General features: G+C 71.3%; 99 protein-coding genes, 2 tRNA genes and 1 pseudogene. 42 read left to right on the top strand and 60 right to left on the bottom strand.

Annotation, left to right across the window (positions count from 1 at the left end; translation table 11 throughout):
• The 3 genes from ESG85_RS32155 to ESG85_RS32145 all read left to right on the top strand — a co-directional run.
• Positions 1 to 291 (top strand): ATP-binding protein (locus ESG85_RS32155; RefSeq protein WP_246095474.1); only part of this gene is annotated, 291 nt, incomplete at its 5' end.
• Complete coding sequence (locus tag ESG85_RS32150) at positions 288 to 995, top strand: response regulator (protein WP_128984697.1); 708 nt, start codon at positions 288 to 290, stop codon at positions 993 to 995. The genes ESG85_RS32155 and ESG85_RS32150, both read left to right, overlap by 4 nt.
• A 200-nt stretch (positions 996 to 1,195) precedes the next feature.
• Positions 1,196 to 1,804 carry a helix-turn-helix domain-containing protein gene (locus ESG85_RS32145; RefSeq protein ID WP_246095478.1) on the top strand — a complete coding sequence of 203 codons (609 nt, stop codon included), beginning with the start codon at positions 1,196 to 1,198 and terminating at the stop codon, positions 1,802 to 1,804.
• Between the two features lie 52 nt (positions 1,805 to 1,856).
• Here ESG85_RS32145 and ESG85_RS35540 read toward each other — a convergent pair whose 3' ends face one another.
• Positions 1,857 to 3,095 (bottom strand): transcriptional regulator, encoded by a 1,239-nt coding sequence (locus tag ESG85_RS35540; RefSeq protein ID WP_219825234.1) that lies wholly within the window; start codon positions 3,093 to 3,095, stop codon positions 1,857 to 1,859.
• A gap of 265 nt (positions 3,096 to 3,360) precedes the next feature.
• The gene (locus tag ESG85_RS32135; RefSeq protein ID WP_128984695.1) at positions 3,361 to 4,386 is read right to left on the bottom strand and encodes an ATP-dependent 6-phosphofructokinase; all 1,026 of its coding nucleotides are present in this window, start codon (positions 4,384 to 4,386) and stop codon (positions 3,361 to 3,363) included.
• Between the two features lie 279 nt (positions 4,387 to 4,665).
• Between ESG85_RS32135 and pta the strand changes: the two genes are divergently transcribed.
• The 3 genes from pta (at position 4,666) to pyk (ending at position 9,599) form a co-directional block, all read left to right on the top strand.
• Complete coding sequence (gene pta / locus ESG85_RS32130; protein ID WP_128984694.1) at positions 4,666 to 6,759, top strand: phosphate acetyltransferase; 2,094 nt, start codon at positions 4,666 to 4,668, stop codon at positions 6,757 to 6,759.
• Entirely contained in the window at positions 6,756 to 8,051 is a 1,296-nt protein-coding gene (locus ESG85_RS32125) for an acetate kinase (RefSeq protein WP_246095472.1), read from the top strand. Before pta ends, ESG85_RS32125 begins: the two co-directional genes overlap by 4 nt.
• 117 nt (positions 8,052 to 8,168) lie before the next feature.
• The gene (pyk, locus tag ESG85_RS32120) at positions 8,169 to 9,599 is read left to right on the top strand and encodes a pyruvate kinase (RefSeq protein WP_128984693.1); all 1,431 of its coding nucleotides are present in this window, start codon (positions 8,169 to 8,171) and stop codon (positions 9,597 to 9,599) included.
• A 267-nt stretch (positions 9,600 to 9,866) separates the two neighbouring features.
• Here the strand turns inward: pyk and ESG85_RS32115 are convergent, their stop codons facing one another.
• From ESG85_RS32115 to ESG85_RS32095, 4 genes are all read right to left on the bottom strand, one after another.
• Positions 9,867 to 11,135, bottom strand: a complete 1,269-nt coding sequence (locus ESG85_RS32115; protein WP_128984692.1) for a hypothetical protein — start codon at positions 11,133 to 11,135, stop codon at positions 9,867 to 9,869.
• The gene (locus tag ESG85_RS32110; RefSeq protein ID WP_128984691.1) at positions 11,125 to 11,730 is read right to left on the bottom strand and encodes a DUF6114 domain-containing protein; all 606 of its coding nucleotides are present in this window, start codon (positions 11,728 to 11,730) and stop codon (positions 11,125 to 11,127) included. Before ESG85_RS32110 ends, ESG85_RS32115 begins: the two co-directional genes overlap by 11 nt.
• A gap of 124 nt (positions 11,731 to 11,854) precedes the next feature.
• Positions 11,855 to 12,523, bottom strand: a complete 669-nt coding sequence (locus ESG85_RS32105; protein WP_128984690.1) for a DUF6230 family protein — start codon at positions 12,521 to 12,523, stop codon at positions 11,855 to 11,857.
• Positions 12,524 to 13,185: 662 nt separating this feature from the next.
• On the bottom strand, positions 13,186 to 14,151 hold the full coding sequence (locus ESG85_RS32095) for a tetratricopeptide repeat protein (RefSeq protein WP_128984689.1): 966 nt from the start codon (positions 14,149 to 14,151) through the stop codon (positions 13,186 to 13,188).
• 311 nt (positions 14,152 to 14,462) lie between these two features.
• Here ESG85_RS32095 and ESG85_RS32090 point away from each other — a divergent pair, with 311 nt between their 5' ends.
• The gene (locus ESG85_RS32090) at positions 14,463 to 15,089 is read left to right on the top strand and encodes a TetR/AcrR family transcriptional regulator (protein WP_128984688.1); all 627 of its coding nucleotides are present in this window, start codon (positions 14,463 to 14,465) and stop codon (positions 15,087 to 15,089) included.
• 230 nt (positions 15,090 to 15,319) lie between these two features.
• On the opposite strand, the gene icmA is transcribed toward ESG85_RS32090, so the two are convergent.
• From icmA to ESG85_RS32070, 4 genes are all read right to left on the bottom strand, one after another.
• On the bottom strand, positions 15,320 to 17,020 hold the full coding sequence (gene icmA / locus ESG85_RS32085) for a coenzyme B12-dependent isobutyryl-CoA mutase large subunit (protein WP_128984687.1): 1,701 nt from the start codon (positions 17,018 to 17,020) through the stop codon (positions 15,320 to 15,322).
• Positions 17,021 to 17,115: 95 nt separating this feature from the next.
• Positions 17,116 to 17,448, bottom strand: a complete 333-nt coding sequence (locus ESG85_RS32080; protein ID WP_128984686.1) for a DUF3817 domain-containing protein — start codon at positions 17,446 to 17,448, stop codon at positions 17,116 to 17,118.
• Positions 17,449 to 17,513: 65 nt separating this feature from the next.
• On the bottom strand, positions 17,514 to 18,023 hold the full coding sequence (locus tag ESG85_RS32075; RefSeq protein WP_128984685.1) for a MarR family winged helix-turn-helix transcriptional regulator: 510 nt from the start codon (positions 18,021 to 18,023) through the stop codon (positions 17,514 to 17,516).
• Between the two features lie 9 nt (positions 18,024 to 18,032).
• Positions 18,033 to 19,463 carry an MFS transporter gene (locus ESG85_RS32070; RefSeq protein WP_128984684.1) on the bottom strand — a complete coding sequence of 477 codons (1,431 nt, stop codon included), beginning with the start codon at positions 19,461 to 19,463 and terminating at the stop codon, positions 18,033 to 18,035.
• A 184-nt stretch (positions 19,464 to 19,647) separates the two neighbouring features.
• Between ESG85_RS32070 and ESG85_RS32065 the strand changes: the two genes are divergently transcribed.
• A complete protein-coding gene (locus ESG85_RS32065) occupies positions 19,648 to 20,649 on the top strand; it encodes an ArsR/SmtB family transcription factor (RefSeq protein WP_128984683.1) in 1,002 nt (333 codons plus the stop codon).
• 239 nt (positions 20,650 to 20,888) lie between these two features.
• Positions 20,889 to 21,908, top strand: a complete 1,020-nt coding sequence (locus ESG85_RS32060) for a glycoside hydrolase family 6 protein (protein WP_128984682.1) — start codon at positions 20,889 to 20,891, stop codon at positions 21,906 to 21,908.
• Positions 21,909 to 22,075: 167 nt separating this feature from the next.
• On the opposite strand, the gene glxA is transcribed toward ESG85_RS32060, so the two are convergent.
• The 3 genes from glxA to ESG85_RS32040 form a co-directional block, all read right to left on the bottom strand.
• Complete coding sequence (gene glxA / locus ESG85_RS32050) at positions 22,076 to 24,037, bottom strand: radical copper oxidase GlxA (RefSeq protein ID WP_128984681.1); 1,962 nt, start codon at positions 24,035 to 24,037, stop codon at positions 22,076 to 22,078.
• A 3-nt stretch (positions 24,038 to 24,040) separates the two neighbouring features.
• Positions 24,041 to 25,867, bottom strand: a complete 1,827-nt coding sequence (locus ESG85_RS32045; RefSeq protein ID WP_181019176.1) for a glycosyltransferase family 2 protein — start codon at positions 25,865 to 25,867, stop codon at positions 24,041 to 24,043.
• Positions 25,868 to 26,025: 158 nt separating this feature from the next.
• Positions 26,026 to 26,511 (bottom strand): MarR family winged helix-turn-helix transcriptional regulator, encoded by a 486-nt coding sequence (locus ESG85_RS32040; protein ID WP_128984679.1) that lies wholly within the window; start codon positions 26,509 to 26,511, stop codon positions 26,026 to 26,028.
• A gap of 18 nt (positions 26,512 to 26,529) precedes the next feature.
• Here ESG85_RS32040 and ESG85_RS32035 point away from each other — a divergent pair, with 18 nt between their 5' ends.
• From ESG85_RS32035 to ESG85_RS32025, 3 genes are all read left to right on the top strand, one after another.
• The gene (locus tag ESG85_RS32035) at positions 26,530 to 26,976 is read left to right on the top strand and encodes a MarR family winged helix-turn-helix transcriptional regulator (protein WP_128984678.1); all 447 of its coding nucleotides are present in this window, start codon (positions 26,530 to 26,532) and stop codon (positions 26,974 to 26,976) included.
• A 62-nt stretch (positions 26,977 to 27,038) separates the two neighbouring features.
• Positions 27,039 to 27,305: an RHS repeat-associated core domain-containing protein gene (locus ESG85_RS32030; protein WP_128984677.1), complete on the top strand. Its 267-nt coding sequence runs from the start codon at positions 27,039 to 27,041 to the stop codon at positions 27,303 to 27,305.
• 240 nt (positions 27,306 to 27,545) lie between these two features.
• Positions 27,546 to 27,938: an SCO4402 family protein gene (locus ESG85_RS32025; protein ID WP_128984676.1), complete on the top strand. Its 393-nt coding sequence runs from the start codon at positions 27,546 to 27,548 to the stop codon at positions 27,936 to 27,938.
• A 340-nt stretch (positions 27,939 to 28,278) separates the two neighbouring features.
• Here ESG85_RS32025 and ESG85_RS32020 read toward each other — a convergent pair whose 3' ends face one another.
• The gene (locus ESG85_RS32020) at positions 28,279 to 29,091 is read right to left on the bottom strand and encodes a class I SAM-dependent methyltransferase (protein ID WP_128984675.1); all 813 of its coding nucleotides are present in this window, start codon (positions 29,089 to 29,091) and stop codon (positions 28,279 to 28,281) included.
• Positions 29,092 to 29,177: 86 nt separating this feature from the next.
• Here ESG85_RS32020 and ESG85_RS32015 point away from each other — a divergent pair, with 86 nt between their 5' ends.
• Entirely contained in the window at positions 29,178 to 29,906 is a 729-nt protein-coding gene (locus tag ESG85_RS32015; RefSeq protein ID WP_128984674.1) for a GntR family transcriptional regulator, read from the top strand.
• A 166-nt stretch (positions 29,907 to 30,072) separates the two neighbouring features.
• Positions 30,073 to 30,339: a hypothetical protein gene (locus ESG85_RS32010; RefSeq protein ID WP_128984673.1), complete on the top strand. Its 267-nt coding sequence runs from the start codon at positions 30,073 to 30,075 to the stop codon at positions 30,337 to 30,339.
• 9 nt (positions 30,340 to 30,348) lie between these two features.
• Here ESG85_RS32010 and ESG85_RS32005 read toward each other — a convergent pair whose 3' ends face one another.
• The gene (locus ESG85_RS32005; RefSeq protein ID WP_128984672.1) at positions 30,349 to 30,642 is read right to left on the bottom strand and encodes an MTH1187 family thiamine-binding protein; all 294 of its coding nucleotides are present in this window, start codon (positions 30,640 to 30,642) and stop codon (positions 30,349 to 30,351) included.
• The gene (locus ESG85_RS32000; RefSeq protein ID WP_128984671.1) at positions 30,639 to 30,983 is read right to left on the bottom strand and encodes a DUF3817 domain-containing protein; all 345 of its coding nucleotides are present in this window, start codon (positions 30,981 to 30,983) and stop codon (positions 30,639 to 30,641) included. The genes ESG85_RS32005 and ESG85_RS32000 overlap by 4 nt, the downstream gene beginning before the upstream one ends.
• 108 nt (positions 30,984 to 31,091) lie before the next feature.
• On the opposite strand from ESG85_RS32000, the gene ESG85_RS31995 reads away from it, so the two are divergent.
• From ESG85_RS31995 to ESG85_RS31980, 4 genes are all read left to right on the top strand, one after another.
• Complete coding sequence (locus tag ESG85_RS31995; protein ID WP_128984670.1) at positions 31,092 to 31,730, top strand: AIM24 family protein; 639 nt, start codon at positions 31,092 to 31,094, stop codon at positions 31,728 to 31,730.
• Positions 31,730 to 32,380 carry an AIM24 family protein gene (locus tag ESG85_RS31990; RefSeq protein WP_128984669.1) on the top strand — a complete coding sequence of 217 codons (651 nt, stop codon included), beginning with the start codon at positions 31,730 to 31,732 and terminating at the stop codon, positions 32,378 to 32,380. Before ESG85_RS31995 ends, ESG85_RS31990 begins: the two co-directional genes overlap by 1 nt.
• 8 nt (positions 32,381 to 32,388) lie before the next feature.
• Positions 32,389 to 33,186: an AIM24 family protein gene (locus tag ESG85_RS31985; protein WP_128984704.1), complete on the top strand. Its 798-nt coding sequence runs from the start codon at positions 32,389 to 32,391 to the stop codon at positions 33,184 to 33,186.
• Between the two features lie 80 nt (positions 33,187 to 33,266).
• Positions 33,267 to 33,743, top strand: coding sequence for a MarR family winged helix-turn-helix transcriptional regulator (locus tag ESG85_RS31980; RefSeq protein WP_128984668.1), 477 nt, complete (start codon positions 33,267 to 33,269; stop codon positions 33,741 to 33,743).
• Positions 33,744 to 33,995: 252 nt separating this feature from the next.
• Here the strand turns inward: ESG85_RS31980 and meaB are convergent, their stop codons facing one another.
• Entirely contained in the window at positions 33,996 to 34,952 is a 957-nt protein-coding gene (meaB, locus tag ESG85_RS31975) for a methylmalonyl Co-A mutase-associated GTPase MeaB (RefSeq protein WP_128984667.1), read from the bottom strand.
• Positions 34,953 to 35,046: 94 nt separating this feature from the next.
• Entirely contained in the window at positions 35,047 to 36,249 is a 1,203-nt protein-coding gene (locus ESG85_RS31970) for an acetyl-CoA C-acetyltransferase (protein ID WP_128984666.1), read from the bottom strand.
• A 137-nt stretch (positions 36,250 to 36,386) separates the two neighbouring features.
• On the opposite strand from ESG85_RS31970, the gene mce reads away from it, so the two are divergent.
• The 7 genes from mce (at position 36,387) to ESG85_RS31930 (ending at position 46,376) form a co-directional block, all read left to right on the top strand.
• Positions 36,387 to 36,839, top strand: coding sequence for a methylmalonyl-CoA epimerase (gene mce / locus ESG85_RS31965; RefSeq protein ID WP_128984665.1), 453 nt, complete (start codon positions 36,387 to 36,389; stop codon positions 36,837 to 36,839).
• 173 nt (positions 36,840 to 37,012) lie between these two features.
• Entirely contained in the window at positions 37,013 to 41,167 is a 4,155-nt protein-coding gene (scy, locus tag ESG85_RS31960) for a polarized growth protein Scy (RefSeq protein WP_281288104.1), read from the top strand.
• A gap of 114 nt (positions 41,168 to 41,281) precedes the next feature.
• Positions 41,282 to 42,217 carry a coiled-coil domain-containing protein gene (locus ESG85_RS31955; protein ID WP_128984664.1) on the top strand — a complete coding sequence of 312 codons (936 nt, stop codon included), beginning with the start codon at positions 41,282 to 41,284 and terminating at the stop codon, positions 42,215 to 42,217.
• Positions 42,218 to 42,362: 145 nt separating this feature from the next.
• Entirely contained in the window at positions 42,363 to 43,334 is a 972-nt protein-coding gene (locus ESG85_RS31950; protein WP_128984663.1) for an ABC transporter ATP-binding protein, read from the top strand.
• 3 nt (positions 43,335 to 43,337) lie between these two features.
• Positions 43,338 to 44,117, top strand: a complete 780-nt coding sequence (locus ESG85_RS31945) for an ABC transporter permease (protein WP_128984662.1) — start codon at positions 43,338 to 43,340, stop codon at positions 44,115 to 44,117.
• 337 nt (positions 44,118 to 44,454) lie between these two features.
• Positions 44,455 to 45,570, top strand: coding sequence for an ATP-binding cassette domain-containing protein (locus tag ESG85_RS31935; protein WP_181019175.1), 1,116 nt, complete (start codon positions 44,455 to 44,457; stop codon positions 45,568 to 45,570).
• Complete coding sequence (locus tag ESG85_RS31930; RefSeq protein WP_128984660.1) at positions 45,567 to 46,376, top strand: ABC-2 transporter permease; 810 nt, start codon at positions 45,567 to 45,569, stop codon at positions 46,374 to 46,376. Before ESG85_RS31935 ends, ESG85_RS31930 begins: the two co-directional genes overlap by 4 nt.
• 85 nt (positions 46,377 to 46,461) lie before the next feature.
• Here the strand turns inward: ESG85_RS31930 and ESG85_RS31925 are convergent, their stop codons facing one another.
• Entirely contained in the window at positions 46,462 to 46,788 is a 327-nt protein-coding gene (locus tag ESG85_RS31925; RefSeq protein WP_128984659.1) for an ATP/GTP-binding protein, read from the bottom strand.
• Positions 46,789 to 47,013: 225 nt separating this feature from the next.
• On the opposite strand from ESG85_RS31925, the gene ESG85_RS31920 reads away from it, so the two are divergent.
• Positions 47,014 to 48,048 (top strand): LLM class flavin-dependent oxidoreductase, encoded by a 1,035-nt coding sequence (locus tag ESG85_RS31920; RefSeq protein ID WP_128984658.1) that lies wholly within the window; start codon positions 47,014 to 47,016, stop codon positions 48,046 to 48,048.
• 134 nt (positions 48,049 to 48,182) lie between these two features.
• Here ESG85_RS31920 and ESG85_RS31915 read toward each other — a convergent pair whose 3' ends face one another.
• The gene (locus tag ESG85_RS31915; protein ID WP_128984657.1) at positions 48,183 to 48,575 is read right to left on the bottom strand and encodes an SCO5389 family protein; all 393 of its coding nucleotides are present in this window, start codon (positions 48,573 to 48,575) and stop codon (positions 48,183 to 48,185) included.
• A 250-nt stretch (positions 48,576 to 48,825) separates the two neighbouring features.
• On the opposite strand from ESG85_RS31915, the gene nucS reads away from it, so the two are divergent.
• On the top strand, positions 48,826 to 49,515 hold the full coding sequence (gene nucS / locus ESG85_RS31910) for an endonuclease NucS (RefSeq protein WP_181019174.1): 690 nt from the start codon (positions 48,826 to 48,828) through the stop codon (positions 49,513 to 49,515).
• 70 nt (positions 49,516 to 49,585) lie between these two features.
• Here nucS and ESG85_RS31905 read toward each other — a convergent pair whose 3' ends face one another.
• The 4 genes from ESG85_RS31905 to ESG85_RS31890 all read right to left on the bottom strand — a co-directional run bounded on the left by ESG85_RS31905 (position 49,586) and on the right by ESG85_RS31890 (position 54,830).
• A complete protein-coding gene (locus ESG85_RS31905; RefSeq protein ID WP_181019173.1) occupies positions 49,586 to 52,300 on the bottom strand; it encodes an ATP-binding protein in 2,715 nt (904 codons plus the stop codon).
• Between the two features lie 276 nt (positions 52,301 to 52,576).
• Complete coding sequence (locus ESG85_RS31900; protein WP_128984655.1) at positions 52,577 to 52,900, bottom strand: STAS domain-containing protein; 324 nt, start codon at positions 52,898 to 52,900, stop codon at positions 52,577 to 52,579.
• A gap of 220 nt (positions 52,901 to 53,120) precedes the next feature.
• Positions 53,121 to 53,969 (bottom strand): 3-hydroxyacyl-CoA dehydrogenase family protein, encoded by an 849-nt coding sequence (locus ESG85_RS31895; RefSeq protein WP_128984654.1) that lies wholly within the window; start codon positions 53,967 to 53,969, stop codon positions 53,121 to 53,123.
• A gap of 219 nt (positions 53,970 to 54,188) precedes the next feature.
• Positions 54,189 to 54,830, bottom strand: coding sequence for a TetR/AcrR family transcriptional regulator (locus tag ESG85_RS31890; RefSeq protein ID WP_128984653.1), 642 nt, complete (start codon positions 54,828 to 54,830; stop codon positions 54,189 to 54,191).
• A gap of 152 nt (positions 54,831 to 54,982) precedes the next feature.
• On the opposite strand from ESG85_RS31890, the pseudogene ESG85_RS31885 reads away from it, so the two are divergent.
• The 3 genes and pseudogenes from ESG85_RS31885 to ESG85_RS31875 all read left to right on the top strand — a co-directional run.
• Positions 54,983 to 55,675: pseudogene (locus tag ESG85_RS31885) on the top strand (ABC transporter ATP-binding protein); the annotation flags it as partial.
• Between the two features lie 54 nt (positions 55,676 to 55,729).
• Positions 55,730 to 56,479 carry an ABC transporter permease gene (locus ESG85_RS31880; protein WP_128984651.1) on the top strand — a complete coding sequence of 250 codons (750 nt, stop codon included), beginning with the start codon at positions 55,730 to 55,732 and terminating at the stop codon, positions 56,477 to 56,479.
• Positions 56,480 to 56,492: 13 nt separating this feature from the next.
• Entirely contained in the window at positions 56,493 to 57,065 is a 573-nt protein-coding gene (locus ESG85_RS31875; protein WP_128984650.1) for a cob(I)yrinic acid a,c-diamide adenosyltransferase, read from the top strand.
• On the opposite strand, the gene ESG85_RS31870 is transcribed toward ESG85_RS31875, so the two are convergent.
• Complete coding sequence (locus ESG85_RS31870) at positions 56,985 to 57,692, bottom strand: hypothetical protein (protein WP_128984649.1); 708 nt, start codon at positions 57,690 to 57,692, stop codon at positions 56,985 to 56,987. The two genes, ESG85_RS31875 and ESG85_RS31870, sit on opposite strands and share 81 nt — an antisense overlap.
• Before the next feature lie 163 nt (positions 57,693 to 57,855).
• Between ESG85_RS31870 and ESG85_RS31865 the strand changes: the two genes are divergently transcribed.
• The 3 genes from ESG85_RS31865 (at position 57,856) to ESG85_RS31855 (ending at position 61,676) form a co-directional block, all read left to right on the top strand.
• On the top strand, positions 57,856 to 59,052 hold the full coding sequence (locus ESG85_RS31865; RefSeq protein ID WP_246095471.1) for a sensor histidine kinase: 1,197 nt from the start codon (positions 57,856 to 57,858) through the stop codon (positions 59,050 to 59,052).
• Positions 59,049 to 59,702, top strand: coding sequence for a response regulator (locus ESG85_RS31860; RefSeq protein ID WP_128984647.1), 654 nt, complete (start codon positions 59,049 to 59,051; stop codon positions 59,700 to 59,702). Before ESG85_RS31865 ends, ESG85_RS31860 begins: the two co-directional genes overlap by 4 nt.
• Before the next feature lie 126 nt (positions 59,703 to 59,828).
• Positions 59,829 to 61,676 carry a glycosyl hydrolase family 18 protein gene (locus tag ESG85_RS31855; RefSeq protein WP_374050268.1) on the top strand — a complete coding sequence of 616 codons (1,848 nt, stop codon included), beginning with the start codon at positions 59,829 to 59,831 and terminating at the stop codon, positions 61,674 to 61,676.
• A gap of 341 nt (positions 61,677 to 62,017) precedes the next feature.
• On the opposite strand, the gene ESG85_RS31850 is transcribed toward ESG85_RS31855, so the two are convergent.
• Positions 62,018 to 62,344, bottom strand: a complete 327-nt coding sequence (locus ESG85_RS31850; protein WP_128984646.1) for a hypothetical protein — start codon at positions 62,342 to 62,344, stop codon at positions 62,018 to 62,020.
• 57 nt (positions 62,345 to 62,401) lie between these two features.
• On the opposite strand from ESG85_RS31850, the gene ESG85_RS31845 reads away from it, so the two are divergent.
• On the top strand, positions 62,402 to 65,545 hold the full coding sequence (locus ESG85_RS31845) for a Tn3 family transposase (protein ID WP_128984645.1): 3,144 nt from the start codon (positions 62,402 to 62,404) through the stop codon (positions 65,543 to 65,545).
• 8 nt (positions 65,546 to 65,553) lie between these two features.
• On the opposite strand, the gene ESG85_RS31840 is transcribed toward ESG85_RS31845, so the two are convergent.
• Positions 65,554 to 66,951: a serine/threonine-protein kinase gene (locus ESG85_RS31840; protein ID WP_128984644.1), complete on the bottom strand. Its 1,398-nt coding sequence runs from the start codon at positions 66,949 to 66,951 to the stop codon at positions 65,554 to 65,556.
• 506 nt (positions 66,952 to 67,457) lie between these two features.
• On the opposite strand from ESG85_RS31840, the gene ESG85_RS31835 reads away from it, so the two are divergent.
• Both ESG85_RS31835 and ESG85_RS31830 read left to right on the top strand, forming a co-directional pair.
• The gene (locus ESG85_RS31835) at positions 67,458 to 68,378 is read left to right on the top strand and encodes a recombinase family protein (RefSeq protein ID WP_128984643.1); all 921 of its coding nucleotides are present in this window, start codon (positions 67,458 to 67,460) and stop codon (positions 68,376 to 68,378) included.
• Positions 68,379 to 68,570: 192 nt separating this feature from the next.
• Complete coding sequence (locus tag ESG85_RS31830; protein WP_128984642.1) at positions 68,571 to 69,068, top strand: hypothetical protein; 498 nt, start codon at positions 68,571 to 68,573, stop codon at positions 69,066 to 69,068.
• Positions 69,069 to 69,190: 122 nt separating this feature from the next.
• Here the strand turns inward: ESG85_RS31830 and ESG85_RS31825 are convergent, their stop codons facing one another.
• The 26 genes from ESG85_RS31825 to ESG85_RS31700 all read right to left on the bottom strand — a co-directional run bounded on the left by ESG85_RS31825 (position 69,191) and on the right by ESG85_RS31700 (position 96,088).
• Positions 69,191 to 69,874, bottom strand: a complete 684-nt coding sequence (locus ESG85_RS31825; RefSeq protein ID WP_128984641.1) for a 4'-phosphopantetheinyl transferase family protein — start codon at positions 69,872 to 69,874, stop codon at positions 69,191 to 69,193.
• Between the two features lie 54 nt (positions 69,875 to 69,928).
• A complete protein-coding gene (locus tag ESG85_RS31820) occupies positions 69,929 to 70,375 on the bottom strand; it encodes a DUF2550 domain-containing protein (RefSeq protein ID WP_128984701.1) in 447 nt (148 codons plus the stop codon).
• A 144-nt stretch (positions 70,376 to 70,519) separates the two neighbouring features.
• On the bottom strand, positions 70,520 to 70,894 hold the full coding sequence (locus ESG85_RS31815) for a F0F1 ATP synthase subunit epsilon (protein WP_128984640.1): 375 nt from the start codon (positions 70,892 to 70,894) through the stop codon (positions 70,520 to 70,522).
• A 111-nt stretch (positions 70,895 to 71,005) separates the two neighbouring features.
• Complete coding sequence (gene atpD, locus ESG85_RS31810; protein WP_128984639.1) at positions 71,006 to 72,445, bottom strand: F0F1 ATP synthase subunit beta; 1,440 nt, start codon at positions 72,443 to 72,445, stop codon at positions 71,006 to 71,008.
• Positions 72,445 to 73,362: a F0F1 ATP synthase subunit gamma gene (locus ESG85_RS31805; RefSeq protein WP_128984638.1), complete on the bottom strand. Its 918-nt coding sequence runs from the start codon at positions 73,360 to 73,362 to the stop codon at positions 72,445 to 72,447. Before ESG85_RS31805 ends, atpD begins: the two co-directional genes overlap by 1 nt.
• Before the next feature lie 20 nt (positions 73,363 to 73,382).
• Complete coding sequence (gene atpA, locus ESG85_RS31800) at positions 73,383 to 74,978, bottom strand: F0F1 ATP synthase subunit alpha (protein WP_128984637.1); 1,596 nt, start codon at positions 74,976 to 74,978, stop codon at positions 73,383 to 73,385.
• 129 nt (positions 74,979 to 75,107) lie between these two features.
• A complete protein-coding gene (locus tag ESG85_RS31795) occupies positions 75,108 to 75,923 on the bottom strand; it encodes a F0F1 ATP synthase subunit delta (protein WP_128984636.1) in 816 nt (271 codons plus the stop codon).
• Entirely contained in the window at positions 75,920 to 76,465 is a 546-nt protein-coding gene (locus ESG85_RS31790; RefSeq protein WP_128984635.1) for a F0F1 ATP synthase subunit B, read from the bottom strand. Before ESG85_RS31790 ends, ESG85_RS31795 begins: the two co-directional genes overlap by 4 nt.
• Before the next feature lie 41 nt (positions 76,466 to 76,506).
• Positions 76,507 to 76,740, bottom strand: coding sequence for an ATP synthase F0 subunit C (gene atpE, locus ESG85_RS31785; protein WP_010474382.1), 234 nt, complete (start codon positions 76,738 to 76,740; stop codon positions 76,507 to 76,509).
• Between the two features lie 91 nt (positions 76,741 to 76,831).
• Entirely contained in the window at positions 76,832 to 77,641 is an 810-nt protein-coding gene (gene atpB, locus ESG85_RS31780) for a F0F1 ATP synthase subunit A (RefSeq protein WP_128984634.1), read from the bottom strand.
• Between the two features lie 225 nt (positions 77,642 to 77,866).
• Positions 77,867 to 78,280, bottom strand: coding sequence for a Cg1360 family ATP-synthase-associated protein (locus tag ESG85_RS31775; RefSeq protein WP_128984633.1), 414 nt, complete (start codon positions 78,278 to 78,280; stop codon positions 77,867 to 77,869).
• Positions 78,281 to 78,542: 262 nt separating this feature from the next.
• Positions 78,543 to 79,865: an MraY family glycosyltransferase gene (locus tag ESG85_RS31770; protein ID WP_128984632.1), complete on the bottom strand. Its 1,323-nt coding sequence runs from the start codon at positions 79,863 to 79,865 to the stop codon at positions 78,543 to 78,545.
• A gap of 107 nt (positions 79,866 to 79,972) precedes the next feature.
• Positions 79,973 to 81,235 (bottom strand): serine hydroxymethyltransferase, encoded by a 1,263-nt coding sequence (locus ESG85_RS31765; protein ID WP_128984631.1) that lies wholly within the window; start codon positions 81,233 to 81,235, stop codon positions 79,973 to 79,975.
• 225 nt (positions 81,236 to 81,460) lie between these two features.
• Positions 81,461 to 82,114: an arsenate reductase/protein-tyrosine-phosphatase family protein gene (locus ESG85_RS31760; protein WP_128984630.1), complete on the bottom strand. Its 654-nt coding sequence runs from the start codon at positions 82,112 to 82,114 to the stop codon at positions 81,461 to 81,463.
• Positions 82,111 to 82,758 carry an L-threonylcarbamoyladenylate synthase gene (locus ESG85_RS31755; RefSeq protein WP_128984629.1) on the bottom strand — a complete coding sequence of 216 codons (648 nt, stop codon included), beginning with the start codon at positions 82,756 to 82,758 and terminating at the stop codon, positions 82,111 to 82,113. The genes ESG85_RS31760 and ESG85_RS31755 overlap by 4 nt, the downstream gene beginning before the upstream one ends.
• Positions 82,759 to 82,795: 37 nt before the next feature.
• A complete protein-coding gene (gene prmC, locus ESG85_RS31750) occupies positions 82,796 to 83,677 on the bottom strand; it encodes a peptide chain release factor N(5)-glutamine methyltransferase (RefSeq protein ID WP_128984628.1) in 882 nt (293 codons plus the stop codon).
• A 110-nt stretch (positions 83,678 to 83,787) separates the two neighbouring features.
• On the bottom strand, positions 83,788 to 84,864 hold the full coding sequence (gene prfA / locus ESG85_RS31745; RefSeq protein ID WP_128984627.1) for a peptide chain release factor 1: 1,077 nt from the start codon (positions 84,862 to 84,864) through the stop codon (positions 83,788 to 83,790).
• A 96-nt stretch (positions 84,865 to 84,960) separates the two neighbouring features.
• Positions 84,961 to 85,185 carry a 50S ribosomal protein L31 gene (gene rpmE / locus ESG85_RS31740; protein ID WP_030761597.1) on the bottom strand — a complete coding sequence of 75 codons (225 nt, stop codon included), beginning with the start codon at positions 85,183 to 85,185 and terminating at the stop codon, positions 84,961 to 84,963.
• A gap of 153 nt (positions 85,186 to 85,338) precedes the next feature.
• Positions 85,339 to 86,430, bottom strand: a complete 1,092-nt coding sequence (locus tag ESG85_RS31735; protein WP_128984626.1) for an LCP family protein — start codon at positions 86,428 to 86,430, stop codon at positions 85,339 to 85,341.
• 206 nt (positions 86,431 to 86,636) lie between these two features.
• Positions 86,637 to 88,664 (bottom strand): transcription termination factor Rho, encoded by a 2,028-nt coding sequence (rho, locus tag ESG85_RS31730; protein WP_281288102.1) that lies wholly within the window; start codon positions 88,662 to 88,664, stop codon positions 86,637 to 86,639.
• A 432-nt stretch (positions 88,665 to 89,096) separates the two neighbouring features.
• Complete coding sequence (thrB, locus tag ESG85_RS31725) at positions 89,097 to 90,014, bottom strand: homoserine kinase (RefSeq protein ID WP_128984624.1); 918 nt, start codon at positions 90,012 to 90,014, stop codon at positions 89,097 to 89,099.
• Between the two features lie 308 nt (positions 90,015 to 90,322).
• The gene (thrC, locus tag ESG85_RS31720) at positions 90,323 to 91,393 is read right to left on the bottom strand and encodes a threonine synthase (RefSeq protein ID WP_128984623.1); all 1,071 of its coding nucleotides are present in this window, start codon (positions 91,391 to 91,393) and stop codon (positions 90,323 to 90,325) included.
• A gap of 6 nt (positions 91,394 to 91,399) precedes the next feature.
• On the bottom strand, positions 91,400 to 92,698 hold the full coding sequence (locus tag ESG85_RS31715) for a homoserine dehydrogenase (protein WP_128984700.1): 1,299 nt from the start codon (positions 92,696 to 92,698) through the stop codon (positions 91,400 to 91,402).
• A gap of 189 nt (positions 92,699 to 92,887) precedes the next feature.
• Positions 92,888 to 94,279, bottom strand: coding sequence for a diaminopimelate decarboxylase (lysA, locus tag ESG85_RS31710; protein WP_128984622.1), 1,392 nt, complete (start codon positions 94,277 to 94,279; stop codon positions 92,888 to 92,890).
• A 12-nt stretch (positions 94,280 to 94,291) separates the two neighbouring features.
• Positions 94,292 to 95,335 (bottom strand): ArgS-related anticodon-binding protein NrtL, encoded by a 1,044-nt coding sequence (gene nrtL / locus ESG85_RS31705; RefSeq protein WP_128984621.1) that lies wholly within the window; start codon positions 95,333 to 95,335, stop codon positions 94,292 to 94,294.
• Positions 95,336 to 95,575: 240 nt separating this feature from the next.
• Complete coding sequence (locus tag ESG85_RS31700; RefSeq protein ID WP_128984620.1) at positions 95,576 to 96,088, bottom strand: response regulator; 513 nt, start codon at positions 96,086 to 96,088, stop codon at positions 95,576 to 95,578.
• 109 nt (positions 96,089 to 96,197) lie between these two features.
• Between ESG85_RS31700 and ESG85_RS31695 the strand changes: the two genes are divergently transcribed.
• Positions 96,198 to 96,269, top strand: a tRNA-Arg gene (locus tag ESG85_RS31695).
• Positions 96,270 to 96,718: 449 nt separating this feature from the next.
• Here the strand turns inward: ESG85_RS31695 and ESG85_RS31685 are convergent.
• The 5 genes from ESG85_RS31685 to ESG85_RS35210 all read right to left on the bottom strand — a co-directional run bounded on the left by ESG85_RS31685 (position 96,719) and on the right by ESG85_RS35210 (position 100,482).
• The gene (locus ESG85_RS31685) at positions 96,719 to 97,789 is read right to left on the bottom strand and encodes a ParA family protein (RefSeq protein WP_128984618.1); all 1,071 of its coding nucleotides are present in this window, start codon (positions 97,787 to 97,789) and stop codon (positions 96,719 to 96,721) included.
• Complete coding sequence (locus ESG85_RS31680; protein WP_246095469.1) at positions 97,786 to 98,979, bottom strand: ATP-binding protein; 1,194 nt, start codon at positions 98,977 to 98,979, stop codon at positions 97,786 to 97,788. The genes ESG85_RS31685 and ESG85_RS31680 overlap by 4 nt, the downstream gene beginning before the upstream one ends.
• Positions 98,980 to 99,117: 138 nt before the next feature.
• Positions 99,118 to 99,435, bottom strand: coding sequence for a hypothetical protein (locus ESG85_RS31675; RefSeq protein WP_181019171.1), 318 nt, complete (start codon positions 99,433 to 99,435; stop codon positions 99,118 to 99,120).
• A 21-nt stretch (positions 99,436 to 99,456) separates the two neighbouring features.
• Positions 99,457 to 99,750, bottom strand: coding sequence for an AbrB/MazE/SpoVT family DNA-binding domain-containing protein (locus ESG85_RS31670; RefSeq protein WP_128984616.1), 294 nt, complete (start codon positions 99,748 to 99,750; stop codon positions 99,457 to 99,459).
• Positions 99,751 to 99,843: 93 nt separating this feature from the next.
• Positions 99,844 to 100,482: a hypothetical protein gene (locus ESG85_RS35210; protein ID WP_164986367.1), complete on the bottom strand. Its 639-nt coding sequence runs from the start codon at positions 100,480 to 100,482 to the stop codon at positions 99,844 to 99,846.
• A gap of 295 nt (positions 100,483 to 100,777) precedes the next feature.
• On the opposite strand from ESG85_RS35210, the gene ESG85_RS31665 reads away from it, so the two are divergent.
• The 3 genes from ESG85_RS31665 (at position 100,778) to ESG85_RS31650 (ending at position 103,696) form a co-directional block, all read left to right on the top strand.
• Positions 100,778 to 101,449 (top strand): hypothetical protein, encoded by a 672-nt coding sequence (locus ESG85_RS31665; protein WP_128984615.1) that lies wholly within the window; start codon positions 100,778 to 100,780, stop codon positions 101,447 to 101,449.
• A 189-nt stretch (positions 101,450 to 101,638) separates the two neighbouring features.
• Positions 101,639 to 101,716: transfer RNA gene (locus ESG85_RS31660), tRNA-Arg, on the top strand.
• A 495-nt stretch (positions 101,717 to 102,211) separates the two neighbouring features.
• On the top strand, positions 102,212 to 103,696 hold the full coding sequence (locus ESG85_RS31650) for a peptidase M16 family protein (RefSeq protein ID WP_128984614.1): 1,485 nt from the start codon (positions 102,212 to 102,214) through the stop codon (positions 103,694 to 103,696).
• Positions 103,697 to 103,853: 157 nt separating this feature from the next.
• On the opposite strand, the gene ESG85_RS31645 is transcribed toward ESG85_RS31650, so the two are convergent.
• On the bottom strand, positions 103,854 to 104,315 hold the full coding sequence (locus tag ESG85_RS31645) for a hypothetical protein (protein WP_128984613.1): 462 nt from the start codon (positions 104,313 to 104,315) through the stop codon (positions 103,854 to 103,856).
• A gap of 652 nt (positions 104,316 to 104,967) precedes the next feature.
• Here ESG85_RS31645 and ESG85_RS31640 point away from each other — a divergent pair.
• On the top strand, positions 104,968 to 105,231 hold the full coding sequence (locus ESG85_RS31640; RefSeq protein WP_128984612.1) for a CopG family transcriptional regulator: 264 nt from the start codon (positions 104,968 to 104,970) through the stop codon (positions 105,229 to 105,231).
• A complete protein-coding gene (locus ESG85_RS31635) occupies positions 105,228 to 105,641 on the top strand; it encodes a PIN domain-containing protein (RefSeq protein ID WP_128984611.1) in 414 nt (137 codons plus the stop codon). Before ESG85_RS31640 ends, ESG85_RS31635 begins: the two co-directional genes overlap by 4 nt.
• Before the next feature lie 223 nt (positions 105,642 to 105,864).
• On the opposite strand, the gene ESG85_RS36415 is transcribed toward ESG85_RS31635, so the two are convergent.
• Positions 105,865 to 106,787, bottom strand: a 923-nt coding sequence (locus ESG85_RS36415; RefSeq protein ID WP_281288101.1) for an MSCRAMM family protein, incomplete at its 5' end; no start/stop codon positions are given.

The following is a 106,787-nucleotide window of genomic DNA, read 5'->3' as shown; positions in this document are numbered from 1 at the left end:
GCGCTGGCCGAGGGCGGGGAGCTGCTGCTCCGGGTCGGCGACAGCGGGCCCGGCGTCCGGCCCGAGGACCGGGACGCCGTGCTCGACCGGGGCTGGTCGACGCGGGGCCCCGGCCGGGGCCTCGGCCTGGCCCTGGTCCAGCAGGCCGTCACCCGCGCGTCCGGCACCCTGGCGGTAAACCGATCGGCGCTGGGCGGCGCGGAGTTCACCGTACGGGTGCCGCTGGCCGGCACGGACGTCGGCGGCGACGCCGGGACCGGTGCCGTGGCTCGGGCGGAGGTGCGGGCATGAGGACGGCGGACCGTGACATCCGGGTGCTCGTGGTCGAGGACGACCCCGTCGCCGCCGACGCGCACGCCCTGTACGCGGGGCGGGTGCCCGGCTTCACCGTGGTCGGGGTGGCGCACTCGCGCGCGGAGGCGGTGCGGATGCTCGACCGGACGCCGGTGGACCTGCTGCTGCTCGACCTCTATCTGCCGGACGGGCACGGCCTCCAGCTGCTGCGGGCGCTGCGGGCCGGCGGTCACGCGGCGGACGTCATCGCGGTGACCTCGGCGCGGGACCTGGCGATCGTGCGGGAGGGCGTGTCGCTCGGCGTCGTCCAGTACGTGCTCAAGCCCTTCGCCTTCGCGACCCTGCGGGACCGGCTGGTCCGGTACGCGGAGTTCCGCGCGGCGGCCGGTGAGGCGTCGGGCCAGGACGAGGTGGACCGGGCGCTCGCGACGCTGCGCGCGCCGCAGCCGGCGGCCCTGCCGAAGGGCCTGAGCGGACCCACCCTGGAGGCGGTGACCCGGTCGCTTCGGGCCGCGCCCGAGGGACTCACGGCGGCGGAGGCGGGCGCGGCGGTCGGCATCTCGCGCATCACCGCCCGCCGCTATCTGGAGCACCTGGTGACGGCGGGCCGGGCGGCCCGTGCCCCGCAGTACGGACAGATCGGCCGCCCGGAGCTCCAGTACCGCTGGCTCGACGCGACCGGCCGCCCGCCCCGGGCCTGAGGCGGTGTCCCGGGCCCGGCCGGCCCTTGCCGGGCAGGCCGCAGGCGGTTACCGGGCGGTTCCCATGTTCCTACGACCTGCGGCGTTGGGTGAACGCACCGTAGCCAGGGGTGACCCCGCACTCCTACCGTGGCCGGGTGCACCAACCCTCCCCGCCCTTCAACGCCCTCGCCGCGCGCCGTCTGCGCGAAGGGCTCGGCATGGCCCCCGAGCACGTCGCCTACGGGCTCCGCGCCCAGTACGGCCTGCACGTCGCCCCGGAGACCGTCGTCGCCTGGGAGCGCGGACGCGCCGCGCCCACCTCGCAGGAGCTCACCGCCCTCTCCGGCGTGCTGTGGTGCTCGCCCGTCGAACTCCTCGTCGCCGCGACGACCCTCCGCGAGCACCGGATCGCCCGCGGCCTCGCCCCCGAGGACCTCGCCCGCCGGGTGGGCCTGGACCCGGCCGCGTACCTGCGCATGGAGGAGTCCGGCACCTGGCGCGGCAACGAGCGGCAGACCGCCGCGCTCGCCGCGACGCTCGGCCTGGACCCGCGCGCCCTGCTCGTCGCGACCGGCGGCGACGGGAAGCTGGCGGAGCTGCTCCGGGACGCCGCCACCACGCGCTGGCAGGCGTACGTGAAGCCGGTCGTGAAGCTGGTGCCGCTGTCCCGGCCGGCCGTCGAGGAGGCGCTGCAGCGCCTGCACGCCGACTACCACGCCCGGATGGCCGCCACGAGCAGCTGGGGCGCCTCGGGTGCGACGGGCGACGCGGGCCGGACGTACCTCGACGGGATCACCGACCACTTCTGGGCCGCCGTCGGCCCCTGACCCCCGTCCCTCACGCCCCTCCCACTCCTCCCACTCCCCACGCCTCACGCCCTCAGCGGCGGTCGAACGAGAACAGCTGCCCCGCCGCGTCCGCCGCGCACGGCGCCTGGGCCAGGCGGGACCACGCGGCCGTACGGTCGCCGGTGACCGTGACGCAACCGCCGGAGGTCGCGGAACCGGCCGGCACGATGCGGTAGCCGCGGACCGGGCTGCCGTACGGCTCCAGGGTGAAGCGTTCGACGCGGCCGGGGTCGCCGCACTCGGAGTCCTCGAAGGCGGCGTCGGGTATCCGGCCGCCGGAGGGTATGCCGGAGCAGCCGGGGCCGTAGTCAGGGTGGTCCGAGACGATCCTCCACTCGTCTCTGGGGAGACGTTTCAGCGCGTAGCGGGGCACGTCGGCGCCGGCGCAGTCGCGCTGGTGGATCCGGCCGCTGCCGCTGCCGCGCCGCTCGCCCAGACAGAGTCCGGAGCCGACGACCCGGATGTGGACCGGGCCCTCGGCGGGCGCGGTGAGCACCGGGGGCGGGACCCGGGTCGGGCCGGGGGTGGTGGCCGGGGCCGGGTCGGGGGTGGTGGCCGAGGCCGGGGCCCCGGTCCGTTCCTGCCCTCGGCCGTGCGCGGGATCGTCCTCGCGGACGAAGGCGACGACGCTGACGGCGGCGAGGACGAGTGCGGCCACGCCGACCGCGCCGACGAGGGTACGGCGCAGCCGGATCCGCGGGTCCGGCGCCGGGCCGGCGTCCCCGCCCGTCGGAGGCTCCGCCGCCTCCCCGGCCTCGGCCGCGAGCTCGGCTCCGGGCCAGACGAGAGCCTCCGCGCCGCCCGCGGGGTCCGCGGCGTCCGCCTCGGCGAGCGGCCCCGTGGCCTCCGGGGCTTCCCGCTCCCCGGGCGTCCCCTCGGCGCCGTCCGCCGCTCCGCACGCCCCCTCCGCCCCGTCCGCCGGCCGCCCGCCGGCCGCCTCCGCCGCTCCGGACGGCCCACCCGCCGCCTCCGCGCCGTGCGTCGCGGGTTCCGCGAGCTCCTTCCGTACCGCCTGCCAGTCCGCCTCCGCGGCCGGGTCCACGCCGCACGCGCGGACGAAGGCGGTGAGGAGTTCCGGGCGCGGGAGGGTGGTGCGGGCGAGCATGTTCGCGACGGTCGAGCGGGGCAGGACGTCGCCGTGGGCGGCGGCGCGGGCGGTCAGTTCGCGAAAGGTGAGTCCGGACCGGTTCTTCAGCTCCTGGAGCCGCGCGACGAACTCGGCCGGGTTACGTGCTCCCCGCGGATCGGGAGCCGTCTCCCCCGTGGTCATGCGCGCCGCTCCCCTCGTCCGGCCGGGTCCGGACGGGTGGGGACATGTCCGGGACAAGCCCCAAGCCTTGTTGATCGCGCCTCCGGGCTCAAGCATGGATTCGGCCCCGATCGTCCACGGGGGGACGATCGGGACCGCGACGCGGGAGCAAGGCCCCGTGGCCCGGGTCCGGGCCGGAAGCGCGCGGGCCGGAAGGACGCGAGTGGGGGAAGGCGCGGGCCTGAAACGGCACGGACCGGAAAGGCCCGGGCCGGAGGTCGGTCCGTCAGAAGACGGACTCGGCCTCGCGCATGCGGTCCACCGGGACCCGCTTCAGCTGGGTGACGGCCTCGGCCAGCGGGACCATGTGGATGTCCGTGCCGCGCAGCGCGGTCATGTTGCCGAAGTCGCCGTGGTGGACGGCCTCGACGGCGTACCAGCCGAAGCGGGTGGCGAGCACCCTGTCGTACGCGGTGGGGGTGCCGCCGCGCTGGACGTGGCCGAGGATGACGGGCCGGGCCTCCTTGCCGAGGCGCTTCTCCAGCTCGTAGGCGAGGGCGGTGCCGATGCCCTGGAAGCGCTCGTGGCCGAACTGGTCGATCGCGCCCTTGCCGTAGTCCATCGTGCCCTCGGCGGGGTGGGCGCCCTCGGCGACGCAGATGACGGCGAACTTCTTGCCGCGGGCGAAGCGCTCCTCGACCATCTTGACGAGGTCGGCCGGGTCGAAGGGACGCTCGGGCAGGCAGATGCCGTGGGCGCCGCCGGCCATGCCGGACTCCAGGGCGATCCAGCCGGCGTGCCGGCCCATCACCTCGACGACCATCACGCGCTGGTGGGACTCGGCGGTGGTCTTGAGCCGGTCCATGGCCTCGGTGGCGACGCCGACGGCGGTGTCGAAGCCGAAGGTGCGGTCGGTGGAGGAGATGTCGTTGTCGATGGTCTTCGGGACGCCGACGACGGGCACGCCCGCGTCGGCCAGCATGCGGGCCGCGGTGAGCGTGCCCTCGCCGCCGATCGGGATCAGCGCGTCGAAGCCGCTCTTCTCGATGAGTTCCTTGGCGTTGTCGCAGGCGGCGGCGAAGCGGGCGCGCTCGAGGCGGGAGGAGCCGAGGATGGTGCCGCCGCGGGCGAGGATGCCGCTGACGGCGTTCAGGTCGAGGGGCCGGTAGCGGCCGTCGAGCAGGCCCGCGTAGCCGTCCTCGAAGCCGATGACCTCGTCGCCGTAGTGGGTCACGGCCCGGTGCACGACCGACCGGATCACTGCGTTCAGGCCGGGACAGTCGCCGCCCGCTGTCAGAACTCCGATGCGCATCGTGCCGTGTCTCCTGCTCGGTAGTGGTACGTGTGAGCCGCGACGATTCTCACACGGTCGGCGGTGCGGACACGTTCGCCGCCGCTCCGCGCGTCCGCCCCGGGAGGGTGTTCCGGGGCCTTTCAGGGCCTTCGGTCCCCCTCCTCAGGGCCTTTCGTCCAGCGGGCGTCCTATCCAGCCGCAGGGGTATTGTCAAGAGGGCATTCCCACCCCATCGATGGTTTGTGAACACATTCGCTTGACGGATGACCCGCAGCGATGCGAACAGGAGAGCACGGCGTGACGCGCAGCGTGTACGTGACCGGGATCGACCGCGGGGACGGCCGGCAGGTCGTCGAGCTGGGAGTCATGGAGCTCCTCACCCGACAGGTGGACCGGGTCGGGGTGTTCCGCCCGCTGGTCCACGACGGACCCGACCGCCTGTTCGACCTGCTGCGCAGCCGCTACCGGCTGACCCAGGACGCGGCCACCGGGTACGGCATGGACTACCACGAGGCGTCCGCGCTGCAGGCGGAGCGGGGCACCGACGAGCTGGTCTCCCGGCTGGTGGACCGCTTCCACGCGGTGGCCCGGGACTACGAGGTGGTCCTGGTCCTCGGCACCGACTTCGCCGCCACCCAGCTCCCGGACGAGCTGGCGCTGAACGCCCGCCTCGCCAACGAGTTCGGCGCCTCCGTGATCCCGGTGGTCGGCGGGAAGGGCCAGCCGGCGGAGTCCGTACGGGCCGAGGCCCGCAACGCCTTCCGCGCCTACGACGGGCTCGGCTGCGACGTGCTCGCGATGGTCGTCAACCGGGTCGCCGCGGAGGACCGCGCCGTCATCGCCGAGCGGCTGGCCGCGCGGGTGCCGGTGCCCTGCTACGTGCTGCCCGACGAGCCGGCCCTCGCCGCGCCGACCGTCTCGCAGATCACCCACGCGCTCGGCGCCACCGTCGTCCTCGGCGACGACGCCGGGCTGGCCCGCGACGCCCTGGACTTCGTCTTCGGCGGCGCGATGCTGCCGAACTTCCTCAACGCGCTGACCCCGGGCTGTCTGGTGGTCACGCCCGGGGACCGGGCCGACCTGGTCGTCGGCGCGCTCGCCGCGCACTCGGCGGGCACGCCGCCGATCGCCGGCGTGCTGCTGACCCTCAACGAGCGGCCGAGCGACGAGATCCTCACCCTGGCCGCCCGCCTCGCGCCCGGCACGCCCGTCATCTCCGTACCGGGCAACAGCTTCCCGACCGCGACCGAACTCTTCGCCCTGGAAGGGAAGCTGAACGCGGCCACGCCGCGGAAGGCGGAGACCGCGCTCGGTCTCTTCGAGCGGCACGTCGACACCGCGGACCTGCTCAAGCGGCTGTCGGTCGCCCGGAGCGGCCGGGTCACGCCGATGATGTTCGAGCACGAGCTCCTGGAGCAGGCCCGGGCCGACCGGCGCCGGGTGGTGCTGCCCGAGGGCACCGAGGAGCGGGTGCTGCGCGCCGCCGACGTGCTGATCCGCCGTGACGTGTGCGACCTGACGCTGCTCGGCGACGTCGAGGTGATCCGCAAGAAGGCGGCGGACCTGAGCGTGGACCTCGGCGACACCCGGCTGATCGACCCGCAGACCTCGGAACTGCGCGACGCCTTCGCCGAGAAGTACGCGCGGCTGCGCGCCCACAAGGGCGTCACCGTCGAGCTCGCGTACGACGTGGTGTCGGACGTGAACTACTTCGGCACGCTGATGGTGGCGGAGGGCCTGGCCGACGGCATGGTGTCCGGCTCGGTGCACTCCACGGCCGCGACGATCCGCCCGGCCTTCGAGATCATCAAGACCAAGCCGGACGCCTCGATCGTCTCGTCCGTGTTCTTCATGTGCCTGGCCGACAAGGTGCTGGTGTACGGCGACTGCGCGGTCAACCCGGACCCGGACGCCGAGCAGCTCGCCGACATCGCCGTGCAGTCGGCGGCCACCGCGGCCCGCTTCGGCGTCGAGCCGCGGATCGCGATGCTGTCGTACTCGACCGGCACCTCCGGGTCCGGCGCCGACGTCGACAAGGTGCGCGAGGCGACGAAGCTGGTCCGGGAGAGCCGTCCCGAGTTGAGGATCGAGGGCCCGATCCAGTACGACGCGGCCGTCGAGCCGTCCGTCGCGGCGACCAAGCTGCCGGACTCGGAGGTGGCCGGGCAGGCCAGCGTGCTGATCTTCCCGGACCTCAACACCGGCAACAACACCTACAAGGCCGTGCAGCGTTCGGCCGGCGCGGTCGCCGTCGGCCCGGTCCTGCAGGGCCTGCGCAAGCCCGTGAACGACCTCTCGCGCGGCGCGCTCGTCAGCGACATCGTCAACACCGTCGCCATCACGGCGATCCAGTCCCAGGTCCCCGCCGAGGGTCAGGAGGCCACCGCATGACCCAGCCCAGCCCGACCGCGACCACCGGCCCCTCCCCCGCCCCGGGCGCCGGTGCCGCGCCCGGCGCCGGTGCGCCGACGCGCGTGCTCGTCCTCAACTCCGGTTCGTCGTCGGTCAAGTACCAGCTCCTCGACATGAAGGACGGCGGTCGGCTCGCGCTCGGCCTGGTCGAGCGGATCGGCGAGGAGACCTCGCGCCTGGTGCACACGCCGCTGCTGGGCGGTGGCGGCGAGAAGCGCGAGAAGCACGGCCCGATCGCCGACCACGCGGCCGCCCTCAAGGCGGTGGCCGAGGAGCTGGCGGCGGACGGGCTCGGCCTGGACTCGCCCGAACTGGCCGTGATCGGCCACCGGGTGGTGCACGGCGGGCTCCGCTTCACCGAGCCGACGGTGATCGACGACGCGGTCCTCGCCGAGATCGAGCGGCTGGTGCCGGTGGCGCCGCTGCACAACCCGGCGAACCTCACCGGCATCCGCACGGCGATGTCGCTGCGCCCGGACCTTCCGCAGGTCGCGGTCTTCGACACCGCCTTCCACACCACGATGCCGGAGTGGGCGGCCCGCTACGCGATCGACGTGGAGACCGCGGACGCGCACCGGATCCGCCGCTACGGCTTCCACGGCACCTCGCACGCGTACGTCTCGCGGGAGACCGCGCGGCTGCTCGGCAAGGCGCCGGAGGAGGTGAACGTGATCGTGCTGCACCTGGGCAACGGGGCCTCCGCCTCGGCGGTCGCGGGCGGCCGCTGCGTGGACACCTCGATGGGCCTGACGCCGCTGGAGGGCCTGGTGATGGGCACCCGCTCGGGCGACATCGACCCGGCGGTCACCTTCCACCTGATGCGGAACGCGGACATGTCCGCGGAGGACGTCGACGTCCTGCTGAACAAGAGGTCGGGGCTCGTCGGGCTCTGCGGCGACAACGACATGCGGGAGATACGCCGGCGGATCGACGAGGGCGACGCGCGCGCGGCGCTCGCCTTCGACATCTACGTCCACCGGCTGAAGAAGTACATCGGCGCCTACTACGCGGTGCTCGGCCGGGTGGACGCGGTGGCGTTCACGGCCGGCGTGGGCGAGAACGCGGCGCCGGTGCGCGAGGCCGCCGTCGCGGGCCTGGAGGAGCTGGGCCTCGCGGTGGACGCCGGTCTCAACGCCGAGCGGTCGGACGAGGCCCGGATCGTCTCGCCGGAGTACGCACGGGTCGCGGTGGCCGTCGTACCGACCGACGAGGAGCTGGAGATCGCCCGGCAGAGCTACGCGCTCGTGAGCGGTCTCGCCGGCGAAGCGTAGGTGACATCTGAGCGAACCCTCGCCCGGAGGAGTGAACGCCTGAGCGGCACCCCGCCCATTTGTACATTCCACCAGACGGAATATTCCGCCGTGAAACAAACCGATAGGATCCGCCTCATGCGCCGTTCCAAAATCGTCTGCACGCTGGGCCCCGCCGTCGACTCCTATGAGCAGCTGAAGGCTCTCATCGAGGCCGGCATGAACGTGGCCCGATTCAACATGAGCCACGGGACCCAGGCAGAGCACCAGGAGCGGTACGACCGTCTCCGCAGGGCGTCGGCGGACACCGGCCGCGCCGTCGGTGTGCTCGCCGACCTCCAGGGCCCCAAGATCCGTCTGGAGACCTTCGCGGAGGGCCCCGTCGAGCTGGTGCGCGGTGACGAGTTCACCATCACCACCGAGGACGTCCCCGGCGACAAGTCCGTCTGCGGCACCACGTACAAGGGCCTGCCCGGCGACGTCTCGAAGGGCGACCAGGTCCTCATCAACGACGGCAACGTCGAGCTGAGGGTCGTCGAGGTCGAGGGCCCGCGGGTGAAGACCATCGTCGTCGAAGGCGGAGTGATCTCCGACCACAAGGGCATCAACCTGCCCGGTGCCGCGGTCAACGTCCCGGCCCTGTCCGAGAAGGACGTCGAGGACCTCCGCTTCGCGCTGCGCATGGGCTGCGACATGGTCGCCCTGTCCTTCGTCCGCGACGCCGAGGACGTGAAGGACGTCCACAAGGTGATGGACGAGGAGGGCCGCCGGGTCCCGGTCATCGCCAAGGTCGAGAAGCCGCAGGCGGTCGAGAACATGGCGGACGTCGTCGCCGCCTTCGACGCCGTCATGGTGGCCCGCGGCGACCTCGCCGTGGAGTACCCGCTGGAGCGCGTCCCGATGGTGCAGAAGCGCCTCGTCGAGATGTGCCGCCGCAACGCCAAGCCGGTCATCGTCGCCACCCAGATGATGGAGTCGATGATCACCAACTCGCGGCCGACCCGCGCCGAGGCGAGCGACGTCGCCAACGCGATCCTGGACGGCGCGGACGCGGTCATGCTCTCCGCCGAGTCCTCGGTCGGCGCCTACCCGATCGAGACCGTGAAGACGATGTCGAAGATCGTCGCCGCGGCCGAGGAGGAGCTGCTCTCCAAGGGCCTGCAGCCGCTGGTCCCGGGCAAGAAGCCGCGCACCCAGGGCGGTTCGGTCGCCCGCGCGGCCTGCGAGATCGCCGACTTCCTGGGCGGCAAGGCGCTGATCGCCTTCACCCAGTCCGGCGACACGGCCCGCCGCCTCTCCCGCTACCGGACGCAGCAGCCGATCCTGGCCTTCACCACCGACGAGAACACCCGCAACCAGCTCACCCTGAGCTGGGGCGTGGAGTCCTTCCTGGTCCCGTTCGTGGACAACACGGACGCGATGGTCGACCTGGTGGACGCGGAGCTCCTGAAGCTCCAGCGCTACAACGCCGGCGACACGATGATCATCACCGCCGGCTCCCCGCCCGGCGTCCCGGGCACCACGAACATGGTCCGGGTGCACCACCTGGGCGGCGGCGAGAAGGCCTGACACCGACGTCCGCGGACAGTGGTGGGGTGGGAGCCGGCAGCCCGGCTCCCACCCCGCTGTCCTTCACCCGGCGTCGGCCGGTACCGCGGCCGTCCCGTCCGGCGACGGGCCACTCCCCATCGACCGGGAATCCGACGCCGGCCACCACGAACTCGCCGTGGTGGAGATTCCGGGGAAACGGCTGTGGGCAGCACCTCCGGCGAGGTGCTGCCCACAGCGTGGCTCCGGTCGGGCGGACGGACGGTCTGCGTCCGGACGGCCGTCGGGTCAGTTCGGCTCGATCGTGTTGCGCAGGCCCGGGACCTTGAGCGTGCCGCCGAACTGGCCGGCCTGCTTCACCTTGCAGTTGGTGAAGACGGCCCACGGGACGTCGAGCGGCGGCGGGGTCTCGGGGCTGAAGGTGACCGGGATGATGCCGAAGAGGTTGCCCTTCAGCTCCTCCGTGTACATGGTCACCGTGCCGTTGCGGATGGTGGACTTCGAGCCCGTGTCGGAGCGGACGTGGCCCGTGAGGCCCTCGGAGTGGACCGTCAGCTGGTGGAGGTTCCAGATGTCCACCTCGTCCGCGGTGAACTTCAGGGCCTTCTTGATCTTGCCGCTGCCGGTCTTCACCTCGACGATGCCGTGGTACTTGAGGCCGCGCAGCTCCAGCGTGCTGGTCTCCAGGCGCCACGGCTCGTCCGGGAGGAGCGGCATGCCGCTCTCCAGTTCGGCGGCGGCGAGCGCCTCCGGGTCGGGCTCGGGGCAGGGGAAGCGCGGCTTGGCGCCGTCGGGGATGTCCTCGTCCTTCTTGGGGTCGAGTCCCTTGACGTCCTCGGACAGCTCCTCGGTGGTGGCGCCGGCCTTGTCCGCGGCGGCCTTGATGGCCTCCTTGGTCCGGTCGGTGACGGTGTCCGTCTTCGGGGCCGTCGTCCGCTCGGGTGCCGTGGTCGGCTTCCGGCCGTCCGGGGTGCCGGTCGTGGCCGTCGGCGCGGGCGTGGGCGCGGCCGTCGTCGCGGTGGGCTCGGGCGCCGCCGTGGTCTTGTCCGGTCCGTCGAAGAGGTCCTTGAGCGCGTCGCCGAGACCCAGCGGGTCGAGCGGGTTCTTCGACTTCGTCGCCGTCGGGGTCGGGCTCGCGGTGGGCGTGACGTGGGGTGCGGGAGCCTGGGGCACTGCCGTGGCAGTGCCGGACGTCGCCGTCGGCTTGGGTTCGGCGGTGGCCGAGGCCGAGGTCTCCGGCTCGGGCTGTCCGGTCGCGCTCGCGCTCGCCGTCGGCTTGGGGCTCTCCGTCTGCGCGGGCGTGGTGCTGCTCTCCTCGGGCGTCGGCTCGTCCGAGCGGGTCACGCACGGGCCGGGCGCGAAGGGGATGTCCTTGTTGTCGTCGGCGAGGGCGAGCCGGGGTGCGAGGCCCATGCCCACGATCACCGCGGTGGGCATGGCCGCGAGGGCCATGGCCTTGCCGACCGGTGCGTGGAGCTTGTTCAGGAGGGACTTGCGAGGGGCCGCGTGGCGCGGTCCTCTCGTCGTCCCGGCCGACTGTGTTTCGTCACCCCGCACTGTTCCTCCCGCCGTTGGCTTCGATCGTCTTCCCGGCCACCGGTGCCTCGGAGCCCTGCTGGGGGATCAGGGGCTGCGTCGTGCCGGTCGTGCCGTCGTGCTCGTCGTACGCGTGGTGCTCTCCCGGCTCGGCAGGCGCCGCTTCGTCCTGCTCTTCCGGTACGGACTGCTCGGCCTGCTCCGGCTGCTCGTCGGACGTCTTCGCCGGCGGGGCCGGGGCCCACGACGCGGACATGCCGCCGCCGACGAGGGCGAAGAGGAAGCCGATGACCAGGCCGCCGAAGTTCGACACCGGGATGGAGATGAGTCCGAGCACGATGGTCGCGACACCGGCGAAGACCCGGACGGCGGGCTGGAACCACATGGTGAGTCCGAGCGTGATCAGCAGGACGCCGATGATCAGCGCGCCGGCTCCGGCCGTCGTCTGCATGGCGAGCGTCATGTTGCCGAGACGCATGTCCCCGTACGGGAGATAGGCGATCGGGACGCCGCCGATCATGGTGAAGAGGCCCGCCCAGAAGGGCCGGGTCTGCCGCCAGACCTTGAACCGGTTGTCTGTGGGGACTCCGCGGGAAGCAGTGGACTCGGCGCTCATGGAAAACAGCTCCCTGGAAGCGGTGTTGCTGAGATGGTGGAGAAGAAGGGGCCTGCTGAAGCGGGTGGGGGCCGTGCGGAACGGCCCCGCACCCGCGCGCGTCAGTCCTGGACGGACGTCGGCATCAGTAGCACTCGACGCCGGCACCCTTGCCGCGGTGCAGCGACAGGTCGAGGTTCGGCAGCTGGAAGGTCGCGGCGGTAGTGGCCCACGCCCGCTGCCGCACGTCGGTCAGCTTCGCGTCCTCGGCACGCTGGCCGAAGCCGAACGGGTTGGCCTTGGTGTTCGGCTGGATGCCGGGCTTGCCCGGAACCGGCTGGCCGTTGACCTTGTTGAGGTCACCGGCGGCGACACCGATGTCGATGTTGCCGAACTCGGCGTCGGCCTTCAGCTCGGCGACATCGAGGTAGATGCCCTTCGCGTAGACCGGCTTCTTGTTCTCCGTGCCGGCCTTCAGCACCAGGGTGACGTCGCCGACGAACGGAATGTTCGGCGTCACGACGGACTGGCACATGTTGGTGATCCAGGCCTCGGAGAAGCCGGACACCGCGACGGGCTCCGCGAAGTCCTTGCCGTCGAGGGTCTTGCCCGCGTCGACGCTGCCGTACTGGACGAAGTTCTTGCCGACGAGGCTGTCAGCCTTGACCTTGAAATCCTGGCCGGAAATGCTGAAGGACGCGGCGAGCGCGCCCTGGGCCAGGCCGACGCCGATCGCGGCCGTCGCGGCCACGCTCGGCACCATGACGACGGCGAACCGCTTCCATCTGGTCCCGCCACGAACCTGGGACTTCATGAGAATTCCTCCTTCTCGGACGTACATCTCCGGATGGGCCCAGGGCCCGTCCTGGGATGGGAGAAGTGCTACGTCCTCGGGGAGGAGAGCGCCGAGGGCTCAGGCGGCACGACGCGCGTCCGAATCACCGGCGATCACCCCCGAGCGACAACCACTGGCCACGCGGTCCGCGTGGCCGGATTGGACAGGCCCTGCCGATGGAGCAGGAACCCCCCTGTCCACGACCGGCGACGTGCGCCGCCGGCCCGCTCGGTGGGGACCCTCCGCCGCGCGCAGTCGGCGGGTTCGCCGGGCTGGTGCGGTGTCGGACCGAGCGTCGCCGATCGTGGTCCATTCCCGGCGCCCGCACAAGGGGGTTCGTTACTGGCTAGTAACGGCCTGATAACCACGCCACTGCGGGCCGGTACCGTCCGGCAACGCAGGGTGCCGCCGCGTGACGCGACAAAGAATGATGAAGTCGGAGAAATCCGGACAGAATTCCGGGTTCGATTTACTGCAAGTAACAGCGGCCGCGATTACCAAGTTTTGGTAAAGCGCGGCCGCCGAATGTCACTGTGTCGCCAAATCGTCCCGTTCCGCGAGGCCCTCCGGAGCCGGTGCGTGACCCCGCCGGCGGCGGTACGCGACCCCGTCGGGGCCCCTTACGGGAAGCGGGTCACCGCTCAGAAGAGGGCGCTCGCCAGGGCCTGCCGTGCGGCCGTCACCCGCGGGTCGTCGGGACCGATCACCTCGAAGAGCTCGAGCAGCCGGACCCGCGCCGCGTCCCGGTCCTCGCCCGCCGTACGGCGCACCGCGTCCACCAGTCGCCCGAAGGCGTCCTGGACGTGACCGCCCACCAGGTCGAGGTCGGCGGCGGCGATCTGCGCGGCGACGTCCGCCGGGTTGTCCGCCGCGTTCTTCCGCACCGCCTGCGGGTCCAGGCCCTGCACCCGGGACAGCAGCTCCGCCTGGGCGAGCCCCAGCTTGGCCTCCGGGTGCTGCGGGTCGTCGACGAGCACGTTCTTGTACGCCTGGACGGCACCGGCCAGATCGCCCGCGTCGAGCGCGGACATGGCGGCCTCCAGCAGGGCGTCGTACGGACCGGCCGGGACTCCGGCGGCCGCCGGGCCGTCGGCGCCGGGGTCGACCTGGATGCCGGTGAGGCCGAAGCGCTCCTCGGCGACCTGCACCAGCTGGTCGAGGGTCTGGCGGATCTGCGCTTCGGGGGCCGCGCCCTGGAAGAGCGGCAGCGCCTGACCGGCGACCACCGCGAAAACGGCCGGAATTCCCTGGATGCCGAACTGCTGCATCAGCATCTGGTTGGCGTCGACGTCGACCTTGGCGAGCAGGAACCGGCCGTTGTACTCGGCGGCCAGGCGCTCGAGGAGCGGGCCCAGCTGCTTGCACGGCTCGCACCACTCGGCCCAGAAGTCGATGACGACCGGGACCTCGGCGGACCGCTGGAGCACATCGCGCTCGAAGCCCGCCTCGTCGACGTCGATCACCAGGGCGGAAGGGGAGACGGCAGGCGTACCGCCGTGCCGGGCGGCCTCGGCGCGCGCGGCCTCGGCCTTCGCCTTGGCTTCGCCGGCCGCCTTCACCGCGGCGAGGTCGACGACGCCGCTCATGGACATGTTTCGGGGCTGCATGCCTCTATCCTCCCCCCTGTGCGCGCGTAACCGGTAAGCCATGGCCGAACCGTGCCGCCCGGTGGCCGGACGGCGCGGTCCACGGTCGTCATCCGCGGTCACGGCCGTCGTCCGCCGCCGCGGTCGTCATCCGCTGCTCTTGTGCGCCGGGTCCCCACCTGGCGCCGTGGTTGTCGCGAGGGCCGCTCGAGCCTTTCGCTACGGGTCGTAGCGTAATGGCGAGCACCGCCCCGTGGGGAGAGTCCGGTGGTGAACTGCCTCACATCACCGGCCTCTGGCGCAATACCTACTGACGGGTATGGTCGACGTCCATGTGTAGCCGCACCCGTTCCCGAACCCGAACCGGACGACCGCGCTCCGCCGAGGCCGGCACGGCCATCCTGGAGGCGACCCGGGCGGTTCTCGTGGAGCTGGGCTGGTCCAAGCTGACCATGGGCGACGTCGCGACCAGGGCCGGAGTCGCCAAGACCACGCTCTACCGGCGGTGGGCCAACAAGAACGAACTCGTGGTGGACGCCGTCGCCGTCCTCTTCGACGAACTCGAACTGCCCGATCTCGGTTCCCTCCAGGCCGACATCGAGAACGTCGTGCTGCAGTTCGGCGCCCTCCTCGAACGCCCCGAGACCAAGACCGCCCTCATGGCGGTCGTCGCCGAGTCCACCCGCGACGAACCGTTGCGCGAGCGCATCCGCGCCTCGATCGTGGACCGCCAGAAGCGCCTCGTCCTGGAGGGCCGCCAGCGCGCACAGGACCGGGGCGAACTCCCGCAGAAGCGCGATCCGGAGACCGTGGCGGCCATCGACGACCTCATCTTCGACGTCGTCGCCGGCGCCGTGGTGCACCGCGCGCTGGTGAGCGCCGAGCCGGTGGACGAGGCCTGGGTTCGCCGCCTCACGGCCCTGCTGCTCGGCGGCCTCACGGCGGCTGCGGAGCAGTAAACACCGCGTCTGCGGCCCGTGGACACGAACCGTGGGCACGAGAGCCCGCGGGCACCAGCCGGTGGGCACGAGAGCCGGGAGGCACGAGCCCGTCGGCACGAGAGCTCGTGGGCAGGGACGCGAACGCCCCCGCACGACCGGACAGGTCGCACAGGGGCGCGTCTCGCTTCGGCGCGGCCGTACGGCTGGACACCCTGGCCGTACGGCTGGAGTGTGCGCAGCCCGTACGGCTAGAAGCCGGCCGGCTCCACGTACACGCCCCACTCCTCGCGGAGCACGTCGCAGATCTCGCCGAGGGTGGCCTCCGCCCGTACGGCGTCGAGCATCGGCGGGATCATGTTGGAGCCGTCGCGGGCCGCGGCCAGCATCGCGTCCAGGGACGCGCGGACCTTCGCCTCGTCGCGGCGGCCCTTGCGCTCGCCGAGCACCCGGACCTGCTCCCACTCGACCTCGTGGCTGACCCGCAGGATCTCCAGGTCGCCGGTGACCGAGCCGTGGTGCACGTTGACGCCGACGACCCGCTTCTCGCCCTTCTCCAGGGCCTGCTGGTAGCGGAAGGCGGACTCGGCGATCTCGCCGGTGAACCAGCCGTCCTCGATGCCGCGCAGGATGCCGGAGGTGATCGGACCGATGGGGTGCTTGCCGTCGGGGTGCGCCCGCAGACCGCGCTCCTTGATCTGGTCGAAGATCTTCTCGGCGTCCGCCTCGATCCGGTCGGTCAGCTGCTCGATGTACCAGGAACCGCCCAGCGGGTCGGCCACGTTGGCCACGCCGGTCTCCTCCATCAGCACCTGCTGGGTGCGCAGGGCGATCTCGGCGGCCTGCTCGCTGGGCAGCGCGAGGGTCTCGTCGAGGGCGTTGGTGTGGAGGGAGTTGGTGCCGCCGAGCACGGCCGCGAGCGCCTCGACCGCGGTGCGCACGACGTTGTTGTACGGCTGCTGGGCGGTGAGCGAGACACCGGCGGTCTGGGTGTGGAAGCGCAGCCACTGCGCCTTGTCGGTCTTGGCGCCGTAGACCTCCTTCATCCAGCGGGCCCAGATCCGGCGGGCGGCGCGGAACTTGGCGATCTCCTCGAAGAAGTCGAGGTGCGCGTCGAAGAAGAACGAGAGGCCGGGCGCGAAGACGTCCACGTCCAGGCCGCGGGAGAGGCCGAGTTCCACGTAGCCGAAGCCGTCGGCGAGGGTGTACGCGAGCTCCTGCGCGGCCGTCGCACCGGCCTCGCGGATGTGGTAGCCGGAGACGGAGAGCGGCTTGTACGCGGGGATGCCGGCCGCGCAGTGCTCCATCAGGTCGCCGATGAGACGCAGGTGCGGCTCGGGCGGGAAGAGCCACTCCTTCTGCGCGATGTACTCCTTGAAGATGTCGGTCTGCAGCGTGCCGTTGAGCACGGCGGGATCGACGCCCTGGCGCTCGGCGGCGACCAGGTACATGCAGAAGACGGGCACGGCGGGCCCGGAGATGGTCATGGAGGTCGTCACGTCGCCGAGCGGGATGTCCTTGAACAGGACCTCCATGTCGGCGGCGGAGTCGATGGCGACGCCGCAGTGGCCGACCTCGCCGAGGGAGCGCGGATCGTCGGAGTCGCGGCCCATGAGGGTGGGCATGTCGAAGGCGACGGAGAGCCCGCCGCCGCCGGCGGCGAGGATCATCTTGTAGCGCTCGTTGGTCTGCTCGGCGTTGCCGAAGCCGGCGAACTGGCGGATGGTCCAGGTCCGGCCGCGGTAGCCGGTCGGGTGCAGGCCACGGGTGAAGGGGTACTCGCCGGGCCAGCCGATGCGCTCGAACCCTTCGTAGCTGTCACCCGGCCGGGGCCCGTAGACCGGGTCGACCTGGTCCCCGGAGAGCGTGGTGAAGTCGGCGTCGCGCTTGCGGGCCTTGTCGTAACGGGCCTGCCAGCGACGGCGGCCTTCCTCGATGGCGTCAGCGTCCATGCTTCGAATTTACTAGGACGTCCTAGTAAATGTCGATGGCAAACCCCCGCACATGTGTGCGGGGGTGCGTGGTGGGACTCGGCCAGGCCCTCGGCTCAGGCCTTGGCGGGAGCCGGCTGCGCGCCGCTGACCAGCGGAAGCGTGTCGCGGACGACCTTGCGCTCGACGAAGAAGGCGGCGGTCGGAATCGTTCCCGACAGCAGCACCCACAGGAGCCGTCCGAAGGGCCACTTGGCCTTGGAACCCAGGTCGAAGGCGAAGATCAGGTAGAGGATGTAGAGGACGCCGTGGGCCTGGGAGACCGCGAAGGTCACGTCCTCGCCGACGCCGAAGCCGTACTTGGCGACCATGCACGCGCACAGAATGAGGAGCATGACCGCGGTCACGTACGCCATGACGCGGTAGCGGGTCAGCACGCTGGATTTCATGCCGTCGAGCGTAACCGCACGTTCCGGGCGATCTTCGCGCGGGTCCCTGCCCGCTTCCGGGCCGCTCAGCCCTCGTCGAAGTCGTGCGCCGCGACCCTCAGCGGGCGCAGCATCGCGAAGATCTCGGCGCACTCCTCGGCGTCGTACGCGCCCAGCCCGAAGTCCATCTCCATCAGGTCGCGGGTCGCCGCCTCGACCACCTCGCGGCCCTTCTCGGTGATCGAGGCGAGCGTCCCGCGCCCGTCGTTGGGGTTGGGCCGCTTGTCGACCAGACCGGACTTCACCAGCCGGTCGACGGTGTTGGTCACGGAGGTGGGGTGCACCATGAGCCGCTCGCCGATCTTGGACATCGGCAGCTCGCCGGCCTTGGAGAAGGTGAGCAGGACCAGTGCCTCGTAGCGGGCGAAGGTCAGCCCGTACGGCTTGACCACGGCGTCGACCTCGGCCAGCAGGATCTGATGGGCCCGCATGATCGAGGTGATCGCGGCCATCGAGGGGACCGGGCCCCAGCGCTTCTGCCAGAGCTCGTCGGCGCGGGCGATGGGGTCGAAGGGGAGACTCAGCGGCTTCGGCACGCCTTGACCTTACCCACTGGTCATATGGCGGTCAGCCGCGTCTCGCCTTTCGGTCGCCCGCAGCTCCAGGACCAGGACGATCACGACGAGCGTGCCGAGGATTCCGGTGCCGGCGACGACGGTGTGCACGGCGGCGAACTCGGCGGCGAGGCCGGCCGCGGCCATGCCGATGCCCTGCGCGGTCATCATGCCGGCGGACATCAGGGTCATCGCCCGGCCCCGCCGTTCCTCGGGGACGGCGGCGACGAACCAGGCGTCGAGGCCGAGGGTGTACGCGGCGGTGGCACCGGCCAGTACGAGCGCGACGGCGGCGAGGGCGAGGCCCGGCGTGAAGGCGTAGAGGAGGAAGGGCAGGGTGCCGGCGACGGCGAGCGGAACCACGATCCGCGAGCGGACGGCGGGGCCGAGGACGGACCCGGCGAGCAGTTCGCCCGCGATGGTGCCGACGGGCAGCGCGCACATGAGCAGGCCGAGCGCGGCGGTGGAGACGCCGATCTCGTCGGCGTAGGGCGCGGCGAGCGCCTCGGGCACGACGGCGAACAGCGGCGGCACCCAGAACATCAGCATGAGCGCGCGGACGCGGCGGTCGCGCAGCACGCCCCAGGTGGCGCGGAGGCCCTCGCGCTTCCCTCCGGCGGCGCGGGCGGGCCGGCGGACGGTGCCGAGGCGGAGCAGCAGCGCGGAGACCAGGAAGGTGACGGTGGTGACGACCAGCGCGCCGCGCGGCGGCACGACGGTGAGCAGGACGCCGCCGACGGCGAATCCGGCGAGCAGGGCGCTCTGCGAGACGATCCGCAGCAGGGACCGTCCGAGGACGAAGAGGTCGCCCTCGCCCAGGATGTCGGCGAGGGTCGCCATCCGCGTGCCCTGGAACACGGGCGAGACGACGGCGATGGCGCAGCGGAGGGCGAGCAGCGCGGCGACGGGTGTGAGGGGCACGGCCATGACGGCGACGCAGCCCGCGCAGATCAGGTCGCAGACGACGAGCACCCGTCGCGGCGGCACCCGGTCGGCGAGGCCGGCCAGCACGGTGCCGCCGAAGACGTACGGCAGGAAGCCGAGCGCGAAGGTGAGCGAGGAGAGCAGCGGCGAGCGGGTGAGGTCGTACACGAGCACGGTGAGCGCGAGTTCGCTGACGACGATGCCGAGCAGGGAGCAGAGGTGGGCGGCGAACACGAAACGGAACTCGCGGACGGCGAAGACGGCGCGATAGCCGGTCGGGGCCGGTCCCGCCGGGGCTGGTACCGCCGGGGACGGTTTCGCCGGGACTGGTGTCGCCGGGGATGGTTTCGCCGGGGACGGTTTCGCCGGGACTGGTGCCGCCGGGGACGGTTTCGCCGGGGACGGTTCCAGGGCCGGTTCCGGAGCCGGCGGCTCCGGCGGGGAGGCGGGGGTGGGCAGGGGCGCGGCCTGGGGCGCCCGGGTGTCGTTCGTGGGCATGGACGCAGCGTGCTGGCCGACGGCAGCCGCGCCCTAGACTTTCGGCTCCGGCCGAATCTTCGCCGGCCGGAGCCGGCCGATTCTGCGCCGGTCGGCTCCGGCCGATTCTGAGCCGGTCCCTCCCGTCCGGCCGGTCACGTCCGGCAGGCCCGCCCGTCCGTCCGCTCGCCCCTCGGGAGCCCCCGTGCCCTACCACCTGCACTTCGGCGAGGCCGATCCGCTGCGCATCCGGTTCGCGGTCTCGCCGCTGTGGGAGACGCAGGGCGCGGTGCGGGTGCTCGCGCGTCCGCGGCAGCAGAAGTACCACCTGCCGTGGCTGCGGCGGATCGAGCACGCGGCGCGGGGGCTCGACCTCGCCCCGCTGCACCTGATGATGCCGGTGCGCGGGCACAGCCCGGACTGCCTGTACCCGCCGCCGCTCCGGGCCTCCGGGGTCTTCGAGGAGGAGATCGCGGCCGTCCGGGCGACCGATCCGGCCGTCGCCGCCGCGGACTTCGCGCGGGCGCTCGCGGACACGCCCGGCGCCGCCGCGAGCGCCGAGGGGCGGCGGATCCTCGCGGATCCGGCGGCGTCGCTCGCGCGGCTCGCGGACCTCCTCGAACGGGCCTGGGAGGCACTGGTCGAGCCGGAGTGGCCGCGGCTGCGGGCGCTGCTGGAGGCGGACGTGGCGTACCACTCGCGGCGGCTGGCCGACGGCGGTCTGGAGCGGCTGCTCGACGAGCTGCACCCGACGTTCGGCTGGTCGGCGGAGACGGCCACGCTCGTCGTCGACCACTACCGCGGCGAGCACGTCCGGGCGCTTGACGGCCAGGGGCTCGTCCTCATGCCGTCGGTGTTCACCTGGCCCGAGGTGGTGAGCGGCTTCGATCCGCCGTGGCAGCCGACCGTGGCGTATCCGGCGCGGGGCATCGGCGGGCTGTGGACGGAGCCGCGGGAGCGGACGCCGGACGCGCTCGCCCGGCTGCTCGGCCGGGCCAGGGCGGACGTGCTGTGCGCGCTCGACGAGCCGGCCGGCACCTCGGCGCTCGCGCACCGGCTGGGCCTCGCGGCGTCGTCGGTGTCGGCGCACCTGTCGGTGCTGCGCGCGGCCGGTCTGCTGACCTCCCGCCGTTACGGCCACCAGGTGCTGTACGAGCGGACGCCGCTGGGGATCGCGCTGGCGGTGTCGCAGCCGGACGGCGAGTGACCGTTATGTCACGATGATCCGGTCTGTGTCGATCGATGGTGGCCGGTCCGTGTCGATCGGCGACGTCCAGGCCGGTCCGTGTCGAACGCCTGACCGCCGCCGTGGCCGCAATCCGATGCCCGCAACCCGCAACCCGTAGTCCGAGTCCGAAGCACGCAGCCCGAAGCCCGAAGCCCGTAGTCCGAAGCACGTCGCCCGTAGCCCGTAGCCCGTAGCCCGTAGCCGACCCTGGGGGCCGGATGTCCCGTCGTCGTCGTTCCCTCGCCCTCGCCGCCCTCGCCGCCGCGCTGCTGCTCACCGGGTGCGGCGCGGACGGCGAGGCGCCCGCCTCCCCCGTCGGGCCGCCCTCGGTGCGCGGCGAAGCCGCGCCGCCCACCGGCGGCTCGCCGTTCTGGGTGGACCCGGAGAGCGACGCGGCGCGGCAGGTCAGGGAGTACGAGGCCCAGGGCCGGGCGGAGGACGCCAAGGTGCTGCGGCGGATCTCGGAGCGGCCGGTGGCCGAATGGCCGGCGGGCGACGACCCGGTGCCGGACGTGACCCGGGCGGTCACGGGCGCGGCGCCCGGCAAGCGGACGGTCGTGTTCGTCGCGTACAACATCCCGCACCGCGACTGCGGCATGTACTCGGCGGGCGGCGCGCACGACGCACGGGCGTACCGGCAGTGGGTGGACGCCTTCGCCTCCGCGATCGGGGACGCGCCCGCGATCGTGGTGCTCGAACCGGACGCGGTGCCGCACGTCGTGGACGGCTGCACCCCGGCCGGGTACCACGACGAGCGGCTGGAGCTGCTGTCCGAGGCCGTCGGGCGGTTCAAGCGCCAGCCCCGCACCCGCGTCTATCTCGACGCGGGCAACCCGGCCTGGATCGACGACCCGAACAAGCTGGTGGAGCCGCTGCGCCGGGCGGGCGTCGACCGCGCGGACGGCTTCGCGCTCAACGTCTCCAACTTCCAGACCAACGACGTCGTACGGGGCTTCGGCGCGGGACTGTCGCGGCTGCTCGGCGGCACCCACTTCACCGTGGACACCAGCCGCAACGGCGACGGCCCGCTCCCCGGCGACCGGGCGGAGGCCTGGTGCAATCCCCCGGGCCGGGCGCTCGGCGTGCCGCCGACGGACCGGACCGGGGACGAGCTGGTCGACGCCTATCTGTGGATCAAGCGGCCCGGCGACTCGGACGGCCCCTGCCGGGGCGGCCCGGCCGCCGGCACCTGGTGGCCGGACTACGCCCTGGGCCTGGCCCGCCGCGCGAAGTCCTGACGGCGGCGGCGCGCGCGGCTCCGGCAGCGGCTTCGGCCGCGGCAGCTGCCGGAGCCACGGCCGCTGCCACTGCCACGGCCGCTGCCACTGCCGCTGCCACTGGCCACTGCCACTGCCACTGCCACTGCCACGCGAAAGGCTGACCGGAGCCGGCGGAGTCACGGTCCTCACGCCACCTGGATCCACTTCGCCTCGGACGGGATCCCGTCCTGGTCGGTCACGAACAGCATGTACCAGCCGGGCGGCACCAGCGTGCGGTCCTTCGGGACCTCCACGGTGACGGTCGTCCCGTCCGTGCCCTTCGTCAGGGCCAGTTCCACCGAGCGCTGTTCGACGTCGGTGGTGTGGGTGACGGCGCTGGGGCGCATCAGGCGGGCCGTGGCGATCCGGGTCGCGTCCCGGGTCTTGAAGGTGGCGCGGCCGTTCTGGTCGAGTTCCTGCGGTCCCTCGCCGAGCACCGGCCGGTTGTCGCCGCCGCGGTGCAGGCTGGGGGGCGTGAAGACCTCGATGCGCTGCTCGAAGGTGCCGAGCTTGGTGTTGTCGGCGTCGTCGAAGAGCGGGTCGGAGCCGAAGGTGGCGACCCGTCCGTCGGGCAGCAGCAGCGCCTCGGAATGGTAGTTGCGGCCGACGGTCGGCGCTGCGGCCTCGTCGAAGGCGTTGGTCTTCGGGTCGTAGAACTGCGCCTTGAGGATGTCGCTGCCGCCGCGGCCGCGGTAGTCGGCGGAGCCGCCGGTGGTGAAGACGCTGTCGTCGGGCATGAGCACGCTGCTGAGGTAGCGGGTGCCCTGCGGCAGCCGCGGTCCGTCGCTGAAGACGGGGCTGTCCTCGGACAGGTCGATGATCGAGGTGCGGGCGGTGGAGGCGGGCGACTCGCCGACCCCGCCGCCGCCGAGGACCATGACCTTCTGGTCCTGCACGGGCGGCAGCATCAGGGAGGCGGAGGTCTCCAGCTGGTCGGGGTCGGTGAGGCCGGAGAGCCTGGTGAAGGAGTTCTTCTCCAGGTCCCACAGTCCGGGCTCGCGGCCCTTGTCGGCGGGGCCGTAGCCGGCGTTGGAGCCGGTGTAGAGGAGCTTGCCGCCCTTGGTGAGGAAGAGCGCCGGGTAGGTGGGGAAGTAGCGGAAGGGGCCCTTGGTCCACTTCTTGGTCTTCGGGTCGTAGATCTCGTTGTCGCCGGGGACCACGTCGCCGACGTCGTTGAGCCCGGACACGGCGAGCACCTTGCCGTCGTCGAGGGTGACGAGCGTCGGGTACCAGCGGGCGTCCTTCATGGGCGCGACCGGGACGTAGCGCTCGGCCTTCGGGTCGAACTCGTAGGCGGCCTTGATGCCCTGGAAGTCCTGCTTCTCGGTGGTGAGTTTCTGGGCGAGCCCGTAGACGTTGTCGGCGTCCTTGCCCTTGAGGCCGACGATCTCGTACTGGGCGGCCTCGGTGGTGAGCGCCTGCGGGCCCTCCTTCCTGGCCTCGACGAAGACGCGGGCCTCGGAGGCGGTGACCTTCGTCTTCCACGGCTTCATCTGGCCGCTCTTGAAGTACGAGATCTCGAACTCGCGCTTGGCCTTCGGCACGGTGACGTCGAACTTCGAGACGTACTCGACGCCGGACGGCGAGCGGAAGACGGTGCCCTTCTTGAGGGTGACGGCCCTGTCGGGGCTCTCGTTCTTGACCCGCATGCCGCCGCCGGCCCTCGTGACCTCGCCGTCGAGGACCTCGTAGCGGGCGGTGCCGCCGGCCACGAGGAGGCGGCCGTCGGGCAGCTGGGTGTGCCCGGAGCAGAAGAAGTCCTCCGGGGTGGGGATCTTCTTGAAGGTGTTCTTCACCGGGTCCCAGAGGATGGTCTCGAAGGTGCCCGCGTCGAAGTTCTTCTGGTCGTTGCCGGAGCCGGCGATGAGCAGGACCTTGCCGGTGTGCAGCAGGGCGGCGTGGATGGCGTTGACGCGGTACTGCTCGGGCACGTCGACCACGGCCCAGGAGCCGTACCTGCGCTGGTACTCGGGCTGGGCGATCTTGTACGCGTGGTACTTCTCGGTGGCGAAGGAGACGGCGGCGGGCGCGTTGAGGGCCGCGAGCACGAGGACGGCGCCGCTGCCGTACAGGGTCTTCTTGAACTGCCGGGACGGCCGGTAGGCCATGGCTCAGTTCCCTCCGGTCGTCGTGGGCGCGGGCGCGGTGGTCGGCGCGGGTCCGGTCGCGGCGGGGGCGACGACGGTGACGCCCGCGGTGGCGTCGGCCCGGCCGCGGGCCCGGGCCCGGGCCCTGGCGGCGGCGCGGAGCCGCAGCAGGCGCCGCTCGCGCAGCGCGCCGAAGGCCCACACGGTGACCGGGGCGAGCGCGATGAGCAGGGCCAGCACGGCCCAGGTGCGCATGGCGGCGTGGGTGTGGCCGAAGTGGACGGAGGCGACGAGCGAGGCGACGAGGATCGCGGCCCAGTAGAGGTGGATGCGGAAGGTGAGGACGCGGTCGGGGCTGGCCGCGCCGCCCTTGGGGGTGACGACGAAGCGGCCGCGGGTGCGCAGCAGCGCGGAGCCGAGGGACTTGAGGTAGATCGGCGCGCACAGCGCGGACATCGCCATGCCGGCGAGGCCGCCGGAGCCCTCGGGTTCGTGGGGCGAGACGTTGTGGCGGCGGTTCCAGAGGTAGAGGCCGATCTGGAGGGCGACGGCGTCGCTGTAGATCATCAGCCAGACCGAGGAGGAGACCTGGGTGCCCGAGGCGCCGAGCCAGAGGAAGAGGACGCAGGAGAGGATGCCGAGCAGCCAGTTGACGGCCGTCATCGGGTAGTAGACGAGCATCAGCGTGTAGTTGAGGAGCCGCCCCGGCGGGGTGCGGAAGGGCGCCTTCCAGAACTGCTTGAGGAGCGTCTCGTAGGTGCCGCGCGACCAGCGCAGTTGCTGGGTGAAGAAGTCCGTCCAGGAGGCGGGTCCCTCGCCCACGGCGAGGACGTCGGGGGTGTAGACGGAGCGCCAGAAGCGGCCGGTCAGCGGGTTCTTCCTGCGGTGCAGCTCGAAGCCGGTCGCCATGTCCTCGGTGACGGAGTCGTACAGGCCGCCGATCTGCTTCAGGGCGGTGATGCGGACGACGTTGTTGGTGCCGACGAACATGGGGGCGCGGTAGCGGTTGCCGGCCCGCTGGATGAGGGCGTGGAAGAGGAACTGCTGCGACTCGGCGGCCTTGGTGACGGCGGAGCTGTAGTTGCCGTAGACCTGCGGGCCGACGACGAAGGCGACGTCGGGGTCCCGGAAGTAGCCGAGCATCCGCTCCAGGAAGTTCGGCAGCGGCACGTGGTCGGTGTCGACGGAGGCGAAGAAGTCGTAGTCGTCGCCGTGCAGGGCGAGCCAGGCGTTGTAGTTGCCGTGCTTGGTGCGGGCCTTGTGGGGGCCCTTCCTGCGGTTCCACTCGGGGACGCCCAGGCGGGTGAAGTGCCGGACGCCGAGCTCCTCGCACAGCGCCTTGGCGGCGGGGTGGTCGCCCTCGTCGAGCAGCCACACGTCGAGCGGGCCGTCGTGGCGCAGCCGTACGGCGCCTTCGAGGGTGGCCCGGACCATGGTGAGCGGTTCCTTGCCGGGCACGTAGGTGGTGAGGAAGGCGACCCGGGTGCCGGGCTCGGGGCGCACGGGTATGGGGTCGCGGGCGACGAGGGTGGCGTGCGCGATCGAGGTGACGTTCACCAGCATGAAGAAGCAGATGAGTCCGATCGCCACGAGCATCACGGTGTCGTACGGCACCCGCCAGGTGTCGTCGCCCTCGCGGACGGTCCAGTGGGTGGGCCAGACGAGGTAGGCGAGGAGCAGCGCCGAGAGCAGCGGCGCGAGGCCCATGAGGAGGACGGCTCGTATTCGGTGCGGTTCCTTCGAGAGCAGACTCCGGTACTGCACCCGGTAGGTGCCCTGCGCCTGGTCCGGTTCCGTGAGGGGACCGGCGAGTCGGCTGTAGGTGTCGTAGTCGTAGCCTCGCGGCCGCACGGTGCCTCCAGCTGTCGTCGAACTGGTCGATAGGCCCACGAAAGGGGACATTTATCGGCGTGTCGACTGGAGGCGTCCGAGTGAGGGTATTTCGCGAAAATCGATCTCCTACGCGTAACGGGTGACGCCCGGCTTCCGCCACCCGGCCCCAGGGACCCTCAGCCCGTCCGTGGGCCGTCGGAGTCGGTCTCGCGGCCGAAGCCGTCCACGAAGGCGGTGAGCAGGCGGGCGAACGCGACCCGGTCGGCGTCCGGCCAGTCCGCCATCGCCCGGGCGAAGACCTGCCGCCGGAAGCGATGAGTACGGTCGACCTGCTCCTGCCCGTCGGCGGTCAGGGCGAGCAGCGCGCGCCGGGCGTCGGAGGGGTCGGGCCGGCGGGCGACCCAGCCCTCCTCGACGGCGCGCAGCACCAGCCGGCTGGCCCGCGGCTGGTCCACGCCGAGCGCGGCGGCGACGTCGCCGACCGAACAGCTGCCGTCCCGCCCCTCGACGGCGTCGAGGACGCCGAAGAGCGTGGGGTCGACCGCCCGCCCGCCGTCCGCCGGCGCGAGCCGGCCGAGGGCGCGGCGGGTCTGACTGCGGCGGATGGCGACCATGGCCCGCTCGACGGCGACCACGGCTTCCTGTTGTTCCCTCTTCGACATACATGTAACTTTACAAGTATGTCTCTGCATGACGGCACGACGCAGCGCCCCCTGGGGTACTGGCTGAAGCACATCGACGGCGCCCTTGAGGCGAGCATGGCCCGCCTCTTCGCAGCCGACAGCCTGACCCGGCGCGGCTGGCAGGTCCTCAACACCGTCGCGCAGGGGCCGGCCTCGCTCGCCGGGCTCGACAAAGCCCTCGCACCCTTCCTGTCCGCCGACGAGCCGACCGTGCGCCCGTACGTCGACGACCTCGCAGGGCGCGGCTGGGCTCACGTGACGGGCGACGGCACGGTGACGCTGACCGAGGAGGGCCGGCGGGCCCACGAGCGCATCGCCGAACAGGTCGGCGCCCTGCGGGCCCGCGTGACGGAGAGCCTGTCGCCCGAGGAGTACGGGATGCTGGTCGGCCTGCTCCAGCGGGTGGCGGCCCACCTGGACGCGGAGGAGCCCCGGGCCGACTGAGGCGGCCCGGGGCTCCTCAGGTACGCGACGGTGAGGCTCGCGCGACTGGCGCCCCACTCCAAGTGAGGTGTGGTCGACGCTCAGCCCAGTCCCTCACCTGGCTCGCCGGCGACCACAACGGCACCTCAAGCGTCCAGATCGACGCCACCACCCAAGCCCTCACCCGCCGCTACGCCCAGCCCTTCGGCGAAGACCGCGGCCCCGCCCCCACCACCTGGACCGGCGAGAAGGGCTTCGTCGGCGGCACCCAGGACCTCGCGGGCCTCACCCTCCTTGGAGCACGCGAATACGACACCACCACGGGTCGCTTCATCATTTCGGACCGATGAATCCCACAGGGAAGGGTGTTGGTTTCAGATTCCCAGGCCCCAAGCAGCACGGGATGGGAATCGACAAGGGAAACCCGGACAATCCGCAGGTACACCAAGAGGTCGATCACGTGGTGATCAATTCCAATGGTAAGGTTATCGGTCGAGACGGGAATCCCATTCAGGGGTCGATAAAGCAAGACACCCACACATGGCTCATATTCCGCTCGAGGACTGACTGAAGTGGGAGAAGTGGGAGAAGTGGGATTCATCGACGGGGGACTAGAGTTCCCTTACGTTCGCGATCAAGTAATTTCCGCACTCGCATCGCTTGCCGACACCGAGTATCAAACACGAGTTTGGGTGGATGGGGCTCTGGAGCCGGATGGCTCCGGAGACGACTTCACCACTGTCGTCAACATTCTCGACGATGCTCGCGCACTCGACTGCCCGGAATCACTTATCGGTTCGGTCCTCCTGAACAAGGAGGAAGCGGAGAGCCTCGACAAGCTTTCGCGGATCATGATCCCGCTTATCGAGGTGCTTGGAGAGGCTCCCGACTCAGATTATGTAAAGTCTTCGGATTGGGGTTTGGTGGTTAGTGCAGCCAGATCCTGCTTGAGAGTAATGGGAGTCACGCCGCACAAGGCGTAGAGTTCAGCCAGTAGGGCCCCGCACGCAACTGCGGGGCCCTACTCGATGGTAGAAGCCGCTGTTTCGAATCTCTGCGCCCAGGAGATGCCTTATGACGGCTCGGAGCGTGAGCGCGTTGACCTCGTGCTGGTCGGTGATCGGACCAGAGCAGCTTCCTGCCGGACCCAGTCGGGGACAAGGAATTTGTACGCGTCCACGGGTGCGCAAGGTTGATCACTTATGCGGTGAAGTTGTTGCGCACGTAGGGCCACTGATGCCACCGAGGCTGCAGTGGACAGCTGCGAAGAGCCGCTGGATGCGCAGTCTGCCGCCGAGGCGGCGGACCAAGCGCGCCCGTGCACTAAACCCGGGCAACGGCAAGCATGTGGGAGCTGGCCGCGAGCAGGTCCGGGTGGGGTTCCGCGAGGCGGGCCGCCGCCAGAGCCGCCTCGAACATGGGCGAGTCGATCAGACTCTCCTTGGTGTACTGCTCCGTCGCCTTGAGAGCGGCCCACACCGGCCCCTCGACCCCGTACACCACCGGGTCCACCAGACCGGCTTCGCGCATCTCGGCCGTCAACCCGTCACCCGTGTGGAAGTAGGAGCTGGTGAACCCCTTGCGGCCCGGTGCGTGGATACCCGTGACGAGGATGTCCGCCACCGCGTCACGAACGCGGTCGACGGTGAGCATGGTGGTGGCCACATGCTCGAAGACGGAGGCGTAACGGCCGATGGCCGCCGCCGCGACGAAGCCGCCGGGGCGGACGACACGGGCCGCCTCGCGCAGGGCGCGGATGCGGTCGCCGTGGTCGAGCAAGTGGTACAACGGCCCGAGGACGAGGGCCACGTCGTACGAATCATCCGGCGCGGCCAGCGCTCGGGCATCGCCCAGTTCGGCGCGGATACCGGCGGCCGTCGCTTCCTCGATGTGACGTGTAACGGGATCGACGAGGTCGACGTCGTACCCGTCCTCGATGAGCCATCGGGCGTGCGCGCCGGGCCCTCCCCCGACGTCGATGATCCGAGCCGGCGCGGCCGGAAGATGCCGTCGCAGGAGTTCCTGCGTGCGGACCATCTCAAGAACACCGTCGGCGCTGCCGGTCAGCCGCTCCGACTCGCTGATGGTCTCGCTGTAGAAGGCGATGATCTCGGGACCTACGGAAGGTGTGGGCATGGTGGCGATTGTGACCGCTGGCGGCGCGCGGTGACAGCCCCTAGCCTGACCGGTCAACCGGTCAGCGCTAACGCCAAGGAACGTACATGCCGCTTCTGAAGTATGAGCAGATCGCCGAGAGTCTTCGCCGTCGCATCGCCGACGGGGAGTTCGGCCCGGGTTCCCTCCTTCCGTCCAGCCGCGACCTGTGCGAGCAGTGGGGCGTCTCACGGGCGACCGCCATCAAGGCCATGGAGGTGCTGCGCGCCGACGGCCTGGTGACGCCCCACCAGGGTCGAGGTTTCTCCGTGGTGGAGACACCGATGGCCAGGCCGGCCGGTGGGCGCGGTACGGGCACCAGCCGGATCCAGGGAGGCATGCCGTTCAGGCGCCTTGGCACTCCGGAGATGCTGGTACCGCCTTCCCACATCGCCGAAGCCCTGGGCCTGGGAAGCGGAGTACGCGCCCTGCATCGCGCCCGGTTGACCTTGATGGAGGACAACCGGCCGCACTCGTACACCGTGGCCTGGTTCCCGCCGGACATCGCCGACGCCTGCCCTCGACTGCACCAGAACCATCCGATCGCCGAAGGGACCACCCACTACGTCCGGCGCACGACCGGTCGCGCCCCGGTCCGGGGCGTGGACGTCACCTCGGTCCGGCTGGCGACCACCGCCGAAGCGGAACACCTTCGGGTGAAGCGCCCGTGCGCCATCGCCATGGTGCTTCACACGGCTTACGACGCACAGGACAGGCCGCTGGTGTGCGAGGAGGGCTTGACGCCCGAGGGGGTATGGGAGCGCACGGACAACTATTCGATGGGGCAAGGAGATTGACTGGACCGGTGGACCGGTCCAGTCTGGTTCCGACGGCAGGCACACGTACCGTGCGCCTCCTCATGCCGGAAGGAGTATCCGCATGCCCACACCTACCGAGGGACCCCGCCCCGGCGAGCCCAGCCGAGCCTTGCGTTTACGGGCTGCCGACGGATGGGAGCGATTCATGCGCCGCGGCCAGGACCGAGCCGGATGGGAGGACGCCCTTCACGCGGTCGGCGCCGACGGCTACGAACAGCACCCGCTCCTGAACACCCTGGTCCGCGATGTCGCCTCGCGCGGCGTGGGGCGCCTCACGGCCGTCACCCACGGGCTTCAGGAGAGCGGGCGCCCGGTTCGCCTGGCGCACATCCGGCCCGCGTCCGGTGTCGAGTGGACCACGGCGGCGGACAACATCCGCGCCGTACCGACCGAGCGCCACGCCCCGTCATGAACGTCGGCGTCAGCCGGCCAGGTACCGCTCCACCGTCTCGACCTTCTGGGTCAGGCCACCCGTCACACCAGGACGGATGTCCGCCTTCAGGACGACCGAGACGCGCGGAGCCCGCGCCTCCACGGCCGCGACGGCGCGCTTGACGACGTCCATGACCTCGTCCCACTCGCCCTCGATCGAGGTGAACATGGCGTCCGTACGGTTCGGCAGGCCCGACTCGCGGACGACCCGGACGGCGTCGGCGACGTACTCGCCGACCTCCTCCCCCACGCCCAGCGGGGTCACCGAGAAGGCGACGATCACGCGTTCACCACGCCTTCGCGGCGGGCGCGGGAGGCGACGACCGCGGCCTCGGCCTCGCGCTTCAGCCTGCGCTCGGCGACGAAGCCGCCGAAGGGCAGGACGGAGAGCACGAAGTAGAGCACGGCCGTGCCGAAGGACCACTTGGTGCGGTTCCAGGCGTCCAGCCAGAAGAGCACGTACAGGACGAAGAGGATGCCGTGGATCGCGCCCATCACCGGGACCGCGTTGAAGTCCGTGGTCCGCTTCAGCACCGAGCAGACCAGGAGCAGCAGGAACGACACGGCCTCCGGCGCGGAGACGAGCCGGAGCCGGTGCAGGGAGGAAGCGGTCTTGATGTCCACGGTAGGGGTCACCTTCGTTCGGATCTTGTGAACGGATGCACAAGGGCCGTTCCATTGTGCACGCCGACTTTGCTGTCTCTTTATCCGGGGGCCCAGTACCTTCCCTTCGTGGCAACGTTCCGACTCCAAGGCAGCAAAGTGCTCGCCGTGACCATGACCGGCGACGCCGTGAAGGCGAAGAACGGCTCGATGGTCGCGTACGACGGCCAGATGGCCTTCAAGAAGATGTCCGGCGGCGGTGAGGGCCTGCGCGGCATGGTCACCCGCCGGCTGACCGGTGAGCAGATGGAGGTGATGGAGGTCCGCGGGCAGGGCACCTGCTGGTTCGCCGACCGGGCCTCCGAGATCAACCTCGTGCAGCTCAACGGCGACAAGCTGTTCGTCGAGGCGAGCAATCTGCTCTGCACCGACGCCGGCCTGCGCACCGGTACGACCTTCACCGGGCTGCGCGGCGGCGCGACGGGCAACGGGCTGTTCACGACGACCGTGGAAGGGACCGGGCAGGCCGCGATCATGTCCGACGGTCCGGCGGTGGTGCTCCGGGTGACCCCGCAGTACCCGCTGTCCGTCGACCCCGGCGCGTACATCGCCCACCAGGGCAACCTCCAGCAGCACTTCCAGTCCGGTGTGACGTTCCGCACGTTCATGGGCGAGGGCGGCGGCGAGGCCTTCCAGATCCGCTTCGAGGGCGACGGGCTGGTGTACGTCCAGCCCAGCGAGCGGAACACGATCGGAGGCGACGTCTGATGCCGTTCCGGGAGATCAACTCCAAGATGGTCGAGGCCACGGTGATCCCGGGGCAGCGACTCTTCAGCCAGCGTGGCGCGATGCTCGCGTACCGCGGCGACGTCACTTTCACGCCGAACATCACCGGCGGCCAGGGCGGTCTGATGTCGATGATCGGGCGCCGGGTGGCCGGCGAGGCGACGCCGCTGATGACCGTGGAGGGCAACGGCACGGTGATGTTCGGGCACGGCGGCCACCACATCCAGGTGATCGCGCTGACCGGAGACACCCTGTACGTGGAGGCCGACCGGCTGCTGGCCTTCGACGGCACCCTGGAGCAGGGCACCATGTTCATGGGCTCGCAGGGCGGCGTGATGGGCATGGTCCGCGGCCAGGTGACCGGCCAGGGCCTGTTCACCACCACGCTCAAGGGCCACGGCTCGGTGGCGGTGATGGCGCACGGCGGCGTGATCGAGCTGCCGATCACGCCCGGCCGCCCGGTGCACGTCGACCCGCAGGCGTACGTGGCCCACCACGGCGACGTGCGCAACAAGCTGTCCACCGCGCTGGGCTGGCGGGACATGGTGGGCCGCGGCTCGGGCGAGGCGTTCCAGCTGGAGCTGAGCGGCAGCGGTGCGGTGTACGTGCAGGCGTCGGAGGAGAAGCTGTGAACACCTTTATGGCCGGGGGCCCTTCGGTGCTCGACCCGCACTCGCTGCCGAGCGACGACAACGTCAACCCGTACACCTTCTGCGTGGAGCTCAAGGGCTCCCAGTGGTTCCTGCAGAAGGGCAAGATGATCGCCTACTACGGGCAGATCGAGTTCAACGGCATCGGCCACGGCCGGCTCGACCGGCTGGTGCGCACGTCCTTCCACTCGCCGCTGCACGCGAGCGACTGGGTGGTGGCGGAGGGCAGCGGCAAGATGCTGCTCGCCGACCGGGCCTTCGACGTGAACTCGTTCGACCTGGACGAGGGCAACCTGACGATCCGCTCCGGGAATCTGCTGGCGTACCAGCCGTCGCTGGCGCTGAAGCAGTCGATCGTGCCGGGCTTCGTGACGCTGATCGGCACGGGCAAGTTCGTCGCGGCGTCGAACGGGCCGGTGGTCTTCATGGAGCCGCCGCTGCGGGTGGATCCGCAGGCACTGGTGGGCTGGGCCGACTGCCCGTCGCCCTGCCACCACTACGACCACGGGTACCTGACCGGCGTGATGGGTGGCGTACGGGCCCTGACGGGCATCGGCGGCACCTCGGGCGAGGAGCATCAGTTCGAGTTCGTCGGAGCGGGTACCGTACTGCTCCAGTCGACGGAGCTGCTGATGCCCGAACGGGCGATCGGCGAGCCGGGGGCGCAGCCCGGTGTGCCGGGCGGCCACGGCGGAGCGGGAGCGCACGGATCCGGCCAGGGGTCGGTCGGTTCGGTACCGCGCCTTCCCGGACAGCTCGGCGACCTGCAGCGTCGCTTCGGTTTGTGAGCGGTAGTCTGCGGAGCGTGACGCGTCGAACACACTCCCAGTACTCGTCCAGTTTTCAACTTCTTAGGTAGAATCCACACATGGAGACCGAGACGGCCACCCCCTGGCTCACCGACGCCGAGCAGTGCGCCTGGCGCACCTATCTGGACGTCAACCGCATGCTGATGTACCAGCTGGAGAAGGACCTGCAGCCCTTCGGCCTGACCATCAACGACTACGAGATCCTGGTGAACCTCTCGGAGGCCGCCGACCGGCGTCTGCGGATGAGCGACCTGGCGGCCGCCACCCTGCAGTCCAAGAGCCGGCTCTCCCACCAGATCACCCGGATGGAGAACGCCGGACTCGTCCGCCGCGAGAACTGCGAGTCCGACCGGCGCGGGCTGTACGCGGTCCTCACCGACGACGGCATGACGACCATGCACAAGGTCGCCCCGCACCACGTCGAGTCGGTGCGCAAGCACTTCATCGACCAGCTCAGCCCGGAAGCCCTCGGCGACCTCCACGAGTCCCTGAAGCCGATCGCGGAGCAGCTGCGCGGCCGCCGCGGCAAGCCGTGAGGGCGTGACCCGGCCCGCCCTGGGTACGGGAAGGGCCCGGCATCACCCGTCGTGCGGGTGGTGCCGGGCCCTTCCCGTGCGCGCGGTCCGCACCCCGGCCGTACGCGCTTCCTCGCCGTACGGCCGGTGCGGGTCCGCTGTCCGCCCGGGCCGTACGCGCTTCCGCTGCCCGTACCGGCCGGTGCGGCGGTAGCGCCCCGGACGGGCCGGTGCGGCGCGCGCCCAGCGGCCCGTACCGCCTGCGCGGCGCGCTCAGTGGCCCGTCAGGCTCGCGATCAGTTCGTCGGAGGCCGCGTACGGATCGAGTTCGCCGGCCGTGATGCGCTCCGCGAGGGCGTCGAGACGGCGGTCGCCGTGCAGGTCGCCGATGCGCTCGCGCAGGGCCGTGACCGCGATCGTCTCGACCTCGCGGGCGGCGCGGGCCCGGCGGCGCTCGGCCAGGACGCCGTGCTCCTCCATCCAGGCGCGGTGCTTCTCCAGGGCCGCCACGACCTCGTCCACGCCCTCGCCGCGCGCCGCGACCGTCTTCACGATCGGCGGGCGCCAGTCGCCGGGGGCGCGGGCCTCGCCGAGGCCCAGCATGTGGTTGAGCTCGCGGGCGGTGGCGTCGGCGCCGTCCCGGTCGGCCTTGTTGACCACGTACACGTCGCCGATCTCCAGGATGCCCGCCTTCGCGGCCTGGATGCCGTCGCCCATGCCCGGTGCGAGCAGCACCACCGAGGTGTCGGCCTGGGAGGCGATCTCCACCTCGGACTGGCCGACGCCGACGGTCTCCACCAGGATCACCTCGCAGCCGGCCGCGTCGAGGACGCGGATGGCCTGCGGGGCGGACCAGGCGAGGCCGCCGAGGTGGCCGCGGGTGGCCATGGAGCGGATGTAGACGCCGGGGTCGGAGGCGTGCTCCGACATCCGCACCCGGTCGCCCAGGAGCGCGCCGCCGCTGAACGGCGAGGACGGGTCGACGGCCAGGACGCCGACCCGCTTGCCCGCCCGGCGGTAGGCGGAGACCAGTGCCGAGGTGGAGGTCGACTTGCCGACGCCGGGTGAGCCGGTCAGGCCCACCACGTAGGCGTTGCCGGTCAGCGGCGCGAGCGCCGCCATCACCTCCCGCAGTTGCGGGGACGCCCCCTCCACGAGCGAGATCAGCCGGGCTACGGCGCGCGGCCGGCCCTCCCGTGCCTGGGCGACCAGAGCGGGGACGTCCACCATGTGCAGCTGCTCCTTGCTGGTTGGGCCTGGGGCGCGTGCCGGGCGCCGCCGGGCGGGCGGGACCTTCGGCACACGCCCTGGTGGTGCCGGATGCTTACTTGCCGGGCACGCGCACGATCAGGGCGTCGCCCTGGCCGCCGCCGCCGCACAGGGCCGCCGCGCCGATGCCGCCGCCGCGCCGCTTGAGCTCCAGCGCGAGGTGCAGCACCACGCGGGCGCCGGACATGCCGATGGGGTGGCCGAGGGCGATGGCGCCGCCGTTGACGTTCACCTTTTCGGGGGTGACGCCGAGGTCCTTCATCGACTGGTGGGCGACCGCGGCGAAGGCCTCGTTGATCTCGATCAGGTCGAGGTCCTCGACCTCCAGGCCCTCCTTCTTGAGGGCGTGGCGGATGGCGTTGGACGGCTGGGACTGCAGCGAGTTGTCCGGGCCGGCCACGTTGCCGTGGGCGCCGATCTCGGCGATCCACTCCAGGCCGAGCTCCTCGGCCTTGGCCTTGCTCATCACGACGACGGCGGCGGCGCCGTCGGAGATCTGCGAGGAGGTGCCGGCGGTGATGGTGCCGTCCTTGGCGAAGGCCGGGCGGAGCTTGCCGAGGGACTCGGCGGTGGTCTCGGCGCGGATGCCCTCGTCCTGCGAGAAGACGACCGGGTCGCCCTTGCGCTGCGGGATCTCGACCGGGGTGATCTCGGCCTCGAAGACGCCGTTCTTCTGGGCGGCGGCGGCGCGCTGGTGCGAGAGGGCGGCGATCTCGTCCTGGACGTCGCGCGGGATGCCCAGTCGGGTGTTGTGCTTCTCGGTGGACTCGCCCATGGCGATGCCCTCGAAGGAGTCGGTGAGGCCGTCGTACGCCATGGCGTCGAGCATCTCGATGGCGCCGTACTTGAAGCCCTCGCGGGACTTCGGCAGCAGGTGCGGGGCGTTCGTCATGGACTCCTGGCCGCCGGCCACGATGACGTCGAACTCGCCCGCGCGGATCAGCTGGTCGGCCAGTGCGATGGCGTCCAGGCCCGACAGGCACACCTTGTTGACGGTGAGCGCGGGGACGTTCATCGGGATGCCCGCCTTGACGGCGGCCTGACGGGCGGGGATCTGTCCGGCGCCCGCCTGGAGCACCTGCCCCATGATCACGTACTGCACCTGGTCGCCGCCGATGCCGGCGCGGTCCAGGGCGGCCTTGATGGCGAAACCGCCGAGGTCGGCGCCGGAGAAGGACTTGAGCGAGCCCAGCAGGCGGCCCATGGGCGTGCGGGCGCCCGCGACGATCACTGAGGTGGTACCGGTCGTTCCAGACATGAGGCACAGCCCCTAGGGATGAGGAGTGAACGAGGGTTTACCTTCAATGTACTGAGCGGTGCGTCGCCCGGTCACCGGCCCGCCGGTGTGACGGCGCGCACGTTGCGTAACCACCGTGCGGGCGCTGCACTGGACGCATGCTGACGCGTATCGACCACATCGGGATCGCCTGCTTCGACCTCGACAGGACCGTCGAGTTCTACCGGGCCACGTACGGCTTCGAGGTCTTCCACTCCGAGGTCAACGAGGAGCAGGGCGTCCGCGAGGCCATGCTCAAGATCAACGACACCTCGGACGGCGGGGCCTCCTACCTCCAGCTGCTGGAGCCCACCCGCGAGGACTCGGCGGTGGGCAAGTGGCTCGCCAAGAACGGCGAGGGCGTGCACCACATCGCCTTCGGCACGGCGGACGTGGACGGGGACGCCGAGGCCATCCGCGGCAAGGGCGTCCGGGTCCTCTACGACGAGCCGCGGATCGGCTCCATGGGCTCCCGCATCACCTTCCTCCACCCCAAGGACTGCCACGGCGTCCTGACCGAACTGGTCACCTCGGCGGAGCCCTCCGCTGACCACTCCTCAGCGGAGCACTGACCTCCGGATTCCCGGCCCGGTAGAGTGGGCGGCTCCGGGCCGGGGCCGGTCGGGGTCGCGTGCGTGCGGCACCGAAGTCGGGATGTCGGGGTCGTCCGATCTGCCACGATTCCCCGGGGGGCCGTTCTGTCCGGGTGAACGGTGCTCGTTGGAGTGTTGCGACCAGGGGACGGATGGACCGCGCAGTGCGGGGCTACGAACGCCAGGAGAGCCACCGAGCTGAAGACGACCATCTTTCGCGGTTCGAAGCCGAGATGGACCGGCTGAAGAAGGAGCGAGAGAAGGCCGTCCAGCACGCCGAGGACCTCGGGTACCAGGTCGAGGTGTTGCGCGCCAAGCTCCACGAGGCGCGCCGCACCATCGCGTCCCGGCCCGCCTACGACAGCGCGGACATCGGCTACCAGGCCGAACAGATGCTGCGGAACGCGCAGATGCAGGCCGAGCAGCTGCGCCAGGACGCCGAGCGCGAACTGCGCGAGGCCCGCGCCCAGACCCAGCGCATCCTCCAGGAGCACGCCGAGCAGCAGGCCCGGCTCCAGGCCGAGCTGCACACGGAGGCGGTGCAGCGCCGCCAGCAGCTCGACCAGGAGCTGAACGAGCGCCGCCAGACCGTCGAGTCGCACGTCAACGAGAACGTGGCGTGGGCCGAACAGCTGCGTGCCCGTACCGAGTCCCAGGCCCGCCGCCTGATGGAGGAGTCCCGCGCCGAGGCCGAGCAGTCGCTGGCCGCCGCGCGCGCCGAGGCCGCCCGCATCGCCGAGGAGACCCGTCGCCGGGTCGGTTCCGAGGCGGAGGCGGCCCGGGCCGAGGCCGAAGCGATTCTGCTGCGGGCCCGCAAGGACGCCGAGCGGCTGCTCGCCGCCGCGTCGAGCCAGGCCGAGGAGGCCACCAGCCACGCCGAGCGGCTGCGTTCCTCCACCACCGCCGAGACCGACCAGGCCCGCCGTGAGGCCGCCGAGCTGTCCCGTACGGCCGAGGTGCGCGTCCAGGAGGCCGAGCTGAAGCTGCGCGAGGCCCGGGTCGAGGCCGAGCGCACCCTCGCCGAGGCCAAGGAGGCCGCGGCCAAGCAGCTCGCGAGCGCCGAGTCCGTCAACGAGCAGCGCACCCGCACCGCCAAGTCGGAGATCGCGCGGCTCGTCGGCGAGGCCACCAAGGAGGCCGAGAGCCTCAAGGAGCAGGCCGAGGAGAAGCTCCGCGAGGCCACCGCCCAGGCCGAGAAGCTGGTCTCGGAGGCCGCCGAGAAGGCCCGTACGGTCGCCGCCGAGGACTCCGCCGCCGCGCTCGCCAAGGCCGCCCGCAACGCCGAGGAGATCCTGAGCAAGGCGTCCGAGGACGCCCAGGAGACCACCCGGAAGGCCTCCGAGGAGGCGGAGCGGATCCGCCGCGAGGCGGAGGCCGAGGCCGACCGGCTGCGTTCGCGGGCCGAGGAGCAGGCCGACGAACTGCTCGGCTCGGCGAAGGACGACACCAAGGAGTACCGCGCCAAGACGGTCGAGCTGCAGGAGGAGGCGCGCCGGCTGCGCGGCGAGGCCGAGCAGCTGCGCGCCGAGGCCGTCGCCGAGGGCGAGCGGATCCGCGGCGAGGCCCGCCGCGAGGCCGTGGGGCAGATCGAGGAGGCGGCGAAGACCGCCGAGGAGCTGCTGACCAAGGCCCGCAAGGACGCCGACGAGCTGCGGACGAGCGCGGGCGCGGAGAGCGAGCGGGTCCGCGGCGAGGCCATGGAGCGCGCCCAGACCCTGCGCACCCAGGCCGAGGAGACCCTGGAGCGCACCCGGGCCGAGGCGGAGCGGATGCGCGCCGAGGCCGAGGAGCAGGCCGAGTCGGTCCGGGAGGCCGCCGAGGCCGCCGCCACGGCGCTGCGCGAGGAGGCCGAGCGGGCCGCCGAGGCGCGGAAGGCGGAGGCCGCCGACGAGCTGGCCCGGCTGCACACCGAGGCGGAGACGAAGCTGGCGTCGGCCGGCGAGGAGCTGACGGACGCGCGGGCCGAGGGCGAGCGGATCCGGCGGGAGGCCGCGGAGGAGTCCGAGCGGCTGCGCACCGAGTCCGCCGAGCGGATCCGCACCCTCCGGGCGCAGGCCGAGGAGGAGGCCGAGCGGCTGCGGACGGAGGCGGCGGCGGACGCGTCCACCGCCCGTTCCGAGGCCGAGGCCGCCGCCACCGCGCTGCGCGAGGAGACCGCCGCCGAGGCCGAGCGGCTGAAGTCGGAGGCGCAGGAGGCCGCCGACCGGATGCGCGCCGAGGCCGCCGCCGCCGCCGAGCGGGTCGCCGCGGAGGCCGCGGAGGCGCTGGCCGCCGCCCAGGAGGAGGCCAACCGGCGCCGCCGCGAGGCGGAGGAGACGCTGGACTCGGCCCGTACCGAGGCCGGCCGCGAGCGTGAGCTGGCCCGCGAGCAGAGCGAGGAGCTGCTGGCCTCGGCCCGCAAGCGGGTCGAGGAGGCACAGGCCGAGGCGCAGCGTCTGGTCGAGGAGGCGGACGCCCGCGCGACCGAGATGGTGTCGGCCGCCGAGACCACCGCGCAGGAGGTACGGGACGCGGTCTCGGGTCTGCGCGAGACGGCCGAGGAGGAGATCGCCGGGCTGCGCAGCGCGGCCGAGCACGCGGCGGAGCGCACGCGGACCGAGGCGCAGGAGGAGGCGGACCGGGTCCGCGCCGACGCGTACGAGGAGCGGGAGCGGGCCACCGAGGACGCCAACCGCATCCGGGAGCGGGCTCAGGAGGAGTCCGAGGCGGCGAAGGCGCTGGCCGAGCGGACGGTCACGGAAGCCCTGGCCGAGGCGGAGAAGCTGCGGGCGGACACCGCCGAGTACGCCCAGCGGGTACGGACCGAGGCGACCGACGCGCTGGCGTCGGCCGAGCAGGACGCGGCCCGCACCCGCGCGGACGCCCGCGAGGACGCCAACCGGATCCGTTCGGAGGCGGCGGCGCAGGGCGAGAAGGTCGTCGGCGAGGCGACGGCGGAGGCCGAGCGGATCGCCGACGAGGCGGAGCGGCTCCTGGCGGAGGCCGAGCAGGTCAGGGCGGACGGCGTGGCGGAGGCCGACGCGCTGCGGGCGGCCGCCCGCGCCGACGGCGAACAGGTCCTCGACGAGGCCCGCAAGGCCGCCGACAAGCGCCGCGCCGACGCCGCCGAACAGGCCGACACCCTCATCACCGAAGCGACCGCCGAGGCCGAGCGGCTCACCGCCGAGGCGGCCGAGCTGCTGGAGTCGACCGAGCAGGAGGCCCAGCGGATCCGCGCCGAGGCCGAGCAGGTCAAGGTGGACGGCGAGGCGCACGCGCAGGCGCTGCGCAGTGCCGCGCTCGCGGACGCCGACCGGATCCTGGACGAGGCCCGCAAGGCCGCGGACAAGCGGCGCGCGGACGCGGCGGAGCAGGCGGACGGCCTGGTCGCCGAGGCGGTCGCCGAGGCGGAGCGGATCGCCGAGGAGGCGGCCCGGGTGAAGGCGGACGCCGAGGCGGCGGCCGAGGAGATGCGTTCCGAGGCGCGGGCCGAGGCCGACCGCACGCTCGACGAGGCCCGCGAGGCCGGGGCGAAGAAGCGGGCGGACGCCGCCGAGCAGGCCGACCAGCTGATGGCCAAGGCCCAGGAGGAGGCGCTGCGCGCCACCGCCGAGGCCGAGGAGCAGGCGGACACGATGGTGGGTGCGGCCCGCAAGGAGGCGGAGCGGATCGTCGCCGAGGCCACCATCGAGGGCAACTCGCTGGTGGAGAAGGCCCGTACGGACGCCGACGAGCTGCTGGTCGAGGCGCGCAGCGACGCGACCGCCATAAGGGAGCGGGCGGAGGAGCTGCGTTCCCGCGTCGAGAGCGAGATCGAGGACCTGCACGAGCGGGCGCGGCGCGAGACGGCCGAGCAGATGAAGACGGCCGGCGAGCGCGTCGACAAGCTGGTGAAGGCCGCGGAGGAGCAGCGCGCCGAGGCGGCGGAGAAGGCCAGGGAGCTGGTCTCGGAGGCGACTTCGGAGGCGAGCAAGGTCCGCATCGCCGCGGTGAAGAAGGCCGAGGCGCTCCTCAAGGAGGCCGAGCAGAAGAAGGCCTCGCTGGTCGCGGAGGGCGAGCGGCTGAAGGCGGAGGCCGAGGGGATCCGGGCGGAGGCCGAGCGCGAGGCGGAGGAGACCGTCTCGGAGGGCAAGCGCGAGCTGGACGTCCTGGTGCGCAGGCGCGAGGACATCAATGCCGAGATCTCCCGTGTCCAGGACGTGCTCGAGGCGTTGGAGTCTTTCGAGACGCCGTCAGCGGGTGCGAAGTCCGACGGCGGCCGGGACGGGGTCAAGGCGGGCGCGTCCGCGGGGTCCACTCGTTCGGGGGGCAAGTCCTCCGACGGCTAGCCACTCAAAAGGCTGGACATTCTCCAGATCAAACGGGCATACGCTCGATGACACGCCGCTTCGACCCCTAGGATTCCCTCTAACACCTCACCGGTCTCATTCGACAGGAACCCCATGAGCGACACTTCCTCCCCCTTCGGCTTCGAGCTCGTGCGGCGTGGTTACGACCGCGGTCAGGTGGACGACCGCATTACCAAGCTCGTCGCCGACCGTGACAGTGCTCTGGCCCGAATCACCTCTCTGGAAAAGCGGATCGAGGAGCTGCACCTCGAAACGCAGAACGCCCAGGCCCAGGTCACCGACGCCGAGCCGTCGTACGCCGGTCTCGGTGCTCGCGTCGAGAAGATCCTCCGGCTCGCCGAGGAGGAGGCGAAGGACCTGCGCGAGGAGGCCCGTCGCGCCGCCGAGCAGCACCGTGAGCTGGCCGAGTCCGCGGCCCAGCAGGTCCGCAACGACGCCGAGTCGTTCGCGGCCGAGCGCAAGGCGAAGGCCGAGGACGAGGGCGTCCGGATCGTCGAGAAGGCCCAGGGCGAGGCGAACTCGCTGCGCGCCGAGGCGCAGAAGGACGCCCAGTCGAAGCGCGAGGAGGCGGACGCCCTCTTCGAGGAGACCCGCGCCAAGGCCGCCCAGGCCGCCGCGGACTTCGAGACCAACCTGGCCAAGCGCCGCGAGCAGTCGGAGCGCGACCTGGCCTCGCGTCAGGCGAAGGCCGAGAAGCGTCTCGCGGAGATCGAGCACCGGGCCGAGCAGCTGCGCCTGGAGGCGGAGAAGCTGCGGACGGACGCGGAGCGCCGGGCCCGTCAGACGGTGGAGACCGCGCAGCGCCAGGCCGAGGACATCGTGGCCGACGCCAACGCCAAGGCGGACCGCATCCGCAGCGAATCGGAGCGCGAGCTGGCGGCGCTGACGAACCGCCGCGACTCGATCAACGCCCAGCTGACCAACGTCCGCGAGATGCTGGCCACGCTGACCGGTGCCGCGGTGGCCGCGGCCGGTTCGCCGATCGACGACGAGCGCACCGCGGGCGTCCCGGCGCAGCAGACCCGCTGACCCGTTCCGCCCGTCGTCCTGCCGGCCGCGCCCTGCCGGTCCGTCGGCCCGTCGCAGCCGACGCCCTTACGGGCGCGCCCGAAAGTTCGAAAACCCCCTGCCATTCCGGTGGCGGGGGGTTTCGCGCACCCGTAGGTTGGTACGCATGATCGAGCTTGAGGGCCTCACCAAGCGGTTCGGAGCGAAGACGGCGGTCGACCATCTCAGCTTCACCGTACGGCCGGGGGTGGTCACCGGCTTCCTGGGACCTAACGGGGCGGGCAAGTCGACCACGATGCGGATGATGCTGGACCTGGACAACCCGACGAGCGGGACGGTCCGGATCGACGGCCGGCACTACCGGGAGCTGCAGGAGCCGTTGAAGTACATCGGGGCGCTGCTCGATGCCAAGGCGATGCACGGCGGCCGCTCCGCGTACAACAACCTTCTGTGTCTGGCCCAGTCGAACCGCATTCCGGAGCGGCGGGTCGGCGAGGTGCTCGACCTGGTCGGTCTGACGGCGGTCGCGAAGAAGAAGTCGAAGGGCTTCTCGCTCGGCATGGGGCAACGGCTGGGAATCGCCTCCGCGCTGCTGGGTGATCCCGAGATCCTGATGTTCGACGAACCCGTCAATGGTCTGGACCCCGAGGGAATTCACTGGATCCGCAATCTGATGAAGAGACTCGCGGCGGAGGGCCGGACGATCTTCGTTTCCAGCCATCTGATGAGTGAAATGGCGCTGACGGCCGATCATCTGATCGTGATCGGGCAGGGAAAGCTCCTTGCCGACACGTCGATGGCGGATTTCATCCAGCGGAATTCCCGGAGTTACGTACGGCTGCGCTCCCCGCAGCAGGAACGCCTGCGGGACCTGCTCCACGCGAACGGGTTCGTCGCGGTCGAGGCCGGCGGCGGGACGCTCGAGGTGGACGGCGCGACGACGGAGAAGCTGGGCGAGCTGGCGGCCGCGCACCAGATCGTGCTGCACGAGCTGAGCGCCCAGCGGGCCTCGCTCGAAGAGGCGTTCATGCAGATGACGGCGGGCGCGGTGGAGTACCACGCGCACGGCACGGACATTCACGGCGGCGGCGACGGACCGGCCGGGCCCCGGTGGGGCGAGACCTTCGAGGGAGTCTGATCGATGGCAGCGGCATCCGCGGTCCTCCAGTCGGAATGGACCAAGATCCGGACGGTCTCGTCGACCGTGTGGACGCTGGCGAGCGCGCTGGTCGTCACAGTGGCGATGAGCGCGGCCCTGTCCGCGCTGCTGAACGCCACCTTCGACGACCTGTCGGAGCTGGAGCGGGCGACCTTCGACCCGACCTTCGTGAGCTTTTCCGGGATGGTGCTCGGGCAGCTGGCGATGGTGGTGTTCGGCGTCCTGGTGGTGGGCACCGAGTACTCCTCGGGCATGATCCGGACCTCGCTCGCGGCCGTCCCGCAGCGGGCCGCCTTCCTCTTCTCGAAGATCGCGGTGGCCGGCGCGCTCGCGCTGCTCGTCGGCATGGTGACGAGCTTCCTGTCCTTCTTCCTCGGCCAGGCCCTGCTCGGCGAGCACCGCACGACGCTCGGCGCGGACAACGTGCTGCGGGCGGTGGTCGGCGCCGGCCTCTACATGACGCTGATCGCGCTGTTCTCGATGGGCGTGGCCACGATGCTGCGCTCCTCGATGCTGTCGCTCGGCATCCTCGTACCGTTCTTCTTCCTGATCTCGCAGATCCTGTCGGCCGTGCCGAAGGCCAAGGAGGTCGCCCGCTACTTCCCGGACCAGGCGGGCTCCAAGATCATGCAGGTGGTGCCGGAGGCGCTGGGCTCGGAGAAGGCCCCGTACGGCCCGTGGGGCGGCCTCGGGATCATGCTGGTCTGGGTGGCGGCGGCGCTGGCCGGCGGCTACCTGGTCCTGAAGCGCCGCGACGCCTGAACGGGCCCGGGACGGCTCCTCCGGGCTGTCTCGGGCCTGCGTCCGTCGTCTCGGGGCCTGTCCCGGAGGCCGTCTCGGGGCCTGTCCCGGAGGCCGTCTCGGGGCCTGTCCCGGAGGCCGTCTCGGGGCCTGTCCCGGAGTCGTCTCATGGCCGCCCCGAGAAGGCCCCGACACCGTCTCGGGGCGGCCCCCGGTCTTCCCCTGACCTTTCCCGGATCACGATCCGCAGGTCGGCGGAACCGTCAACGGCTGGATAAGCTCCTACCTCATACGGGGGGCTCCGGCCGCCGGCCGTCACGCCCCGAGAAACACCCGACCATGTCGATGGGGCTGCAGAATGATCGAGGCAGTCGGCCTGACGAAGCGCTACGGCGCCAAGACAGCCGTGTACAACCTTTCCTTCCAGGTGAGACCGGGCCATGTGACCGGCTTCCTGGGCCCCAACGGCTCGGGCAAGTCGACCACCATGCGCATGATCCTGGGGCTCGACCGGCCGACCTCCGGTCACGTCACGATCGGCGGGCATCCGTTCCGCCAGCTGCCGAACGCTCCGCGCCAGGTCGGCGCGCTGCTCGACGCGAAGGCGGTGCACGGCGGCCGCAGCGCCCGCAGCCACCTGCTCTCGCTCGCCCAGCTGGCCGGCATCCCGGCCCAGCGGGTGGACGAGGTGCTCGGCGTGGTCGGCCTGCAGGACGTGGCCAAGCGCCGCTCCAAGGGCTTCTCGCTCGGCATGGGCCAGCGCCTCGGCATCGCGGCGGCGCTGCTCGGCGACCCGCAGGTGCTGCTCTTCGACGAGCCGGTGAACGGCCTCGACCCCGAGGGCATCCTCTGGGTGCGCAACCTGATGAAGAAGCTGGCCGCCGAGGGCCGGACCGTCTTCGTCTCCAGCCACCTCATGAGCGAGATGGCGCTGACCGCCGACCACCTGATCGTGATCGGCCGCGGGCAGCTGCTCGCGGACATGAGCGTCAAGGACTTCATCTCCGCGAACTCGGCCGACTTCGCCCGGGTGCGCACCCCGCACACCGAGCCGCAGCAGCGCGAGAAGCTGACGACGGTGCTCACCGAGGCCGGCGGCCAGGTGATGCCGGAGCCGGACGGCGCGCTGCGCGTGACCGGCCTGCCGCTGCCGCGGATCAGCGACCTGGCGCACGACGCGGACGTCCGGCTGTGGGAGCTGTCCCCGCACCAGGCCTCGCTGGAGGAGGCGTACATGCGGATGACGCAGGGCGCCGTCGACTACCGCTCCACCGACGACCGGCTGGCCCACCTCCAGCCGCCGATGCCGCCCCACCAGCTGCCGCAGCCGCCGCAGTACGTGGTGCCCGAGGTGCCGCAGCAGGGCTGGTACGCCCCGCCGCCGCCCGGACAGAACCCGTACGCCGCCCCGCAGAACCCGCAGCACCCGCAGAACCCGCAGGCGCAGGGCCCGAACACCGAGGACGCCCGATGACGACCCCGCACTCGTACGTCTCCCCCATCCCCGTGCGCAAGGCACACCTCGGGGACGCGCTCACGTCGGAGTGGACCAAGATCCGCTCGGTGCGCTCCACGATCTGGACCCTCGGGATCATGGTCCTGCTGATGCTCGGCATCGGGATCGGCGTCGGCGCGCTCGTGGCGGCGTCCGACGTGTCCACCGAGGGCGAGACGGCGCTCGGCCTCGGTTTCTTCGGTGTGCTGCTCGGCTCGATCTGCGTGATCACGCTCGGCGTGCTGACGATCGCTTCGGAGTACGGCACGGGCATGATCCGCACCACCCTGACGGCCTGCCCGAGCCGTGCGCGGGTGCTCGCGGCGAAGGCGATCGTCTTCTTCCTGCTCGTCTTCGCCATCACCACGGTGACCGCGGCCCTGGTGGGTCTGGCCGACGTGGCCATGGTCGACGCCGCCGAGCCGACGGGCGAGGAGTGGTTGCGGGCCACGGTCGGCGTCGGGCTGTTCGTCGCGCTGCTCGGGCTGGTGTCGCTGGGCGTCGGCGCGATCATCCGGCACTCGGCGGGCGCGATCACGATCATGATCGGTGTGCTGCTGCTGCCGCTGGTGGCGGCCATGTTCATGTTCGCGGAGTCGCTGCGCTCGACGCGCGAGTGGTTCCTCGAGTACGCGATCCCGAGCCAGCTGATCGCGCTGTACGCGGGCAAGTCGACGGTGACCATGAGCGGTCCCGCGGGCTGGGACCCGGTGTGGATCATGGCGGTCCTGGCGGCCGCGGTGCTGGGCGGCGCGTTCGCGCTGATCAACAGCAGGGACGTCTGAGGGACGTCCGGGAGAGCGCCGGTCCGGGCCGCTCCGCCGGACGGGCCGCGGGGGCGGCCGGTCACGGGGACGGCTCGGGGGGCGCTCAGTAGCGAGGCGCGTTGCGGGACCGCTGCACCCGGGTGGTGCGGCGGTCCTTCGCGTTCCAGCAGGCCTTGTGCCAGTGGCGGCGGTCGTCGACGCCGCCGTACTCGGGCCAGGCCACCAGGTGCGGCGCGCCGGGCGGGATCTCCTGGTCGCAGCCGGGACAGCGGTAGCGCTTGCCGGGCGCGCTGGCGCCGGCGACGTGGCGCACGCACCACTCCTCGCCCTGCCAGGTCTCCGTGCTCTGCACGCCGCCGTACCGGTCGCCCGGCTCGCTCTGCCACGCGGACCGGTCGCCGCCTCGCGGGCGGTTGTGGCGCGGGGACACTTCGGCACCTCGCTCGGGGTCGGGAACACGGACGGTTCCGTCCAGCGTACGGGCCGCGACGGGGTGGCCCGGCACCGGTCCCACGGCGGATCAGCGGAAAATCGCAAGAACTTCATGACGGGCCGTTGCCTTTGGCACGTGTCAGGCGTTGTTGCCGGTACGAGGGGACGCGCGGCGGGAAGTCCGCGCGGGGGAGACCGCGCCGGCCGCGAGGAGGCAGAAGCGATGCGCGTGGGTACGTTCGTGCTGGCCGCCCAGTTTCCGGGCCAGGGTCAGGGAGAGGCGCTGCACCGGGCGGTGCGGACCGCCGAGGTCGCCGAGGAGGCGGGCCTCGACGCGGTCTGGCTGGCCGAGCACCACTTCGTGCCGTACGGGGTGTGTCCGTCGGCCGTCACCCTGGCCGCCCTGATCCTGGGCCGCACCCGACGGCTCCGGGTCGGTACGGCGGTCAGCGTGCTGCCGACCGTGCACCCGGTGGCGCTGGGCGAGCAGGCGGCCCTGCTCCACGTGACCTCGGGCGGCAGGTTCACCCTCGGGGTGGGCCGGGGCGGTCCGTGGGTGGACCTGGAGGTGTTCGGCGCGGGGCTCCGCGCGTACGAGAACGGCTTCCCCGAGTCGCTCGACCTGCTGCTGCGCTGGCTGCGCGAGCCCCGGGTGGGCGCCCAGGGGGAACGATTCGCTTTCCGCGAGGTCGCCGTCGTCCCGGCTCCCGGCGAGCTGATCGGCGGGCCCGCCGCACCGGAGGTGGTGGTCGCCTGCACGTCGGCGAACAGCGTGCGGCTCGCGGCCGAGCGCGGGCTGCCGATGCTGCTCGGGATGCACTGCGGTGACGAGGACAAGGCCGAGATGGTGGCCTGCTGGGAGCGGGCCGCGCGGGAGGCCGGGCGCGACCCGGACGAGATCGCGCGGATCGGCGCCGGGCACGTCTCGGCGGGCGTGGTCCAGCTCGCGGACCGGACCGCGGACGCGGCGGAGGCCCTCGTGAAGGCGATGCCGGGCTGGCTGAAGCAGGGCCTGGACGCCCATGTGACGGTGGACGGCCGGTACCGGGCGATGCGCGATCCGGTCGCGTACACGGAACTGCTGTGCGGACTGCACCCGGTGGGCACGCCCCGGGTCGCGGCGGACCGGCTCGCGGCGACCTCCGAGCGCACGGGCATCACCCGCTTCGCGCTGCTCGCGGAGGGCTCCGGCGATCTCGCCGCCACGGAGGAGAACGTACGTCGCCTGGGCAGCGAGGTGCTCCCGCTGCTCGTCTGACTTCGCGCGGGACCGGCGGGCGGGGCGGAGCCGGTGGCGCTGCGTGGGGGGAGGCCGCATGGGTGGGCTGGGACCGTGACGCCGCTCCGCGACTCATCGCTCTCCCGCGATGCGGAGCGGCGGCACCAGGCCTGTCAGCAGTCGCGCAGTTCCGGCGACTGGTTGAGGAGCTGCGCCCGTACGGAGGTGAAGCGGGCGAGCCGCTCGTCGACCGTCGGGTCCAGGGGGAAGACCGCCACGCGGTGGCAGTTCTGGAAGGCGAGTCGTACCCCGAAGTGCCGCTGCAGCGCACCACGGATGGCATCGCTCGCGAGGGCGCGCAGCAGCTGACCACGTGCCTGCTCGTCCGGCGGCGGCGTCTGGTTGTCGGCGAAGTCTCCGCCGTCGACCTTCAGCTGTGCCACCAGAGAGCTGATCATCTCCCATGCGTAGGGCAGGGAGGTCCGGACGCAGTCGACGAAGTCGGCTTCGTCGACCTCGCCTCGCTCGGCCTGTTCCAACAGCGCCGGTGAGACGTCGAGCGACATGGGTTCTCCTCTCGCGACCCCGCAGGGCGGGGTCTTGCGGGCAGGGCCAGGTGGCCGCACCGCACACGCAGCGTGCCCGGACGACGACCTCCTGTCCTCCACGTTAAGCGTCCGCTCCTGCCCGCACCAGGAGAATGGGCGCACAACCGGCCAATAAGTGACGGGGGTTGGGCGCACTCCGGGCGGACGGCGGCGGACGTCCGGCGCCCGAATCGCGTGGAGGCGTGTCGGTCTTGTAGCGTTGCGGACCATGCGTCTCGTCATTGCCCGCTGTTCCGTGGACTACGCGGGCCGGCTCACGGCCCACCTGCCCTCCGCCCCCCGTCTGATCCTGGTCAAGGCCGACGGCAGCGTCTCGATCCACGCGGACGACCGGGCGTACAAACCGCTGAACTGGATGTCCCCGCCGTGCACGCTCAAGGAAGACCTCGACGGCGCCGCCGGTGAGGCCGGGGCGGCCGCCGTGTGGACGGTGATCAACAAAGCGGGCGAGAAACTGATCATCACGATGGAGGAGATCCTCCACGACTCCTCGCACGAGCTGGGTGTCGACCCGGGTCTGATCAAGGACGGTGTGGAGGCCCACCTCCAGGAGCTGCTCGCCGACCGCATCGAGACGCTGGGCGAGGGCTGGACGCTGGTCCGCCGCGAGTACCCGACGGCCATCGGCCCGGTGGACATCCTGTGCCGCGACTCCGCCGGCGGCACGGTCGCGGTGGAGATCAAGCGGCGCGGCGAGATCGACGGCGTCGAGCAGCTGACCCGCTATCTGGAGCTGCTCAACCGCGACCCGCACCTGGCGCCGGTGAAGGGCATCTTCGCCGCCCAGGAGATCAAGCCGCAGGCGCGCGTGCTCGCGAACGACCGCGGGATCGACTGCGTGGTGCTCGACTACGACGCCCTGCGCGGCATCGAGGACGACAAGCTGCGACTGTTCTGACGTCCGGTACGGCGGTACGGGGAGGGGCCCGGGTGCGAGGGATCGCGCCCGGGCCCTTCGCCGTACGGGGTCAGGCGGCGGGGCTGCCGCTGGCGGAGCCGGCGGTCTCCGAGCCGGCGGTCTCGGAGCCGGCGGTCTCGGAGCCGGCGGTCTCGGAGCGGGAGGCGCTGGCGGAGTTGCTGGGGCTTTCGCCGGTGGCCGTGCCGGTGGGCGTGGGCGTGCCGGTCTCGGTCGGCGGGGGCGTGGACTCCGTCGGTGGGGGTGTGGTGCCCGTCGGCGCGGGCGACGTGCGCGTCGGCGAGGTGGTCGGCTTCGGCGGCTTCGTCGTCGCCGAAGGGCTCGGGCTCGTGCTGCCGGTCGCCGAGGGCGAGCCCGACGGGGACGGGCTGCCCGTGGTGTTCGTGGCGCCCGGGGTGGGCGTGCCGGTGGCGGTCGGGGAGGCCGGGCCGGTGGGGCCGCCGGTGGCGTCGTCGGTGGGTTCGGTCTCGCCGTCCTCGCCGTCGTCGAGGGTGTCGTCCTGGCTCGCGGTGGTGTCGGAGGTCACCCGGCCGGTGCCGCCCGGGTCCTCGCCGTCGCCCGAGGTGGCGCCGAGGGTGACGACGGTGCCGAGGACGGCGACGAGCAGGGCGCCGGCGCCGACGGCCGCCAGGTTGCGGCGGGCTCCGTCGAGGATGCCCTTGCGCAGGCCCTTCCGCTCGCCCTCCCGGTCCTGGTCCTGGTTCTCGTTCTTGCCCGGGTCCTTGGGGCGGTGCGGGCCGGAGACGACGGTCGCGGGCTCGTCGGGGAAGGCCGCGAAGGCGTCGAGCGAGGCCTTGGAGGCGACCGGGGGCATCGGCCGGGCCGGGGTCGGCGGGGCGAGGTCGGGGAAGGCGGGCTTCGCGGGGAGCGCGCCGGCGGTGGGGATGCCTCGCGGGGACGAGGCGGGGCCGTCCCGGCGCGGGAGCGCGGGAGGCCGGGGCGCCGGCGGCAGCGCGGCGGTGGGCGCGGTGGCGGACACGGGCGCCGCGGGGGCGGCGGGAAGCGCGGGCGTGGCGGGCGCGGGTTCGGCGGGCGCGGTCTCGCCGGTGAGGTCGGCGACGAGGGCGAGGGCGCGGCGGCCGGCGACGGTGCCGCGCTTGTCGGCGAGGGCGCCGCGCAGGGCGATGGAGGCCTCGAGTTCGGCGCGGGCCCGCTGGAGGCTGCCGCGGCAGAGCGCGAGGACGCCCAACTCGTGGTGGAACCAGGCTTCTTCGGCGACCTCACCGGTCAGCCGTGCGGCCTCCTGGCCGCCGCGCAGGGCCCGCTCCCAGGCGCTCCAGTGGAGGCCGGCGGCGAAGGCGGGCGCGGCGGCACGGGCGAGCAGGACGGCGGTCGCCTTGTGCTCGGAGGTGGTGCCGGGGACCAGTGCGGCGAGGGCGGCCAGCAGCGAGTCGGCCTCGGCGGTGGCGCGTTCGGGGCTGACGGAGGGGTGTCCGGCCCACCAGGCGTAGTGCTGGGCGACGGCGTGGACGCGGGCGATGGCGTCGGTCTCGTAGCGCTGGGCGACGAGCTGGGTGAGGACGCCGGCGGCGAGGCGGTAGCGGGTGCCGACCGGGGAGAGCAGTCCGCAGGCCATGAGTTCGCCGACGGCGGCGTCGGCGTGGGTGTCGCCGACCAGCGCGGGCAGGTGGGCCTGGTGCGGGACCTCGCCGCCGAGGGCGACGGCGAACCGCAGCGTGTCCTGGGCGGCGCGGCTGAGCCGGGAGGCGAGCAGCACGGCGGGGGCGGCGCCCTCGCCGAGGCTGGGCAGCGGTATGTCGCGCAGTTCGACGTCCGGGTCGTCGGCGGAGGGTGGCGGGTCGGCGGGCGCGGGGGCGCCCGAGGGGCCGAAGGCCTCTTCGAGGGCGCCGAAGGCGTCGAACTCGGCGGGGCCGACGCGGAGCCGGTCGCGCTGCCGGAGCAGGGCGCCGGCCTGCACGAAGCGGAGCGGCAGCCCCTCGGACTCGAACCAGAGGTCGCCCGCCCAGTTGATTTCGTCGTCGGTGAGGGCGCGGCCGGTGGCGTGCCCCAGGAGTTCGACGGCGGCGGCGCGGCTGAGCCCGGTCAGGGCGAGTTCCTCGAGTCCGGCGTCGGCGGAGGCGGCGGGCGTGTCGGGGGCGGCGGCGAAGAGGAAGGCGCAGTCGGGGGTGGCGGCGAGCAGTTCGTCGAGGGAGGCGCCGCCGAACTCCAGGTCGTCGACGAGGACGATGGCGCCGATGCCGCGGACCTCCAGGAGGAGTTCCTCGCGGTCGGGCCGGAAGCCGGGGGCGTGCTGGACGGCGTGGAAGAGCTCGTACAGCAGGTCGGTGGGCGTGCGGTGGTGTCCGGAGAGCCGGACGACGCCGTCGGGCGCGACGTCGGCGCATTCGGCGGCGACGGCGTCGAGGAGCCGGGTGCGGCCGGAGCCGGCCGGGCCGGTGATCCGGGCGGAGCGGCCGCGGGTGAGGTGCCCGACGAGGGTGTCGCGCTGTTCCTGCCGTTCGAGGAGCGGGAGGGCGGGTGCCGCGGGGCCCGGCGGTACGGGCGGGGTGGCGGCGCGGGCGGTCTCGGCGCGCTCCTGGGCGGTGCGGCGGCGGGGCGCCGGGGGCTGCTCGCCGGGCGGGCACACCTCGATCTCGCTGCCGTCGAGGGGGTTGACGGTGAGCAGGAGGCCGCCGGAGACCAGACGGGCGGTGCGCACGCGGGCGGGGGCGGTGGACACGGGCGCGGGTGCGGCGAGACCGGGGCGTGCGTCCTCGCCCTCGGTGTCGTGACCGTACTCCTCCGGTCCCCGGTTGATCGGGTCCATGGTCCAAGCTCCCATGCGGCGGGCGATGTGCAGGCGAGCCGACCCTAGACGGTTGTCCGGGCCCCGTGAACATCCGGGGGGCTGTGGAGACCAAGACGTCACGGTCTTGTGAGGATTGGGTGTGACGCCTGGTTCGCACAGGTGCTTCACAGGCTCGTGGTGTGCCCGTGACATATGCGCCCTCTGTGCGCCACGGGACTCGTCGGAGTCGCCGCGGCCGCCGGAGCCGGACGGGACACCGGATCCACCGCGTGCGGGTGCCGGGCGTGCTCGCGGTCAGACGCGGGGCAGGGACTCCGCGGCGAGGCCGCCCTCGATCGCGAGGATGCGGTGCAGCCGGGTGGCGACGAGCAGGCGCTGCATCTGGGGCGGCACCCCGCGCAGGACCAGGCGGCGGCCGCAGCGGCCGGCCCGGCGGTGGACGCCCATGATGACGCCGAGTCCGGTGGCGTCCCAGGAGTCGAGGCCGGTCAGGTCGAGCACGAGGTCGCCGACTCCGTCGTCGACGGCCGTGTGCAGGACCGTTCGGGCGTCCGCCGCGCTGCGGACGTCGAGGCGGCCCCCGACGACCAGCTCGGCGTGGTCGCCCCTGATGTGCATATGCGCTCCCCGAGAGTGCTCCGTGTCGTGTGCCCGTCTACGCAACGTTGACTGCCACTTCGGCAGAAGCGTTGCGCCTTGTAAGCGAACCGATATCGAAATTCACCCCTGGGGGCGATGGTGCCGGGGCGGTCGGACCCCTGTGCGTCATCGGAACGCCACCCCGGCCCGTGCCCGGCCGGGGTGTCGGCGCCATCCCGGCCGGTGTGCGGCCGCGATGTCAGTACGTGTAGAAGCCCTGCCCGCTCTTGCGGCCGATGTCACCCGCGTCCACCATCCGGCGCATCAGCTCCGGCGGCGCGAACTTCTCGTCCTGGGTCTCGGTGTAGATGTTGCCGGTGGCGTTGACCAGGATGTCGACGCCGGTGAGGTCCGCGGTGGCGAGCGGGCCCATGGCGTGCCCGAAGCCGAGCTTGCAGGCGATGTCGATGTCCTCGGCGGTGGCCACGCCCGACTCGTAGAGCTTGGCGGCCTCGACGACGAGCGCCGAGATGAGGCGGGTGGTGACGAAGCCGGCCACGTCGCGGTTGACGACGATGCAGGTCTTGCCGACGGACTCGGCGAACTCGCGCGCGGTGGCGAGGGTCTCGTCGCTGGTCTTGTAGCCGCGGACGAGCTCGACGAGCTGCATCATCGGGACCGGCGAGAAGAAGTGGACGCCGACGACCGACTCCGGGCGCTCCGTCACCGCGGCGATCTTGGTGATCGGGATGGCGGAGGTGTTGGAGGCGAGGACCGCACCGTCCTTGGCGATCTTGTCGAGGGAGCGGAAGATCTCGTGCTTGACCTCCAGCTTCTCGAAGACGGCCTCGACGACGATGTCGGCGTCGGCGACCGCGTCGAGCTCGGTCGTGGCGGTGATCCGCCCGAGCGCGGCCTCGGCGTCGGCGGCGCCCAGCTTGCCCTTGGCGACGAAGCGCTCGTACGAGGTCTTGATGGCGTCGGTGCCTCGGGTCAGGGCGGCATCGGTGACGTCGCGCAGGACGACGTCCCAGCCGGCCTGGGCCGAGACCTGCGCGATGCCGGACCCCATGAGTCCGGCTCCGATGACGGCGAGCTTCCTGGCCACGTCTTCCACCCCTCATCGCCTTGACGGCAGTTCACTTCTGGCTCTTCGGCGGAGATTAGCGGGCGGGGGGCGCTATGTGACCGCGAAGTAAGCCACGTCACGCCGGGTTTGACGGACGTCACACTCACGACACCCCGGAAGCGGGCACACGTCGTCCCTCGGGCGGACATCCCGGACAGCTCGGGCGGCCGTGACGCCGGTCACTCCGGCGGGACCGGGTCAGCCGGAGGCGCGGACCGCGTAGTCGAGGACCTTGTCGCTCAGCAGGTCCTCGATCTCGTCGAGCAGGTCGAGCGCCTCGCGGGAGACCTCGGTCGCCTTGCGCCCCGCGGTCATCTCGCCGCTGATGAACTCCACCACGGCGCCCTGGATCCAGGAGATCTGGCCGCCGACGAGCAGCGGCATCGGGTCGCCGGGGCCGGCTCCGACCTCCTCGCGCAGGGCGGCGACGGTGGTCTCGCGGACCTGCTGCTGGAGGGCGAGGAGCCGGGCCTGGAGGGTGGGCGCCTCGTCGATCACCCGCATGAAGCCGGCGTACCCGTCCATCAGGCCGTACGCGGGCGAGACGGCGGCGACGTGGCCGCGGATCTCGCGCAGTACGGCCCGCGCGGCGGACTCCCCCGCGTCCCGGCCCCGGATCATCCGGGCGAGGCGGTGGACGACGCCCTCCATGCGGTCGAGGAACAGGTCCTCCTTGGCCGGGAAGTAGTTGTACACGGTGTTGACGGAGACGTCGGCGGCCTCGGCGATCTCGGCCACGGTGACGGCCGCGAAGCCGCGTTCGAGGAAGAGCCCGGTCGCGATGTCCGAGATCCGCTGTTTCGTCTGGCGCTTCTTGCGCTCCCTCAGCCCTTCGGTCACGCGACCATCGTAGACGCCCTGGAATTTTGGTGACATTGCAAAATTTCAGGGACTCTGTTTTTGTAGTCCCCATGCCCATCATCAGCACCTCCGGACTTTCCCGGACCTTCAGGACCCGGCACGGCGAGGTGACGGCGGTCCGCGGGATCGACCTCACCGTCCGGCCGGGAGAGATCCTCGGCTTCCTCGGCCCCAACGGCGCCGGCAAGAGCACGACCCTGCGCATGCTCAGCACCCTGCTGCCGCCCACCGGCGGCGCCGCCACCGTCGTCGGCCACGACCTGCTGCGCGATCCCGCCGGCGTACGGCGGAAGATCGGATACGTCGCCCAGTCCGGCGGCGTCGACCCGCAGGAGACCGTCCGCTCCGAACTCGTCCTCCAGGGCCGGCTCCACGGGATGTCCCGCACCGAGGCGACCGCCCGCGCCGCCGAGCTGGCCCGCGACCTCGACCTCACCGAGCTGCTCGACCGCGGCTCCACCGCCCTCTCCGGCGGCCAGCGGCGCCGGCTCGACATCGCCCTCGGCCTCACCCACCGCCCCGCGCTGCTCTTCCTCGACGAGCCGACCACCGGACTCGACCCGGGCAGCCGGACCGCCCTGTGGACACTGGTGCGGCGGCTGCGGGACGAGCACGGCACCACCGTCGTCCTCACCACCCACTACCTCGACGAGGCGGACGCCCTCGCCGACCGGCTGGTGATCATCGACAAGGGCGTGGTCGCCGCCGAGGGGACGCCCGCCGCGCTCAAGGCCGAGCACGCGGCGGACACCCTCCAGGACGCCTTCCTCGCCGTCACCGGCCGCACCCCGGCGCCCGTCGAGCACGCGCCCGTCGCCGTCTAGCACCCGTCCGGCGCACCCGTCCGGCAGTCCGTCCCCCACCCCACCAGGAACCCGATGCTCCTCCACGACACCGCGGTCCTCTTCGGGCGCTACGCCCGGCAGACCCTCCGCTCCCCGTTCCAGATCTTCTTCGGCACCCTGATGCCGCTGCTCTACCTGTTCTTCTTCGGCCCCCTGCTCACCGGCCTCCCGCTCGGCCGCGAGGGCGACTCCTGGCAGGTCCTGGTGCCCGGGCTGCTGCTCCAGCTCGGCCTGTTCGGGGCCTCCTTCGCCGGGTTCGCCGTCATCATGGAGAAGAACTGGGGCGTTCTCGAACGGCTCCAGGTCACCCCGGTCAGCCGGCTCGCGCTGCTCCTCGGCCGGGTCCTGAGGGACGCGGCGCTGTTCGTCTTCCAGGCCGTGCTGCTGGTCCTCGCCGCGCTGGCCATGGGCCTGCGGGCACCACTCGCGGGCATCCTCATCGGCTTCGGCTTCGTCGCGCTGCTCACCTTCTCGCTCGCTGCGCTCTCGTACGTGCTCGCGCTGCGGCTGCCCAGCCCGCAGGAGTTCGGCCCGGCGGTCAACACCCTCGCCATGCCCTCGATGCTGCTGTCCGGACTCATGCTGCCGATGGCCCTCGCGCCCGGCTGGCTGGACGTGCTGTCCCGCTTCATGCCGTTCCGCTACCTGGTGGACGCGGTCCGGGACGCGTACGTCGGGCACTACGCGACCCCGACGATGTTCTACGGCGTCCTCGTCGCCCTCGGACTCACGGCGCTCGCCGTGACGGTCGGCACACGGACCTTCCGGCGGGCCGGGGCGTAACTACGCTGGGGTCATGGTCAATCTGACGCGCATCTACACCCGCACCGGCGACCAGGGCACCACCGCCCTCGGCGACATGAGCCGGACCGCCAAGACCGATCTGCGGATCTCCGCCTACGCCGACGCCAACGAGGCCAACGCCGTCATCGGCACGGCCATCGCCCTCGGGCAGCTCGACGAGGACGTGGTGAAGGTCCTCGTCCGCGTCCAGAACGACCTGTTCGACGTGGGCGCCGACCTGTCCACGCCGGTCGTCGAGGACCCGAAGTACCCGCCGCTGCGCGTGGAGCAGTCGTACGTCGACAAGCTGGAGGCGGACTGCGACCACTTCCTGGAGCGGCTCGACAAGCTGCGCTCCTTCATCCTGCCCGGCGGCACGCCCGGTGCGGCACTGCTGCACCAGGCGTGCACGGTGGTCCGGCGGGCCGAGCGGTCCACCTGGGCGGCGATGGAGGTGCACGGCGAGACCATGAACGCGCTCACCGCCACCTACCTCAACCGGCTGTCAGACCTGCTCTTCATCCTTGCCAGGACGGCGAACCGCGAGGTCGGGGACGTGCTGTGGGTCCCGGGCGGCGAGCGCTGACGCCCGCTCCTCCCCGGCCCGGGCCTCCCCGGCCGGCTCCTCCCCCGCCCGGGCCCCCTCGGCCCGGGCGGCCGGGACGGCCTCGCCGGACCCGGCCGGGGCCTTCCTCGGCCAGATCACGTACGACAGGGCGATGACGCCGTGGATGCCGACGGCCCGCCAGGCCCCGTACATCCAGGCCTTCAGCGACGAGGTGTCGCCGTCCCCGCCCACGTACGCCATGGCGGCGAGCAGCAGCACGGTCGCGACGGCGCCGCCGACCAGCGTGCCGAGCCAGATCCGGCCCTCGTAACGGGCGCGGGCCTTCCCGTACTGCGGCGGCTTCGGCGGACGCGGACCGCCGCCGAGCCGGTGGGCGGCGTGGCCGTCGAGCCACTTCACCGTGCGGTGTCCGTGGCCCACGGTGTAGCCGATGTAGAGGGCGGCCAGTCCGTGCTTCCAGCTCGGGTCGGCGCCGTTCTTCAGGTCGATCGCGGTGGCCACCAGCAGCACGACCTCCAGCAGCGGCTCGCACAGCAGCAGGGCGAGACCGGCGCGCGGCATCTTGAGCAGGTAGCGGGTGGCGAGACCCGCGGCCAGCAGCACCCAGAAGCCGACCTCGCAGAGCACGATGAGCGTGACGATCACGGCGGCACTCCTTCGTTCGTTCCCCCGTCGTGCTTCCAGCCTCCCGGCGGAACGGCCGGGAGGCGTCGTCGCCGATGACGAAGTGCGCCTACATCGTTCGACGGAGGCGCGGCTCGGCCCCGGCGGGGACGTCGTGGCGGCGGGCTGCGTGTTGGATGGAGTCGTGCGCCTCCCCCGACCTCATCACCACGATCTGCTGATCGCCTTCATCGGCCTCGCCGGCGGGCTGGTCCTGTGGTCCTTCGGTCTGTACGTGGACCGCGAGCACGTCTTCGGCCAGCGCTGGGCCACGCTGATCCCGCTGGCGGTGATGGCCGCGACGGAGGCGCTGCGGCGCACGACCCCGCGCACGGCGCTGATCGTCGCCACCCTGGCGATCATCGGCGACCAGTTCACCAACGGAAACCTCGCCACCGTCCTGATGTTCACGGACGTGGTCTACGCGTCCGTGGTGTACACGACGCCCGCGGCCGCGAAACGCATCCCGTACGTCACCGCGCTGGTCACCGTCGCGCTCACCGTGACGCTGCTGATCTGGTGGCAGAACGCGGTCGCGCTGCTCGTCGGCGTCCTCGCCGGCATGGTCTCCTTCCTCCCGGCCCTCACCGGCGCGATCGTGCGCAACCACCGGGAGGCCGCGGAGTCGGCGCGGCTGCGGGCCGAACAGACGGCGCTGCTCGCCGAGATGGACCGGGCGCAGGCGGTGGGCGCGGAGCGCGCGCGGATGGCCCGCGAGCTGCACGACATGGTCGCCAACCATCTGTCGGCGATCGCGATCCACTCCACGGCCGCGCTCTCGATCGACGACGCGGCCACCACCCGGCAGGCGCTGACCGTCATCCGGGAGAACAGCGTGGAGGGCCTGGCCGAGATGCGGCGGCTGATCGGACTGCTCCGGGACAGCAGCGGCGACGCCGAGCCGGCGGCCGCGCCGACGCTGGCCGGCCTGGAGGCCCTGGTCGCCCAGGCCCGCACCCACGGCGGCTCCAGCGGGCTGGAGTTCACCCTGGAGGACCGGCACGGGGAGGACGGCGCGCCGTTGCCGGCGCCGGTCGAGCTGGCCGCGTACCGGATCGTGCAGGAGTCGCTGACGAACGCGCTCAAGCACGCGGCGCCCGGCGTGGTGGGCGTGTTCCTCGCCCGGGAGGCGCGGAGTCTGACCGTACGGGTGACCAGCCCGGTCGGGGACCGTCCCGGGCCGCGGGCGCCGGGCTCGGGTGCCGGGCTCGTGGGCATGCGGGAGCGGGTGGCGCTGCTCGGCGGCGAGTTCGAGGCGGGGCCGGTCCCGGACGGGGACGGTTCGAAGAGGTGGCAGGTGCGGGCGGTACTGCCCGCGGAGGAGAGGACGCCGGAGTCATGACGATGCGGATCGTGGTCGCCGAGGACCAGAGCGCGGTACGCGCGGGGCTGGTGCTGATCCTGGGCAGTGCCCCCGACATCGAGGTGGTCGGGGAGGCCGGGGACGGCGAGCGGGCGGTGGAGCTGGCCCGTGAACTGCGCCCGGACCTGGTCCTGATGGACGTGCAGATGCCGAAGCTCGACGGGGTGTCGGCGACCCGGCAGGTGGTGGCCGAGGGCCTGGCGGACGTCCTGGTGCTGACCACCTTCGACCTGGACGAGTACGTGTTCGGGGCGCTGCGCGCGGGCGCCGCGGGTTTCCTCCTGAAGAACACGGACGCGAAGGACCTCATCGAGGCGGTGCGGACGGTGGGGCGCGGCGAGGGGCTGATCGCGCCGGCGGTCACCCGGCGGCTGATCGCCGAGTTCGCGGCGCCGAGCCGGCCGGTCCGGGTGCCGGGCGGCGCGGATCCGGCGGTGGTGGAGCGGCTGACGCCACGTGAGCGGGAGGTGCTGTCGGCGCTCGGTTCGGGTCTGTCGAACGCGGAGATCGCGGTGCGGCTGGACATGGCGGAGGCCACGGTGAAGACGCACGTCAGCAAGGTGCTGGGCAAACTGGAGCTCCGCAGCCGGGTCCAAGCCGCCGTGCTGGCGCAGGAGTTGGGGATCTGAGAGAACGAAGTCGACTTTGGTCTGGACCTCTTGACGATTGGTCCAGACCTTCCTACGCTCGCGGGGCGCGCGCAACTCTCCACGGACCCACCCCCACCCCGAACGTCCGCTACTTGAGGAGCACCGTTGAGCACTCAAGCACCGACGCGCCGAAGAGGACTCAAGGCGAGGGCCGCCGCCGGCCTCACCGCCCTGGCTCTTCCCCTCGCCGCGATGGTCGGCCTCGCCTCCCCCGCGGAGGCCGCCACCTCGGTCACCGCGACCTTTACCAAGACCCAGGACTGGGGCACCGGCTTCGGCGCCAGCTGGACCATCAAGAACACCGGGACCACCTCCATCTCCTCCTGGAACCTGGAGTGGGACTACCCCACCGGCACCAGGGTCACCTCCGCGTGGGACGCCACCGTCACCAACAGCGGGAACCACTGGACCGCCAAGAACGTCGGCTGGAACGGCACCCTGGCCCCCGGAGCCTCCGTCTCCTTCGGCTACAACGGCTCCGGCTCCGGCGCCCCCTCCGGCTGTAAGATCAACGGCGCCTCCTGCGACGGCACCGAGCAGCCGGGCGACACCCCGCCCTCGGCCCCCGGCACCCCGACCGCCTCCAACGTCACCGACACCTCGGTGAAGCTCAGCTGGGGCGCGGCCACCGACGACAAGGGCGTCAAGAACTACGACGTCCTGCGCAACGGCGCCAAGGTCACCACCACCACGGGTCTGACCTACACCGACCAGGGCCTCACCGCGGGCACCGACTACAGCTACACCGTGGTCGCGCGCGACACCGCCGACCAGACCGGCCCGGCCAGCGGCTCCGTCAGCGTCCGCACCACCGGCGGCGACGACACCCCGCCTCCGCCGAACGCGGTGAAGATGGGCTACTTCACCAACTGGGGCGTCTACGGCCGCAACTACCACGTCAAGAACATCGTGACCTCGGGCTCCGCGTCCAAGATCACCCACATCAACTACGCCTTCGGCAACGTCCAGGGCGGCAAGTGCACCATCGGTGACGCCTACGCCGACTACGACAAGGCCTACACCGCCGACCAGTCCGTCGACGGCGTCGCCGACACCTGGGACCAGCCGCTGCGCGGCAACTTCAACCAGCTGCGCAAGCTGAAGAAGGCCTACCCGCACATCAAGGTCCTCTGGTCCTTCGGCGGCTGGACCTGGTCCGGCGGCTTCGGCCAGGCCGTGCAGAACCCGGCCGCCTTCGCCCAGTCCTGCTACGACCTGGTGGAGGACCCGCGCTGGGCCGACGTCTTCGACGGCATCGACCTGGACTGGGAGTACCCCAACGCCTGCGGTCTGTCCTGCGACACCAGCGGCCCGAACGCCTTCAAGAACATGATGCAGGCCATGCGCGCCAAGTTCGGCGCGAACAACCTGGTCACCGCGGCCGTCACGGCCGACGCCTCCGCCGGCGGCAAGATCGACGCCACCGACTACGCGGGCGCCGCGCCGTACTACGACTGGCTGAACGTGATGACGTACGACTTCTTCGGCGCCTGGGAGGCCAAGGGCCCGACCGCCCCGCACTCCCCGCTGACCTCGTACGCCGGCATCCCGCAGGCGGGCTTCAACTCCGCCGAGGCGATCGCCAAGTTCAAGGCCAAGGGCGTTCCCGCGAAGAAGCTGCTGCTCGGCATCGGCTTCTACGGCCGCGGCTGGACAGGCGTCACCCAGTCCGCCCCCGGCGGCACGGCGACCGGCCCGGCGCAGGGCACCTACGAGCAGGGCATCGAGGACTACAAGGTCCTCAGGAACTCCTGCCCGGCCAACGGCACCATCGCCGGCACGGCGTACGCCCACTGCGGCACCAACTGGTGGAGCTACGACACCCCGGCCACCGTCACCTCCAAGATGGGCTGGGCCAAGAACCAGGGCCTCGGCGGCGCCTTCTTCTGGGAGTTCAGCGGTGACACCGGCAACGGCGAGCTCGTCGGCGCCATCAACAGCGGGCTGAACTAGGACGTTCCTTCCGGAACAGGCCGATCAGCGAGCGCCGGGAGCCCGGCAGGAGCCGGAAGAGAAGGCCTGGCCCCGGACCTCACCCGCCGCCCGGCGGGGGCGGTGCAGCACACCGCCCCCGTCGTGCCGGACGACCCGGTGCGCCGGGCCCAGCAGGGCCACGGCGCCCCGGTGATGAGGATCTCTGAAATCGGCCAGGGACGCTCTTCCCTCCACTTCGGTGCAGTTTGAAGTGAGTGAGGAAATCTGGGGAGCGAAGAGCGCGTGTGAGGGTCCGGCGACCGAAGGTCGCCGGACCCTGTTGATCGGTGACAGTCAGGCGAAGTCGTTGCCCGCGGTGCTCACGGAGTCCGCCGCAGGGAGGTGATCTCGGGAACCCTGCTGGCGATGGTGGGACGGGCCGCTTCCGGGGTGGCCAGCAGGGCGACGATGGTGACGGGCTGGTCGCAGTGCGGGCAGTTCCGGACGGCGGTGGGGGTCAGGGCTTGCTCCTGCCGAGCGGAGCCGGCTGTGGCCGTCGGAGTCTGTCGGGGCTGCTGTTCGCCGAGTCGGATGGCCCTCAGTTCGTCGCGTTCCTGGTTGCGCTGCTTCTCCGGGTGTGAGTAGTCGGGGTACAGGAAATCCCGGTGAGAACGATCATGGTCGGCTAGCACACCGAGCCGCGGCATCGCTGAGGTTCGCGGAAAGATCGTCGAGCGGGTGCCGGCGCTGGCTACGGTCCGGACGTGCCGGTGGAGTTTCTGACTGATGAGCAAGCCGAGGCGTACGGGACGTTCACCGAGGTGCCCACGCGCCCGGAGCTGGAGCGGTTCTTCTTCCTCGACGATGACGACCGCGATCTGATCGCGCTGCGTCGTACGGACGCGCATCGGCTGGGCATGGCGGTGCAGATCTGTACGGTCCGCTATGTAGGCCGGTTCCTGGGCGAGGACCCGCTCGCGGTGCCGTGGGAGGTCGTGGAGTACCTGGCCGGGCAGCTCGGCATCCTGGACGCCTCGTGCGTGAAGCGGTACGCCGAGCGGCGCTCGACGGTGTACGAGCACGCGGACGAGATCCAGCGGCGCTTCAAGTACCGGGACTTCACCGACCGCAAGTGGGGCCGGGAGTTCCGCGGCTTCCTGTACGGGCGGGCGTGGACGCACGCCGAGGGGCCGGTGGCGCTGTTCAACCACTCGGTGACGTGGCTGCGGAAGAACCGGGTGCTGCTGCCCGGGGTCTCGGTGCTGGCCCGGCAGGTGTCGGAGGCCCGTACGGCGGCCGAGCGGCGCCTGTACGACGCGGTGGCCCGGGCGACGCACCGGGCCGATCCCGTGCTCGCGCCGGCCTTGGCGGAGCTGCTGGTGGTGCCGGAGGGCAGGCGGGTCTCGGAGCTGGAGCGGCTGCGCACGCCGCCGGTGAAGTCGACGGGCACGGCGATGGTGCGGGCGATGGAGCGGGTGGAGGAGATCTCCGGGTTCGCGCTGGGGCGGGTGAACCTGTCGCGGGTGCCGGTGAACCGGCTGTCCGCGCTGGCCCGGTACGGGCAGCTGAGCAAGGCGCAGACGATCGAGCGGGCCCCGGAGCCGCGGCGGACCGCGCTGCTGACGGCGGTGGTGCGGCAGCTGGAGGCGCAGGCAGTCGACGACGCCCTGGACCTGTTCGCGGTGCTGATGGCGAACCGGCTGATCAGCCCCGCCCGGCGGGCGTCGGACCGGGAGCGCCTGGCGATGCTGCCGCAACTGGAGAAGGCGGCCCGCATCCTGGCGAAGGCGTCGAAGATCCTCACCGAGGAGCTGGACCTGGTCGCCGAGCACGAGGCGGACCTGGACGTCGCCGCGCTGTGGGCGGCGGTCGAGGAGGCCGTGCCGCGTACGGCGGTGGCCGGCGCGGTGGCGACCGTCGAGGCCCTGGTGCCTGAGGACGACGGCTCGGCCGAAGCCGCGATGCGGGAGAAGCTGGCCCTGCGCTACAACACCGTGCGCCCGTTCCTGTCCCTGCTGGGCGAGTCGGACGCGCTGGGCGCCGCCCCGGCCGGGCGGCGCATCCTCAAGGCCGTGCGCCGCCTGCCCGCGCTCTCGCGGCGCCGGGTCAAGGACCGGCCGCTGCTGCCCCGCGAGGTCGACGCCGAGCTGGTGCCGGCGATGTGGAAGCGCGCGGTGTTCTCCAACGCCAAGCTGCCGCAGGGCGCGGTCGACCGCGACGCGTACGTGGTGTGCGTCCTGGAGCAGCTGCACCGCGCGCTGAACCGGCGCGACGTGTTCGCCGCCCCGTCGAACCGGTGGGCGGACCCGCGCGCCCGGCTGCTGGACGGGCCGCGGTGGGAGGCGATGCGCGCGGACGTGCTCGCGGGCCTGTCCCTGACCGAGGACGCCGAGGAGCACCTGGCCCAGCTCGTCCAGGCGCTGGACGCGGCGTGGCGGCAGATGGCCGACCGCCTGGAGGAGGCCGGCAACGAGGCGAAGGTGGAGATCGTCGTCCCCGAGGGCGGCGGGCGCGCCCGCCTGTCGGTGGACAAGCTCGGCGCGGTGGGCGAGCCGGAGTCGCTGACCTGGATCAAGGCCACCACGGAGGCGATGCTCCCGAGGATCGACCTGCCGGACCTGCTGTTCGAGGTCCACTCCTGGACCGGGTTCCTCGACGCCTTCGGCCACGTCTCCGAGCGCCGCACCCGCATGGAGGGCCTGCTCGTCTCCCTGGTCGCGCTGCTGGTGGCGGAGAGCTGCAACATCGGCCTGACCCCGGTCATCGACCCGGAGAACAAGGCGCTGACCCGCTCGCGGCTGTCCCACGTCGACCAGAACTACCTGCGCGCCGACACCATCGCCGCGGCGAACGCCGCGCTCATCACCGCCCAGTCCCGCATCGAGCTCGCCCAGATGTGGGGCGGCGGGCTGCTCGCCTCCGTCGACGGCCTGCGGTTCGTCGTCCCCGTCAAGAGCATCAACACCGGCCCCTCGCCAAAATATTATGGTTACAAAAGGGGCGTGACCTGGCTAAATGCAGTAAATGACCAGGTCGCGGGGATCGGCGCGATGGTCGTACGCGGCACCCCGCGCGACAGCCTCTACACCCTGGACACGCTGCTGAACCTCGACGGCGGGGTGAAGCCGGAGATGGTCGCGACCGACAACGCCTCGTACTCCGATATGGCCTTCGGCCTGTACAAGATGCTCGGCTTCCGCTTCGCCCCGCGCTTCCGCGACCTCGCCGACCAGAGGTTCTGGCGGGCCGACCTGCCCGACGGTGAGGCGTCGGCCGCCGGGTACGGGCCGCTGGAGGCCGTCGCCTGCAACAAGGTGAACCTCAAGCGGATCGCCACGCACTGGCCGGACATGCTCCGCGTCGCCGGATCGCTCATCACCAACCAGGTCCGCGCCTACGACCTGCTGCGGATGTTCGGCCGCGAGGGCCACCCGACCCCGCTCGGCGCCGCGTTCGCCGAGTACGGGCGGATCGACAAGACCATGCACCTGCTCGCCCTGGTCGACCCGGTCGACGACACCTACCGCCGGCTGATGAACCGGCAGCTCACGGTGCAGGAGTCCCGCCACCGCCTGGCCCGCGCGATCTGCCACGGCGGCCGCGGGCAGATCCGCCAGGCGTACCGCGAGGGCCAGGAGGACCAGCTCGCCGCCCTCGGCCTGGTCCTCAACGCCGTCGTCCTGTGGAACACCCGCTACCTCGACGCCGCCGTCGCCCAGCTCCGCGCCGAGGGCCACGACATCAAGGACGAGGACGTCGCCCGCCTCTCCCCACTCAAGGACCGGCACATCAACTTCCTGGGCCGCTACCTGTTCAACATCAAGGCCAGCGGCCCCGGCCAGGGCCTGCGCCCGCTGCGGGACCCGGACGCCGTCGAGGACGACGAAGACGATAGGGGCGCGTGGTAGTAGCTGAGCTAGGTGCGAGAGGCAGCGAGGGCGATCCGTCTGCTCACAAGTACGGTGATCGCCGCTACTAGGGCCGTGCCTGCCGCACCCAAAAATATCCACATGCCTGCCATGTCCTGTACGGCGCTGTTGTCGACACCGGCCGCGCGCTGTGCCTCCAGTTCGCCCAGGATGGCCACGAACACACCCCCAACAGGCAAGAAGAGGCAGCTCCACACACGCCACCGCCGGAACGAAGCCGCGCCGTCAGGCCCACTGATGATCAAACCCGTAGTGGCCATCACCATCAGTGCACCGGCCATAGCCGCGTACGAGGGCTGGCGGGAGCTGTCTTCCGGCGGGAAGACTCCCAGGTCGACGAACCCGCCCGGGCCGCTCGCCTGGAACCAGCTCATGCGCACGGCCAGGAATATTGCCGCCACGGCCAGAAAGCACAACGCCCTCGCGCTTCTCCTGCCCCACTCCCAGGACAGCTCAGCGACTGCGGCTCTCTGCATCTGCTGCTGGAGGAGGACTTCTGACTCTTCCACCTTCCCTGCATCTCCGGAAGTCGCGTCTAGCGACGGTGGGCCTGTCTCGACTTCCGACGGCTCGGATGGGTGATCGAGTCGCCGCAATGCTTCGGAGAGGTCGGCAGCGTTCGCGTACCGATGGGCGGGGTCCTTGTGCAGCAGCCGTAGGAGGAGGTCGTCCCACGCGGGCGGAATTCCCGGTGCCACCGAGCTGGGAGTGGGGGGGTCCTGGGTGAGGTGGGCCGAGAGATAGCCCACGGCGTCAGGGGCGTGGAACGGCAGCCGGCCTGTGATCAGTTCGAAGAGGAGACAACCGAGCGCGTACAGATCACTGCTCGGTTCTGGGAAGCCGCGTGCCTGCTCGGGGGCCATGTAAGGGGGCGTGCCCACGACGAATCCGGTCTGGGTGAGCCTGTCCGAAGTCGCGTAGGGGTCAGCCGCCCTCGCGACCCCGAAATCGAGGAGCTTCACGCTGCCGGAAGACGTGATGAGGATGTTGGACGGCTTGATGTCCCGGTGCATGATTCCGGCTTCGTGCGCGTCGATCAGAGCCTCGCATATCTGCGCACCCCACTGGGCAGCGTCCTGCAGGCTGACGGGACCTTGGTGCAGCATCGCGTCCAGACCTGTGCCCCGGACCAGCTCCATTACCAGGAACGGGGCCCTGCTGTCCCCCGCGCCGGTCTCGCCGAGGTCGTGGATGGTCACGATGTTGGGGTGCTGCCGCTGGGCGGTGATCCGTGCCTCGCGCAGGAACCTGGCGCGCGCCTCGTCGCCACGGCTCCCACCACCGGCAAGCAAGGAGATCACCTTGACCGCGACGGGCCTGCCCAGCGTCTCGTCTTGCGCCTCCCATACCTGTCCCATTCCGCCTTCGCCAAGTTGTCGCACCATCCGGTACCGGCTCCCAAGGAGCTGATCTCGCACCGTCCCGCCCTCCCCCTGCTCCGAACGCTCCCGTGCTTCCTACCAGCGAACCGGCGCGATGGAGATCGCGATGCGGCCACTCTCCAGAGACCCTCTGGACGCCCAAGTGTTCACCGGCGCGAACGCCTTGGTATCAGCATTTCACCCCCGGCACGTCCCCGTCTGTAAGGCGGGAGAATCGGCATCTGCTCTCACAGGGCCTCCGCTTCACCCCGTGCCCCCGGCCGAGCGGGCCCTGGAAGTCCGTGGCCCCTGCGAGGTGTCGACGTCCTGGACAACTGGTGGCCGCCCACGAACTGGCGACCTCCTCCCTGTCGTCAAACGATCGTTTGACGACAGGCGGACCGAGCGTCCAATGAACCCGTGCAATCCGGGGGTTCGCGGCGGCGCGAATCCAATCAGATCCGATGGCGATTGCTGACAGGGTTTGACGACAGATAGGGTCCGATCCTCCGTACGGAAGGGGCCCCCGAGTGGCGAACCTGGTCTACAAGCGGGTCTCAACCGACCAACAGTCCACCGCCCGGCAGAACCTCGTCCTGGACGAGGCCGGCATCGAGGACCCGGTCGTCTTCGAGGAGGACCCCGGCACCTCCAGCCGCCTCCACCCCCTCCAGCGCCCGAAGTTCCGCGCGCTCCTCGACTACGCCCGGCCCGGCGACACCGTCCACATCTCCGAGATGTTCCGCCTCGTACGCGGCACCGGCCACATCCTCGACGTGCTCGACGTCCTCCACCGCGACCAGGTGGCGCTGCGCATCCACGACGGCGCGTTCTCCGCCATGGACCTGACCGCCCGCCACCCGCGCACCGGCGAGCTGCTGTCCACGGTGAAGTTCATGGTGCAGACCCTCGCCGCCGCCGGCGAGCTCCAGCGCGACCTTCAGCGCGAGCTCACCTACGACGGACTGCGCGCCGCCGAGGCCAAGGGCAGCAAAGGCGGCCGCCGCCCCGCCGTGGCGGCCGACAAGACCGACGACGTACGCACCGCGTACCTGGAGGGCCGCTCGATCGCCGCCCTCGCCCGCGACCACCGGGTCAGCCGCGGCGCGATCCGCACGGCCGTCGCCGACCTTCTGCCCGACCACACCTCCACCGAGGACGCCCCCGCCCCGGAGTTGCCGGTCACCCTCGACATGCCGGGCAAGGTCGCCGACTTCCTCCGCGCCGACGAGCTGGACGACGTCGAGCGGGCCGCGCTCGACCAGGGCGTGACCGTACGACGCGGCCAGGGCTACACCCTGCGCGTCACCGCCGTCCCGGCCGTGCACCACCGACTCCTCGCCCGCTGCCAGCCGCTCGACGGAGGCCCGGGCGCCCCGGCGGTCCCAGCCCAGCGCAAAGCCCGTCGCGAGTACGAGAACCGCGTCAGCACCCTCACACCGAGACCATGATCGTTCTCACCGGGATTTCCTGTACCCCGACTACTCACACCCGGATGAGTGGGGAGATCGCCTGAGCAGGTTTGACCGATCCAGGAGCGGCGGACCGGAAGACGCGCGGTCTCATCGCACCCCGTGCTGAGCCCTCCGATATGTTCTTCCGGGCTCGCGCCGGCGGGCCTCACGCGTATTCGAGGGGGAAACGTGCCTGGTGAGCGGCTTGACGCGGAGTGGGTCCGGTCCTGGCGGGAACAGGCCGATGCGGCGCTGACGAGGCTGATGCGGTCCTTTCTCCCGACGCACGGCTTCCCGCCCGGCCACAACGCCGTGATGCTTGCAACCGACGACAGCCACCAGGCGACGGGCGCACTCGTGGACCTGACGCCGATCCCCTCCGATCTGACCACGCTCTACTGGGTGATCAGCGAGGCTTCCCTGCCCGACGTCGACAGCGGGCACTTCATCCACTCACCTGCGATGGCGGCGGAGCACTTCCGTGAGTACGGCCCCGCTCCGGTCGACGGCGAATCGATCGCGCTGGTCTTCGCCAGCGACGGCGGGGGCCACCTGTTCGCGATCGGAGACAGCGGACAAGTCTGGAAGTCCGCCACGGCCTCCTGGTTTGACGACTTCGAGGTCGCCACGTCCAGCTTGCAGGCGTTCCTCGAACAGCTCGGTCGGCGGATCGCGAACCAGCCCTGACCGTCGGCCGAGGAACAAACCGGCCCCCCGCCCCACGAAGGTCATGTCACTCCAGACTGGGGAATCGCGAGCAGGTCTGGGGTCACCCCTGAGCAGAGGGTGGCCGATTTCAAAGAGCGTCATCACCGGTACCCCTCAGGGGAACCGAGGTCGTACAGCCGCACCGGCAGGTGCGGCTGTACGGCTTCCCCGCGTACGGCTTTCCCCTGTACGGCTTCCCCGCGTACGGCCTTCCGGCCGCGCCAGCCCAGCAGCTCCGCCGGCCGGTCCGCCGCGGACACGGTCAGCCGCGCGGGATCCACCCGCAGCCCCTCCCCCGTGGCCTTGAGCACGGCCTCCTTGCGCACCCAGTACGAGGTGAAGGCACCGGCCCGGCAGCCCGCGGGCAGCAGGTCGTACGCCGCCCGCTCCGCCGGCGACAGCACGTGCAGCGGCAGCTCGGCCCCGGCCCGGGGAACCCGCTCGACGTCCACCCCCACCGGGGTGTCCGAGGTCACGGCGACCGCCACCCGCTCCCCCGCGTGCGACAGCGAGAACTCCACCCGCGCGTTCTCCAGATACGGCTTGCCGTGCGGCCCCGCCGCGAAGACCAGATCCGCCGGGTCACGGCCCAGGGCCTCGCCCACGACGAGACGCAGCAGCGCGTGCGCGGTCACGTACAGGGCGGCGTCGGGCTCGCGCAGAAACGACGCGTACACCCGCCGCTCGGCGTCGTCGAGCAGCGCCGCGAGATCCGGGGAAACGGAAACGGCCCGGGCGGTCCACACATGGCACTCACCGGGCCGTACCCCTGCGTCAGCCGACACCGACCCTCCCCCGGACTTCGACCGGGAGTGCCCCCACCCGACGGGACGGCGTCCTCAAGCGACGTTGACGCGCTGGCCGGGCGGCGCCGCCTCCAGCCAGGCCAGGAAGCCCGTGAGCGCGTCCTCGCTCATCGCCAGCTCCAGGCGGGTGCCCTTCACCAGGCAGCCCTGGATCACGGAGTCCGACAGCAGCGCCAGCTCCTCCTCGCCCTCCGGCATCCGGCGCTCCAGGACCTCGATGGCCGAGCGCTCCAGGACCCGCCGCGGACGGGGCGCGTACGAGAAGACCCGGAACCAGGCGATCTCGTCGCCGCTGTAACGCGCGACCCCGTACGACCAGCCCTTGCCGCTGGTGTCCGGGGTCTCGGGTACGTTCCAGCGCAGGGAACAGTCGAACGTGCCGCCTGCGCGCTGGATGAGCCTTCTGCGCAAACCGAAGACGAAGAGCCCGATCACCAGCAGTGCGACGACCAGGCCGCACACGAGCAGCGCGAGGAACATCTTCACCGACCTCCTCGCTGCGTCCCGTGACCGGCGGAGCCGGCCTGACCGAATACAACCTGCATCTGCATCGCCTCAGCCGCGGCACGGTCTGGAAAATTCCAGCCGTACCGCGGCTGAGGGCTGGGCTCTCGGTGCGGACCGCTAGCGGACCGCTACCGCGCGCAGCCGGACCTCGGCGCGCCGCTCGGCGGCGGCGTCGTCGCCGGCCTTGGCGCGCTCCAGCGCGCGCTCGGCGCGCTGGGTGTCGATCTCGTCCGACAGCTCGGCGATCTCCGCGAGCAGAGAAAGCTTGTCGTCGGCGAACGACAGGAAACCGCCGTGAACGGCGGCGACGACAGTGCCGCCCTCGCTCGTACGGATGGTCACCGGGCCCGACTCCAGCACACCGAGCAGCGGCTGGTGGCCGGGCATGACGCCGATGTCGCCGGAGGTGGTACGCGCGATGACCAGGGTGGCCTCGCCGGACCAGACACTCCGGTCCGCGGCGACCAGCTCGACGTGCAGCTCAGCAGCCAAGGGTGGCTCCTCGGGTCACCACCCGGCCGTGCTGCCGGGTGTTGGGATCAATTCTAAGGGGCGTGACGAGGGGGGCGGGACCGAACCCGCCCCCCTCGGCGAGCACAGGGCTCAGGAGACGCCGAGCTCCTTGGCGTTCTTCTTGAGGTCCTCGAGACCACCACACATGAAGAAGGCCTGCTCCGGGAAGTGGTCGAACTCACCGTCGCAGATCGCGTTGAACGCGGCGATCGACTCGTCGAGCGGAACGTCCGAACCGTCCACACCGGTGAACTGCTTCGCCGCGTGGGTGTTCTGGGACAGGAAGCGCTCGACACGACGCGCGCGGTGCACGACGAGCTTGTCTTCCTCGCTGAGCTCGTCGATACCGAGGATCGCGATGATGTCCTGGAGGTCCTTGTACTTCTGCAGGATGCCCTTGACGCGCATGGCGGCGTCGTAGTGGTCCTGCGCGATGTAGCGCGGGTCCAGGATCCGGGACGTGGAGTCCAGCGGGTCCACGGCCGGGTAGATGCCCTTCTCGGAGATCGGACGGGAGAGAACCGTCGTCGCGTCGAGGTGGGCGAAGGTGGTCGCCGGCGCCGGGTCGGTGAGGTCGTCGGCGGGGACGTAGATCGCCTGCATCGAGGTGATCGAGTGACCACGGGTCGAGGTGATGCGCTCCTGGAGGAGACCCATCTCGTCGGCCAGGTTCGGCTGGTAGCCCACCGCGGAGGGCATGCGGCCGAGCAGGGTCGACACCTCGGAACCGGCCTGGGTGAAGCGGAAGATGTTGTCGATGAAGAACAGCACGTCCTGCTTCTGCACATCGCGGAAGTACTCCGCCATGGTCAGACCGGCCAGGGCGACGCGCAGACGGGTGCCCGGGGGCTCGTCCATCTGGCCGAAGACCAGCGCGGTCTTGTCGAGAACGCCGGCCTCCTCCATCTCGACCATGAGGTCGTTGCCCTCACGGGTGCGCTCACCGACGCCCGCGAAGACCGACACGCCCTCGTGCAGCTTCGCCACACGCATGATCATTTCCTGGATCAGAACGGTCTTGCCGACACCGGCGCCACCGAACAGACCGATCTTTCCACCCTTGACGTACGGGGTGAGGAGGTCGACGACCTTCAGGCCGGTCTCGAACATCTCGGTCTTGGACTCGAGCTGGTCGAAGGCCGGGGCCTTGCGGTGGATCGGCCAGCGCTCGGCGCTCGCGACCGTGGACGCGTCCTCGTTCAGGACCTCGCCCAGGGTGTTGAACACCTTGCCCTTGGTGACGTCACCGACCGGGACGGAGATGGCCGCACCCGTGTCGATCACCGGGGCCTGGCGGACCAGACCGTCGGTGGGCTGCATCGAGATGGCGCGGACCATGCCGTCACCGAGGTGCTGCGCGACCTCGAGGGTCAGGGTCTTGGTGCCCTCGCCGGACGGGTCCGGCACCTCGACGTTCAGCGCGTTGTAGATCTCCGGCATCGCGTCGACGGGGAACTCCACGTCGACGACCGGGCCGATGACCCGGGCGACGCGGCCCGTGGCAGCGGCGGTCTCAACAGAGGTCGTCATTACTTGTCACTCCCCGCGGTCGCGTCGGCCAGGGCTGCGGTGCCACCGACGATCTCGCTGATTTCCTGGGTGATTTCGGCCTGGCGGGCCGCGTTGGCAAGTCGGGTGAGGCTGGTGATCAGCTCGCCCGCGTTGTCGGTCGCCGACTTCATCGCGCGCCGCGTGGCGGCGTGCTTCGAGGCCGAGGACTGGAGCAGCGCGTTGTAGATCCGGCTCTCGACGTAGCGCGGCAGCAGGGCGTCCAGGACGTCCTCCGCCGAAGGCTCGAAGTCGTACAGCGGGCGGAGCGTGTCCGACTCGCCGGCCTCCTTCGCGACCTCGTCGAGGCTGAGGGGCAGCAGCCGGGCCTCGACCGCCGTCTGCGTCATCATCGAGACGAACTCGGTGTAGACGATGTGGAGCTCGTCCACGCCACCCTCGGCCGTGTCCTTCTCGATCGCCTCGATCAGCGGCTCGCCGATCCTCTTGGCGTCCGCGTAGGTCGGCTCGTCCGTGAAGCCGGTCCACGTGTCGGCCAGCTTGCGCTCACGGAAGTTGAAGTGCGCGACGCCACGGCGACCGACGACGTAGATGTCGACCGCCTTGCCCTCGCCCTCCAGCTTCTTGATGAGCTGCTCCGCCGCCTTGATGGCGTTGGAGTTGAAGGCGCCGGCCAGACCGCGGTCGCTCGTGAGGAGCAGGACCGCGGCGCGGGTCGGGTTCTCCGCCTCGGTGGTCAGCGCGTGCTTGTCGTTGGCGCCGGTGGCCACCGCGGTCACCGCGCGGGTGAGCTCGGTGGCGTACGGCGTCGACGCCTGCACCTTGCGCTGCGCCTTGACGACGCGCGAGGCGGCGATCATCTCCATCGCCTTGGTGATCTTCTTCGTCGCGGTGACGGATTTGATGCGACGCTTGTAGACCCGGAGCTGCGCTCCCATGAGTCAGGTCCCTTCCGTCGTCACTTCGAGACGTTGACGGCGGAGGCGTCGTCGCCGAGCAGCTTGCCGTCAGAGGTCTCGAACTGCTTCTTGAACTCCGCGATCGCGTCGGCGACGGACTGCAGCGTGTCGTCCGACATCTTCTTGCCCTCACGGATGGAGGTCATCAGGCCCGAGTGGTTCTGGCGCAGGAACGCCAGCATCTCGGCCTCGAAGCGGCGGATGTCGGCGACCGGGACGTCGTCCATCTTGCCGGTGGTGCCGGCCCAGATGGAGACGACCTGGTTCTCCGTGGCCATCGGCTGGTACTGAGCCTGCTTGAGCAGCTCGACCATGCGCTGACCGCGCTCCAGCTGCGCCTTCGACGCGGCGTCCAGGTCGGAACCGAAGGCGGCGAACGCCTCGAGCTCACGGAACTGGGCCAGGTCCACGCGGAGACGGCCGGAGATCTGCTTCATGGCCGGGTGCTGGGCGGAGCCACCGACTCGGGAGACGGAGATACCGACGTTCAGGGCCGGACGCTGGCCGGCGTTGAACAGGTCGGACTCCAGGAAGCACTGGCCGTCCGTGATGGAGATGACGTTGGTCGGGATGAACGCCGAGACGTCGTTGGCCTTGGTCTCGACGATCGGCAGACCGGTCATCGAGCCGGCACCCAGCTCGTCCGAGAGCTTGGCGCAGCGCTCGAGCAGGCGGGAGTGCAGGTAGAAGACGTCACCCGGGTAGGCCTCACGGCCCGGCGGGCGGCGCAGCAGCAGCGACACGGCGCGGTAGGCGTCGGCCTGCTTCGACAGGTCGTCGAAGATGATCAGGACGTGCTTGCCCTGGTACATCCAGTGCTGGCCGATGGCCGAACCGGTGTACGGGGCAAGGTACTTGAAGCCGGCCGGGTCGGACGCCGGGGCGGCGACGATCGTCGTGTACTCGAGCGCGCCGGCCTCTTCCAGGGCAGCGCGCACGGACGCGATGGTGGAGCCCTTCTGGCCGACGGCGACGTAGATGCAGCGGACCTGCTTGTTCACGTCGCCCGAGCGCCAGTTGTCGCGCTGGTTGATGATCGTGTCGACGGCCAGGGCGGTCTTGCCGGTCTGGCGGTCACCGATGATCAGCTGACGCTGACCACGGCCGACCGGGGTCATGGCGTCGACGGCCTTGTAGCCGGTCTCCATCGGCTCGTGGACCGACTTGCGCTGCATGACGCCGGGCGCCTGCAGCTCGAGGGCGCGGCGGCCCTCGGTCGCGATCTCGCCGAGACCGTCGATCGGGTTGCCGAGCGGGTCGACGACGCGACCCAGGTATCCCTCGCCGACACCGACGGAGAGGACCTCGCCGGTGCGCTGCACCGTCTGTCCCTCCTCGATGCCGCTGAACTCGCCGAGGACGATCGCGCCGATCTCGCGCTCCTCGAGGTTCAGGGCGAGGCCGAGGGTGCCGTCCTCGAACTTCAGCAGCTCGTTCGCCATGGCCGAGGGAAGACCCTCGACCTTCGCGATGCCGTCGCCGGCCAGGCTGACCGTGCCGACCTCCTCGCGCGAGGCCGCGTCCGGCTGGTACGACTGGACGAAGTTCTCCAGCGCGTTCCGGATCTCCTCCGGCCGGATCGTGAGCTCCGCCATCTGGGTTCCCTGCTCTCCTTGTTGGGCCCGAAGTTTCTTAGGGGTCTGGGGGCGACCCCCAGGAATCTTCTGCAATCTCTGCACGGCCCAACCGGGCCGCTGGTCATGCTTGTTTCGTTGTGGCCGAGGTCAGCCGGCCAGGCGGCGGGTCGCCTCGTCGAGGCGCTCCGCGATGGTGCCGTCGATGACCTCGTCGCCGACGCGCACCGAGATCCCGCCGAGGACCGTCGGGTCCACGTCCAGGTTCAGGTGCATCTGGCGGCCGTACAGCTTGGCCAGCACGGCACCGAGGCGCTGCTTCTGCTGGTCGCTCAGCGGCACCGCCGAGGTGACGACGGCGACCATGCGGTCCCGGCGCGCCGCGGCGAGCTTGGACAGGGACTCGAGTCCCGACTCCAGGCTACGTCCCCGGGGCTGGGTCACGAGTCGGACGACCAGCCGCTCGGTGACGGGGTTGGCCTTGCCGCCGAGCAGGCTGCCGAGCAGCTCGCCCTTGGCCGAGGCCTTCGCGGTCTTGTCCGTCAGCGCCGAGCGGAGCTCGGTGCTGGAGGAGACGATGCGGCCGAACCGGAACAGCTCGTCCTCGACGTCGTCGAGGGCGCCCGTCTTCTGGGCGGCGGTGAGGTCGGCGGTGTTCGCCAGTTCCTCGAGACCGTCGACCAGGTCGCGCGACTGCGACCAGCGGGAGCGGACCATTCCGGAGACCAGGTCGACGGTCTCGCCGCCCACCTGACCGGAGAGGAGTCGCTGCGCGAGCTCGGCCTTGGCCTCGCCCGACTGAGCGGGGTCGGTCAGGACCCGGCGCAGCGACACCTCGCGGTCGAGCAGTGCGGTGACCGCGGCCAGCTCACCGGCGAGCTTCGCCGCGTCGACCGAGGTGTTGTCGGTCAGCGCGTCGAGGGCCTCGCGTGCGGCGCCCAGTGCCTCGCGGCTCGCTCCGTTCATCGGACGGCCTCGGCCTTCTCCTCGAGCTCGTCGAGGAAGCGGTCGATGGTGCGGCTCTGGCGGGCGTGGTCCTCGAGGGACTCGCCGACCAGCTTCGCGGCCAGGTCCGTGGCGAGCTTGCCGACGTCCTGACGCAGCGCGGCGGACGCGGCCTTGCGGTCGGCCTCGATCTGGGCGTGACCGGCCGCGATGATCTCCTCGCGCTGGCGCTGGCCCTCCGCCTTCATCTCCTGGATGATCGCGGTGCCCTGCTCCGTGGCCTCCTGGCGAAGACGCGCGGCCTCGTGGCGGGCCTCGGCGAGCTGGGCCTTGTACTGCTCCAGCACACTCTGAGCCTCGATCTGGGCCGACTCGGCCTTCTCGATGCCACCCTCGATGGCCTCGCGGCGCTCTTCCAGAACCTTGTTGATGTTCGGGAGGAGCTTCTTGGCGAGGAAGCCGAAGACGATGACGAAGGCGATCAGGCCGATGACGAGCTCGTCGAGATGCGGGATGAGAGGAGGCTGCGCCTCTTCACCCTGCGCAAGAAGCAGAGCGTTCACATCAGTGCCTTCCGTAAAAAGAATCGGGCTGTCGGTCCGGCTTACTTGTAGACGAAGCCCATGACGATGCCGATGAGGGCGAGCGCCTCACAGAAGGCGAAACCCATGATCTGGTTGGTACGGATCAGGCCGGCCGCCTCGGGCTGACGGGCGAGGGCCTGGGTGCCGTTACCGAAGATGATGCCGACGCCGACGCCGGGGCCGATGGCAGCGAGGCCGTAGCCGATGGAGGCGACGTTTCCGTTGACGGCGGCGAGAGTCTCGAGAGCGGACATGCCGGTTCTTCCTTCTCTTTCAAGGACCCGGTGGGGGTTGGCCACCGGACGACTGTTGGTAAGGGGGTGGTGAAGCTGCTGCCGGGCCGGCTCAGTGGTGCTCGGCGAGCGCGCCCTGGACGTAGCTGCAGGCCAGGAGGACGAAGACGTACGCCTGGACGGCCTGGATGAAGAGCTCGAAGGCGGTCATCACGATGACCATCACGAAGGAGGCGCCGGCGTAGACGAAGCCGAGGCCGTTCATGAGGTACCAGGTGGCCAGCGAGAACATCACGATGAGCAGGTGACCGGCGAACATGTTCGCGAACAGTCGGACCGCGTGCGTGAAGGGCCGGATGATCAGGTTCGAGAAGAACTCGAGCAGCATGATCAGCGGGAGGATCGCGCCCAGCGACTTGTCGTAGCCGAGGATGTTCTTCCAGCCGCCGACGAAGCCGTGCTTCTTGAAGGTCAGCGAGACCCAGGTGACGTAGACGATCAGCGCGAGGGCCGCCGGGAAGGCGATCAGCGAGGTGACCGGGAACTGGGCCAGCGGAACGATGGACCAGAGGTTCATGATCCATACGAAGAAGAACAGCGAGACCATGAACGGCACGTACTTCTGGCCGTCCTTCTTGCCGATGATCTCGTAGACGATGCCGCGGCGGACGAAGTCGTAACCGGCCTCACCGACCATCTGCATCTTGCCGGGGATCAGCTTGGGCTTGGCGAAGGCGGCCCAGAAGAAGCCGACGACCACGATCGAACCCAGGATGGCGAGCAGCATCGGCTTGGTGAAGTCGAAGCTGCCCACGGTGAAGATGGGCTCGTACATGAACGTGTGCAGGCCCGGCGCCGGGAAGCCGCATCCGGTGAAGATGTGGCAATCCGGGTCGAAGGCAAGCGTCTGGTCAGCACTCACCGCGGGCTCCTTCAGCGTGGCGCATAGGTACGGCAACCTCGTTGTGTCGGCGCGGCACGCAGCCGCGGGTCGGCACTGGACTGGTCTTACGGATAAGGGGGCGGCGGTTCGGCATCGAGCCTCGCGCTGGGACAGGCGCCGCTTCGGATGCCCGCGCCCGCAGTGCCGCAGTTGGCACCGGACGATAGCAGGAAGCCGAACGCGTCTTTATCCCGGCCCTACCCTTCACGACTTCGGCCCCGAATTGTCGGGGTCGACGTACATGATCTTGGCCTTCATATAGGCCCGGGCCTGGGCGGCGACCCACACGATGGTCGTGGCGAGCAGCGTGAAGGCGAAGGCCTTGAAGTCGAACGCCGAAGTGTCCTTCAGCAAGGCCAGGAAGATGAAGAGGACCAGCAGCTGGGCCGTGTAGAGCATCAGCCCCATGGCCTGGAACAACTGCGGAAGCTTCTTCGCCGTCCGCTGCAGAACCACCAGCCCGATGCCCATGAAGAGGAGCACGACCGCGGTGCCGACGACGGCGCCGAGCGCGCCCTTGCCACCGGCGACCACACCGCTGACGACCGTGGCGATGACGCCTACGGCGGCGGTGGGCACTGCGGTGTGCAGCAGGGTGCGTGCGTCGTTGGACGGCATGGCGGTGTCTCCGCTTGCTGGAGGGGGCGATGGTGTCGTCATGGACGAGCGTAAGCCCGGTCCGAGGAGTGTCTCGGGGCCAACGAACCGTCGCACTACGGTCCTTCGGCACTGTCGCCGGGTCTCGTGAACCGTATCACAAACTATTTGAATAGGTCTTTACCCAGGGGGTGTGCCAACTCTCACACGTGAGAGTGACCGCGCGCGTGTGTGCGCGACAGCAGGGCGACTTGTCTGGTATTGCCCCGCGATGCCGCCCGCGTCAACCGCGCGCCCCGGCCTTACTCCGGTCGGAGAAGCGCGAACGGTGGCCGATGGCGGTCGCTCCGTTGACCCCCGCCGGCACCGGCACCCGCTCCTCCTCGACGGCCGGCTCCTCGGCGGCGGCAGGACCCGGCTCCGGCTCCGCGGCGGGCCTGCGGCGGCGGTAGCGCGGCGGCACGACCGCCTCCGCCCAGCGGGGCGCGCGCGGCGTGAAGCGGGGCAGCAGGAGCAGCACCAGACCGACCGCGCTCAGGAAGACCACGGCGAGCACGATCCACATCGACGTCGAGTGCACGGAATAGGCCAGCGTGCCGAAGGCGATGAGCGCCGACCAGAAGTACATGATCAGCACCGCGCGGCTGTGCGAGTGCCCGATCTCCAGGAGCCGGTGGTGCAGGTGCCCGCGGTCCGCCGCGAACGGCGACTGGCCCTTCCACGTGCGCCGCACGATCGCGAGCACCAGATCGGCCATCGGGATCGCGATGACCGTCAGCGGCAGCACCAGCGGGATGAAGACCGGCAGGGCGGCGTGCGTGGCGGCCTTGGTCGAACCCTCGAAGATCTTCAGCGCGTCCGGGTCGACCTGGCCGGTGATGGAGATGGCGGACGCGGCCAGGATCAGGCCGATCAGCATCGAACCCGAGTCGCCCATGAAGATCCGCGCCGGGTGCATGTTGTGCGGCAGGAAGCCCAGGCACATGCCCATGAGGATCGCCGCGAACAGCGTCGCGGGGGCCGCGGCCTCGATCGTGTAGCCGAACCAGATCCGGTACGCGTAGAGGAAGAAGGCCGCGGCGGCGATGCAGACCATGCCGGCGGCCAGTCCGTCGAGGCCGTCGACGAAGTTCACGGCGTTGATGGTGAGGACGACCAGGGCGACCGTGAGGAGCGTGCCCTGCCACTGGGTGAGGGCGACCGTGCCGACGCCCGGGATGGGCAGCCACAGGATCGTCAGACCCTGCATGACCATCACGCCCGCGGAGATCATCTGCGCGCCGAGCTTGATCAGCGCGTCCAGCTCGAACTTGTCGTCGAGGACGCCGATCAGCCAGATCAGCGCGGCGCCGGAGAGCAGCGCGCGGGGCTCGTTGGACAGCTCGAAGACGCTGTTGAGGTTCTGCAGGTGGTCGGCGACGAGGAGCCCCGCGCACAGCCCGAAGAACATGGCGATGCCACCGAGCCGCGGAGTCGGTTCTCGGTGCACGTCGCGGGCGCGGATCTCCGGCATCGCGCCGGTCGCGATGGCGAACTTCCGCACCGGACCGGTCAGCAGATAGGTCACCGCGGCCGTGACACAGAGCGTCAGCAGGTAATCACGCACGGGCTGCCCCACAGGAATCGCTGGCCATCTCAGCCCCACACCCTAGCCGGGCCGTCCCCATGGTCGAGGACATCCGGACGTCGGGAACGGTTCCGGCCGGGGCCGCTCTACCGTCCATACGGGGGAAAACGCCCGGTCAGCGCGCGTACCTCGGCCCGCACCCGGGCCGTCTCCTCCGCGTCGTCCCGCAGCGCGGCCGTGAACAGCGCCGCGATTCTCGCCATCTCCGCGTCCCCCATCCCCTGGGTGGTGACGGCCGCCGTGCCGAGCCGGATGCCACGCCCGTCCCCGTACGGCAGCGCGCAGGTGTCGAGGACGATGCCGGCGGCGGCGAGCCGGGCGCGGGCGGTGCGGCCGTCGACGCCGAGCGGAGCCGGGTCGGCGCTGATCAGGTGGGTGTCCGTCCCGCCGGTGGTCAGCGCGAAGCCCTCGCCGGCGAGGGCGGCGGCGAGCACCCGGGCGCGCTCGACCACCTGATGGGCGTACGTGGTGAAGGCGGGGGTGGACGCCTCGCCGAAGGCGACGGCCTTCGCGGCGATCGTGTGCATCTGCGCACCGCCCTGCGAGAACGGGAACACGGCCCGGTCCACCCGCTGGGCCAGCTCCTCGCCGCACAGCAGCAGCCCGCCGCGGGGGCCGCGCAGCACCTTGTGGGTGGTGCCGCAGACGATGTCGGCGTACGGGACGGGGCTGGGGGCGGCGCCGCCGGCGACGAGCCCGAGCGGGTGGGCGGCGTCGGCGATGAGGTAGGCGCCCACCTCGTCGGCGATGTCGCGGAAGACCGCGTACTCGGGATGGCGCGGATAGGAGATGGAACCGCAGACGATCGCTTTCGGCCGGTGGTGCCGGGCGAGCGCGGCGACCTGCTCGTAGTCGATGAGCCCGGTCTCGGCGTCGACGCCGTACGGGACGAAGTCGAACCAGCGGCCGGAGAAGTTCGCGGGCGAGCCGTGGGTGAGGTGCCCGCCGTGGGCGAGGCCCATGGCGAGGACGGTGTCGCCGGGCCGCAGCAGTGCGGCGTAGGCCGCGAGGACGGCGGAGGAGCCGGAGTGCGGCTGCACGTTCGCGTGCTCGGCGCCGAACAGCGAGCACGCCCGCTCGACGGCGATCCGCTCGACGGCGTCGGCGTACTCGCAGCCGCCGTGGTGGCGCGCGCCGGGATAGCCCTCGGCGTACTTGTTGGCCAGTTGCGAGCCCAGCGCGGCGAGCACGGCGGGCGAGGTGAAGTTCTCCGCGGCGATCAGCTGGAGGCTGTCCGCCTGCCGCCGCACCTCGCCGAGGAGCACATCGGCCACCTCGGGGTCCTGACGGCGCAGTACGTCGAGCGTGCCGAGCGCGTGCTCGTCTTCGGTCGGGGCGGTGACCGGCATGGGGCACTCCGGGTGCGTGAGCGGGCCTGGAAACCCACTCTAGGCACCCGGGGCCCCGCCCGCCCCTCCACTGCGCCAGGCGGGCCCGGAGGACCGGAGAACCGCCTTCGACCCGGCCGGCCGGCTGTCGTGGCTGCACCCGGCCAAGCCCGCCGCGGCCCGCGGCCATGGCCCCCGCCGCGGCCCGCGGCCATGGCCCGGCGCCGCCGGCCGGCGCGCGCCGCGTCAGCGCTTCGCGCCGACGCCCGTCAGGGCCGTCACGACCGGGTCCAGGGCCTGCTGGATCTCCTCGCCGATCGAGCGGAAGAAGGTGATCGGGGCGCCGTACGGGTCGTTCACCTCGTCCGCCTCCGCCGACGGGGCGAGGAGCCACCCGCGTAGAGCGGCGGCCGCGCGGACCAGGGCGCGGGCGCGGTCGACCGTGTCGTGGCCGTCGCGCGGGTCCGGGAGAGTGGCCGGATCTATCGCCCGGACGAGGCGGGTGAACTCCTTCAGGGTGAAGGTGCGCAGGCCCGCCGAGTGACCCATCGAGATGACCTGCGCGCGGTGGTCGCGGGTCGCGGTGAGGACCAGGTCCGCGCGGATGACGTGCTCGTCGAGGAGTTCGCGGCCCGTGAAGCCGCTGAAGTCCGCGCCGAAGTCCGCGAGGACCTGCTCCGCGTTGCTCTCCATCGGGGCGCCCTCGTGGCCCCAGGTGCCCGCGCTCTCCACGATCAGACCGCCGCCCATGGGGTCGCCGAGGCGGTCGACCAGGGCATGGCGGGTCAGCCGCTCGGTGATCGGCGAGCGGCAGACGTTGCCGGTGCTGACGTGGAGGATGCGGAAGGTCGTGCCGTCGTGCTCGTGCCCCGCTATGCCACGCCCCTCAGGGGCGGTCAACTGGCCACCTCGAGGTCGGGTACCACCTTCCGGAGCTCCTCCGCGGACAGCGCGCCCGCGCGCAGCAGCACGGGCACCTTGCCCGTCACGTCGACGATGGACGAGGGCACGTTGCCGGGCGTCGGGCCGCCGTCGAGGTACACGGAGACGGAGTCGCCGAGCATGCCCTGCGCGGCGTCGCAGTCCTCCGGCGCCGGGTGGCCGGTCAGGTTCGCCGAGGAGACGGCCATCGGGCCGACCTCGGTGAGCAGCTCGATCGCGACCGGGTGCAGCGGCATCCGGATCGCGACGGTGCCCCGGGTGTCGCCCAGGTCCCACTGGAGGGACGGCTGGTGCTTGGCGACCAGGGTGAGCGCGCCCGGCCAGAAGGCGTCGACGAGCTCCCAGGCCATCTCGGAGAAGTCCGTGACGAGGCCGTGGAGGGTGTTCGGGGAGCCGATCAGGACGGGGGTGGGCATGTTGCGGCCCCGGCCCTTGGCGGCCAGCAGGTCCGCGACGGCCTCCGAGCCGAAGGCGTCCGCCCCGATGCCGTACACGGTGTCCGTGGGCAGCACGACGAGCTCGCCCCGGCGAACGGCGGACGCGGCCTCGCGCAGACCCGTCGCGCGGTCCGTCGCCTCGTTGCAGTCGTATCGCCGAGCCATCAGTCCCGGTCCTCCTCGTACGCGTCGAACATGCTCGTCATGGGGTTGCCTTGCGCGCGGTCGCGAACCGCGGCCGGTTGTTCAGGTCGGGGTGGTCGGCGGCGTCCGTCCAGCCGGCCTCCTCGTTGAAGATCCACGGCACCTGGCCGCCCTGGGTGTCCGCGTGCTCGACGACCACGAGGCCGCCGGGCCGCAGCAGCCGGTGCGCGGTGCGCTCGATGCCGCGGATGGTGTCGAGGCCGTCCTCGCCGGAGAACAGGGCCATCTCCGGGTCGTGGTCGCGGGCCTCGGGGGCCACGTACTCCCACTCGGTGAGCGGGATGTAGGGCGGGTTGGAGATGACCAGGTCGACCTGGCCGTCGAGCTCCGGCAGCGCGCTCAGGGCGTCGCCCTCGTGCAGGACGACGCGCGAGCCCTCCACGTTCTTGCGCGTCCACACCAGGGCGTCCTCGGACAGCTCCACGGCGTGCACGGTCGAGCGCGGCACCTCCTGCGCCAGGGCGAGCGCGATCGCGCCGGAGCCCGTGCACAGGTCGACGATGAGCGGCTCGACGACGTCCATGGCGCGGACGGCGTCTATGGCCCAGCCGACCACCGACTCGGTCTCGGGGCGCGGCACGAAGACGCCGGGGCCCACCTGGAGCTCCAGGTAGCGGAAGAACGCGCGGCCGGTGATGTGCTGGAGCGGCTCGCGCGCCTCGCGGCGCGCGATGGTCTCCCAGTAGCGGGCGTCGAAGTCCGCGTCCTTGACGTTGTGCAGCTCCCCCCGCTTGACGCCGTGCACGAACGCGGCGAGCTCCTCGGCGTCGAAACGCGGCGAGGGAACGCCGGCGTCGGCCAGCCGCTGGGTGGCCTGGGCCACCTCGGCAAGCAGCAGACTGCGGGGGACTGGGGGTCGCCCCCCAGAATGTGACTGCACGCTGGTCCTCCGTGGTGCGGGTGGGGCTGGTACGAGGTCGGGTCCTCCGCGGCGGTCCTCCGCGGCAGCGGTGCCACGCGGCTGCGCGGTGCCGGCGCGCCGGCGCGGTGCTACGCGGCGGCCAGCTTGGCGGCCGAGTCGGCGTCGACGCAGGCCTGGATGACCGCGTCCAGTTCGCCGTCGAGCACCTGGTCCAGGTTGTACGCCTTGAAGCCGACGCGGTGGTCCGAGATGCGGTTCTCCGGGAAGTTGTACGTGCGGATCTTCTCGGAGCGGTCGACGGTGCGGACCTGGCTGCGGCGGGCGTCGGCGGCCTCGGCCTCGGCCTTCTCCTGCGCGGCGGCGAGCAGCCGGGACCGCAGGATGCGCATGGCCTGCTCCTTGTTCTGGAGCTGGCTCTTCTCGTTCTGGCAGGACGCGACGATGCCGGTCGGCAGGTGCGTGATGCGGACGGCGGAGTCGGTGGTGTTGACCGACTGGCCACCGGGGCCGGACGAGCGGTAGACGTCGATCCGCAGGTCGTTGGCGTGGATCTCGACGTCGACCTCCTCGGCCTCCGGCGTGACGAGCACGCCGGCCGCGGAGGTGTGGATGCGGCCCTGCGACTCGGTCGCGGGCACGCGCTGCACGCGGTGCACACCGCCCTCGTACTTCAGTCGCGCCCAGACGCCCTGGCCGGGCTCGGTGGCCCCGTTGCCGCCCTTGGTCTTCACGGCGACCTGGACGTCCTTGTAGCCGCCGAGCTCGGACTCGGTGGCGTCGATGATCTCGGTCTTCCAGCCGACCCGCTCGGCGTAGCGCAGGTACATCCGCAGGAGGTCGCCGGCGAACAGGGCGGACTCGTCGCCGCCCGCGCCGGCCTTGATCTCGAGGATGACGTCCTTGTCGTCGCTGGGGTCGCGCGGAACGAGCAGCAGCCGCAGCTTCTCGGTCAGCTCCTCGCGCTGCTTCTCCAGCTCCTTGACCTCGGCCGCGAAGTCCGGGTCGTCGTGCGCGAACTCGCGGGCCGTCTCGATGTCGTCACCGGTCTGCTTCCAGGAGCGGTAGGTGGCGACGATCGGGGTCAGCTCCGCGTAACGCTTGTTCAGCTTGCGCGCGTTGGCCTGGTCGGCGTGGACCGAAGGGTCGGCGAGCTTCTTCTCGAGGTCGGCGTGCTCGCCGACCAGTTCCTCGACCGCCTCGAACATCGGGGGCTCCTGGTTTTCGTCAGTTGCTACGGGACGGCAAAGCGCCGGTCCCGGCCGCCCCGCGCAGGGGCAGCCGAAGACCGGCGCAGTGGCTCGCTACTTCTTGGCGGAGCCGGCAGCCTTGCCGAAGCGGGCCTCGAAGCGGGCGACGCGGCCGCCGGTGTCGAGGATCTTCTGCTTGCCCGTGTAGAACGGGTGGCACTCGGAGCAGACCTCGGCACGGATGGTGCCCTCGGTCAGGGTGCTACGGGTGGTGAACGACGCGCCACAGGTGCAGCTGACCTGGGTCTCGACGTACTCGGGGTGGATCTCGCGCTTCAAGGTGTCTCCTAGTTCCGGGAGGGCTCCGGGTCGCCCGTGCGGGATGCACATGCGTGAACCGGGGCCGACGTACCAGTCTGCCAGGACCGGCCGTATCTCCCAAAACCGGGGTCGGTCCGGAACTATTCCTGAGGGCTCCCGGGCCGTCCTCCGCTACTTCACGAGGCCGTCGGCCCGGCCCGTGGCCGCGTCCTTCGTCGCCGACGCGGGGATCGGCCGGTCGGCCCTGAGCGCCGCCCAGACCTGCCCGCCCTGGGCCTCCAGGGGCACGACCCGGTTGGGGTCCCGCGGGTCGTACGCGACCGGCAGCGTGATCATGTGGACGTCGTCGGCGCCGAGGCCGGACAGGCCCTTGGCGAAGCCCATCAGCTCGGTGACGGAGTCGAGCTCGGAGTCGGGCGTGATGGCCTTGGTGGCGGCGTCGGCGAGGTCGAGCAGTTTCTTCGGGTCGGAGAAGACGCCGACGCTCTTCACCTGTGTGATGAAGGCCTTCATGAAGGCCTGCTGGAGCTGGATGCGGCCGAGGTCGCTGCCGTCGCCGACGCTCTTGCGGGTGCGGACCAGGCCGAGGGACCGCTCGCCGTCGAGGGTGTGCGTGCCCGGTGCGAGGTCGAGGTGGCTCTTGGAGTCCCTGATGGCCTGGGTGGTGGTGATCTCGACGCCGCCGAGCCGGTCGATGAGCTTCTTGAAGCCGGTGAAGTCGACCTCGATGTAGTGGTCCATGCGGATGCCGGACATCGCCTCGACGGTCTTGACCGCGCAGGCCGGGCCGCCGACCTCGTACGCCGTGTTGAACATGGCCCGGCGCTCGGCGGCGGCCTTGCCGCCCTTCCCGTCCGTGCAGGCGGGGCGGTCGATCAGGGTGTCGCGCGGGATGGAGACCACGGAGGCCTTCTGGTGGCCCTCGTAGACGTGGACGACCATCGCGGTGTCGGAGCGGGCGCCGCCCTCGTCGCGGCCGTAGTCGCCGTTGGCGCCGGCCCGGGAGTCGGATCCGAGGACGAGGATGTCCATCGAGCCGTTGTCGACGTCCTCGGGCCGGTCCTTGCCGAGCTGCGCGTTGATGTCGACGCCGTCGAGGTTGCCGTTGAGCTTGAAGTAGACGTAGCCGAGTCCGGAGCCGCCGGCGAGCACGAGCACGGCCGCGGTCCAGGCGGCGGCGACCGCGACGCGGCGGCCCTTGGCGGGCGGCTTGCGGCGGCGGCCGGTGGCCCGTATTCGGCCGTTATGGTTCTGCTCGGTCATCGTCTTCCCTCAGCCCTATGGTTCACCTTGTGTGACGGCGAAGCACCCGAAAGGGTTGCACGGGAGGCTGTGGGGTTTGGGCGGTCGACGGACCGTAACGCGACCGCGCCCACCGTGCGGACACGGTGGGCGCGGTCGTTTGCGCAGGTCACGGCGAGGTTACGGCCCGGAGGCCGGTACCTCGTCGTGTGACGAGGGTCTCGGCGTCAGTCGTTGTTGGCGCCGGGCGTCGTCTTCTGGATCTGCAGCAGGAACTCGGCGTTCGACTTCGTCTGCTTCATCTTGTCGAGCAGCAGCTCGATCGCCTGCTGCTGGTCGAGCGCGTGCAGCACGCGGCGCAGCTTCCAGGTGATGGAGAGCTCCTCGCTGCCGAGCAGGATCTCCTCCTTGCGCGTGCCCGAGGCGTCGACGTCGACGGCCGGGAAGATGCGCTTGTCGGCGAGCTTCCGGTCGAGCTTGAGCTCCATGTTGCCGGTGCCCTTGAACTCCTCGAAGATCACCTCGTCCATGCGCGAGCCGGTGTCGACCAGCGCGGTGGCCAGGATGGTCAGCGAGCCGCCGTCCTCGATGTTGCGCGCGGCACCGAAGAAGCGCTTCGGCGGGTAGAGCGCGGTCGAGTCGACACCACCGGACAGGATGCGGCCGGAGGCGGGCGCCGCGAGGTTGTACGCGCGGCCCAGGCGGGTGATGGAGTCGAGCAGGACGACCACGTCGTGACCCAGCTCCACGAGGCGCTTGGCGCGCTCGATGGCCAGCTCGGCGACCGTGGTGTGGTCCTCGGCCGGGCGGTCGAAGGTCGAGGAGATGACCTCGCCCTTGACCGACCGCTGCATGTCGGTGACCTCTTCCGGACGCTCGTCGACGAGGACGACCATCAGGTGGCACTCGGGGTTGTTGTGGGTGATCGCGTTGGCGATCGCCTGCATGATCATGGTCTTGCCGGTCTTCGGCGGGGCCACGATCAGACCGCGCTGGCCCTTGCCGATCGGCGACACGAGGTCGATGATCCGCGTGGTCAGCACGCCCGGGTCGGTCTCCAGACGGAGGCGGTCCTGCGGGTACAGCGGGGTGAGCTTGTTGAACTCGGGGCGGCCGCGGCCGGACTCCGGCGCCATGCCGTTGACCGAGTCGAGGCGCACCAGCGCGTTGAACTTCTCGCGGCGCTCGCCCTCCTTCGGCTGGCGCACCGCACCGGTGACGTGGTCGCCCTTGCGCAGACCGCTCTTGCGGACCTGGGCGAGGGAGACGTACACGTCGTTCGGGCCGGGCAGGTAGCCGGAGGTCCGGATGAACGCGTAGTTGTCGAGGATGTCGAGGATGCCCGCGACGGGGATCAGGACGTCGTCCTCGGAGACCTGCGGCTCGCCCGCGAAGTCGTCACGGCCGCGACGGCCCCGGCGGTCGCGGTAGCGGCCGCGACGGCCCCGGCGGCCGCCGGCCTCGTCGTCGTAGCCGTCGTCCTGCGGGCCGGCCGGCTGGCCGCCCTGCTGGCCCTGCGGCTGGCCCTGGCGCTCCTTGCGCTGGCCGCCCTGGCCGCCGCCCTGCTGGTCGTCGCCCTTGCGGTCGCGCTGGCGGTCACGGCGGTCGCGGCGGTCACCGCGCTCGCCGCGCTCGCCGCGCTCGCGGCGGCCACGGCCCTCGGCACCGTCGGCCTCGGCCTTGGCGTCGGCCTGCGGCTCGGACTTGGTCTCCGTACGGGCCTCGGCGCGGGCCTCGGTCTTGACGACCTGGGCGGTCTCGGCCTTGACCTCGGCGCCGTCCGGCGAACCGGCGGGGGCGGTCGCGCGGCGGCGGCGGCGCTCGCCCGCCGGGGCGTCGACGCCCGCGGGCTGGCCCGGGATCTCGATCTGCTGCTGGGCGACGGGCTCGGCGGCCTTCTCGGCCTTCGGCTCGGCCGTCTCGGCGGCAGCGGGCTCGGCCGTACGGGCCTTGGAGGCGGCGCGGCGCTTCGGCTTGGTCTCGGCGGCGTCGCCGGACTTGGCGGGCGCGGCGGCGGAGCCGCCGGCCTGCGCCTCCTTGATGACCTCGATCAGCTGGCTCTTGCGCATCCGCGCGGTGCCCCTGATGCCGAGGCCGGACGCGACCTGCTGCAGCTCGGCCAGGACCATGCCCTCGAGGCCGGTGCCGGAGCGGCGGCGCCGTGCGGTGGTGCCAGTGGCAGCACCTGCGGCGGGCGCGGCGTTGTCGACGCTGTTGTCGGCACTCACGCCCATCAGATCGGTGGTGTCGCTCACGAAGGGTCCTTCCCTGGAGCGGACGTCGGCCATCTGGCTCGGCGACCGGTTGTGCTGTCCGGCAGCGGTCCTGCTTGGCGGACCGTGTCGGAGCGGTGGTCCCGCCGGGTGCGGCGGAAGAGAAAACGTGCTGTAGATCCGGCCCGAGCGCCCCCTGCTCGGCCCTCACGCGATGCAGCAGAGCGAGGGGTGTCGTGCCGGTTCCGGAGCGTGCTCGAAACTGCTCAGGCAGGCTGCTCAGGCAGTGGAGGAGGCTCCCGGAAGAATGGGTGGTCCCTGACAGGGACACTCAGCACCGCGCCTCGAAGACGTCGGGTGCAAGCTTGAGGTTAACACTACCGGCTCCAACAAACATTCCCCCTCTCCGTCACCGGCAATCTCGTGTCCGCGCAGATCCGGGCCTTTTCCGGCCCGGACACCGCGCGCCGCCCGTCAGGTCGCCAGCGGCAGGACGCTCGCGCCGGGCATGTCGAGGTCGAGCCGGTTGGCGGCCCAGCCCTCACCCGCAAGGAGGGCGACCTTGTCGGCCGTCCCGTGTTCGGCCAGTGCGAGCACCGTCGGGCCCGCGCCGGAGATGACCGCGGGCACGCCGTCCGCGCGCAGCCGGTTGACCAGGGCGATGCTCTCGGGCATCGCGGGCGCCCGGTACTCCTGGTGCAGCCGGTCCTCGGTGGCCGCCAGCAGCAGTTCGGGCCGGCGGGTCAGGGCCTCGACGAGGAGCGCGGCCCGGCCGGCGTTGGCCGCGGCGTCCACGTGCGGGACGGTGCGCGGGAGCAGGCCGCGGGCGGTCTCCGTCAGCACGGGCTTCCCGGGGACGAAAACCACCGGAACGATGGAATCCGAGGGGTCCATCCTGATCGCCCGAGCGGCGCCGGCCTCGGTCCAGGCGAGGGTGAAGCCGCCGAGCAGACAGGCGGCGACGTTGTCCGGGTGGCCCTCGATCTCGGTGGCGAGTTCGAGCAGCGCGGTCTCGTCGAGCCGCGCGTCGCCGCCTATGGTCACGGCGCGGGCGGCGACGATGCCGGCGCAGATGGCGGCGGAGGAGGAGCCGAGGCCGCGCCCGTGCGGGATGCGGTTGGCGCAGACGACCTCGAGCCCGCGCGGCTGCCCGCCGAGCAGGTCGAAGGCCGTGCGCAGGGAGCGGATGAGCAGGTGGCTCTCGTCGCGCGGCAGGGTGTCGGCGCCTTCTCCGGCGATGTCGATGTGCAGCCCGGAGTCGGCGACCCGGACGACGACGTCGTCGTAGAGCCCCAGCGACAGGCCGAAGGCGTCGAAGCCCGGGCCGAGGTTGGCGCTGGTGGCGGGGACGCGCACCCGTACGGCGGCGGCGCGGAACGCGGGACCGGCCATCGCTCGATGACTCTCCTTGACGTGCGGACTTACGGGGAATTTCGGTGGAGGTACGGAGAACCCCGGGGGCCGCTCGCGCCTCGGGCGCGGCAACGGCAACAACACGACGCATATGCGTCGGGGCGGGTTCGGTACAGCCTATCGAAGGAAGGTTCTGTCGCGACATAGGGCGCACAGGAGGCGCACGATGCGTGTCGCGCGCCAAACTGTGCGCCTATGTAGGTTCCTGATCGGGTTTGACATCCGATCAGGAACCTACAGTGCACCCCTCACGGCGCACCGCGCAATGCGTCGATTTCCGGCCGGATTCAGACGAGGCCGAGGCGCTGGGCGGCGGCCGCGGCGTCGACCGGCACGGTGACCGGCTGGGGGGCGCCGGCGACGGCCCAGTCGGGGTCCTTCAGACCGTTGCCGGTGACCGTGCAGACGATCTTCTGGCCCGGGTCGACCTTGCCCTGGGCGGCGGCCTTCAGCAGACCGGCGACCGACGCGGCCGACGCGGGCTCGACGAAGACGCCCTCCTGAGCGGCCAACAGGCGGTAGGCCTGCAGGATCTCACGGTCCGTCACCTCGTCGATGAAGCCGCCCGACTCGTCGCGCGCGGCGATCGCGTAGTCCCACGAGGCCGGGTTGCCGATGCGGATCGCGGTGGCGATCGTCGACGGGTCCTTGACCACCTCGCCGCGCACCAGCGGCGCGGAGCCGGAGGCCTGGAAGCCCCACATGCGCGGCGTGCGGGAGGCGATCCCGTCGGCGGCGTACTCGCGGTACCCCTTCCAGTACGCCGTGATGTTGCCGGCGTTGCCGACGGGCAGCACGTGGATGTCGGGCGCGTCGCCCAGCATGTCCACGATCTCGAACGCGGCGGTCTTCTGACCCTCGATGCGGACCGGGTTCACCGAATTGACCAGCGCCACCGGGTAGTTCTCGGACAGCGCGCGGGCCAGCGTCAGACAGTCGTCGAAGTTTCCGTCGACCTGGAGGATCTTGGCGCCGTGCACGAGCGCCTGCCCCATCTTGCCGAGCGCGATCTTCCCCTGCGGGACGAGAACGGCGGAAACCATGCCGGCGCGCACCGCGTACGCGGCGGCGGAGGCGGAGGTGTTGCCGGTGGACGCGCAGATGACGGCCCGCGCGCCCTCCTCCTTGGCCTTGGAGATGGCCATGGTCATGCCCCGGTCCTTGAAGGAGCCGGTGGGGTTGGCGCCCTCGACCTTGAGGTGCACCTCGCAGCCCGTGCGCTCGGAGAGGACCTGAGCGGGGACGAGCGGCGTGCCGCCCTCACGGAGCGTGACGACCGGCGTCGTGTCCGTGACCGGAAGACGGTCCCGGTACTCCTCGATGATGCCGCGCCACTGGTGGGTGCCCTTGCTGGTCATGGGTCCTTACTCCCCTTCAACACGCATGATGCTGGCGACACCGCGCACGGTGTCGAGCTTGCGCAGCGCCTCGACGGTCCCGGAGAGGGCGGCGTCGGGCGCGCGGTGGGTGACGACGACGAGGGAGGCCTCGCCGTCTCCGTCCTGACGTCCTTGCTGGCGTACGGTGTCGATCGACACCCCGTGCTCGGCGAAGACCGTCGCGACCTGGGCGAGGACGCCCGGCTTGTCGGCCACGTCGAGGCTGATGTGGTACCGCGTGACGACCTCGCCCATGGGGCTCACGGGCAGCCGGGTGTACGCGGACTCGCCGGGACCCGTCGCCTCGTTGAGACGGTTGCGGCAGACGGCGACGAGGTCGCCGAGCACGGCCGAGGCGGTCGGCGAACCGCCGGCGCCCGGACCGTAGAACATGAGCCGCCCGGCGGCCTCCGCCTCGACGAAGACGGCGTTGTACGCCTCGCGGACGGAGGCGAGCGGGTGGCTGAGCGGGATCATGGCGGGGTGCACGCGCGCGGTGACGGACCCGCCGTCGGCGGCCCGCTCGCAGATGGCGAGCAGCTTGATGGTGCAGCCCATCTGCTTGGCGGAGGCGAAGTCGGCGGCGGTGACCTCGGTCATGCCCTCGCGGTAGACGTCGTCGAGGCGCACGCGCGTGTGGAAGGCGATCCCGGCGAGGATGGCGGCCTTGGCGGCGGCGTCGAAGCCCTCGACGTCGGCGGTCGGGTCGGCCTCGGCGTACCCGAGCGCGGTGGCCTCGTCGAGGGCCTCGGAGTAGCCGGCGCCCGAGGTGTCCATCTTGTCGAGGATGAAGTTGGTGGTGCCGTTGACGATGCCCATCACCCGGTTGATCTTGTCGCCGGCGAGGGACTCGCGCAGCGGCCGGATCAGCGGGATCGCGCCGGCGACGGCGGCCTCGTAGTACAGGTCCTGGCCGTGCTGGTCGGCGGCGGCGTAGAGGGTCGCGCCGTCCTGGGCGAGCAGTGCCTTGTTGGCGGAGACGACGGAGGCGCCGTGCTCGAACGCGGTGGTGATGAGGGAGCGGGCCGGCTCGATGCCGCCGATGACCTCGACGACGACGTCGATGTCCCCGCGTTTCACGAGGGCCGTCGCGTCGGTGGTGATCAGCTCGGCGGGCACTCCCCCGCGCACCTTGTCGGGGCGGCGGACGGCCACGCCGGCGAGCTCGACCGGGGCGCCGATGCGCGCGGCGAGGTCGTCGGCGTGCGTCGTCATGATGCGCGCCACCTCTGAGCCGACCACTCCACAGCCCAGCAGCGCCACCTTCAGCGGACGCGAACGCATCATCCGACCTCGTCTCTCGCACGAATCGACTTCGGCGCCCGCATTTCTGCGGTCACCTGTTTCCTTCGGTCCGCGGGCGGGAATCCTCGTCCCGTTTCCCCACGGGTGGAACCAGTCTCACTCACCGGACGGGCGTTTCCGGCCCTGGTCCGAATGGCGAGACAGGGTTTCCATCACCTGACTATTTCATCACCCGACGTCGAGACGCAGGAGATCTTCCTCCGTCTCACGGCGCACGATGACCCGTGCTTCTCCGTCCCGTACGGCGACCACCGGCGGGCGGAGCGCGTGGTTGTAGTTGCTGGCCATCGAGCGGCAGTACGCGCCGGTGGCCGGCACGGCGATCAGGTCTCCGGGCGCGATGTCGGCGGGCAGGAACGCGTCGCGTACGACGATGTCCCCGCTCTCGCAGTGCTTGCCGACGACCCGGCTGAGCATCGGCTCGGCGTCACTCGTACGCGAGACCAGCGCGACGCTGTACTCGGCGTCGTACAGGGCGGTACGGATGTTGTCCGACATGCCGCCGTCGACGGAGACGTAGGTCCGCAGCCCCTCCAGCGGCTTGACCGTCCCCACCTCGTAGAGGGTGAAGGCGGTCGGGCCGACGATGGCGCGCCCGGGCTCGACGGAGATCCGCGGCGTGCGCAGCCCCGCGGCCTCGCACTCGCGCGTGACGATCTCGTTCAGCGCCTTGGCGATGTGGTGCGGCTCGCGCGGGTCGTCCTCGGAGGTGTACGCGATCCCGAGTCCGCCCCCGAGGTCGATCTCGGGCAGCTCGATCCCGTGCTCGTCGCGCACCTCCGCGAGCAGCTGGACGACGCGCCGCGCGGACACCTCGAAGCCGGCCATGTCGAAGATCTGCGAGCCGATGTGCGAGTGGATCCCGATGAGCTCGAGCCCGTCGAGCCGCAGCGCCCGCCGCACCGCCTCGGCGGCCTGGCCGCCGGCGAGCGCGATGCCGAACTTCTGGTCCTCGTGCGCGGTGGCGATGAACTCGTGGGTGTGCGCTTCCACGCCCACCGTGACGCGGATCTGCACGCGCTGCCGCTTGCCGAGCGACTGCGCGATGTGGGCGACCCGGACGATCTCCTGGAAGGAGTCGAGCACGATCCGCCCGACGCCGGCCTCGACGGCCCGCCGGATCTCGTCCTCGCTCTTGTTGTTGCCGTGGAAGGCGATGCGCTCGGCGGGCATGCCGGCGGAGAGCGCGGTGCTGAGCTCGCCGCCCGAGCACACGTCGAGGTTGAGCCCCTCTTCCTTGAGCCAGCGCACCACGGCCCGCGACAGGAACGCCTTGCCGGCGTAGAAGACGTCGGCGTCGCTGCCGAAGGCGTCGGCCCAGGCGCGGCAGCGGGTGCGGAAGTCGTCCTCGTCGAGGAAGTAGGCCGGCGTGCCGAACTCCTCGGCGAGCTCGGCGACGCTCAGTCCGCCGACGGTGAGCCGTCCCCGCTCGTCACGGCCGACGGTACGGGACCACACCTTGGGGTCGAGCCGGTTGAGGTCGGCGGGCGGAGCGGAGTAGTGCCCCTCGGGAAGGACGTCGGCGTGGCGGGGCCCGGCGGGGTGTGCGGAACGGCTCATGGTGTGCGTCTTTCAGATCTGGTCGGGTGCGCTGATGCCGAGCAGGGAGAGGCCACCGGCGAGCACCGTCCCGGCGGCTTCGGCGAGCGCGAGCCGGGAACGGTGGGCGGCCGAGGGTTTCTCGTCGCCGAGGGGCAGAACGGTGTGCTGGAACGCGAGGAGCGCGTCGGCGACGGCCTCGAGGTGCCGGGCGACCCGATCGGGGGCGCCGAGGCGGGCGGCGGAGGCGAGCACGGCGGGGTGATCGCGGAGGAGTGCGGCGAGCGTGGGCGCGTCGACGGCCTCGACCGGCTCGCCGCGGAACCCGAGCTGCGCGGCGTTACGGCTCAGGGCGCGGGCCCGGGAGTGCGCGTACCGCACCCGGAAGAAGGCGTTCCCCTCATGCTGCCGCAGCAGCTCGTCGCCGACCCTGGCCGGGTCGTGGGCGGCGGCGGAGAGCAGCCCCCAGCGGGCGGCGTCGGCACCGAGGCGGCGGTGCAGCTCGGCGGCGTCGTACGGCACGGGCAGCGGGGCGACGGTGGTGGGAAGGTGCCCCCGGGCGCCCCCGGCCTCGGTCAGCGCGCCGAGCAGCCCCCACGCGGACTCGACCGCGCCCTCGCAGGCCACCCGGACGACGTACCCCTGCGAGCAGAGGATCCTCCGCAGGGCGTCGGCGGTGACGGCGGCACGCACGTCGGCCCGGTGCACGGGCTGGTGGGCACCGCCGTTCGGCGGCTGGTGTCCGTACCGGATCCCGTCCCGCAGAACGGTCCGGACGAGCTCCTGCTGGGCGTCGGGGCGGAGGGTGAAGTTGAGGAAACCGGGCCCGGTGACGTCGACCCGGTCGAGCGCGGGATGCGGCAGCAGCCGCTCGACGAGCACGTCGGCGACCTGGCGCGGCGCGACACCGGCCCCCCGGGCGAGCACGAGCGCGACGCTGCTGGCGTAGTCCCCACGCCCCCCGGCCCGAGGCCGCTCGACGTGCACGCTCTCCGGCACGTCGACGTCCAGCACACCCTCGTCGACCGCACGGCGCACGGCGTGCAGCACGGTGAGGGAGAGGTCCGCGGGGGTCACGGGTCAAGCGTAGGGGAGGAGGGGGGAGGGAACGCGAACGGGTTTCGCCATGTGGGCGGGGGGCGGGAGCGGGCGGGGCGGGGGAGCCGGGGAGCGGGCGGGGCGGGGCTGTCGGCCACTGGGTGGGGCGGGGCAGTCGGCGACTGGGCGGGGCGGGCATGGGGCAGGAAGGCGCAGGGCGCCGGGGCAGGCGGACACCGGACAGGCGGCACCGGGCACCGAGCGGGGCGGCCCCTATCTCTATCCCTCGGTACGAGGGCCGCTCCTGCTCACTGCGGACGGCTCCTCGGAGTCGGCGTCGGCACCGTCGCGGGGCTCGCGCCGTTCCTGCTGCATGAGCTGCCGGACGACCCGTACGAGCTCGGCCGGCTCGAAGGGCTTGGCGAGGAACGCGTCGACCCCGGCGGCCCGGCCGGCGGTGGCGTCGGCCTCGTACTCGGTGCAGGCGCTGATGATCGCCACGGGCAGATGACGGGTCCGCGGGTCCTCGCGCAGCCGCGCGGCGGTGCGCAGCCCGTCCAGCCTGGGCATGACGACGTCGAGGGTGACGACATCCGGACAGACCTCGTGGACGACATCCAGACACTCGGCACCATCGGCCGCGGTCACCACCTCGAAGCCCTCGAGCTCGAGATTGACCCTGATCAGCTGGCGAATCACCCGGTTGTCATCCACAACCAGCACCCGCCCGGACACCCCTGACACACGTCGAGAGTAGGTCGCGGGGAGCACCCGCGTCCGGCTTTTGCCCACTTCTGACCCGGGCGAGGGAAGACCCCGGTGGTGACGCGGCGGAAATACCTGTTCACAGGCACCCTGCGGGAGCTGGTAGTGTTCTTCCCGTCGCCGCGAGAGCGGCAACGCCCCCGTAGCTCAGGGGATAGAGCAACGGCCTCCGGAGCCGTGTGCGCAGGTTCGAATCCTGCCGGGGGCACTTCGCAAGAAGCGCCAAAGAAGCCCTGAACTGCAGAAATGCAAGTCAGGGCTTTCTTGTTCATGCCAAAAGGCACACGACGCATATGGCCGTTGCACTAACCACCTCTCTGCATACCCGCACGCCCCTGAACTGCTCTTTTGTCACGGCACGTCTACGAGGTCACGCCTGTCCGGTCCCTCGAAACCGACTCGCGCGGGACATACGCGGGACGCGAGGGCCGCGTGGACCGATCGGTTCGCCGCGAGGAGTGTGACGGATCCTCGGTTGCATTCGTCCAGGAACGCGTCGACGCGCCTATCGGCGAGGGCCTGGCGGCCGTAGAGACACTTCGCGTACCGGGTCATGAGCACCTCGATGCTGCTGCCCGCCCGTTCGGCGGCCTGGAGCGCCGCCCCTTCGCAGTCAACCACGAGGGCTGGACGCTTCGTGTCCTTCGCGACGGAGCGCTAACGCCGGTCCGCCGGTGCCGTCGGGCGGGCCTCCTCCAGAGGCTCGCCGATCCGCGCGAGCACCTCACGGGACAGTGTCTGAAACTCCTTGAAGCAGGTCTTCACGTACTGCTGGGTGCTGCCCAGGGCGCCGTCGGCCGGCCTCAGGTCGAACATTGGCTTCCGGGCGTCGTGCGCCAGAGGCATCAGGCTCCGGTAGTTCCTCATGGTCGCGATGCGGTGCCGGCCGTCCTCGCGGGTGGGTTCCACCTCGTCGAGGACGGCCGAGGAGTAGACCCACGGAATCCGCTTGAGCCACCGTTCGTACGCCTTGACGGGCCGGTCGAGGCGCATCTCCGGCTGCATGATGACGTACCCGAGGGGGCGCATCTCGGCCTGGGGCGCGGAGATGTTCGCGGGCACCCTGGGCAGGACGAGCTGCTGCCAGTCGGCGCGCCACTGGCGCAGCGTCGGCCCCAGGTTGCTGAGGCCCTTGAGCGAGAACAGGTCGGCGGCCAGCGGCATCAGTACCGTGTCGGCCGAGATCAGGGCGGCGCGGTTGATGGCCCCCAGGTTGGGGCCGACGTCGATGAGTACGACGTCCGCCCCGACGGTCCGTGTGGCCTGCTCGATGATCCGATGGAACGACGTGGACGTACGGATCGCTGCGATGTCACCTGCGTAGGCGCGGGACCATTCGTTGGACAGCTTGTCCTCGAAGCGGCTGAGGTCGAGGCTTCCCGGCAGCAGCCAGAGCCCCGGCTGGAGCTCGACGGGCTCGACGGCCGCAATGTCACCGGTGCCTTCGAGGATGGGACGGACGGCGTCGGCGATGGTCTGTCCGCTGCGCACCCGCCCGGTACCGGGGAGTCCCGCCTTCGCCGCACCCTGGTTGATGAGTTCGGAGGGGTTCTCCCACAGGTCCTCGATCTCGGTCTCGTCCAGGCACATGGAGGTCAGGTTGGCCTGGGGGTCCAGATCGACGGCCAGCACGCTCAGGCCGAGGCGCCGGATCATGTGGGCCAGGTGGTAGGTGAGGGTGGTCTTTCCCACGCCTCCCTTGTTGTTGAACAGCGCGATCGACGTCATGCGGCTCTCCTGATCACGACGACCCACGACGAATCGTCCACCTGGAACTCGGCGGGCGGATTCCCGTTGTCCTCCAGCGCCCTTCTCACCCGGCCGATACCGCGGCCGAAGCGGTTCACGTACCCGAGGCCCTTCAGCGCGGCGGCCAGGGACGGATTGCGGTAGTCGGTGACACGGTCGAAGTTGTCGTCCCGGACCTGGCCGAAGGGGCCGCCGGGGTTGGTGATCTCGATCCGGTCGTCGAACCACACGATCCGGGTCGGCGCGTAGGACGTCTCGTAGTTCCGGTGCATGACGGCGTTCATGCAGAGCTCACGCAGCGCCTCCAGCGGATAGTCCGGGCGCGGGGTCTCCCGGAATCCGTCCTCCACTAGCCGGGTGCGGAGGTTGCTGCGCAGGAGTGGTTCCAGGCGCGCCGAGAGCCCCACCAGGTTCTGCCGGAGCTCCTGCTCGTCGACGATCGGGGCGTCCAGGTCGGTGCCCTGGTAGCGGACGAACTGGACGTACGCCCCGGGTACCTGGCTGGTCGGATCCAGTCCGACGGCCAGGACACCGAGCGTGGTCGGCGAGCCGGCCGGGGTGGCGAGGTGGAGCGAGGAGAGCTGAAGGTCGATGGGACGGCCGTTCTCCTCGATGACGTCCGGGGCGACCATCGACGGCAGGTACGACTGCCGGAACACGTCCAGATCCAGGTCGTCGACGCGGGCCAGCTCCAGCGGGCGCGTGTCGAAGGGAAGGTCCCTGGCCCGACGGCGCTCCGTGAGGACCCGCTCGTCCTCCCGGTTGGCCTTCCGCGTGGTGGGGCCGGGGCGGACCCAGATGACACCGTCGAACCGTACCGGCGGGGTCGCGGACGCGGCCACGTGGAGCCGGACGACGGGCTTGCCCCGGTAGACGGCCCGCTCGACGGTGAGGGACGGGCGGTCGAGGATGAGGCCGGAGTCCCGGATCTCTGTGAGCTGGAGCAGCGCCCGGTCGCTCACGTCGACGTCGACGGGCAGGCCGTTGTCGTCCACGCCAACCAGGATGTCGCCCCCGCCACGGCCACACAGGTCGTTGGCCATGGCACACACAGCGTTGCCAATGGCGTCGCCCCGCTTCCCCTCGCGCTTGGGGCTGCGCTTGAACTCCAGCCATGCGGATTCCTGGGTCCCCAGGATCTCGGCCAGGTCCGCGTCTTCGTCGCTCACGGGCCCATTCTGCCGTGCGGATTCACTCTCCGACCGCCCACGCACGGGCCCGCCTCTCAGCCGCTCGCCGGGGCTGTGCGCCCAAGGACCGCACGAGGGCCGTCGACCGGCATCCGCCGGTCGACGGCCCTCTGTCCCTCAGGCAGGACCGGGATCGAAGATCTCGTGTCCGCCGACGCGGCGCCAGATGATGTGCGGCTCACCCGCGCGGACCTCGTCCGCGTACTGCCAGGTGGCACGCCCGTCAGGCGCCCAGGTCATCTCCATGACGGGACGCGCGCCGGCGGGGAGCGGAACCCCCTGGACCGGCTTGACCCGGAGGCCGGGCCGAAACCGCCCGCTGGTCACATCCGGCACGAACTTGTCCCGAATGGTCGCCTGGAACCGCGCCCGCTCCTCCGGAAGGAGCTTCCTGAAGTCGCGGTCGAAGCGAGCGGTCGTCTCGAAAGTCGGCAATGGGCCTCCCAGGGGTCGGGGTCAGTTCTCCTTGCCGAGGTGCGCGAACATCTCGTCCACGTCCTCGTGACGGGTCGTGCGTCCGGCCGCGATGTCCTCGCTCGCCTCGCGCTCCCCCGCCTGCCACCGCTCCGTCCAGAACCACGCCTGATCGGTGCGGATCTTCCGCAGCCCGTGAACCTCGACGACACCCGCGTCGTTGATCGCGAACTCAAGCTCGTCGCCCGGGGAGACTCCCAGCGCCTCGCGCACCCCTGCGGGCAACGTCAGCTGCCCCTTGTCGCGCACGCTGGCATGGAACGTGGTCGCGGCCATGGGTGACCTCCCTCTCTCCATCCCATGTCTTCTTCGTCCCCCCAGATTACCCAGAACCCGAAGAAAGTGCGAGTCTCCAACTTTCTGAGTTTCTTACATTCTGCCATCATTGGGTCGGTGGTGCTTCCAGATGCCGTAGAGCCGAAGGACATCCAGCTGCCACCGTGCGTGGAGTTCGTCCTGCCCCGAGGGTGTCTCCCGGCCGAGCGAATAGGCCACGTGTCGGTACAGCGGGTGGAGATCCCCCTGGTTGGTCGTGACCAAGGCTGAGAGGAGCGGTTCGTCCGCCGGTGTGTCCGCGTCGGCGAGGACAAGTACCTGCCCCTGATCGTCCGGGTGGAGGTGAGGAAGTTCCACGTTCAGCCGGTGCCGGATCGCGGACCACGTCAACACGGCCCGGTTCCGCGCGGTGTCTTCCAGAAGGGAGCGAACGACAGCAGCGAGTTCTGACAGCTTGGTCCCGGCCGGCCGGGGCGCCTCCCCCGTCTCCGGAGCGGGAGTGCTCGGGACAGTGCCGGACGGCACGGCCAGCAGCTCGGCAAGTCGTCCCTCGCAGGCGCCGTACGCGTCCTGGAGGTCCTGCGGGAGCTTGCCGTGGTGCTTCCGCTTGAGCCCTTTCGCACCAGCCTGAGGGCCGTCCCATGACAGGCCGGTCAGCCAGGCATCAAGGCCCTGGGTCCGGTCCCGGGCCGCCTTCCGCCTGCGAGGCAGGTCGGCCTCCTGAGCGATCACCGTCAGACCGAGCGCGACTCTCCGCGCTCCGCTCCGGCTCGGACTCCCCTTCAACGGCCCTCACACTAACGGCCGGCAGGGCGAACAATCCCAGGGATCAGTACGGCGTCCCCTCTGCGAACCGTTGCCGTCTTCAGCAACTCAAGCGCCTTCCGCGTCCCGCCCCCTCCGCCGCCCGGCCGAGGGGCCCATCCTCGTGCCAGGCCGTCAGCGACCGATTCTCTGCGGTGCCTCACACACCGCCTGTATGGTCGTCGACCACCCCGGCTCCCCGGACGCTCCCGAAAGGTGCCGCATGACCAAGCCCGCCACTGTGAACCTGACGAAGGCCGCGCCCACGGTCTCCCTGGACAAGCACGGCGTGACCTCGGGGCTGATCAAGGTCAACCTCAACTGGACCTCGCCGCAGGCCGCCGCTCAGAGGGCGGCCGGCGAGGCCCGTGGTCTGTTCAGCCGGATACGGGCGTCGCTGCGGTCGGCCGCCGCCAGGACGGTGGATCTCGACCTCGGCTGCATGATCCGCTGCACCGACGGCTCCAAGACCGTGGTCCAGGCCCTGGGCAACGCCTTCGGCGCAGTGGACCGCTTCCCCTACGTCGCCCTCGACTCGGACGACCGGACCGGCGCCCAGGAGATGGGAGAGAACCTCGTCATCAACCTGGGCCACCAGGCCGAGTTCCAGAAACTCCTGCTCTTCGTCTACATCTATGAGGGGTCCGGCGACTTCCGCGGCCTCGACGCGGTGGTGACCCTGACCTCCGAACGCGGCGACCGCTTCCGGGTCGTTCTGGACGAGTGCCCGCCGCAGGCGCACGCCTGCGCCATCGCCCTCATCAAGCGGCAGAAGGGCGAACTCGTCATCGGACGTGAGGTGCGCTGGTTCACACCGCAGGACGGCCCTGGCGTCCAAGACGTGATCTCCCGCGCGTACCGGCTCGGCATGAAATGGACCCCCGGCCGGAAGTAACGCCCCCGATCACGTACCCCCTCGGTCGCATGGGGAACCCACCTCCTTGCGCACACCGAGGCCCCATGACCTCCGTCGCGTCGCGCCAGGATCTCAACCGGGACATCGAGGTCAGAATGGCCGTCAAACAAGACCGTTCATTCTCACGGGACATGCACGGGACCAAACCCCTGACATGACGTCAGACATGCCGCCGACCTGGGAAGACACCGGAAGTGGCGACGGCCTCCGGAGCCGTGTGCGCAGGTTCGAATCCTGCCGGGGGCACTTCCGGAAAGAAGGCCTGACCTGCGAAAACGCCGGTCAGGCCTTTTCTCGTGACAGCGACCACACGACCCCGCACGCCCATCGCGATCGAGGGCGGAGGGGTCGAGCTCCGCACGCAACCGGTCGGCGGAGATCTGTCTGTCGCATTCGTGCGACTGCCCGCTGGCGCAGACCTGCGGCCGACGCTGAAGGGCCTGCCTGACGACCTCTGTTCCTGCCCCCACTCGTGCTCAAGGGGCGCCTGAAGATGGTGACCAAGAACGGCGAGGAGGTCTACCAAGCAGAACAGGCCTTCTACTGGCCGCCCGGGCACGCCCCCGTAGCCCCCCTCGAAGACTGCGAGTATGTGGACTTCTCGCCTACGGAAGCATTCACCCCCCCGTCATCGACCACATCACCTCACAGACCTGATTCGCACCCCAGCCGGCCGCCCGGGGACCATGCCGCAGCGACGGCCGTGGGCCAGATGTCGGTGCGTTGCCTTAAAGTCCGGGCATGCACAGCATAGAGATCGACGGGGTCACCGTTCTGTGGACGGAGGCGCCCCCGCCGCTGGAAGCGGCGCTGGTGTTCGGCTGCGGGGTGCGGGACGAGACCTTCCGCACCTTCGGCATCACCCACCTCGTGGAACACCTGGCGATGAGCACCCTGCCGCGCCTGCACCACGACCACAACGCCTGCGTCGACCTCAGGACCACCGACTTCCTCGCGACAGGCCGTCCGGAGCAGATCACGGCGTTCCTCGAAGCGGTATGCGGGGCCCTGTCCGACCTACCGCTCGAACGGCTCGACCGGGAAGCGGGCGTGCTGGCCGCCGAGGCCGGCGAGCCCGAGCACCCGACCACCGGCGCGCTGCTTTCCCGCCGGTACGGCCTCGCCGGCGCGGGCCTGGCCCCCTGGCGCGGCCCCGGAGCAGACCGGCTCGCTCCCGAAGCCGTACGCGAGCACGTCCGGCGCTTCTTCCACGCCGACAACGCCGTCCTGATCCTGTCCGGGCCGCCTCCAGAAGGACTGAGGCTTCCGCTTCCGCGCGGCGAACGGCCGCGGCGCGAAGGTGTCGTGCCGGCCGTGCTGGGTACCGGCCCAGCCTGGTCGCAGGAGTGCGTCCCCCACGTGGGCCTCGCCCTCCACAGCGAGCGTCACGACGACGTCGCCCTCTCACTCGCCGTCGACGTCCTGCGCGAGCGTCTGGTTGCCAAGGCCCGGCACGAGCACGGCCTGTCCTACGAAGTGGCCCTCGATCGCTGCGCGATCGGCGCCGGACACCGGGAGCGTGTCGTGCGGGTCGACGCCCGGGACGGCGAGGAGAAGCACGTCGCCGAACTCCTGTGGACGGAGGCGCTGCGCCTGGCCGCCGACGGGCCGGACGCCGCCGAACTCGCCGAAGAGGTCGCAGCGGCCAAGGAAGCCCTCGCCGACCCCCGGCACACTGTGTCCGACCTGCTCCGCCTGGCCGACGCCGAACTCTTCGGCGAGCCCACCCTCGACGCGCAGGAGTGGCTGGACGCCGCGTCCTCGGTCACCCCCGACCAGGCCCGCCGCGCCTTCGCGACGTCCATGAGCAGCGCCTTGCTCGCGGTGCCGGACGGCGTCGAACCGGCCCTCGCGCTCCCGGACGGCTCACCCCTTCCGGCCGGCGGATGCGTCCGCTCGCGCGAACTGCCTCCGGGCCGGATCTTCCGACCCGGATCCCTGCAACGGCTGATCAGCTCGGCGGCACGGCGAACGCACCTCGTCCTCGGCGACAACGTGATCGCGATGCGCGACCCCGACGGAGACGTGCACGCGATCCCGTTCGACGAGGTCGTCGGCGTCGAGGCCCACGGCCCGGGCCGGGTGGTCTTCGGCCGCGGCGGCTGCGTGATCCCGGTTCTCCCCGACCTCTTCGCCAAGATCGCCCCAGCCGTGCAGCGCCTCGACACGGTCGTCCCCCGCGAACTCCACTACCCCGTCTCGGCCTACTGGGTCGGCGAGGAGTGATCGACGGCGCTGACGCGTCCGCCTTCGAGAACGAGAAAGGCAGTCGGCCGTCGCCGTCGGGCTCGCCGACGACGGCCGTTCGTTCCGATGTCCTCTCGCCGGACGAGCCACCCCGGCCGACCCGGAGTGCTACCGCTCGGCGGGGACGGCGGGCGGCTCACCGGCTGCCGGGACGGGTGGCGTGACGCCGGGCGGCGCGCAGCACCCGTCGCAGCGTCCGGCCGGTTCCGAGGGCGCACAAGGCCGCGCGGCCGAGCACCAGCGCGGCGGCGATGCCGCTCAGCCACAATCCGCGGGTGAGGTCCGGGTCACCGATGACCCGTACGGCGGACGGCGAGCGCTCGGCGTACTCGATGGCCAGGGTGTCGCCTTCGGCCGGAACAGGGTCGGTGACCACGATGTCCGTCACGACGCGGCGGCCGTCCGCGGTGGTGAAGCTGGCCTTGGCCTCCGAGGGCACCAGCCAGGGCTCCAGGGGCAGGGGTTCGTCGTCGTACATCTGCTCGACCTTCGCGGTCGCGGTCCGGGGAGGTTCCGTGGCGAGGCGGGCCGCTGTAGTCCACCACGGTCCGGACAGCGCGCCGATGGCGGCGAGGGCGATCAGTGCGCCCCAGGACACGCCTGCGGTGACGGTGATGCGACGGAGTACCGGTGAGCGCCACCACGGTCCGGTTCTCGGGTCGGGCTCGGGGCGGCGCCGTTTCGGGGCGCGTTCGCGACCTGCGCGCGCGAGGAGAAGTCCGCTGACGGCAGCCAGGTGGTCCCGGTGCAGTGCGTCGCCGGCCTCGGGCAGAGGCAGGACGGCGGGAAGGTGGGCAGGGGTGGCGGGCGCACGGTCGGGCGGAGTCGTCCGGGAGGCGGCGCGGCGTGCGCGGCGGGAGCCGAGGGCGAGGCCCGCAAGCGACGTTCCAAGGCTGAGGAGAGTGAGGGAGCCGAGAGCGACAAGGGTGAAGTCACGGTCGAACGCCTCGCCCGCAGAGGCCGCGGCAGGACGCTGATCGCCAGGGCGTCGCCACGTGCCGCTCCCTCGCAGTCGGCCTCCGCCGTCTGACGGAGGCCGCCGTCCCATGGGTCGGCCCACGCGACCGTACGCCTCCTTCAGACCAGACGCGTCCGGGGGCGCGGTCAGACCGCACCCCCGGACAATTTATGGGTGCTGATTACTTTCGGCGCAGACCCCCCTGCCGCGCTGGAGCCCACCATGCCGTCCTTCTCAAGCTCCAGCGCCGGCCAGAAAGGGCCTAGGGGGGATGAGAGGTAGGATAAGTAGCATGAGTGAGCCCACCGGAAAGTACTCGATCACCATGCCGCGTGACATCGCCGAAGCCGCCAAGGCCCGCAGTGGCCCGTCCGGCCTTTCCGCCTACGTGGCCGCCGCCGTCGCCCGCCAGATCGAACGCGACAACCTCAACGAACTCATCACCGTCGCCGAGGCCGAGCACGGCCCCGTCACCGACGAAGAGATCCAGTCACTGCGCGACCAGCTCGCCCAGACCCGTCGTGAGCAGAACCAACACGGGGCGAGCGCGGCGTGACCCGCTCCCCCGCGGTCCCCGGCGGCACCCTCATCCTCGACAGCGAAGGGCTGGCGAAGGCCGTCCTGCGCGACCGCACGGTCACCACCTGGCTCGCCCTGGCCCGCGCCGACGACCTGCGCGTGATCACCTCGGCGGCCACCCTCGTCGAGGTAGTCCACCCCCGCATCAACCGCCCGGCCCTGGAGTGGACACTCTCCCGTCTCGTCGTGGAGCCGATCACCGAACCGATCGCCCGCCACGCCGCCGACCTCCTCGCCGACGCCGGCCTGCACGGGCACAAGTACGCCGTCGACGCCATGCTCGCCGCCACCGCCCTCGCCGCACCCGGACCGGTCACCGTCCTCACCTCCGACCCCGAGGACCTCATCCCCCTGTGCGGTGGACGCGTCGCAGTAATAGAGGTCTGACAGCGACTGCGGCTGACCGTACGAAACCCGATCACCAATTCCGGGCAGCCGTATCAGGCCCTGTCCTCTGTCCCCGTACGGCCTCCATGGAACGGCCGGGGTGCCCCGGGGGCAGTGAGCCCCGGGGCACCCCGGCGGTCGGTTCGGTCGGGTCAGGTCAGGTCAGGTCAGGTCAGGTCAGGTCAGGTTCGACCGGATTCGGTTTGTGTGGGGGGTGGGGCTGTCAGGCTCGGTCAGTGTGGCGCTTGGTGGCGCGGCACTCGCCGTAACCCTGGCCCTGGTTCTCGGAGCCGTAGCCCTCGTCGCCGTAGCCGTGGTCCTCGCACGGGTCCGGCTTCTCGCCTCGCTTGTTGTTCACCCGGGCGAAGGCGACCTCCTGCTCCGCGCTCACCACGAACGGACCCGCGACCGGGTTGTCCGGCAGCACGTAGCCGTCGGGTACGGCGGTCTCCCGGAGGTAGTACGTGCCGTGGTCGAGGTCGCGGAAGCTGCACATCCCGGCGAAGCCGGTGGTGCAGGTCGCACCCGTACGGGTGTCGGGGTCGCTGCCGCCGGTCTGGAGGCCGGGACGTCCGTTGGTCTCCTCCCACAGCTCGAAGGTCGCGCCCCGCAGCGGAACCCGCGAGTCGGCGTCCGTCTTGAACACGTGCAGCGAGCCGGTGCCCGGCGGGATCGGCGAGCGGCTGTTCTTCGCCGTGACGCCCACTCCCGCCGCCGCATTGGCCTCGTTCAGGACCAGCGGGCCGAACACCGCCGGCGACGGCAGGTCATAACCGTCCGGCGCCTGCGTCTCCTGCCAGTAGTACGTACCCGCCCCCACCGTCCGCTCGCAGACACCATCCGCACCCGTCACACACGGATCCCCCACCACCGTGTCCGGATTCGCCCCACCCGTCTGCAAACCGTCCGTGCCATTCGACTCCCGCCACAAACGGAACGTCGCACCGGACAACACCGAGCCCGTCTCCGCATCCGTCTTCAACACCCGCACCTCACCCGTGACCGGCTCCACGGGAGTACGAGAGTTCTCCGCCGTGACGCCCACCCCGGCGGCCGCATTGCCCTCGTTCAGGACCAGCGGGCCGAACACCGCCGGCGACGGCAGGTCATAACCGTCCGGCGCCTGCGTCTCCTGCCAGTAGTACG

The organism is Streptomyces roseicoloratus (genome assembly GCF_004117935.1).
Lineage (GTDB): Bacteria > Actinomycetota > Actinomycetes > Streptomycetales > Streptomycetaceae > Streptomyces > Streptomyces roseicoloratus.
Note: the sequence above shows the minus strand (reverse complement) of the source record. Positions and strands in the feature narration are given on the sequence as shown.

Excerpts from the sequence above, each read along its gene's own strand:
- ESG85_RS32150 (WP_128984697.1), top strand. The coding sequence starts at position 288 with ATGAGGACGGCGGACCGTGACATCCGGGTGCTCGTGGTCGAGGACGAC.
- ESG85_RS32145 (WP_246095478.1), top strand. The coding sequence starts at position 1,196 with ATGGCCCCCGAGCACGTCGCCTACGGGCTCCGCGCCCAGTACGGCCTG.
- ESG85_RS35540 (WP_219825234.1), bottom strand. The coding sequence starts at position 3,095 with ATGACCACGGGGGAGACGGCTCCCGATCCGCGGGGAGCACGTAACCCG.
- ESG85_RS32135 (WP_128984695.1), bottom strand. The coding sequence starts at position 4,386 with ATGCGCATCGGAGTTCTGACAGCGGGCGGCGACTGTCCCGGCCTGAAC.
- ESG85_RS32125 (WP_246095472.1), top strand. The coding sequence starts at position 6,756 with ATGACCCAGCCCAGCCCGACCGCGACCACCGGCCCCTCCCCCGCCCCG.
- pyk (WP_128984693.1), top strand. The coding sequence starts at position 8,169 with ATGCGCCGTTCCAAAATCGTCTGCACGCTGGGCCCCGCCGTCGACTCC.
- ESG85_RS32110 (WP_128984691.1), bottom strand. The coding sequence starts at position 11,730 with ATGAGCGCCGAGTCCACTGCTTCCCGCGGAGTCCCCACAGACAACCGG.
- ESG85_RS32105 (WP_128984690.1), bottom strand. The coding sequence starts at position 12,523 with ATGAAGTCCCAGGTTCGTGGCGGGACCAGATGGAAGCGGTTCGCCGTC.
- ESG85_RS32095 (WP_128984689.1), bottom strand. The coding sequence starts at position 14,151 with ATGCAGCCCCGAAACATGTCCATGAGCGGCGTCGTCGACCTCGCCGCG.
- ESG85_RS32090 (WP_128984688.1), top strand. The coding sequence starts at position 14,463 with ATGTGTAGCCGCACCCGTTCCCGAACCCGAACCGGACGACCGCGCTCC.
- icmA (WP_128984687.1), bottom strand. The coding sequence starts at position 17,020 with ATGGACGCTGACGCCATCGAGGAAGGCCGCCGTCGCTGGCAGGCCCGT.
- ESG85_RS32080 (WP_128984686.1), bottom strand. The coding sequence starts at position 17,448 with ATGAAATCCAGCGTGCTGACCCGCTACCGCGTCATGGCGTACGTGACC.
- ESG85_RS32070 (WP_128984684.1), bottom strand. The coding sequence starts at position 19,463 with ATGCCCACGAACGACACCCGGGCGCCCCAGGCCGCGCCCCTGCCCACC.
- ESG85_RS32060 (WP_128984682.1), top strand. The coding sequence starts at position 20,889 with ATGTCCCGTCGTCGTCGTTCCCTCGCCCTCGCCGCCCTCGCCGCCGCG.
- glxA (WP_128984681.1), bottom strand. The coding sequence starts at position 24,037 with ATGGCCTACCGGCCGTCCCGGCAGTTCAAGAAGACCCTGTACGGCAGC.
- ESG85_RS32040 (WP_128984679.1), bottom strand. The coding sequence starts at position 26,511 with ATGTCGAAGAGGGAACAACAGGAAGCCGTGGTCGCCGTCGAGCGGGCC.
- ESG85_RS32035 (WP_128984678.1), top strand. The coding sequence starts at position 26,530 with ATGTCTCTGCATGACGGCACGACGCAGCGCCCCCTGGGGTACTGGCTG.
- ESG85_RS32020 (WP_128984675.1), bottom strand. The coding sequence starts at position 29,091 with ATGCCCACACCTTCCGTAGGTCCCGAGATCATCGCCTTCTACAGCGAG.
- ESG85_RS32015 (WP_128984674.1), top strand. The coding sequence starts at position 29,178 with ATGCCGCTTCTGAAGTATGAGCAGATCGCCGAGAGTCTTCGCCGTCGC.
- ESG85_RS32010 (WP_128984673.1), top strand. The coding sequence starts at position 30,073 with ATGCGCCGCGGCCAGGACCGAGCCGGATGGGAGGACGCCCTTCACGCG.
- ESG85_RS31990 (WP_128984669.1), top strand. The coding sequence starts at position 31,730 with ATGCCGTTCCGGGAGATCAACTCCAAGATGGTCGAGGCCACGGTGATC.
- ESG85_RS31985 (WP_128984704.1), top strand. The coding sequence starts at position 32,389 with ATGGCCGGGGGCCCTTCGGTGCTCGACCCGCACTCGCTGCCGAGCGAC.
- ESG85_RS31980 (WP_128984668.1), top strand. The coding sequence starts at position 33,267 with ATGGAGACCGAGACGGCCACCCCCTGGCTCACCGACGCCGAGCAGTGC.
- meaB (WP_128984667.1), bottom strand. The coding sequence starts at position 34,952 with ATGGTGGACGTCCCCGCTCTGGTCGCCCAGGCACGGGAGGGCCGGCCG.
- ESG85_RS31970 (WP_128984666.1), bottom strand. The coding sequence starts at position 36,249 with ATGTCTGGAACGACCGGTACCACCTCAGTGATCGTCGCGGGCGCCCGC.
- mce (WP_128984665.1), top strand. The coding sequence starts at position 36,387 with ATGCTGACGCGTATCGACCACATCGGGATCGCCTGCTTCGACCTCGAC.
- scy (WP_281288104.1), top strand. The coding sequence starts at position 37,013 with ATGGACCGCGCAGTGCGGGGCTACGAACGCCAGGAGAGCCACCGAGCT.
- ESG85_RS31955 (WP_128984664.1), top strand. The coding sequence starts at position 41,282 with ATGAGCGACACTTCCTCCCCCTTCGGCTTCGAGCTCGTGCGGCGTGGT.
- ESG85_RS31950 (WP_128984663.1), top strand. The coding sequence starts at position 42,363 with ATGATCGAGCTTGAGGGCCTCACCAAGCGGTTCGGAGCGAAGACGGCG.
- ESG85_RS31945 (WP_128984662.1), top strand. The coding sequence starts at position 43,338 with ATGGCAGCGGCATCCGCGGTCCTCCAGTCGGAATGGACCAAGATCCGG.
- ESG85_RS31935 (WP_181019175.1), top strand. The coding sequence starts at position 44,455 with ATGATCGAGGCAGTCGGCCTGACGAAGCGCTACGGCGCCAAGACAGCC.
- ESG85_RS31930 (WP_128984660.1), top strand. The coding sequence starts at position 45,567 with ATGACGACCCCGCACTCGTACGTCTCCCCCATCCCCGTGCGCAAGGCA.
- ESG85_RS31920 (WP_128984658.1), top strand. The coding sequence starts at position 47,014 with ATGCGCGTGGGTACGTTCGTGCTGGCCGCCCAGTTTCCGGGCCAGGGT.
- ESG85_RS31915 (WP_128984657.1), bottom strand. The coding sequence starts at position 48,575 with ATGTCGCTCGACGTCTCACCGGCGCTGTTGGAACAGGCCGAGCGAGGC.
- nucS (WP_181019174.1), top strand. The coding sequence starts at position 48,826 with ATGCGTCTCGTCATTGCCCGCTGTTCCGTGGACTACGCGGGCCGGCTC.
- ESG85_RS31905 (WP_181019173.1), bottom strand. The coding sequence starts at position 52,300 with ATGGACCCGATCAACCGGGGACCGGAGGAGTACGGTCACGACACCGAG.
- ESG85_RS31900 (WP_128984655.1), bottom strand. The coding sequence starts at position 52,900 with ATGCACATCAGGGGCGACCACGCCGAGCTGGTCGTCGGGGGCCGCCTC.
- ESG85_RS31880 (WP_128984651.1), top strand. The coding sequence starts at position 55,730 with ATGCTCCTCCACGACACCGCGGTCCTCTTCGGGCGCTACGCCCGGCAG.
- ESG85_RS31875 (WP_128984650.1), top strand. The coding sequence starts at position 56,493 with ATGGTCAATCTGACGCGCATCTACACCCGCACCGGCGACCAGGGCACC.
- ESG85_RS31860 (WP_128984647.1), top strand. The coding sequence starts at position 59,049 with ATGACGATGCGGATCGTGGTCGCCGAGGACCAGAGCGCGGTACGCGCG.
- ESG85_RS31850 (WP_128984646.1), bottom strand. The coding sequence starts at position 62,344 with ATGCCGCGGCTCGGTGTGCTAGCCGACCATGATCGTTCTCACCGGGAT.
- ESG85_RS31840 (WP_128984644.1), bottom strand. The coding sequence starts at position 66,951 with ATGGTGCGACAACTTGGCGAAGGCGGAATGGGACAGGTATGGGAGGCG.
- ESG85_RS31820 (WP_128984701.1), bottom strand. The coding sequence starts at position 70,375 with ATGTTCCTCGCGCTGCTCGTGTGCGGCCTGGTCGTCGCACTGCTGGTG.
- atpD (WP_128984639.1), bottom strand. The coding sequence starts at position 72,445 with ATGACGACCTCTGTTGAGACCGCCGCTGCCACGGGCCGCGTCGCCCGG.
- ESG85_RS31805 (WP_128984638.1), bottom strand. The coding sequence starts at position 73,362 with ATGGGAGCGCAGCTCCGGGTCTACAAGCGTCGCATCAAATCCGTCACC.
- atpA (WP_128984637.1), bottom strand. The coding sequence starts at position 74,978 with ATGGCGGAGCTCACGATCCGGCCGGAGGAGATCCGGAACGCGCTGGAG.
- ESG85_RS31795 (WP_128984636.1), bottom strand. The coding sequence starts at position 75,923 with ATGAACGGAGCGAGCCGCGAGGCACTGGGCGCCGCACGCGAGGCCCTC.
- atpE (WP_010474382.1), bottom strand. The coding sequence starts at position 76,740 with ATGTCCGCTCTCGAGACTCTCGCCGCCGTCAACGGAAACGTCGCCTCC.
- ESG85_RS31775 (WP_128984633.1), bottom strand. The coding sequence starts at position 78,280 with ATGCCGTCCAACGACGCACGCACCCTGCTGCACACCGCAGTGCCCACC.
- ESG85_RS31765 (WP_128984631.1), bottom strand. The coding sequence starts at position 81,235 with ATGCCGGTCACCGCCCCGACCGAAGACGAGCACGCGCTCGGCACGCTC.
- ESG85_RS31755 (WP_128984629.1), bottom strand. The coding sequence starts at position 82,758 with ATGGCTCGGCGATACGACTGCAACGAGGCGACGGACCGCGCGACGGGT.
- prfA (WP_128984627.1), bottom strand. The coding sequence starts at position 84,864 with ATGTTCGAGGCGGTCGAGGAACTGGTCGGCGAGCACGCCGACCTCGAG.
- ESG85_RS31735 (WP_128984626.1), bottom strand. The coding sequence starts at position 86,430 with ATGACCGAGCAGAACCATAACGGCCGAATACGGGCCACCGGCCGCCGC.
- thrB (WP_128984624.1), bottom strand. The coding sequence starts at position 90,014 with ATGGCCGGTCCCGCGTTCCGCGCCGCCGCCGTACGGGTGCGCGTCCCC.
- thrC (WP_128984623.1), bottom strand. The coding sequence starts at position 91,393 with ATGACCAGCAAGGGCACCCACCAGTGGCGCGGCATCATCGAGGAGTAC.
- ESG85_RS31715 (WP_128984700.1), bottom strand. The coding sequence starts at position 92,698 with ATGCGTTCGCGTCCGCTGAAGGTGGCGCTGCTGGGCTGTGGAGTGGTC.
- lysA (WP_128984622.1), bottom strand. The coding sequence starts at position 94,279 with ATGAGCCGTTCCGCACACCCCGCCGGGCCCCGCCACGCCGACGTCCTT.
- ESG85_RS31685 (WP_128984618.1), bottom strand. The coding sequence starts at position 97,789 with ATGACGTCGATCGCGCTGTTCAACAACAAGGGAGGCGTGGGAAAGACC.
- ESG85_RS31670 (WP_128984616.1), bottom strand. The coding sequence starts at position 99,750 with ATGGCCGCGACCACGTTCCATGCCAGCGTGCGCGACAAGGGGCAGCTG.
- ESG85_RS31665 (WP_128984615.1), top strand. The coding sequence starts at position 100,778 with ATGACCAAGCCCGCCACTGTGAACCTGACGAAGGCCGCGCCCACGGTC.
- ESG85_RS31650 (WP_128984614.1), top strand. The coding sequence starts at position 102,212 with ATGCACAGCATAGAGATCGACGGGGTCACCGTTCTGTGGACGGAGGCG.
- ESG85_RS31640 (WP_128984612.1), top strand. The coding sequence starts at position 104,968 with ATGAGTGAGCCCACCGGAAAGTACTCGATCACCATGCCGCGTGACATC.